Source organism: Duganella sp. Root1480D1 (assembly GCF_001427305.1).
Taxonomy (GTDB): Bacteria; Pseudomonadota; Gammaproteobacteria; order Burkholderiales; family Burkholderiaceae_D; genus Rugamonas.
Window position 1 is genome coordinate 1 of sequence record NZ_LMFZ01000003.1, and the last position, 111,651, is coordinate 111,651.

General features: G+C 59.6%; 117 protein-coding genes, 5 tRNA genes and 1 pseudogene (1 of these 123 only partly in view). 82 read left to right on the top strand and 41 right to left on the bottom strand.

From position 1 onward, the window contains the following. Positions 1–130 precede the first annotated feature (130 nt). Positions 131–1,462, bottom strand: a complete 1,332-nt coding sequence (locus tag ASD58_RS04565; protein ID WP_057259935.1) for a ribonuclease catalytic domain-containing protein — start codon at positions 1,460–1,462, stop codon at positions 131–133. 1,961 nt (positions 1,463–3,423) lie between these two features. After that, complete coding sequence (locus ASD58_RS04570) at positions 3,424–3,633, bottom strand: cold-shock protein (protein WP_057259936.1); 210 nt, start codon at positions 3,631–3,633, stop codon at positions 3,424–3,426. A 477-nt stretch (positions 3,634–4,110) separates the two neighbouring features. Here ASD58_RS04570 and ASD58_RS04575 point away from each other — a divergent pair, with 477 nt between their 5' ends. Next, the gene (locus tag ASD58_RS04575) at positions 4,111–5,250 is read left to right on the top strand and encodes a GGDEF domain-containing protein (protein WP_057259937.1); all 1,140 of its coding nucleotides are present in this window, start codon (positions 4,111–4,113) and stop codon (positions 5,248–5,250) included. 74 nt (positions 5,251–5,324) lie between these two features. On the opposite strand, the gene ASD58_RS04580 is transcribed toward ASD58_RS04575, so the two are convergent. Together ASD58_RS04580 and ASD58_RS04585 are read right to left on the bottom strand one after the other, a co-directional pair. After that, complete coding sequence (locus ASD58_RS04580; RefSeq protein WP_057259938.1) at positions 5,325–5,537, bottom strand: hypothetical protein; 213 nt, start codon at positions 5,535–5,537, stop codon at positions 5,325–5,327. Positions 5,538–5,692: 155 nt separating this feature from the next. Beyond that, a complete protein-coding gene (locus tag ASD58_RS04585) occupies positions 5,693–6,001 on the bottom strand; it encodes a transcriptional regulator (RefSeq protein ID WP_200951566.1) in 309 nt (102 codons plus the stop codon). A gap of 657 nt (positions 6,002–6,658) precedes the next feature. Between ASD58_RS04585 and ASD58_RS04590 the strand changes: the two genes are divergently transcribed. After that, positions 6,659–6,928, top strand: a complete 270-nt coding sequence (locus tag ASD58_RS04590; RefSeq protein ID WP_057259939.1) for a cation:proton antiporter — start codon at positions 6,659–6,661, stop codon at positions 6,926–6,928. A 72-nt stretch (positions 6,929–7,000) separates the two neighbouring features. On the opposite strand, the gene ASD58_RS04595 is transcribed toward ASD58_RS04590, so the two are convergent. Further along, positions 7,001–7,231: a hypothetical protein gene (locus tag ASD58_RS04595; protein ID WP_156401155.1), complete on the bottom strand. Its 231-nt coding sequence runs from the start codon at positions 7,229–7,231 to the stop codon at positions 7,001–7,003. Positions 7,232–7,925: 694 nt separating this feature from the next. Between ASD58_RS04595 and ASD58_RS31060 the strand changes: the two genes are divergently transcribed. The 5 genes from ASD58_RS31060 to ASD58_RS04615 all read left to right on the top strand — a co-directional run bounded on the left by ASD58_RS31060 (position 7,926) and on the right by ASD58_RS04615 (position 11,128). Next, on the top strand, positions 7,926–8,147 hold the full coding sequence (locus ASD58_RS31060) for a hypothetical protein (RefSeq protein WP_156401156.1): 222 nt from the start codon (positions 7,926–7,928) through the stop codon (positions 8,145–8,147). Positions 8,148–8,307: 160 nt separating this feature from the next. Beyond that, entirely contained in the window at positions 8,308–8,574 is a 267-nt protein-coding gene (locus ASD58_RS04600; protein ID WP_057259941.1) for a hypothetical protein, read from the top strand. 22 nt (positions 8,575–8,596) lie between these two features. Further along, complete coding sequence (locus tag ASD58_RS30370) at positions 8,597–8,914, top strand: hypothetical protein (RefSeq protein ID WP_082565224.1); 318 nt, start codon at positions 8,597–8,599, stop codon at positions 8,912–8,914. Between the two features lie 364 nt (positions 8,915–9,278). Then, the gene (locus ASD58_RS04610; protein WP_057259943.1) at positions 9,279–9,917 is read left to right on the top strand and encodes a hypothetical protein; all 639 of its coding nucleotides are present in this window, start codon (positions 9,279–9,281) and stop codon (positions 9,915–9,917) included. A gap of 26 nt (positions 9,918–9,943) precedes the next feature. Beyond that, positions 9,944–11,128: a fatty acid desaturase gene (locus ASD58_RS04615; protein WP_082565225.1), complete on the top strand. Its 1,185-nt coding sequence runs from the start codon at positions 9,944–9,946 to the stop codon at positions 11,126–11,128. A gap of 935 nt (positions 11,129–12,063) precedes the next feature. Here the strand turns inward: ASD58_RS04615 and ASD58_RS04625 are convergent. The 4 genes from ASD58_RS04625 to ASD58_RS31070 form a co-directional block, all read right to left on the bottom strand. After that, the gene (locus ASD58_RS04625; protein WP_057259945.1) at positions 12,064–12,453 is read right to left on the bottom strand and encodes a response regulator; all 390 of its coding nucleotides are present in this window, start codon (positions 12,451–12,453) and stop codon (positions 12,064–12,066) included. A gap of 210 nt (positions 12,454–12,663) precedes the next feature. Next, the gene (locus tag ASD58_RS31065) at positions 12,664–13,194 is read right to left on the bottom strand and encodes a hypothetical protein (RefSeq protein WP_156401157.1); all 531 of its coding nucleotides are present in this window, start codon (positions 13,192–13,194) and stop codon (positions 12,664–12,666) included. Positions 13,195–13,923: 729 nt separating this feature from the next. Then, positions 13,924–15,270 carry an integrase family protein gene (locus ASD58_RS04640; RefSeq protein WP_057259948.1) on the bottom strand — a complete coding sequence of 449 codons (1,347 nt, stop codon included), beginning with the start codon at positions 15,268–15,270 and terminating at the stop codon, positions 13,924–13,926. Between the two features lie 51 nt (positions 15,271–15,321). Beyond that, positions 15,322–15,594: a hypothetical protein gene (locus tag ASD58_RS31070; RefSeq protein ID WP_162252980.1), complete on the bottom strand. Its 273-nt coding sequence runs from the start codon at positions 15,592–15,594 to the stop codon at positions 15,322–15,324. On the opposite strand from ASD58_RS31070, the gene ASD58_RS04645 reads away from it, so the two are divergent. Next, on the top strand, positions 15,593–17,491 hold the full coding sequence (locus tag ASD58_RS04645; protein WP_057259949.1) for a hypothetical protein: 1,899 nt from the start codon (positions 15,593–15,595) through the stop codon (positions 17,489–17,491). The genes ASD58_RS31070 and ASD58_RS04645 overlap by 2 nt on opposite strands. Before the next feature lie 22 nt (positions 17,492–17,513). On the opposite strand, the gene ASD58_RS04650 is transcribed toward ASD58_RS04645, so the two are convergent. After that, positions 17,514–18,392 carry a PEP-CTERM sorting domain-containing protein gene (locus tag ASD58_RS04650; protein ID WP_162252981.1) on the bottom strand — a complete coding sequence of 293 codons (879 nt, stop codon included), beginning with the start codon at positions 18,390–18,392 and terminating at the stop codon, positions 17,514–17,516. Between the two features lie 334 nt (positions 18,393–18,726). On the opposite strand from ASD58_RS04650, the gene ASD58_RS32495 reads away from it, so the two are divergent. Further along, positions 18,727–18,858, top strand: a complete 132-nt coding sequence (locus tag ASD58_RS32495) for a hypothetical protein (protein ID WP_255357316.1) — start codon at positions 18,727–18,729, stop codon at positions 18,856–18,858. After that, a complete protein-coding gene (locus tag ASD58_RS31785) occupies positions 18,859–19,299 on the top strand; it encodes a PEP-CTERM sorting domain-containing protein (protein WP_057259951.1) in 441 nt (146 codons plus the stop codon). A gap of 65 nt (positions 19,300–19,364) precedes the next feature. Here ASD58_RS31785 and ASD58_RS04660 read toward each other — a convergent pair whose 3' ends face one another. Then, positions 19,365–20,063, bottom strand: a complete 699-nt coding sequence (locus ASD58_RS04660; protein WP_057259952.1) for an SOS response-associated peptidase — start codon at positions 20,061–20,063, stop codon at positions 19,365–19,367. A 117-nt stretch (positions 20,064–20,180) separates the two neighbouring features. Here ASD58_RS04660 and ASD58_RS31610 point away from each other — a divergent pair, with 117 nt between their 5' ends. The 3 genes from ASD58_RS31610 to ASD58_RS04675 are packed head-to-tail and all read left to right on the top strand — an operon-like array spanning position 20,181 to position 23,835. Further along, a complete protein-coding gene (locus tag ASD58_RS31610) occupies positions 20,181–20,357 on the top strand; it encodes a hypothetical protein (protein WP_162252982.1) in 177 nt (58 codons plus the stop codon). After that, positions 20,347–23,190 carry a hypothetical protein gene (locus ASD58_RS04670; protein WP_162252983.1) on the top strand — a complete coding sequence of 948 codons (2,844 nt, stop codon included), beginning with the start codon at positions 20,347–20,349 and terminating at the stop codon, positions 23,188–23,190. Before ASD58_RS31610 ends, ASD58_RS04670 begins: the two co-directional genes overlap by 11 nt. A gap of 12 nt (positions 23,191–23,202) precedes the next feature. Then, positions 23,203–23,835: an NAD-dependent dehydratase gene (locus tag ASD58_RS04675; protein ID WP_057259955.1), complete on the top strand. Its 633-nt coding sequence runs from the start codon at positions 23,203–23,205 to the stop codon at positions 23,833–23,835. Between the two features lie 3 nt (positions 23,836–23,838). On the opposite strand, the gene ASD58_RS04680 is transcribed toward ASD58_RS04675, so the two are convergent. The 3 genes from ASD58_RS04680 to ASD58_RS04690 are packed head-to-tail and all read right to left on the bottom strand — an operon-like array spanning position 23,839 to position 26,980. After that, positions 23,839–24,318 carry a Dps family protein gene (locus ASD58_RS04680; protein ID WP_057259956.1) on the bottom strand — a complete coding sequence of 160 codons (480 nt, stop codon included), beginning with the start codon at positions 24,316–24,318 and terminating at the stop codon, positions 23,839–23,841. Positions 24,319–24,353: 35 nt separating this feature from the next. Beyond that, positions 24,354–26,369: a fused MFS/spermidine synthase gene (locus ASD58_RS04685; protein ID WP_057259957.1), complete on the bottom strand. Its 2,016-nt coding sequence runs from the start codon at positions 26,367–26,369 to the stop codon at positions 24,354–24,356. 8 nt (positions 26,370–26,377) lie between these two features. After that, positions 26,378–26,980: a LysE/ArgO family amino acid transporter gene (locus tag ASD58_RS04690; RefSeq protein ID WP_057259958.1), complete on the bottom strand. Its 603-nt coding sequence runs from the start codon at positions 26,978–26,980 to the stop codon at positions 26,378–26,380. A 104-nt stretch (positions 26,981–27,084) separates the two neighbouring features. Between ASD58_RS04690 and ASD58_RS04695 the strand changes: the two genes are divergently transcribed. Continuing rightward, positions 27,085–27,975: a LysR family transcriptional regulator ArgP gene (locus ASD58_RS04695; protein ID WP_057259959.1), complete on the top strand. Its 891-nt coding sequence runs from the start codon at positions 27,085–27,087 to the stop codon at positions 27,973–27,975. A gap of 53 nt (positions 27,976–28,028) precedes the next feature. Here ASD58_RS04695 and ASD58_RS04700 read toward each other — a convergent pair whose 3' ends face one another. Beyond that, entirely contained in the window at positions 28,029–29,096 is a 1,068-nt protein-coding gene (locus tag ASD58_RS04700; protein ID WP_057259960.1) for a type II asparaginase, read from the bottom strand. An 82-nt stretch (positions 29,097–29,178) separates the two neighbouring features. Here ASD58_RS04700 and ASD58_RS04705 point away from each other — a divergent pair, with 82 nt between their 5' ends. The 10 genes from ASD58_RS04705 (at position 29,179) to ASD58_RS04750 (ending at position 38,298) form a co-directional block, all read left to right on the top strand. After that, positions 29,179–29,691 (top strand): DUF3305 domain-containing protein, encoded by a 513-nt coding sequence (locus ASD58_RS04705; RefSeq protein ID WP_082565227.1) that lies wholly within the window; start codon positions 29,179–29,181, stop codon positions 29,689–29,691. After that, complete coding sequence (locus tag ASD58_RS04710; RefSeq protein ID WP_057259961.1) at positions 29,681–30,076, top strand: DUF3306 domain-containing protein; 396 nt, start codon at positions 29,681–29,683, stop codon at positions 30,074–30,076. Before ASD58_RS04705 ends, ASD58_RS04710 begins: the two co-directional genes overlap by 11 nt. After that, a complete protein-coding gene (locus tag ASD58_RS04715) occupies positions 30,051–32,153 on the top strand; it encodes a 4Fe-4S binding protein (RefSeq protein ID WP_082565228.1) in 2,103 nt (700 codons plus the stop codon). Before ASD58_RS04710 ends, ASD58_RS04715 begins: the two co-directional genes overlap by 26 nt. Further along, positions 32,150–32,710 (top strand): molecular chaperone, encoded by a 561-nt coding sequence (locus ASD58_RS04720; protein WP_057259963.1) that lies wholly within the window; start codon positions 32,150–32,152, stop codon positions 32,708–32,710. The genes ASD58_RS04715 and ASD58_RS04720 overlap by 4 nt, the downstream gene beginning before the upstream one ends. Before the next feature lie 68 nt (positions 32,711–32,778). After that, positions 32,779–32,982, top strand: a complete 204-nt coding sequence (locus ASD58_RS04725) for a hypothetical protein (RefSeq protein ID WP_229209896.1) — start codon at positions 32,779–32,781, stop codon at positions 32,980–32,982. A gap of 15 nt (positions 32,983–32,997) precedes the next feature. Then, positions 32,998–35,961, top strand: a complete 2,964-nt coding sequence (locus ASD58_RS04730) for a formate dehydrogenase subunit alpha (RefSeq protein WP_057260142.1) — start codon at positions 32,998–33,000, stop codon at positions 35,959–35,961. Positions 35,962–35,971: 10 nt separating this feature from the next. Continuing rightward, positions 35,972–36,574: a formate dehydrogenase FDH3 subunit beta gene (gene fdh3B / locus ASD58_RS04735; protein ID WP_057259965.1), complete on the top strand. Its 603-nt coding sequence runs from the start codon at positions 35,972–35,974 to the stop codon at positions 36,572–36,574. Then, complete coding sequence (locus ASD58_RS04740) at positions 36,571–36,795, top strand: hypothetical protein (protein ID WP_057259966.1); 225 nt, start codon at positions 36,571–36,573, stop codon at positions 36,793–36,795. The genes fdh3B and ASD58_RS04740 overlap by 4 nt, the downstream gene beginning before the upstream one ends. Before the next feature lie 11 nt (positions 36,796–36,806). Then, positions 36,807–37,958 carry a formate dehydrogenase subunit gamma gene (locus ASD58_RS04745; protein WP_057259967.1) on the top strand — a complete coding sequence of 384 codons (1,152 nt, stop codon included), beginning with the start codon at positions 36,807–36,809 and terminating at the stop codon, positions 37,956–37,958. Positions 37,959–37,968: 10 nt separating this feature from the next. After that, on the top strand, positions 37,969–38,298 hold the full coding sequence (locus ASD58_RS04750; protein WP_057259968.1) for a hypothetical protein: 330 nt from the start codon (positions 37,969–37,971) through the stop codon (positions 38,296–38,298). Positions 38,299–38,348: 50 nt separating this feature from the next. Here ASD58_RS04750 and ASD58_RS04755 read toward each other — a convergent pair whose 3' ends face one another. After that, positions 38,349–38,900, bottom strand: a complete 552-nt coding sequence (locus ASD58_RS04755; RefSeq protein WP_156401160.1) for an FxDxF family PEP-CTERM protein — start codon at positions 38,898–38,900, stop codon at positions 38,349–38,351. A 476-nt stretch (positions 38,901–39,376) separates the two neighbouring features. On the opposite strand from ASD58_RS04755, the gene ASD58_RS31790 reads away from it, so the two are divergent. The 17 genes from ASD58_RS31790 to ASD58_RS04835 all read left to right on the top strand — a co-directional run bounded on the left by ASD58_RS31790 (position 39,377) and on the right by ASD58_RS04835 (position 48,955). Continuing rightward, positions 39,377–39,532 carry a hypothetical protein gene (locus tag ASD58_RS31790; RefSeq protein WP_200951567.1) on the top strand — a complete coding sequence of 52 codons (156 nt, stop codon included), beginning with the start codon at positions 39,377–39,379 and terminating at the stop codon, positions 39,530–39,532. A 163-nt stretch (positions 39,533–39,695) separates the two neighbouring features. Then, positions 39,696–40,052, top strand: a complete 357-nt coding sequence (locus ASD58_RS04760; RefSeq protein ID WP_057259970.1) for a hypothetical protein — start codon at positions 39,696–39,698, stop codon at positions 40,050–40,052. Further along, the gene (locus ASD58_RS04765; protein WP_057259971.1) at positions 40,052–40,810 is read left to right on the top strand and encodes a LiaI-LiaF-like domain-containing protein; all 759 of its coding nucleotides are present in this window, start codon (positions 40,052–40,054) and stop codon (positions 40,808–40,810) included. Before ASD58_RS04760 ends, ASD58_RS04765 begins: the two co-directional genes overlap by 1 nt. A gap of 14 nt (positions 40,811–40,824) precedes the next feature. Beyond that, positions 40,825–41,874: a sensor histidine kinase gene (locus ASD58_RS04770; RefSeq protein WP_229209897.1), complete on the top strand. Its 1,050-nt coding sequence runs from the start codon at positions 40,825–40,827 to the stop codon at positions 41,872–41,874. Between the two features lie 3 nt (positions 41,875–41,877). Further along, the gene (locus ASD58_RS04775; RefSeq protein ID WP_057259973.1) at positions 41,878–42,603 is read left to right on the top strand and encodes a LytTR family DNA-binding domain-containing protein; all 726 of its coding nucleotides are present in this window, start codon (positions 41,878–41,880) and stop codon (positions 42,601–42,603) included. Between the two features lie 306 nt (positions 42,604–42,909). Continuing rightward, positions 42,910–43,446, top strand: coding sequence for a hypothetical protein (locus ASD58_RS04785; protein ID WP_057259975.1), 537 nt, complete (start codon positions 42,910–42,912; stop codon positions 43,444–43,446). Then, positions 43,443–43,787, top strand: a complete 345-nt coding sequence (locus ASD58_RS04790; RefSeq protein WP_156401161.1) for a hypothetical protein — start codon at positions 43,443–43,445, stop codon at positions 43,785–43,787. The genes ASD58_RS04785 and ASD58_RS04790 overlap by 4 nt, the downstream gene beginning before the upstream one ends. A gap of 140 nt (positions 43,788–43,927) precedes the next feature. Next, on the top strand, positions 43,928–44,398 hold the full coding sequence (locus tag ASD58_RS04795) for a glutaredoxin domain-containing protein (protein WP_082565229.1): 471 nt from the start codon (positions 43,928–43,930) through the stop codon (positions 44,396–44,398). A gap of 26 nt (positions 44,399–44,424) precedes the next feature. Then, positions 44,425–44,832 carry a hypothetical protein gene (locus tag ASD58_RS04800; protein ID WP_057259978.1) on the top strand — a complete coding sequence of 136 codons (408 nt, stop codon included), beginning with the start codon at positions 44,425–44,427 and terminating at the stop codon, positions 44,830–44,832. Positions 44,833–44,946: 114 nt separating this feature from the next. Then, positions 44,947–45,384: a hypothetical protein gene (locus tag ASD58_RS30375; protein WP_200951568.1), complete on the top strand. Its 438-nt coding sequence runs from the start codon at positions 44,947–44,949 to the stop codon at positions 45,382–45,384. A gap of 9 nt (positions 45,385–45,393) precedes the next feature. Then, positions 45,394–45,639, top strand: coding sequence for a hypothetical protein (locus tag ASD58_RS04805; protein ID WP_057259979.1), 246 nt, complete (start codon positions 45,394–45,396; stop codon positions 45,637–45,639). Between the two features lie 15 nt (positions 45,640–45,654). Next, complete coding sequence (locus ASD58_RS04810) at positions 45,655–46,044, top strand: hypothetical protein (protein ID WP_057259980.1); 390 nt, start codon at positions 45,655–45,657, stop codon at positions 46,042–46,044. A gap of 501 nt (positions 46,045–46,545) precedes the next feature. Next, the gene (locus ASD58_RS04820) at positions 46,546–46,887 is read left to right on the top strand and encodes a peptidyl-tRNA hydrolase (protein ID WP_057259982.1); all 342 of its coding nucleotides are present in this window, start codon (positions 46,546–46,548) and stop codon (positions 46,885–46,887) included. A 69-nt stretch (positions 46,888–46,956) separates the two neighbouring features. Further along, positions 46,957–47,445, top strand: a complete 489-nt coding sequence (locus ASD58_RS31080) for a hypothetical protein (protein ID WP_156401162.1) — start codon at positions 46,957–46,959, stop codon at positions 47,443–47,445. A 161-nt stretch (positions 47,446–47,606) separates the two neighbouring features. Beyond that, complete coding sequence (locus tag ASD58_RS04830; RefSeq protein WP_156401163.1) at positions 47,607–47,885, top strand: hypothetical protein; 279 nt, start codon at positions 47,607–47,609, stop codon at positions 47,883–47,885. Between the two features lie 28 nt (positions 47,886–47,913). Continuing rightward, complete coding sequence (locus ASD58_RS31085; protein WP_156401164.1) at positions 47,914–48,222, top strand: hypothetical protein; 309 nt, start codon at positions 47,914–47,916, stop codon at positions 48,220–48,222. Between the two features lie 241 nt (positions 48,223–48,463). Then, entirely contained in the window at positions 48,464–48,955 is a 492-nt protein-coding gene (locus ASD58_RS04835; RefSeq protein ID WP_162252984.1) for a DUF4124 domain-containing protein, read from the top strand. Here the strand turns inward: ASD58_RS04835 and ASD58_RS04840 are convergent. The 6 genes from ASD58_RS04840 to ASD58_RS04865 form a co-directional block, all read right to left on the bottom strand. Continuing rightward, a complete protein-coding gene (locus tag ASD58_RS04840) occupies positions 48,952–51,228 on the bottom strand; it encodes an ATP-dependent DNA helicase (protein ID WP_057259986.1) in 2,277 nt (758 codons plus the stop codon). The two genes, ASD58_RS04835 and ASD58_RS04840, sit on opposite strands and share 4 nt — an antisense overlap. After that, positions 51,225–52,865 (bottom strand): VRR-NUC domain-containing protein, encoded by a 1,641-nt coding sequence (locus ASD58_RS04845; protein ID WP_057259987.1) that lies wholly within the window; start codon positions 52,863–52,865, stop codon positions 51,225–51,227. The genes ASD58_RS04840 and ASD58_RS04845 overlap by 4 nt, the downstream gene beginning before the upstream one ends. Before the next feature lie 61 nt (positions 52,866–52,926). Then, entirely contained in the window at positions 52,927–53,457 is a 531-nt protein-coding gene (locus ASD58_RS04850; protein WP_057259988.1) for a phasin family protein, read from the bottom strand. A gap of 49 nt (positions 53,458–53,506) precedes the next feature. Beyond that, positions 53,507–53,710, bottom strand: coding sequence for a hypothetical protein (locus ASD58_RS04855; protein WP_057259989.1), 204 nt, complete (start codon positions 53,708–53,710; stop codon positions 53,507–53,509). After that, positions 53,707–55,842, bottom strand: a complete 2,136-nt coding sequence (locus ASD58_RS04860; protein WP_082565230.1) for an ATP-binding protein — start codon at positions 55,840–55,842, stop codon at positions 53,707–53,709. The genes ASD58_RS04855 and ASD58_RS04860 overlap by 4 nt, the downstream gene beginning before the upstream one ends. A gap of 12 nt (positions 55,843–55,854) precedes the next feature. Then, positions 55,855–56,244: a helix-turn-helix domain-containing protein gene (locus ASD58_RS04865; protein ID WP_057259990.1), complete on the bottom strand. Its 390-nt coding sequence runs from the start codon at positions 56,242–56,244 to the stop codon at positions 55,855–55,857. An 82-nt stretch (positions 56,245–56,326) separates the two neighbouring features. On the opposite strand from ASD58_RS04865, the gene ASD58_RS04870 reads away from it, so the two are divergent. Then, complete coding sequence (locus tag ASD58_RS04870; RefSeq protein WP_057259991.1) at positions 56,327–57,178, top strand: NmrA family NAD(P)-binding protein; 852 nt, start codon at positions 56,327–56,329, stop codon at positions 57,176–57,178. Positions 57,179–57,219: 41 nt separating this feature from the next. Here the strand turns inward: ASD58_RS04870 and ASD58_RS04875 are convergent. Both ASD58_RS04875 and ASD58_RS04880 read right to left on the bottom strand, forming a co-directional pair. Further along, positions 57,220–57,304 (bottom strand) — tRNA-Leu (locus tag ASD58_RS04875). Between the two features lie 33 nt (positions 57,305–57,337). Further along, positions 57,338–57,422: transfer RNA gene (locus ASD58_RS04880), tRNA-Leu, on the bottom strand. Positions 57,423–57,719: 297 nt separating this feature from the next. Here ASD58_RS04880 and ASD58_RS04885 point away from each other — a divergent pair. Continuing rightward, positions 57,720–58,328 (top strand): M15 family metallopeptidase, encoded by a 609-nt coding sequence (locus ASD58_RS04885; RefSeq protein WP_057259992.1) that lies wholly within the window; start codon positions 57,720–57,722, stop codon positions 58,326–58,328. A 65-nt stretch (positions 58,329–58,393) separates the two neighbouring features. Here the strand turns inward: ASD58_RS04885 and ASD58_RS04890 are convergent. The 3 genes from ASD58_RS04890 to ASD58_RS04900 all read right to left on the bottom strand — a co-directional run bounded on the left by ASD58_RS04890 (position 58,394) and on the right by ASD58_RS04900 (position 59,860). Beyond that, a tRNA-Leu gene (locus ASD58_RS04890) sits at positions 58,394–58,478 on the bottom strand. A gap of 64 nt (positions 58,479–58,542) precedes the next feature. Then, complete coding sequence (locus ASD58_RS04895) at positions 58,543–59,613, bottom strand: NF038122 family metalloprotease (RefSeq protein ID WP_057259993.1); 1,071 nt, start codon at positions 59,611–59,613, stop codon at positions 58,543–58,545. 162 nt (positions 59,614–59,775) lie between these two features. After that, positions 59,776–59,860, bottom strand: a tRNA-Leu gene (locus tag ASD58_RS04900). A 213-nt stretch (positions 59,861–60,073) separates the two neighbouring features. Between ASD58_RS04900 and rnr the strand changes: the two genes are divergently transcribed. From rnr to ASD58_RS04930, 6 genes are all read left to right on the top strand, one after another. Next, a complete protein-coding gene (gene rnr / locus ASD58_RS04905) occupies positions 60,074–62,644 on the top strand; it encodes a ribonuclease R (RefSeq protein WP_082565231.1) in 2,571 nt (856 codons plus the stop codon). A 61-nt stretch (positions 62,645–62,705) separates the two neighbouring features. Continuing rightward, positions 62,706–63,437, top strand: a complete 732-nt coding sequence (rlmB, locus tag ASD58_RS04910) for a 23S rRNA (guanosine(2251)-2'-O)-methyltransferase RlmB (RefSeq protein ID WP_200951574.1) — start codon at positions 62,706–62,708, stop codon at positions 63,435–63,437. A gap of 135 nt (positions 63,438–63,572) precedes the next feature. Then, complete coding sequence (cysE, locus tag ASD58_RS04915; protein WP_057259995.1) at positions 63,573–64,316, top strand: serine O-acetyltransferase; 744 nt, start codon at positions 63,573–63,575, stop codon at positions 64,314–64,316. A 9-nt stretch (positions 64,317–64,325) separates the two neighbouring features. Continuing rightward, complete coding sequence (locus ASD58_RS04920; RefSeq protein WP_057259996.1) at positions 64,326–65,000, top strand: YceH family protein; 675 nt, start codon at positions 64,326–64,328, stop codon at positions 64,998–65,000. Positions 65,001–65,102: 102 nt separating this feature from the next. Further along, positions 65,103–66,989, top strand: a complete 1,887-nt coding sequence (locus ASD58_RS04925) for a methyl-accepting chemotaxis protein (RefSeq protein WP_057259997.1) — start codon at positions 65,103–65,105, stop codon at positions 66,987–66,989. Positions 66,990–67,000: 11 nt separating this feature from the next. Continuing rightward, positions 67,001–67,819: a hypothetical protein gene (locus ASD58_RS04930; RefSeq protein ID WP_057259998.1), complete on the top strand. Its 819-nt coding sequence runs from the start codon at positions 67,001–67,003 to the stop codon at positions 67,817–67,819. 890 nt (positions 67,820–68,709) lie between these two features. On the opposite strand, the gene ASD58_RS31090 is transcribed toward ASD58_RS04930, so the two are convergent. Beyond that, positions 68,710–69,144 (bottom strand): hypothetical protein, encoded by a 435-nt coding sequence (locus ASD58_RS31090; protein WP_156401165.1) that lies wholly within the window; start codon positions 69,142–69,144, stop codon positions 68,710–68,712. A 272-nt stretch (positions 69,145–69,416) separates the two neighbouring features. Here ASD58_RS31090 and ASD58_RS04945 point away from each other — a divergent pair, with 272 nt between their 5' ends. From ASD58_RS04945 to groL, 4 genes are all read left to right on the top strand, one after another. Next, on the top strand, positions 69,417–69,686 hold the full coding sequence (locus ASD58_RS04945; protein WP_057260001.1) for a hypothetical protein: 270 nt from the start codon (positions 69,417–69,419) through the stop codon (positions 69,684–69,686). Positions 69,687–69,709: 23 nt separating this feature from the next. Then, the gene (locus ASD58_RS04950) at positions 69,710–70,336 is read left to right on the top strand and encodes a hypothetical protein (RefSeq protein ID WP_057260144.1); all 627 of its coding nucleotides are present in this window, start codon (positions 69,710–69,712) and stop codon (positions 70,334–70,336) included. Between the two features lie 145 nt (positions 70,337–70,481). After that, a complete protein-coding gene (locus tag ASD58_RS04955; RefSeq protein WP_057260002.1) occupies positions 70,482–70,796 on the top strand; it encodes a co-chaperone GroES in 315 nt (104 codons plus the stop codon). Positions 70,797–70,824: 28 nt separating this feature from the next. Beyond that, positions 70,825–72,435 carry a chaperonin GroEL gene (groL, locus tag ASD58_RS04960; RefSeq protein WP_057260003.1) on the top strand — a complete coding sequence of 537 codons (1,611 nt, stop codon included), beginning with the start codon at positions 70,825–70,827 and terminating at the stop codon, positions 72,433–72,435. Between the two features lie 65 nt (positions 72,436–72,500). Here the strand turns inward: groL and ASD58_RS04965 are convergent, their stop codons facing one another. From ASD58_RS04965 to ASD58_RS04975, 3 genes are read right to left on the bottom strand one after another with little or no spacing between them, the layout of a single operon-like run. Then, entirely contained in the window at positions 72,501–73,466 is a 966-nt protein-coding gene (locus ASD58_RS04965) for a hypothetical protein (protein ID WP_057260004.1), read from the bottom strand. Beyond that, positions 73,463–74,320, bottom strand: coding sequence for an ABC transporter ATP-binding protein (locus ASD58_RS04970; protein ID WP_057260005.1), 858 nt, complete (start codon positions 74,318–74,320; stop codon positions 73,463–73,465). Before ASD58_RS04970 ends, ASD58_RS04965 begins: the two co-directional genes overlap by 4 nt. Then, entirely contained in the window at positions 74,317–74,685 is a 369-nt protein-coding gene (locus ASD58_RS04975) for a GntR family transcriptional regulator (protein ID WP_057260006.1), read from the bottom strand. The genes ASD58_RS04970 and ASD58_RS04975 overlap by 4 nt, the downstream gene beginning before the upstream one ends. 140 nt (positions 74,686–74,825) lie before the next feature. On the opposite strand from ASD58_RS04975, the gene ASD58_RS04980 reads away from it, so the two are divergent. Together ASD58_RS04980 and ASD58_RS04985 are read left to right on the top strand one after the other, a co-directional pair. After that, positions 74,826–75,293: a cupin domain-containing protein gene (locus ASD58_RS04980; RefSeq protein WP_057260007.1), complete on the top strand. Its 468-nt coding sequence runs from the start codon at positions 74,826–74,828 to the stop codon at positions 75,291–75,293. 1 nt (position 75,294) lies between these two features. Further along, positions 75,295–75,549, top strand: a complete 255-nt coding sequence (locus ASD58_RS04985) for a hypothetical protein (protein ID WP_057260008.1) — start codon at positions 75,295–75,297, stop codon at positions 75,547–75,549. Here the strand turns inward: ASD58_RS04985 and ASD58_RS04990 are convergent. Continuing rightward, positions 75,509–76,276, bottom strand: coding sequence for a DUF72 domain-containing protein (locus tag ASD58_RS04990; RefSeq protein ID WP_057260009.1), 768 nt, complete (start codon positions 76,274–76,276; stop codon positions 75,509–75,511). The genes ASD58_RS04985 and ASD58_RS04990 overlap by 41 nt on opposite strands. A gap of 47 nt (positions 76,277–76,323) precedes the next feature. On the opposite strand from ASD58_RS04990, the gene ASD58_RS04995 reads away from it, so the two are divergent. The 10 genes from ASD58_RS04995 (at position 76,324) to ASD58_RS05040 (ending at position 85,985) form a co-directional block, all read left to right on the top strand. Next, positions 76,324–76,914, top strand: coding sequence for a DUF1439 domain-containing protein (locus ASD58_RS04995; RefSeq protein WP_082565232.1), 591 nt, complete (start codon positions 76,324–76,326; stop codon positions 76,912–76,914). A gap of 30 nt (positions 76,915–76,944) precedes the next feature. Continuing rightward, positions 76,945–77,700: a hypothetical protein gene (locus ASD58_RS05000; RefSeq protein WP_057260010.1), complete on the top strand. Its 756-nt coding sequence runs from the start codon at positions 76,945–76,947 to the stop codon at positions 77,698–77,700. Positions 77,701–77,719: 19 nt separating this feature from the next. Continuing rightward, positions 77,720–78,103: a hypothetical protein gene (locus tag ASD58_RS05005; RefSeq protein WP_057260011.1), complete on the top strand. Its 384-nt coding sequence runs from the start codon at positions 77,720–77,722 to the stop codon at positions 78,101–78,103. After that, positions 78,100–78,768: a DinB family protein gene (locus ASD58_RS05010; protein ID WP_082565233.1), complete on the top strand. Its 669-nt coding sequence runs from the start codon at positions 78,100–78,102 to the stop codon at positions 78,766–78,768. The genes ASD58_RS05005 and ASD58_RS05010 overlap by 4 nt, the downstream gene beginning before the upstream one ends. 65 nt (positions 78,769–78,833) lie before the next feature. After that, on the top strand, positions 78,834–81,290 hold the full coding sequence (locus ASD58_RS05015) for an adenosylcobalamin-dependent ribonucleoside-diphosphate reductase (protein WP_057260012.1): 2,457 nt from the start codon (positions 78,834–78,836) through the stop codon (positions 81,288–81,290). 185 nt (positions 81,291–81,475) lie between these two features. After that, complete coding sequence (locus tag ASD58_RS05020; RefSeq protein WP_057260013.1) at positions 81,476–81,727, top strand: hypothetical protein; 252 nt, start codon at positions 81,476–81,478, stop codon at positions 81,725–81,727. A 91-nt stretch (positions 81,728–81,818) separates the two neighbouring features. Next, the gene (locus ASD58_RS05025; protein ID WP_057260014.1) at positions 81,819–84,089 is read left to right on the top strand and encodes a nitric-oxide reductase large subunit; all 2,271 of its coding nucleotides are present in this window, start codon (positions 81,819–81,821) and stop codon (positions 84,087–84,089) included. Between the two features lie 3 nt (positions 84,090–84,092). Further along, entirely contained in the window at positions 84,093–84,488 is a 396-nt protein-coding gene (locus tag ASD58_RS05030) for an Rrf2 family transcriptional regulator (protein WP_057260015.1), read from the top strand. A 10-nt stretch (positions 84,489–84,498) separates the two neighbouring features. Further along, entirely contained in the window at positions 84,499–84,726 is a 228-nt protein-coding gene (locus tag ASD58_RS05035) for a DUF2249 domain-containing protein (protein WP_057260016.1), read from the top strand. After that, on the top strand, positions 84,726–85,985 hold the full coding sequence (locus ASD58_RS05040; protein ID WP_057260017.1) for a hypothetical protein: 1,260 nt from the start codon (positions 84,726–84,728) through the stop codon (positions 85,983–85,985). Before ASD58_RS05035 ends, ASD58_RS05040 begins: the two co-directional genes overlap by 1 nt. Here ASD58_RS05040 and ASD58_RS05045 read toward each other — a convergent pair. The 6 genes and pseudogenes from ASD58_RS05045 to ASD58_RS05065 all read right to left on the bottom strand — a co-directional run bounded on the left by ASD58_RS05045 (position 85,942) and on the right by ASD58_RS05065 (position 92,224). Next, entirely contained in the window at positions 85,942–86,622 is a 681-nt protein-coding gene (locus tag ASD58_RS05045; RefSeq protein ID WP_057260018.1) for a Crp/Fnr family transcriptional regulator, read from the bottom strand. The two genes, ASD58_RS05040 and ASD58_RS05045, sit on opposite strands and share 44 nt — an antisense overlap. 80 nt (positions 86,623–86,702) lie before the next feature. Continuing rightward, entirely contained in the window at positions 86,703–88,103 is a 1,401-nt protein-coding gene (nirK, locus tag ASD58_RS05050; protein WP_082565234.1) for a copper-containing nitrite reductase, read from the bottom strand. A gap of 176 nt (positions 88,104–88,279) precedes the next feature. Further along, positions 88,280–90,073 carry a class C beta-lactamase gene (gene ampC, locus ASD58_RS30385; protein ID WP_200951569.1) on the bottom strand — a complete coding sequence of 598 codons (1,794 nt, stop codon included), beginning with the start codon at positions 90,071–90,073 and terminating at the stop codon, positions 88,280–88,282. Between the two features lie 13 nt (positions 90,074–90,086). Continuing rightward, positions 90,087–90,935 (bottom strand): class D beta-lactamase, encoded by an 849-nt coding sequence (gene blaOXA, locus ASD58_RS32725; protein WP_373994441.1) that lies wholly within the window; start codon positions 90,933–90,935, stop codon positions 90,087–90,089. A 39-nt stretch (positions 90,936–90,974) separates the two neighbouring features. Beyond that, positions 90,975–91,847, bottom strand: a pseudogene (locus ASD58_RS32730) (M56 family metallopeptidase); the annotation flags it as partial. Next, positions 91,844–92,224 (bottom strand): BlaI/MecI/CopY family transcriptional regulator, encoded by a 381-nt coding sequence (locus ASD58_RS05065; protein WP_057260019.1) that lies wholly within the window; start codon positions 92,222–92,224, stop codon positions 91,844–91,846. The gene ASD58_RS05065 and the pseudogene ASD58_RS32730, both read right to left, overlap by 4 nt. A 154-nt stretch (positions 92,225–92,378) precedes the next feature. On the opposite strand from ASD58_RS05065, the gene ASD58_RS05070 reads away from it, so the two are divergent. Further along, the gene (locus ASD58_RS05070; protein ID WP_057260020.1) at positions 92,379–92,855 is read left to right on the top strand and encodes a hypothetical protein; all 477 of its coding nucleotides are present in this window, start codon (positions 92,379–92,381) and stop codon (positions 92,853–92,855) included. Between the two features lie 15 nt (positions 92,856–92,870). Next, positions 92,871–93,188, top strand: a complete 318-nt coding sequence (locus tag ASD58_RS31095; protein ID WP_156401166.1) for a hypothetical protein — start codon at positions 92,871–92,873, stop codon at positions 93,186–93,188. 459 nt (positions 93,189–93,647) lie between these two features. Here the strand turns inward: ASD58_RS31095 and ASD58_RS05075 are convergent, their stop codons facing one another. Genes ASD58_RS05075 through ASD58_RS05085 form a run of 3 tightly spaced genes read right to left on the bottom strand, consistent with a single transcriptional unit; the run spans position 93,648 to position 95,590 of the window. Further along, positions 93,648–94,385, bottom strand: coding sequence for a UDP-2,3-diacylglucosamine diphosphatase (locus ASD58_RS05075; protein ID WP_057260021.1), 738 nt, complete (start codon positions 94,383–94,385; stop codon positions 93,648–93,650). A 1-nt stretch (position 94,386) separates the two neighbouring features. Continuing rightward, positions 94,387–94,878 (bottom strand): peptidylprolyl isomerase, encoded by a 492-nt coding sequence (locus ASD58_RS05080; protein ID WP_057260022.1) that lies wholly within the window; start codon positions 94,876–94,878, stop codon positions 94,387–94,389. Positions 94,879–94,909: 31 nt separating this feature from the next. Then, the gene (locus ASD58_RS05085) at positions 94,910–95,590 is read right to left on the bottom strand and encodes a peptidylprolyl isomerase (protein WP_082565236.1); all 681 of its coding nucleotides are present in this window, start codon (positions 95,588–95,590) and stop codon (positions 94,910–94,912) included. Between the two features lie 184 nt (positions 95,591–95,774). Between ASD58_RS05085 and cysS the strand changes: the two genes are divergently transcribed. The 15 genes from cysS to ASD58_RS05160 form a co-directional block, all read left to right on the top strand. Then, positions 95,775–97,187 carry a cysteine--tRNA ligase gene (gene cysS, locus ASD58_RS05090; protein WP_057260023.1) on the top strand — a complete coding sequence of 471 codons (1,413 nt, stop codon included), beginning with the start codon at positions 95,775–95,777 and terminating at the stop codon, positions 97,185–97,187. Beyond that, positions 97,187–97,834 (top strand): DNA-3-methyladenine glycosylase, encoded by a 648-nt coding sequence (locus ASD58_RS05095; protein ID WP_057260024.1) that lies wholly within the window; start codon positions 97,187–97,189, stop codon positions 97,832–97,834. Before cysS ends, ASD58_RS05095 begins: the two co-directional genes overlap by 1 nt. A 67-nt stretch (positions 97,835–97,901) precedes the next feature. After that, positions 97,902–98,876 carry an acetyl-CoA carboxylase carboxyltransferase subunit alpha gene (locus ASD58_RS05100; protein ID WP_057260025.1) on the top strand — a complete coding sequence of 325 codons (975 nt, stop codon included), beginning with the start codon at positions 97,902–97,904 and terminating at the stop codon, positions 98,874–98,876. Positions 98,877–98,952: 76 nt separating this feature from the next. Beyond that, positions 98,953–100,275, top strand: coding sequence for a tRNA lysidine(34) synthetase TilS (gene tilS / locus ASD58_RS05105; RefSeq protein ID WP_057260026.1), 1,323 nt, complete (start codon positions 98,953–98,955; stop codon positions 100,273–100,275). A gap of 135 nt (positions 100,276–100,410) precedes the next feature. Next, positions 100,411–101,658 (top strand): aspartate kinase, encoded by a 1,248-nt coding sequence (locus ASD58_RS05110; protein ID WP_057260027.1) that lies wholly within the window; start codon positions 100,411–100,413, stop codon positions 101,656–101,658. A 91-nt stretch (positions 101,659–101,749) separates the two neighbouring features. Continuing rightward, positions 101,750–101,842: transfer RNA gene (locus ASD58_RS05115), tRNA-Ser, on the top strand. A 170-nt stretch (positions 101,843–102,012) separates the two neighbouring features. Next, positions 102,013–104,022 carry a type VI secretion system Vgr family protein gene (locus tag ASD58_RS05120; protein WP_082565237.1) on the top strand — a complete coding sequence of 670 codons (2,010 nt, stop codon included), beginning with the start codon at positions 102,013–102,015 and terminating at the stop codon, positions 104,020–104,022. A 7-nt stretch (positions 104,023–104,029) separates the two neighbouring features. Next, positions 104,030–104,461, top strand: coding sequence for a DcrB-related protein (locus ASD58_RS05125; protein ID WP_057260028.1), 432 nt, complete (start codon positions 104,030–104,032; stop codon positions 104,459–104,461). A gap of 6 nt (positions 104,462–104,467) precedes the next feature. After that, a complete protein-coding gene (locus ASD58_RS05130; protein ID WP_057260029.1) occupies positions 104,468–108,700 on the top strand; it encodes an RHS repeat-associated core domain-containing protein in 4,233 nt (1,410 codons plus the stop codon). An 18-nt stretch (positions 108,701–108,718) separates the two neighbouring features. Beyond that, positions 108,719–109,063 carry a hypothetical protein gene (locus tag ASD58_RS05135; RefSeq protein WP_057260030.1) on the top strand — a complete coding sequence of 115 codons (345 nt, stop codon included), beginning with the start codon at positions 108,719–108,721 and terminating at the stop codon, positions 109,061–109,063. A gap of 34 nt (positions 109,064–109,097) precedes the next feature. After that, entirely contained in the window at positions 109,098–109,307 is a 210-nt protein-coding gene (locus tag ASD58_RS31100; RefSeq protein ID WP_156401167.1) for a hypothetical protein, read from the top strand. Between the two features lie 541 nt (positions 109,308–109,848). Beyond that, positions 109,849–110,355, top strand: a complete 507-nt coding sequence (locus tag ASD58_RS05145) for a hypothetical protein (protein ID WP_057260032.1) — start codon at positions 109,849–109,851, stop codon at positions 110,353–110,355. Positions 110,356–110,409: 54 nt separating this feature from the next. Continuing rightward, positions 110,410–110,769 carry a hypothetical protein gene (locus tag ASD58_RS05150; protein WP_057260033.1) on the top strand — a complete coding sequence of 120 codons (360 nt, stop codon included), beginning with the start codon at positions 110,410–110,412 and terminating at the stop codon, positions 110,767–110,769. A gap of 64 nt (positions 110,770–110,833) precedes the next feature. Continuing rightward, the gene (locus ASD58_RS05155) at positions 110,834–111,556 is read left to right on the top strand and encodes an ABC transporter substrate-binding protein (protein WP_162252985.1); all 723 of its coding nucleotides are present in this window, start codon (positions 110,834–110,836) and stop codon (positions 111,554–111,556) included. 74 nt (positions 111,557–111,630) lie between these two features. Further along, positions 111,631–111,651: the beginning of a hypothetical protein gene (locus ASD58_RS05160; protein ID WP_057260035.1), read on the top strand. The gene runs 471 nt beyond the window's last position; 21 of the gene's 492 nt are visible here — the first part of the coding sequence; its start codon is at positions 111,631–111,633; its stop codon lies off the right edge, out of view.

The window sequence follows — 111,651 nt, forward strand, 5'->3', positions numbered from 1 at the left end:
GATTCCTGTGGCCTGGATGGGATCAAGCCCGCGAATGCGGATTCCTGTGGCCTGGATGGGATCAAGCCCGCGAATGCGCTGCCTTGGCCTTCGCACCATGCCGGCTACGCGCCAACGGAATTTGAATTATTCAGACCGGACTATTGAGCCCTGTGACAATGCCACTGTAGTGTTGTCCTACGCAGGAGTGGAGCAAGAGGGCCGCCTCGGATTTTCGTACCTGCCGCTCCACTTTCCTGGCGACGTCTTCCTGGGCCGTACAATGCGAGGCCAATTCGGCTAGTTCAGAATCCGAGTACGGAGCGGGGATTCCTGCCAATGCCGCTTTCACCAGGCGCTGTGTGATCAGATCGGGAAAGCGCCTGTTTGGCGCTGTCGAATGCGTATAGTCCTGTACGGCCAGTCCAAAGTGACCTATGGGTACGCCATGCCGTTTCTCGACGACATACTCACCCGAGCCCATCAGCTTGACGATGATCAGTGACAAGTCCGGAAAGTGCAGGGGATCACGTTGATGCTGGCGCGCCAGAAACGCTTGCAGTGCCTTGCCGTCGGGGAGCGCCGGCAGTGTCGCCCCGTAGCCTTCCGCCACCTCGATAATGCGTGCCCAACGTTCCGGCGAGCGTACCACGCGCCGCAGTGAGGCACCACCTTGCGCCATGAGATAATGCGCAGTGCATTCATTGGCGGCGATCATGAATTCTTCGATCAACTGTCGTGCACGGTTGTGTGGCTGCAAGCGGATGTCGGCGATCCGGTCGCCATGAAACAGTGCATGCGGTTGAAATCCCTCGAACTCGAGTGCACCCTGGGTGTGGCGCAGCAAGCGCAGCTTTTGTGCCAGAGCATCCTGCTGCCGCAGCAAGCTGGCGACAGCAGGAACACGCTGTGCCGCCACAGGTAGCGCCTCGGTCCCTTCCAACCACGCCGAAACAGAGTCGTAAGCAAGCTGCGCTTTGTTGCGGACTGTCGCTCGGAAGATTGTTGAACCGAGGAGGACGCCATCGGCACTGAAGTCCATTTGATTGACGATCGCGAGCCGGTTCACATCCGGGTTGAGCGAGGTCAGATTGGTGCACAGCAGTTCCGGCAGCATGGGGAAAATCCTGGACGACGTATAGACGGAAGTCGTGTTGTGTCGGGCGTGCTGGTCAATCGGCGTCCCTTTGGCGACAAAGGCATCGACATCGGCGATGGCGACGGATACGCGCACGACACTATTTGGCAGTGACGCGCTGACAATCAGTTGATCGAGGTCACGTGAATCGTCATTGTCGATAGAGAACCAAGGCAGGGCCGACAGGTCGGCAATACCCGTGGTGGCTTCTAGCGGCACCAATGGAATGCGGGCCAACTGCTGGAGAACAGGGGAAAGGAACTCGGGTTCCAGTCCCCGACTGAACATCGCCAGCGCCGCGATCGTTGCCAGATTGGCCCGTTGGTTCTTTAAAGCGCTGCGCATGGTCGCTCCCGGATGGTCGATTGAACCGCCAGCCTGGGGGGAGGTAGGCTCGCGCGGCAGTACACCGTATGACGATAGACTGGATGGACCAGGACGTGCTCAGAGCGCCACTCTGATTGCATGGCTCTAGCATAATCCTCTTCTTGCCGTGGTGGAGCGACCGGCGTGGCGGAATTGATCGGTGGCACTGGACGCTGCGCACTGGTAGACCATGCTGTTGAGTTACTGAGATCGCCCCAACACTACCATCGAATTTCACAAGCGATTCCACTGGTTAATGGGAAGAGACCGTGGACGTCTGCATTCTTGGAATTGATCTGGCCAGCCGGCATTGCTTCGGGCTATGAGAGGCGAATAAATGGAGTTTTTGACATCGAGAGTAGTGTTCGAGTGGTCGAAGATCGTCGGTAGGTAAGGGGCGCGCAGCAGCTAATGATTCGACGATGCGGCGACGAAGTGGATCTGAATGGTGTAAATGGATTTCCATGTCGAACCATACACGGAGCACTTGGCCTTGGGGGGCTGGGTCATGAATTAGTTTGCCCCGCTGGCAGCTTCTTCTTCGTTCAGTAGGCTCATCGCGCGCAGGGCGCTCCCACGCTCAGCTTCCTGTCGCGCCTTGTCCCACTGGACCTGTTCCTTTCTCATTTGCTCTATCTGTGCTGGATACTGCTTGGCGCGCCGCTTGGCGCGCCGCATCCCCTTGCGCTTGCCGCGCCGTCTCCGACTGCAACTGCTCTTGGCGTGCCTCCTCTTTACGCACTGCTCCTAGCCCAGCCGGACTGTTTGCACTCGTTCCTGTTCGTAGCGTGCTGCACTTTGGCGCGCCCTTTCTTCCTGTCGTAACTTTTCCTGTTGCATTGCTTCGCGACGTCGATCTGGTTTTGTTCGATCCGCTTCCTTGTGTACTGCTTCGGCTTTGGCTACCTGGGCCGCACGGGCGGCTTCTTGCCGAAGCTGCTCCTGTCGTGCGTTCTCCTCCCGGCGTACCTGTTCCAGCCGCAGTGCTTCGCGCCGTAATGGTTCTTGTCGTGCTGCGGCTTCCCGCTCGGCCTTTAGGCATGCCGCTTCGATCCTCGCAGCTTGTTCGACACGGGCTATGTCCAATTTGAGCTGTTCCAGACGCGTTGCTTCGCGTAGCACTGCGGCGGCCAGTTCGGACTGGCGCAGCTTCTCGGCGGCCGAGCGTTCCTGTTCGAGCTTGGCTTGCTCGCGCGCTCGTTCACGCGCCCCGACGTCGTGCGCTGCCTGCGGCAGCAGCGGAAAGATGCGGCCGAAGCGGCGCTGGAAAGGACGGTGTGGGCGGGCTAGCCTGCGACATCGTCACTGGCGCCACGTCGCCCGCTCGCACACGGGCTGGGCGACGGTAGGCGGCGCTTCAGGAGGGATTGAAGGCGGTGGCGTCTCGTTGTCAGGTGCCGACGGCAGTGTCGACGAGGTTGCTGTGGGCCGCGTTGGCAACAGCAAGATCTGCAGCTCGTTGGCGCTCGGGCGCCGCTCTTGCCAAGGGAGTTTGAAGGCAGGAATGCCAAAAGTCTGGTCGCCCAAGGTGACGCGCAATAGTCACGCGTGGATGGCGTCAGAGATCACCACTGTGTGTTCGACGCCATGGTTCGCGTTGAAAGGTTTAATACAGACCGAAGGTGCGTGCTTGAGACATCAGTACAGACTATCACAAGACCTGACCAATTGATTGAATGCCAACTGGCAAATGGCAAATGCAATACATTCTGCTGCCCTTGTTTTGGTGATTGTTACTGCCGGCATGCACTCCTTCGGCTTCTGGCGCTATCGCGTCACCTGATTGTGCACGCCGCGCATGTAGATCGACAGTTCAGGGCATGCGCTTCCACGTCGGCGGAAGGTCTTGCCATAGCGCGCATGAGCAGTCAGAGCAGGGCGCACTATTACGAAGGGTTGCAGCTCAAGCCAGCACAGCGGCGGCGCGGTGGTCGACTTGTTCAGGCAGGTGTGACGTTAGTGGCCTTTTCACCCTTGGGGCTGGGAGCGCGTTCGAAAGTCACGCGCTGATTTTCTGCCAGTGATTTGAATCCCGTCGCCTTGATATCCTGGAAATGGACAAACAGGTCAGGACCGCCCGCGTCGGGGCTGATAAAGCCAAATCCTTTGGCTTCGTTGAACCATTTAACAATACCGGTTTGCGTAGTCATGATGAAACCTCGTAAAAGATGTTGAGAGTCGGGCCTTGCCCGGCGAGGCGCGCCAACGAGCAGGGTCAACAAGCGAGGGAATCAGACAGCATGCCAGGTACGGCACGACAGTACGGAGACCGCCAATTATTTGTGGTGCTTTATACGCGGTAAAATCAATATACAAGGCTTTGCGCGCGGCACCTAGCGTTATTTACACAAGGTCGGTAATCGGGACGAAGTCCTACCATCTTGAAAGAAGCGATAGGAATCGCCATCGGCACATGGGCTCGGCGCGTGTTACTGTGGAAGCCCTTGCAGCGGGATCGAATGCATGGCTTGTGTGCTGATACTATGAGATGGAGTGACCGTGTGACGGGTTCGACAGGCGACGAGTGGCAGCAAGACTGGTGCGTGACCGCCGAAATGGTTGTACCAAAGCAAATCAGCAGGCTGTTCCATGCCGCGAGGGATCATGAAACCTTGAGCGAATGAACGATGGAGAAGTTCGAAATCATGTCCGATGCGTATGGGGCAATGCTGCCAAAGCGAAAACGTGTTCGGACGGGCGCGCAGGCAAGCGCTGGCACGCCCCGCCAGCCACGCAAAAGTGAGCTGCTGGCGCTGCTGCGAACCGCCAAGGCACTGTTGTGCGCAAATAGTGTAGAAGCGGCGCTGCGCGCCGTGGCCGAAGGCTTACCCGGGCTGAGGCCGGACGCGGTTTTGCTCATCAGTCACAGCGATAGCGGCGATAGCTGCTTCTACCTCGACACGCCGGAAGGAGGTGGTTGCCTTGAACTCAACCATCGCATGTGCAGCGAGGTGCGCAAGGTGGTGGAAAGCGGCCCGCTTCCCCTTTCTTTGCGGGCATTTACGCTGGACAACGGAAGCTGCGTGGCGGCCCCGTTCTCGGAGGTTATAAACGGAGGCTACATTGCGCTGAGCTGGCGGGTGCCGCCGGAGCAGACAGTGCAGCAGCAAGCACTGGCGTTCCTTCCCCGCATTGCAGAACTGGCCGGTGCCCGTCTCAACAACCTGCTGGGCCAGTTACATTGGGAAGAGGAAGTGCAGGAGCAATATCACGCCTTTGCTGCGACACAATCGCGTCACACGGAGGAATTGCGCGTGAGCGAGCATGAAAAGGTCGAGGCGTGCGTGCTTGCTGCGCAAGATGAGTTGACCGGCCTGCAGAATCGACGGGGATTTCTGGCGAAATCGGAGCAATGCTTGTTGATCGCCCGCCGCCAGGAGCTGGCGTGCGCAGTGATCTTCGCTGATGTGGATGGGTTAAAGCTGGTCAATGACCAACTGGGGCACGCCGCCGGCGATGAACTGATTCGCGATGCGGCCCACATCTTCAACAATGCATTCCGGCACGCGGACGTGGTGGGGCGGGTTGGCGGCGACGAATTTGCGGCATTTACGTTTGACAACGCGACGCCGCGGGCCATCGTCGAGCGCATCAGGTTGAAGATCGCTCAGTTCAATGCTGGCAAGAAAGGGGACCTCACGCTGTCGTTGAGCATTGGCGTGATCAATTGCGATATCCACAGCGAGGAAACGCTCTCGGAATATCTGGTGCGAGCGGATGAAGAAATGTATCGCCATAAGCGGCAACGTGCACGGGCGCCACACTAGAGCTGCCGGCTTGCATGCGATGGCGTGGGATTTACCCCGTCCGGGGCGAGATCGCGTGCGGCCAACATGGTGCGCTACTCGGTATCTGCCTTGGCGCGCGTCGGCGCGCGGCGAGCACCGACGGGGGCGCAGAGAACGCGCTCGATGACGTATAGGGGAATGCAGCGAGCCTGTAAATAGCGCTGAGCGCCGGCAATCCCGACGATTGAGCTCAGGACGATGCCGTATTGCACAATGGCGGCGGTCCAGGCGTCTTCGCGCCGCGTGATCTCGCTCTTCTCGTCCATTGCACACTCCTTCCGCAGGAGTAAAGTATTGCACAACGACCGGCTATTACTATGCCATTATGCATGACGACAACTCAGGTCTTCTTGCCCCCGCGGCGTTGAGAGGGGCACTGCAAGGGGCGATGTCGGTGGTCGTCGTGCGGGGCAGTGCGCGATCAATGGTTGGTTTTCTGGGGTTTACTGGACGGATGCCGCACTTGCAGGCAATCCTGGCCAACAAACGCGCCTCCATTGATATCATTGCGGAACAGGTCGAGCCAAGAGGTGCTGTCACTGATCAGATACTGTCTGGTCTGCCCCGTTGATTTGCGCCGCACGGTCAATTCGCCCTGCAATCCCGGCACTTCATCGGTCTTGGGATCCGTCGTGTCCGTAGCGCTGAGAGAAAAGTCTGCACGGATCAGGCGATTGCTGCGCAAAATCCTCTGAAATTCGGCTACGTCTTCCGCTTCGATCAGTTCCATACAACCTCCAAATGTGATCCTTCAGTTTCAGTATAGGCCTAAACGCCGTTGCACCGATCTTGAATTACGCGACGCCTGCCTCATGCGGGCGGCTATGCTCTTCGCTGCCGAGCGCAACCTGTGAGGTAATTGGTCCAGAAACAGTGGGACGTCCTGCCGCAGATGTGTTGCCGTCGCCACGTGCTGCCGTGTGGTGACCATTCTCCGGCAGCGCGCAACAAGTTTCGTGCGATTATGCGCGAGGGAATCCTGCCAGCGTCCTTCCTTACGCCGAAACCTGATCGCGATCTGTCTGGCGGGCAGACAATCACTTGGTGGGCTTCGCGCCAAGTGCCGCGGCACCCAGGTGCGTAATCTCGTTGGCCGCGGACAGCATCTGGCTTAAGACCGCTGATGACAGCGAAATAGGCGGCCGAAGATGAATCGATCTCGTCATCAAGCGAGCTCACATGCACGCTTGTAATGTGATTGAGTTCGAGGAACGCGCTGGCCTGTGTAAGCCGATCGGTTCCTGGACAAGCCTCCGCTTGAAAGTACATGTGATCGGTATCCCATTGAAGAATGGTGTCCTCCAGGTCACTACACAACGGTGCACTGGGTAGCGCCATGTAGACCGCAATTGGACGCCTCACCAAGCTGTGGTGGTTTGTACCGCTGATGTTCCTGGTCGTGCGCCCGGCGTCGGTTCTGCTCGGGATGGCTGGTTCCGGCATGCCCCTGCACAGGCAGGTCCTGGTCGGTTGGCTCGGCATTCGCGGGATCGGCTCAATTTACTACCTGGGGTTTGCCTTGAATCGCGGCGTCGCGAAGGTGTTCGCACCAGAACTGGTGAGTTTGACATTGGTTACCGTGGCTGCATCGATTCTCGCCCATGGGATCACGGTGCAGCCGTTAATGGCCTGGTACGAGCGGCATCCCGTGAAATGAGCAGGCCGTTGGGATGCCGCGCCATTGCGCGCACGCACCGGTGCCTGGGAAGTGCGAAACGGATATAACGCTTCAAGGATGGCGAGCGCGCAATTGCTGGGCAATGATCAAATGGTTGGCCGAGGCGCGACGGCTGCGGCAGTCACCAAAGAGCACCCGCTGCAACGTTGATTCGTCAATGCGCTGGTTCCGCAGGAAGACGAGAGCATAGCGCCAGCCATGGGTGCGTACCAAGTCGATCGCATGGTTCAGATAGCGAAACTGTTGGACGTCGTGCCGTCGATCAGAATAGATCGTCCTCATGATACCTCCCTGTGCATGGAAGTGCAGCTTGGATCTGGAAGTCGTCATCAATGAGCCCAAGTCGACCTATCCAGCAAACGCAATCCGATGTGCTAAAGGGATCCGCACTGCGAACTTAGCAGATTAGCACATTGCGAATGCTTCAGCGATTGCTATTCTGTATCGCGCCTGGTTGCAAGCGGCCTGCGCTGACGTTAGTGTATGCCTGCCTGACCATGTCGTGCTCTCTGCAACGAGGGGGCAACGTTTCCGCATACGTTAAGCGGTTTCGCGTGGAGCTCGCACGACCTGCGGGTGACGTAGTGCATGGTGCGCCAGGCGCCAAGACCGTCAAGGACGTTTAATCGGTGAGCGGTGCTTCCAGCGTCGCGTGGTGGTTGCATTAGGATATCGGCGATGGACTCAATAGGAAGAGCGCGCTGGTAGAAACACCGCCATGACTCGCACCCGCAGGGCGCCATATTGCGTCGGGCACCTATTTCGTTTGTAGTGCAGGCGCCTGCAGCCTCCGTGTGCGGGAGGTCGCGTCTTCAAACGGGCGGAAAATGATCGCAGGTGTTCAACCCGTAACTGGCTTGAATGGGGGCGGCAGTGCCTTGGCGGCCGCGTGGGTGAAGCTGATGCGAGACGGGAAGTTGTTGGGAATGAACGACTGGTTGCGACGCGATCTGGACGATGGGTGTAGATTGCCAGGATGTCACGCCGAATCAACCATGCCACTGCGGCGAAAATTTCGGCAGCCTTAGCTGCCAGGGCCGCTTTTGGTGAACGGTTTGCCTACAACTCGGCGCACTTGGCTGGGCTGTTGCTGCCTTTGGTGAAAGAGGTGTTCGCCCGCCCGGTGTGGAAAACGCGCGAACGTCACGCCATTGCCGGACCACTGCCTGACCGGAGGATTGCAGGTAAACGTGCCTGACAAAGCATCGTTTGCATGGTAGGTGATGCGTCGACAGAATGAGCGCCGACCAGAATTGGCGGGCCTGTTGGCAGGCGCTCCGTTAGCATGAGGTATCGCGGCACCTCCGCCCGTTTAGGACTATCATGCAAGTAAGAGCAACGTTACTGGGCCGAGGCAGATGATGGCCATTACCAATGCGATCCGTTACAAGGGTTTCTTCCTGGACTGCGAACCCGCCAAGATGGGTAACGCTTGCTTCGTCGCTCAGGCCATCATCACACGTGAATATGGCCTGGCATTGCACGAGTATGCATTCCATGACCTCTGGGTGGCGTGTGCGGCAGCGGACGCGGTGTCCTTTGCCAAGGCATGGGGGCGGGAGTGGATCGACGACCAGCTCCAGCAGGCTGACGCGTCCGTCCGTTTAAGCGTACACTCAGTGTGAGTCACCAATCAGGAGAACCGTCATGAAGGACTCTGGACCGGAATTCTCCTTCCGCGGCCTACCTCTGAGCGCCGAGCAGGAATCTGAAATTCAACACTACATTCACCAACGGAAGAGGCGCGGCCTGCAGCCTGAGGTTGAAGAACTGCGCGCCATGGTGCAGGACATGCTGGAGCCCCCCGCTAGCGAGAATCCAGGTGAGAGAGCCGAAGCTGAAGGCGTACATGCCGACGCGGAACGTGCTGCCGGTCTGGTCGACAACGGCGGCGATCCGATCGCCGCGCGCGAAGAACGCACGGCTGCCCGCGAGGCCGAAGCGATGAAGCATTCAACATCGTGAGGGGGGCGGCTACTGCTGGGTGAAGAAACAATGATGTTCTGCCGTCGACACATCGGCTGTGCATGAGAGAGTCGACTAACATTGCAAGCGATGCGTATTAGCGCAGGCGATGCCGAAATCATTAGGTGAACGTCGCTCGTGAGCGTATAGTGGGTAACAGGTACCCAGCCAACATCCCCAGTTTGTGCCGGTCTTCCTCAGCATTGCAGCGTGACAGCGCAATCGCGTCAAAGCCCCTCAACGTCGTGAAGTGGTGTTATACCTGCGAATGGCACGCTGTTGGCGCGCCGCGCCGGAAAGGTGGGACCGCTCGTTGCCACCGCCTTTCCGAGTCTGTTCCTTATCGCGAGCGAAGGAGTGCGCCATGCGCCGGCATTCAACATCGTGGTTCCAGGGATGGAAAATCCTGCTGAGGTGTGCTGAATTCAGGTGCCAGGACGGTTCGTTGAAGTTCGCCTCAACCGCCATCCTCAAACATAGGGCGCCGACAGCGGATTGCACGAGCCTTCAGTGGCCCGACAAGATGACGCGATCGATTGTTTTTCCGGAGGACGCATTCGACTCCTGTGAAGACGCCAATACCGATGCGATGGCGAAGGCCCGGCGTCAGGTCCAGATAATGAATGGGAGCACGGATAGCCACGGGAGAAAGATCATGGAAAGTGCGCGCAATTCAGATGCGCGCCAGGAGTCAGATGAAAGCCTGGCTGCGCGGTATGAGATCTCGTTCGATGGGAAGCGTTATGCATTCCGGCAGCACCGCTACGACGTGTTCCAGGATGCCTTGCGCTATGCGGTCGCGGAGCACGCCAAAGTTGGCTTCTCGCACGACGAGGCGTTCCAACCGAGCTGGACGGCCGCATATCGCCCCACCGACGAAGACGAAAGCACGATGAGACTGCATGGTATCGACTATATCGAGGGCCACTTCCTCTATGGTGGTTATCGATACGGTCAACTGTGTGACGCGGTTGCGTTTGCCGCCGAACATCCGAACCTGTAAGGCCATGCTCGCGAAGGAGCACCGGTATGGAGCAGTATCTGCAATGGCTGGCCGGAGGACTGCTCGCGTTGAGCTGGTGGAAACTGCTGCTGATCGGGCTGGTGACGACGCATGTGACGATCGTCGCGGTAACGGTCTACCTGCACCGGTGCCAGACGCATCGCTCGCTGACATTGCGCCCGCTCGTGGCCCATTGCTTCCGCTTCTGGCTATGGCTGACGACAGGGATGGTGACGCGCGAGTGGGTGGCGGTGCATCGCTGCCATCACGCCCATTGTGAAAGCGAGAAGGATCCGCACAGTCCGGCGGTGGTCGGGATCAATGAGGTTTTGTGGCGCGGGGCCGAACTGTACCGGGATGCGACAAGTGACCTCGCGCTGGTGGATCGCTACGGCGGTGGGGGACCGGCTGACTGGCTGGAGCGGCGGGTCTATGGCCGCTACACCTGGCAAGGCGTCGGCTTGCTGCTCGTGATCGAACTGGTCTTGTTCGGCGCACCGGGCCTGACGCTGTGGGCTTGCCAGATGATGTGGATTCCGTTCCTGGCCGCCGGGGTGGTCAACGGCTTGGGGCATTATGCCGGCTACCGCAATTACGACTGCAAAGAAGCGGCCACCAACATCGTCCCGTTTGGCCTACTCATCGGCGGAGAAGAGTTGCACAACAACCATCACACTTTTCCAACCTCCGCAAAATTCTCGGTACGCTGGTTCGAACTCGATATCGGCTGGGCCTATATCAGCTTGTTGCGGTGGTTGCGCCTGGCAACGCTGCGGCGGCCGCCACAGCGACTGATGCGATGCGCGGGGCAGTTCGTGCCGACGCCGGTGACCTTGAAGCTGGTCCTGGGCAATCGTGCGGTTCTGATGCGCGAGCTGACAGTGCTGACCTTGGACGTGTTTCGGACGGAACGCATGGAACTGGCGCAGTCAATCCCCCACGCGGCGTTGGCCCAGACGAAGCGTTTGCTGCGGCGCGCACCTTGCCGGCTCACGGGAACGCAACAGGTGGAGCTGGAACTGGTGATCGTACACAGTGCACGACTCAATACCATGCATGTGGCGCGGCAGGCGCTGGAGAAGTTATGGGAACGTTCGCCGGCAACGCAGGAAGAACTCCTGACGGTCTTGCAAACCTGGTGCGTGGATGCGGAGCGCTCCGGTCCGCGCCCCTTGCAGCGATTCGCGCGGCAATTGGCGAGTTATGGATAGTGAGATGAATTTTGCATTGACCCACTCGACGGCGTGCCGGGAATTGCTCAACGAAGGAGACCTGGAGGACGCTGTACGCTATTGCATCGCCCAGGGCATTGAACCACCGGTCCCGCCATGCACCCGACTCTCCTCCGACTACGAGCGGTGCGTGGAAGTGGCACAGGAAACCTTGTCAGACTACGGTTGGTGGGAAAAGAGGTTAAAGATCCGGAACACGCGTGAACGCAGGCAGGCTGAGACGCAGGAACGCTCAGGTGCGAAGTCACTTTCGCCCTCCGGGACAGCCACACGTTGATGCGATGTTTTGCGCCGGCTTGCGCCACAGCCTGGCGATGCCTTGGCGAGGCAGTTGCTGCGGCCTGCCGGTTTCCAAGGAACGATTCCAAGGCACGCTGGCCCAGCGCACATCACGTGGCGTGACGGACGCATTCAATCCATGTGGCAGTCGGGTGGCGGCAGTGCGAGCATGGCATTAGACGAGTGCCGGAAGTCCTGCGCCAATTGGGCGCGACGCCACTAAGGAGCCCGAAATGCAAAGTTATCGTGGTTACGAAATCGATTGTTCGACAGTCAGGGCGACGTTGGGTAAGCCTAGCGCAAAGTGGTACTGTCGATTGAGTATCAGGAAAGTTGGTGATCCACTCCCTACGCGATACCAGGTGACAGTGATTGCCTGGACCATGCGCTCGGCGAGTGTGCTCGGCCAACACCTTGCGAAGGAACGCATCGATGATGCGCTCGGAATCGAATAGTCTGCTTGAGATCTTCCCGCGCTCAGTGACCACGCGGTAGGCGCGGCCCTGGTCAATGCCATGTACGGTGGCGCTATGTTCCGGGTCTGCCGGTGTTACCGAACACGCGAACGGGGGGGGGCTGGCGTAACTCGGCTTGGGGGCGAAAGACCAACGTCGGATGGTGTCGGCATGCAAAGTCTATCGAGTCGGGTCTCCGCTGCTAAAGCGCGACACCATCGCCAGCAGTTCAGCCATCGCTACGGGCTTCGTTAGGCGGGATACCATGTGTGCGCGTGCCATCGCTTCGCGACTGCCAGGGTCATCCCAGCCGGTCCATGCAACAATAGGAAGTTCAGCGCATCGGGGAAGGGCATGCATGGCTATCGCGGTCTCATAGCCGTCCATGCCCGGCATTTCGATGTCCAGGAGTACGATATCCGCAGGCCACTCGGCTAGCAAGGCGACCGCTGAAGCGCCGTTATAGGCTACCCTACGGTCGATGCGCTGGATAAACAGAAACTGGGAAACCATGTCGACGGCGTCCTTGTTGTCGTCGACCAACAGCACACGGGCATTGATTTGATTCATGATTCTCTCCTTGCGTCATCACGACTCCTTCGCGATGGGCTAGAGAGAGGAAATGGCTTAGTGGGGCCGGAAATTCAGATTACACGAATCGGGTAATGAGCCCCGCACGTTTCGAAGCGAAGCATGACGATAAAGCCGAATGCTCAAGAGAAATCGTACAAAGCGTGGGGGTGTTGCACTGGCCCCTGGAAAAATCCGGGCGGGGCATGCTCATTTGCGCGGCAGGCTGCGTTTGAACAGGAGGGATGGCGGGGCATTTTCGGGAAAGATGTCGTAGTGGCCAATGCGCCCCATGGGGCGAACTTTCAGGTATTTTCCTTTCCCATCGACCATGTGGCGCGCCTGAAGCAGATTCAGGTGATGTGCGGCGTGCGCGATCTGCAGGTTGTGCTGGCAAATGGCGTGTCCAGGTGCAAGGCGGGCGAAGGCGCAGGCGTCGCCCAGGCAATCGTATCGATAGGTGCCATAGAAATAATGTCCTGCAACAAATGCGATACCGAGTTGCTGCATCAGCAGAAGATCGTCGGCTGAAGGCGGCGAAACTCGCTGCGTGAGTACAGCCTGTGTTGAAGGTGGTGCACTGGAAGGGTGAAGGAGCATGAGCTGCGCGTAACTGTAGGCATCGATAAAGTTTTCGTACGCGTAGCCGCGATACAGGTAGTCACGCCCATTGAACCGGATCGATCCTGGTCCGGAACCGAACGTGCTTGCCGCACGTCGATAGTACTGATAAGTTACCATGCTGACACACTTGATGCATCGACGCTAATATGACAGCGCTCGCATCAGCCAATTTGCCAAGAAAGCGGTGAATTCAGTGTACGCTGATTCGCAGATTTGCGTTTGGCGGCGCTGACATGGTTCGCTGCTCCGGCGAAGGCCGGAATATTCCGCATCTGGCGGCAAGCGTCGGCAGTACTGTCGGCGCCCGTGGCCACCGGAAAGTGGGCCGGCGTAGCCAGCGAAGGCTGGCATGCTGTCGCAGTTATCGTCGATCTTGGCTCGCGTCGCTTCGTCGACCGGTTGATTCCCCGCTGTAAAACCAGAACAAGGGCGGCAATGGAACTGGCAAGGAGCACGTCGTTTGACAAGGAGGCCATGTCGTGCTGGTTTGACTCCTGGCAGTCGTTCGACCCATTCGATGCACGGGTTATGTACGACTAGACATGAAAACGGGAACTGCTCCTGCACCTCGCAGCTTTTGCTGATCATGACAATATTGTTGTCGAAAGCAGGCTGGGCGAATTTGAAGAACCGGCGGTCCATGTGACGGCGCTCCACGCGCGCCACAGTGACGAACCGGATACCGCTTTCAAGAGCGAGTCCCTGGCTGACCGGGCGGGACATGGCGCAGTTGCTGCTGCCTGCTGCTCGACCATGGTACACGTGATGATATCGATCTGTTGCCACATCGGAATTGCTAGCTAAATCAAGGGCTTCGGTCTGTCTTAGATAATCGAGTAGGAAGGATCACGGCTCGCGATCGAGCGCCGGAATTGTGACAACGGCTTCCTGGAGGATCCATGCTTCTATCGCATCGTGCCACTTGCGCAGCAGATCGAGCGGCCGGCGCCGGTAGTGCTTTTCGACGAGCGCACTGGGCCGGTGCCCCATGATCTGCGCGGATACCCCGCTTGGCATTTCTACCCACTCGCACAGCGTTCCGAACGAGCGGCGTAGCCCATGCAAGGTGACATGAGGGAGGCCGGCGTTGACCAGGGCATCGGTATGCGCCTGCGTAGGGGAAATGATATGGCCACTAGCTGAGGTGTTGCTACTGAAAACCCATGGGGAGGGCTCCCAATGATTGCCTGCTGTCTCCAGTTGCCGGATACGACGTTTGGTTGGCGGTGTTTCGTTCATTCGTTTAAGCGCCAGCAATAGACTAGCGAAGTAGGGCGTGAGAGGAATGGTGCGGACACCTTCTACTTTGTCGCGGATATTGAGGCTACGCCATTTCAAGTCCACGTCCTCCCACTTAAGCATGGCAAGCTCTTCGCGGCGCGCCCCGGTCAGCAATAGTCCTTGTAGATAAAAGCTGAACACCGGATTCGGGACGGCGCGCATGGCGGCGAACCAGTCTTTCAGTTGTTCACGCTGCAGACAGTCACCAATTTTGGCGCGCGGCGGCGGAACGGCATCGCGCACTTTTCGCGCCTTGTAAGAACCCGCCGGAACAATGCCGCAATACGCTTCCTGACTCTCAGCCCAATGAATGAACGCCCTCAGTTTGCGGTAGCTCTGCGTAGTGTTGGTGGGCCGGGCCGCTGATTCCTCCGCAGCCCACTCAGCCAGCACGGAGGCCGACAAATCGGCGAGTTTAAGTGCCATCAGTGGCGCAAGCGGGCCCGCGACGGTTTTCCCTGGACCGCGCTTCTTGCCCTGGCCGCCCGGCGCAGCCATTTGAATATGGTCCGTGTAGTGACGTTCGCTCCACCGGGGTTTTCTGTCTTCAAGATAGATTGGCCAGACCTCGCCAAGTGTCAAATCTCGGCGCTCAGCCTGGGATCTGGCCACCGCGTTCTTGGCAAGTTGTTCGACGCGCTGCTGGCGTGGATCGAGTCCAAGGTCGACCTGTGCTTTCAGGCGGGTCGCTTCTGCCTGAGCGTTGACTACCGTCCAGGTCCGAACGTCACCGATGGTGGTCCGCAATGTTTTGCCATTCAGGCGCGTCTCGAAGATGTATGATTTACTGCCGCCATCGCTGGCCCGGAGCCCCAAGCCTGGGGTTTTGGCGTCCCAAAGCAGGGATTGACGCTTGCCTGGCTCGCACTGAAAGGCCGATATCCGTTCTGCCGTGAAGTTGATTTTTGCCATGAGCCGATGGTCTGGAGTGCGCAGTTTGCGTAGGCACTGCGTAGGCAAATTCTAGCAAAATAACGCCAAAAATCGGAAAGTATTACTCAGGCTGCAAGCCCATGTTTCCTTGCTTTTTTCGTTGATAATCAAAGGCTTGCCAAGAAAACGGAAAGCATTGAAAAGTGTGCCGGAGCGGACTTCTAAGCCGAGGGTCGCAGGTTCGATTCCTGCAGGGCAGGCCAAATTGCCTAATTGCAATCCATTCCCAGCACCGTTAGAATTTTCTGATTGCATTATTTTCCAGAAAATGAAACTTGCCATCGTTGGCTTATGGTCCGCCATGCAGCTTGCCACTGCGCACGCCACCTCGGTTCTCGCGCCGCCGCCTTGCATCGAGATGCCCATCACGATAAGCCTGCCAGGGCAGCGGCCGCCCGATCGTGAGTCCCATATCCGGCAATATCTCGATAAAGAATCAGCAAGATGCGCAGGCCAACATGCGTCGAGTGCCGAACATGCTGTGGAGGACGTTCCCATTTTAGTCAGGTTGATGCGCAAGGGGGAATCTCCCGCGATCAGGCGCCAGGCTGCGGAAACAATAGGATGGTTGAATGTTGACCAGCGTTCCCCGCTGGAGGAGCTCAGCACCGGCATATCGGAGGAGGCTGACGCTGAAGTCGTGAACGCGCGCATACGTGGTGTTGGTATGTTGCTGCCTTCATTCTCCGATCCGCGCTGGAACAGTGAGATACGACTGAGCGAGATACTTGGCAATATCGACGATATTAGTTACAACGATGCACGTAGCGAGCAGGATAGAGCGCTGATCAACGCTGCAATAGCCGATGTGCTGGAGCAACAGGTACGTCAATTGGATTATTTGACTACCTGGCCGCCAGAAGGACGCAAAGTCGGAGCATCCGATTGGCAACAGGTGGTCGGAGAAACGAGCCTGATAATTCATCGCCGCCAAGGCCATGCACATTTGTTGAAGGCGCTGGAACAGGCATTCGGCTCAGGCACGCCAGCGGTCGGTCCTGAACAAGAGGCAGCCTGGTTACTGGATCTGCTCGATACCCTGGGCGCGCCGGATCCTGAACTCCGCGCTGCCGCCAGTGGCCTCGTGCAGAAACTGCTGACGCGCTTGGCAGCCCTGCGTGATCCAGTATGGCAGGACTTCCACCCCTACTTGAGCAAGGGCGCGCTCGACCGGTTGACCATTGTCGCCCGGGCCGGCGTGGGCGATAGCGATGCCAAGGTGCGCGCCAATTCAGTGGGAATGCTGGGAATCCTGGGTTCACCGAACGAGCTGGTTGCAGCCCTCGACGACGAGGAGTTGGTGCGCGAATATGCCGCTTTTGCCCTTGCGCGGCAAACGACAGTACCTGGCGACGCGGTGCCGCGACTGTTGCGCATGGCACGAAAGGGCAACGAAGCATCGCTTGCTGCCATCGCTGCTTTGTCGCAGGTGCGAGAGTTTGAGGTGATGCAGGCGCTTCTCGACATCTTGCTCAAATCTTCCACAGGCTCCGAGTTTGAAGAAAAACGTGCCGTCACCGCCGTGCGTGCCTTGAGCAAGTTTGGTTTGCAAGCTGCATTGCCGGTTTTGTCACGTGCTGACCGGGCAAATGACGAATTCGCTCAGCAACATCTGTATGAGGTCCTGGTCAACGTCGGCTGGGAACAATTGGGTAAGGCGCAAGCGGCACAGGTTGCAGAGGCGCTGACGCCAGCGCTGGTTGGAGAAGATGAACTTAGCCGTTTGTTCGCGCTTAGCCTGCTTGCTCGACTGCCGGTGAGCGGTGCGCAGCAGTACGACAACGCCTTGGTAGATCGCTTGGTCGGCAGGTATTTGTGGGTGACGCAGAAAGAAATAACCAAAGCAGCGGATGTTCCCGCGGATATCCGGCGGCAGACGGATCGGGCGCTCAAATATGCCTGGAATTCGTCGTGGGCAATGCCGCCGCAACGGGCCGTTTCCATTGTGGCGGGACATAGTTCGAGCGCGCTGGCGGCCCAGCGCATGGTGGCTTGGCTGTGTGCTGCGCCTGGCCTGCAGCAGATCCACCGCGCCTACATCGATTTCTATACGAGCGGCTCAGGCGAACCGGCGGCCATCGAAGCGATGGGGGCCAGCCTGAATCAAATGGGGCCACTGGCCAGGCCCCTGGTCGAAACGGCGCAAGGCAAAGACAAGCGCAAGCAATGCAGATTCGGTCTTGCTGGCGTTGGGATATAGCCTTTCCCTGCAAGCTGGCGAATCAGGCTTTGCGGCGGCGGAAGAATGCCAGCGACAGCAGGCCAATTGCCAACAGCGGCAGTGTTCCTGGAGCTGGAACTTTTGCGGTGTCCTCAGGCATTGCAGTCACAGTGCTGCCGAGATCAAGTTGAATGTTCTTGCGTGCGATGAAGGTGCCGCCCAATCTGGAATCCTGATTGAAGTGCAGGTTGCTGTCGGTTCCGGAAGCAAACAAGGTGCCGAACCATTCACCGGCCATGCCTTGCGTCCAGTTTCCCCTGGTTTCCGTGTAGATGTCGTTGGCTCTACCGTTCAGCATTTCGAAATCGAACCCGGAGCCGATATTCACATTGCCATTGATGAACAGGTTGATTGCGCCGCCGGACAGGTCAAAGATGAACGCGCTCTCTGCACCCACGGTCAGCGAGTCGAAATAGTACGTGCCTGCGCTTAGCTTCAGGGTGGAATCGTATTCAAGGTTGACCTTGCCGTATGAGCCGGTTGCCAATTCGGCAGTTGCGCCGGATTTGAGGCCGTAAGCTTTTCCGCCTGCCTTGAAATCGGTGCCGGCTGGCAAGGTATTCAGCGATGGCGAATTCGTCTTGCCGGCCACAGTGCCGGTAACATCGGCTTGGTACTTCACTTCCACCTGCATGCCGGCAGTCGCATTGCCTTTGATTTGGGATTTTTGTTCAAGTGTGACGTTGCCGCCGGCCGAAACATTGCCTGTCACCCGGGACTCGTATTTGGAGTGGATGTTGCCCTTGGCGCCCACATCGCCAGTCACCTTTGTTCCTTGCTCAAGATTGATGTTGCCGCCTGCCAGGAGGGTGAAAGGGGTGGCATGAGCGAAAATTGGGGCGGCAAGAATAGCCGCAGCAGCGAGGGCTTTCAATTTCATGGTTGGCATCAAAAATTTGCTATTGGTAATCAATGATAATCATAAGCAATTTTTAGGCCATGCATTTATAAATCATTGATTTGTAAAGAATATGCTTGCGCCAAGTATTCCTGATGAGCAGCAGGTGTAAAGTTTCTCGACATTAAGAAGATGAATAATTTCAATAATAGCAATGATATTGTCAAATGGTGTCGGAATTTTTTACATTCTGCTTCAGGATTTTAACAATGTTTTCTGTAGTTCATTGTTTTTAAACAAAATTTCTCTGATGGCATACGAATTGCTTAATGATAATTTGTGATGTCATCACGCAAACTTAATTGATAGAGAGAAAATGAACCTGCTGAAAAAATTGTCCCTGTCTACCGCCCTGTCGATCTCACTGATGACCGGCGCCTCTGCGAATGTGATCCAAACCACGGCACCTGTGTCGATGGACTCCTACGGTGGCTGGGCTTGGCAATAGATGTCCAGCGTTACCCTGGCGCACGGCACCAACGAAATTATCGGCCTGACCAGCTCGATGAACATTCACGATCAGGGCTGGGGTGGCCAAGATCCTGCCGGCAATCAAGTCTTGATCGGCCTGTTCGCTAATGGCGCCAATTTGTTCAATGTGCACGTTGCCGGCGGTTTGCATAGCTGGACGACCCAGACTTTTAACATCGCGAGCGATGCCGCTGCACTGAAAAACCTCAACCTCAAACTGGACACGGTTGACTGGGGATTGAACCCTATCGTCAAGCTGCAAATGTTCGCGGCACCAATCGGTTATCCGGGCTGGCAGCTGCATGCAACGAATGCGACCTTCACGGTCGAGTCGGCCAAGGTTCCTGAGCCTGCTTCGTTGGCCTTGCTTGCACTGGGTCTTGCTGGCCTGGCAGTAGCCCGCCGCCGCAAAGCCTGATTGTTGGTATTTCTGCCAAAGGCTGGGTTCTGCGTTGCGCAGGGCCCAGCCCTTTTTGTATGGAACTAAAGATCCAGGAGTGATTGCTGCTGCGGCGCGGTGACAGCTTTCTTCCTGGCAGGCGGGCGAGGATCTTCCCATGCCTGCATCAGCTCGTGCGGGTAGGGATTGAGGAAAGCGCGGGCAAACTCGGGATCGCGGCAGGACAGCCAGTCGCCATAAGCTTCCGGCGGCACCACGACCAGGGTGCGCTTTTCGTCGTCCGGCTTGTGAAAGCGCCTCAACAAGGGATGTTCATCGGCGTTGATGGTCAGTTGGGTGAAGGAATGGCTGACGCTGCCATCGGCTTCCTCCCAACTGCGCCACATGCCTGCCACGGCAAAGGGACTCTTGTCTGCCATGCTGATTTGCCAGCGCACGGCTTTGCCCGACTCGTAATTCGGCTCATAAAAACCGGTCATTGGAACCAGGCAAAGCTGGCTGGCGCGCCAGTAGTGACTGTAGGAGCGCAGTTGGCCGACGGTTTCGCTGCGGGCATTCATGGTGGTCAGGGACGGCATCGCAGCGGGCACATGACGGCGCGGCACGAAGCCGAAGGAAGCCACCACGCATTCCGGCTGTCCGTCCAGGCCAAGGCGGATGATGGGAGCGTCGTAATCCTTCCAGGTCTCATCCGGCCATTCCATGCCGTCGAGGTTGGACAGGTCGATGTCCATCATTTCCTGCAAAAGGTCGCGCGAAGTGGGGCGGTAATTGGTACACATGGGGGCTATGCTAACCCGATTGAGCTTGCTAAACTACTGTATATGCATACAGTTACACGAAAGCCGCTGACAGCAGCGCAGCTACGCGAAATCTGGCTTCGAAACCAGAATGCCGACATGCTGGCCGTGCTTTGGGAAGTCAAGCGCTTGCGCGGGCTGGTGGTGCGTGCAAGCCATCTGCACTGGACGTTTCGTGATGAGCTCAAAGGGGAACCATGCCTGGAAGAGGAGCGCCCGTTTGCCACGGAAAGGGAATTGCGTCGGCGGGCCAATGCGATCAGGAATGCTGATTGATTCATTAATCCGTTGCATTGTCGTCAACCCTTGTGCCATAGTGTTTAAAACACAATGGGCGAGAATCATGGCTATGACTTCGCAGCTTCACCCACTCAAGGGATGTACAAGCGGCCGCACAGCTGACGTGATCTTTGTGCATGGATTGGGCGGCGATCCAATTGAAACCTGGCGCCGGCCGGACTTTTCATGGCCCGATGTGCTGGGCAGTGAAATGGAGCATGTGGGGATCTGGTCGTTGGGCTATCCTGCAGCGAAGAGCGATTGGACCGGTTCCGCAATGCCTCTTGGCGACCGCGCGCAAAATGTGCTCTCACTGCTTGAAGCACACAGTATCGGTAAGCTGCCAATTATTTTTGTCGCACATAGCCTTGGCGGGCTGTTGGTGAAGCAAATGTTGCGGCTCGCAGAAGACCTCTCCCAGACACCGTGGCTCGCCATCAGCAAATCGACCAGGGGCATTGTCTTTCTCGCTACGCCCAATACCGGTTCCCGTCTTGCCAATCTGGGCTCTTTCCTGCCGGTGCTTCGTCCCTCGGCTGCAATGCGGGACCTGGAGCTGAACAGCGCTGGCCTTCGACAACTTAATCTATGGTTTCGGAATAATGTAAAACGCATCGGTTGCCAGTTGCTGGTCTTTTCAGAAAAATTGCCCTGGGGTCCGGTGATCGTGGTCGATGAGGCTTCATCCGATCCAGGAATTGAGGGTGTCATTCCGGTCCCGCTGGATGAGAATCACATCAGCATCTGTAAGCCGGCTTCCAGCAGTGCCTTGCAGTACCTGAAGGTGAAGAAGTTTATTGACGAACTTGTGCCACGTGCAGAGCCAGTACAAATCGTTAGCGCTGCAAGGTCTTATCCGGGTCAAGCGGAGCCTCGTCAGCAATACCTGCTCAATATTGCGACCTGGCGTCCCAACGAAATCAATGCGGTTGCCTTCAGCCCGTGCTCCCGCTATCTTGCTGTCGCCTCCGACGATAACACGGTACGAGTATGGCGCCATGCAGGAGAAGACCTCCTGCTGACAGTGGTGGCGCACCAGGACTCGGTGAAATCCGTCTGCTGGTCGCCCAATGGCAAATACATCGCTTCATGTTCTGCGGATGGAAGCGTAAAGATCTGGGATTTTCCCAATGGTTCGCTAAGGCGGCAGTGGAATGGCGGCGACGATTGGGCGCGTGCCATTGCTTGGTCGGGCGACGGGCAATGGTTGGCATGTGGTTATGCAAATGGAACGGTCCGGATATTTCATCCTGACCAACCACAGGAGCTGCTTCGTTTCTCGGCGCACGAGGCACGTGTGCGCGGAATTGCTGCCTCACCCAGCTCCCAATACGTGGCCAGCGGAGGCTCTGACGGTTTTGTCCAGGTCTGGCATGCAGGCGACGGGGCAAGACATGCAAGCGTCAACATTGCCGGTTTGTTCCCTCAACTAGAACGAGACCGGGCGCAGGTGATTTGCCTGGCGTGGGCACCGTCTGGCGAATGGATCGCGGCGGGCACCATATCCGGCCACCTCGCCATCATTGATACACTCACATGGCGAATTGTCCGTGCCGCAAAAGTGGCGCGCGATTCCCTTCTTGGCTGCAGTTGGTCGCCGGCCTCCGATGAGATTGTCGTCGGGTCGTCAGACCGGACAGCAGTTCGAGTACGGATTTCGGCGATGCCGAAAGCTGAGACCATCAGCATAGTCCCCACGCCTTTTACAAGCGGCCTTACGGCAGCTGCCGGTACCAGGATTTCAGAGCGATCGGGATCTGTCCGGGCCGTGGCCTGGTCACCGGACGGTCAATCAATAGCGACGGGCTCAACCGACCAATCCATTGAAATCCATGCCGAAGGCGAATTGGCTGCGAGAGCTAAATCGCTTCTGAGAGCGCATCAGTGGCGCGTGCAATGTGCGGCAGTGTCGCAGGACGGGGAAAAACTGGCGGTAGGCAGCATTGCTCGCACAGTCGTTTTGTATAACTTGAAGCAAGGGCGCTATCAATGGACTTTCGAAGGGACGACTGTAGTGGAGGGCGCTTCCGACGATTGGGGAGGGAAGGACGTTCGCATCGTCGAAAAACGGCGTGAAGGCCTTGATGAATATGCGCGGTGCCTGGCATTTTCACGCGATGGGCAATACATTGCCGTTGGAAGCGATGATCGTACTGTTCGAGTCCTGGAGGCGGACAGCGGGCGCTGCACTGTTCCCGTGCTATCGAACTGTCACGATGAACGCATTCATTGCCTGGCCTGGTCCGAAGGCGATCGGGTCATCATATCGTGTTCCGGCAGCGTCGTTGCCCTTTGGGACCGATCGTCGGGGACGGTCCACACAACACGTGCCCACCGGGGGCATATTTTGAGCCTGGCATGCGCACCGTCCGGCGACGCCTTCGCCACGACGGCAGAAGATCTCACTATTGTGTTGTGGCGGGGGACCACGCCACGAGAGTTGTGCCGGACACCAGAGAGCCTGGCCATTCTTTCTTGGTCTCCCGATGGCAAGTTCATTGTGGGTGCTGGCTCGGCTGGGCATGCCTATGTCTGGAACGCGCAGTATGGGCAAATGATCGCGCAGATCGACACCGGCGACCGGGTCCGCGCACTGACCTGGACGGCCGGGCAATGCCTTTTGGCGCTCGATAAAGGCGATGTACTGATCGTCGACCAGGCCGCCTGGACGATCCGCTCCCGCGTACATTCCTTATCGTCGACCCATCGCAGCTTGTGCATGCGCGTAACCGGTTATCGAATGCCGGACCAGTCGGGAATCTCTTCCGAAATCGAGATCGCGTGGACCGGCCTGGAATCGTGGAATCATGCAATTCGGGATTTGGACTGATACTATCAGTGCATGAAAAATCTGCTCCTGGTGGGATCAACCGGCCTTGTTGGCGGTGAAGTGTTGAAGCTGGCGCTGGCCTCGCCCGAGGTTGCGCAAGTTGTTGCACCTACGCGGCGGTGCCTGGAGCCGCATGCGAAACTGGTGGCGCCGGTTGTGGATTTCGACCGTTTGCCTGAGCTGGAGCCCTGGTGGCAGGCCGATGCCGTGATCTGCACCCTGGGCACGACCATCAAGGTTGCCGGCTCGCAGGAAGCGTTCCGCTTAGTGGACTATAGCTACCCGATGGCCGTAGCACGGCTGGCGCGCCAGCATGGAACGCCAACGTTTGTGCTGAATTCCGCGCTGGGTGCGGATGCCGGCTCGAGCGTCTTCTATAACCGGGTGAAGGGCGAGGTGGAGCACGGCGTGCGCTCGCTTGGCTTTGAAACGCTGGTGATTGCGCGCCCCGGCTTGATTGGCGGAGCGCGCGAAGAATTCCGGCTTGGCGAAAAAATCCTGGTGCCGGTCCTGACGCTGCTCGGTTCGATGCTGCCGCGCGCGTGGCGCATCAATCCGGCCGAGAACATTGCGCGCGCCATGTTTGACGCGGCAATGCACCCGCAACCGGGTGAGCACATCATTACTTCGGACAGGATGGCCTGAGGCTTATTCTTCCATCAGGCTGCGCAGCATCCACGCGGTCTTTTCGTGCACGTCCAGGCGCTGGGTCAGCAGGTCCGCGGTCGGCTGGTCGTTGGCCTCGTCCACCACAGGCAGCAACGAGCGGGCCGTGCGCGCGGTCGCTTCCTGCGCGGAGACCAGGTGGCGCACCATGTCCATGGCCTTCGGCACGCCAGGCACTTCCTTGACCGTGCTTAGTTTGCCGAATTCGGCATAGGTGCCGGGCGCGGGATAGCCCAATGCGCGGATGCGTTCTGCGATCAGGTCCAGCGCGGTCCACTGTTCGGTGTACTGCGTCATGAACATCTGGTGCAGGGAATTGAACATCGGACCCTTTACGTTCCAGTGGAAATTGTGGGTCATCAGGTAAAGCGAATAGCTGTCAGCCAGCAGGCGGGACAAGCCATCGGCAATGCGCGCGCGGCTGTCGTCGGACAGGCCGATATCAATCTTCACAACGTCCATCGTCAATTCCTTTCGGTCAGCTTTTTGCTCGTTGATTATTTCATGATTCCGAGGAGGCTGCTGTAATCGTCCGTCCACGGCCGCACATCCGGTGCTGGCGGCAGTTCGTGCAGGCCCGCATACGGCACCAGCCGGTCGCGCTGGCCGATCAGCACCCAGGTCGCAGCGGTTGTGCCGTGCTGCGGATCTGACATGTTCTGCGACAGGAAGGCGGTGCGGTGGAAACTGTCGGCAGCACGCCTGACGACCGGTGACATGTCCAGGTAGCGGTTGGAGATGTGGATGGCCAGCACTCCATCGGGCTTCAGGTGGCGGAAGTAGATATTGAAGGCCTCGGTGGTCAGCAGGTGTACCGGCACCGAGTCGCCAGAGAAGGCATCTACTGCCAGCACGTCGAACTGCTGCGGCACTTCGGCATCCAGTACCAGGCGCGCATCGCCAAGCGCAATCTCTTTCGTGGCGGGGCAATCGCGCAGGAAGCTGAAATATTGGCCCGCGAAATCCAGCACCAGCGGATTGATCTCGTAGAAGCGGTACACGTCGCCGGGCCGGCAATAGGCTGCCATGGTGCCGGCGCCCAGGCCGATCACGCCAACGTGCTGCGCCGAGCCGTTACGGCTGGCCGCGATGGCAATGCCGGCGCCGCTATTGCTGCCGTAGTAGGTCGTTGGCCAGCGCCGCTTTTGCGGCTCCAGGAATTGGCGGCCGTGCACAATGGTGCCGTGGGTGAGCTGGCGTACCTGGCTCGTGCCTGGCTCCGTATCCTTGACCTTGACCGTCCCATAAAAATTGCGGGCTTTGATCGATGGTACGGTAGGCCAGATCGCGTTGGCTCCCCATAATACGCCGACCAGCGTGGTGAAGAAAACCGCGGCCTTGATGCGCGCGCCACGCTGCATTGGCTCCGACGGGCGGTGATGGCATGCCATGCCGACGATGCAAACGGCGGCAATGCAGGACAGCGTCAGTTCATAGTCGTCGTTGAAGATGCGCGGTGCCAGCAAGCCGGTGAATATGCCGCCAATCGCGCCGCCGGCCGCAATCATCAGGTAGTAGGCGGTCAACCGTGCAGGTTGCGGCTTCAGGCGCGCCAGCTCACCATGGCAGGCCATGCAATAGGTGAAGATGCAGACGCTGAACAGCAGCGTAGGCCACACAATCCCGCGCGGCATCAGGCTGGGGAAGGTGGTGCAGGCGATCAGGAGTGGCGTCAGTACGGCCATCAGCGGCAGGAACAGCCAACGCTTGTACCAGCGCGCGCTTTCGAAGCAGAGGATGAAGGTCAGCAGATAGATCACCAGCGGCAGCACCCACAGCAGCGGTACTGGGGCAATGTTTGCGGTCAGGTGGCTGGTGGCCGCCATCAGTACGACCGTTGGCACGGCAGCGAGGGCGCACCATAACAGGCTATCGCGCCATGTCGGCTTGCCGGCTATTGCATCTTCGCGCAAGGTGTGGGGCGCTGTGCTGCGGCCGCGCCCACTCAGGGCGAGGGCGCCGCAAAACAAGGCAAACAGGCCAAAGCCCAGCGACCAGAAGGTGGACATCTCCTTGACAGTAAGGCGCGGCTCGAACAGCAGTGGATAGCTCAGCAAGCCAAGCAGCGAGGCGAAATTGGACAAAGCAAACAGGCGGTAAGGCACACTGCCGGGACGTTCCTGCGCGAACCAGTGCTGGACCAGCGGGCCCGTCGTCGACAGCAGGAAGTAGGGCAAGCCGATGGTTGCGGCAAGCAAGCCCAATAGCAGGAAGGCGGGGTCGTCGCCGACAGATGGCTTCCAGTTATTGCTTGGGACGATGGGCAGTGTCAGCGCCGCGGTCAACAGCAATCCCGCATGCAGCCAGGCCTGGCGGCGTGGTGCCAGGTAGCGGCTGGTGAGATGCGAGTACAGGTAACCCAGCAGGAGGGTGACCTGGAAGAACAGCATGCAAATCGTCCACGCAGCCGCTGAGCCGCCGAACCATGGCAAGACCATTTTGCCGATAATGGGCTGCACCTGGAATAACAGGAAAGCGCTGAGGACGATCGTTCCGGCGTAGAGGATGAGCATGCAAAATATTAACTCATGACGAGCCCTGCAGCGAGCGTCAGCATGACTGCGCCAGTCAGTCCTTCAATACATTTCCAGGCCAAGGGGCGACCGAATACTCCGGCCAGGCGGGTGGCACCGAAGCCGAGCGCGGTGAACCACAGGAGGGAAGCGGTCATGGCGCCGGCTGAAAAACCCACGCGCTGGCCGTCCGGGTAACTGCCACCAACGGAGCCCAGCAGCACCACCGTATCGAGGTAGACGTGGGGATTCAGCAACGAGAGGGCAACCACGCTTGCCAGCGCCTGCCTGGCGTCCGGTGCCGGAGTGGCAGCGTCGACCGCTAGCGACTTGGGTGTTAGCATCGAGCGCCAACTGCGCAGGCCGTACCACAGCAGGAAGGCAGCGCCACCCCAGCGCGCGGCGGCCAGCAAGAGGGGCGAACCCTGGATCATCGCGCCGGCGCCGGCGACACCCAGCGCGATCAGGAAGACGTCGATCACGATGCAAGCTGCCACCGTCAGCGCCACATGCTGGCGCTTGATGCCCATCCGGAGCACATGCGCATTCTGGGCGCCAATCGCCATGATCAGGCTCGCACCGAGCCCCAAACCGTTCACATAACTCTGCATTTTCTACTCCTGTTGTGGAGTCGGAATTCTGCCGCCCCTATCCCTGCAAATGAAGCTGAATTAAGATATTTCAGTATTCATTAATTTTGCTAAAGGATTAGCTGATGATTCCAGACGCGCGACAGGGTGAAGCTTTGGTGGCGGTGATCGACGCCGGCAGCTTCGAGCAGGCCGCGGCCGTCCTGCATTTGACGCCTTCGGCCGTATCGCAACGGGTCAGCGGGTTGGAATCGGCAGTTGGCGCGCCATTGCTGATCCGTAGCCGGCCAATTCGCCTGACCAGCGCAGGGCAGCGCCTGGTGCAATACTTGCGCCGCAGCCGCTTGATGGAGCAGGAATTCCTGGCCGAATTAAAGGCCGACGAGGCCATGCCGCCGCGCATTCCCGTTGCGGTAAATAACGACACTCTCGGTACCTGGTTTTTGCCGGAGTTGAGTGCTTTTCTGAACCGGGAAAATATCCTGCTGGAGATAATCCTGGACGACCAGGATCACACTTATTCCCTCTTTGAAAAGGGATTGGTGCTGGCAGGAGTTTCCAGCGAGCCGGAACCGATGCGCGGCTGCCGTTCGCAGCATTTGGGTTTCATGCGTTATCGCTTATTGGCCCAGCCGGATTTTGTAAAGCGCTGGTTCCCGGATGGCTTTAACCGCGAAGCCGCGCGTAAAGCCCCTGTCATGTTTTTTGACCGCAAAGATTCGCTTCAGGCGATATTTATCGAACGTGAATTGGGGTTGCCGCTTGGTGCGTATCCGGTCCATTACGTGCCATCCAGCGACCCGTTTGTCGAATCGATCCGGCTTGGAATGGGGTATGGCATGCTGCCGCACCAGCAATATAAATCGCTGCTGGGATCGGGCGAGTTAGTAGATTTAGTGCCAGGTAAATATCTCGATATTCACCTGTATTGGCACTCATGGCGGATCCAGTCGCCGAAGCTGGAACTGCTCACCGAGCAGGTGCTTGCCGCTGCCGGGCGGGCGCTGGATCGCTAAACTGAATATTGGTGCGAACGCGCCAACAGTTGGCGCGCCCGCTCGTGAAGCAATTAATACGTGTAGAACATGCGCTGCAGTTCCTTGGTATTGGAGGTTTTGGTCATGCCTAACATCAGGAGAATGCGGGCTTTTTGCGGGCTCAGGGTATCGGCAACAACGAAATCCAATTCATCGTCATTGGCTTCGCCATTACGGGCCAGAATGCCATTGCCGACGCGGCTGGCGCGAACGATAACAGTGCCATTCTTACGGGCCGCGACCAGGTCAGGTTTTACTTTGGCGGCCACGCTGCCGTCACCGGTGCCGGCGTGAATAATGCCTTTCGCGCCAGCGGCGATGAAAGCATTCAACGCGACTGGATTCATATTTGCGTAACCATAAACAATATCAATTTGCGGCAGTACGCTCAGGTTCGAAATATCGAATTCGGTATCGACCGTATGTTTGCGGGTGGTGGCGTGGTAGAAGAAGGCTTTTGGACCCTGCACATAACCCAGCATGCCCAATTCAGGGGTTTTAAACGAGTCGGGAGTCGAAGTATTGGTCTTGGTAACGTCGCGGGCACCGTGGATTTGATCGCCCAGGGCCACCAGCACGCCCTTGCCGATTGCATCCTGGCTGCCGGCAATTAATACCGCGTTATACAGGTTGATCGGGCCATCGGCCGACAGGGCGGTGCCAGGGCGCATGGCGCCCACCAGCACAACCGGCTTGCGCGACTTGACCACCAGGTTCAGGAAGTAGGCGGTCTCTTCCAGGGTATCGGTGCCGTGGGTGATCACGATGCCGTCAACGTTCGGCTGGGCCAGCAGGGTGTTGACGCGCTTGCCCAAGGTCAGCCAGTGCTCGTTGGTCATGCTTTCTGAAGCAATCTGGAACACTTGCTCGCCGGTGACGCTTGCAATCTTGGACAGTTCCGGCACGGCGTTTATCAATTGTTGGACACCGACAGTCGCAGCGGTGTAGCCGACCGTGGTGGTGGACGTGGCGCCCGAGCCGGCGATGGTGCCGCCTGTTGCAAGAATCGTGACATTGGGAAGCTTCTCTGCGTGAACGCTGAATGCAAGCAAGAATGCAAACAGGGTGAAAATGAAGTTCCTGGCTGTGTTACGTTGCATAAGTTCTCCTGTGGTTAGTTTTAAGAATGTTGCGCATGTTACTAGATTTGGTGCAGTATGGTTGTACTTCCTAGCAAGGACAATGCCAGTGGAAACAGACGAACTGAGTCTCGCTGTAGTCATGCAGCGCAAACCATTGAAGAGCGCTTGGCAGCCATTCCAGTGGCTGCCGGCGGAGGTCGTGTTGTCGCCTTTACCTGCGGGCGCACCGCGTTGCTTGCGGGATGATCCTTCCGAGACTTTGTGGCTGTATCCTGGCTTGTCGCTGCGCTTGTATTCCGACGAGGCTGAGGGCTACTTCCTGAATCTTGATTCCGGGTCGCCCTGCTGGTTCATCATGTGGCGATTGGAAGGCGAGTTGGCCGTGCCGAAATTTGTCACGCTTTCCTATAACGAGGCGGCACGTTTGATGGATGGGGGCGAGCAGGTCGATACCTTGCCCTTGCCACCTGCACTGGTGGAAAGGCTTGGCGCATTTGTGGCAGAGTATTACCGGCCCGAGCCTAAGGGCAAGCGCCGCAGGCCATCCTTCGAAGGTGGTGCCGCGGTCCAGCAAATGGCCCGTGCGGAAGGGGACGGGCGACATGGCCGCTGAGACTTTCTTTGCTCGCTGGTCGCGCGTCAAGGTTGAAGCTCGCCAGGAGCCTGTCGCGCAGGAACCTGCCGCTACCGAGGCTCCTGCCGAGGCGACTGCACCGGCTCCAACGCTTGAGCAGGTAGAAAGCCTGACGACAGATTCCGACTTCACCCCTTTCGTCGCGCGAGGCGTCGATGAAGCCGTGCGCCGCGCTGCGCTGAAAAAGCTGTTCGCAGACCCGCGCTTCAACGTGATGGATGGTCTCGATACTTACATCGACGACTACAACAAATTCGAACCCCTGACGCCCCTGATGGTGGCAGCCCTCAACCACGCCAAGGACCTGATCGCGCGCGAATTCGCGGCGGAAGAAGACGATGAGCCAAAAGACGAGGATCTGTAACTGCAATAACACCATGCCTGTGGACGGCGCTGCCATCGGTCGTGCTTTGGGCGAAGAGGCGCTGCCGGTTGCCAGCCAGCTTTGCCGGCGTGAAGTGAACCAGTACCTGCAAACACTGGAAGGTGCGGAGCGCATAGTGATCGGCTGCACGCAGGAGGAGCCGCTGTTCCGCGAGCTGGCGGAGATGAAGTCCACGGTGGCTCCGCTGCGGTTCGTGAACCTGCGCGAGACCGGTGGCTGGAGCGAGGAAGCGCGGCACACAACGCCGAAAATGGCGGCCTTGCTGGCCGCCGCCCGCTTGCCGGAGCCGGAACCGGTGCCGGAAGTCGAATACCAGTCCGAAGGCCGCGTCCTGCTGCTTGGCCCGGCACGACGCGTGCTGCCCTGGGCGCGCAAGCTGGAGCGGCAACTGCAGGTGAGTGTGCTGCTGACGGACGGCAGCGATGCAGCGATTGCAGGCCATTCCTGGCCAACCTTCACCGGAAGCACGCCTCGCGTGCACGGTTGGCTTGGCGCCTTCCACGTGAGCTGGCAGCAATCCAATCCCATCGATCTTGAGCTGTGCACGCGCTGCAACGCCTGCGTGAGGGCTTGCCCGGAGGGCGCGATCAGCCTGGCATATCAAATTGACCTGGATGCTTGCCGTTCGCATCGCGAGTGCGTCGCGGCCTGCGGTGCGGTGGCGGCGATCGATTTCGATCGCGTCGAAAAAGACCGCAGCGGTGAATTCGACCTGGTATTCGATCTGGGCGACACGCCACTGCTGCGCATGCACCAGCTGCCGCAAGGTTATTTTTCAGCCGGCGCCGACGAGGCTTCCGCAGCCCTGGCTGCCATGCGGATGCTGGAGATGGTGGGCACGTTCGGCAAGCCGCGCTTCCTCCAGTATAAGGAAAGTATTTGCGCACATAGCCGCAGCAAGCAGCCGGGGTGCAATGCCTGTATTGATATCTGCTCTGCGGAGGCAATTGCCAGTGCTGGCGATCATATCAAGGTGACGCCGCAACTGTGCGCTGGGTGCGGGGCTTGCACGACGGTGTGCCCCTCTGGCGCCCTGACATACGCCTGGCCGCGCGCTCCCGATTTCGGCGAGCAGGTTCGGACCATGCTGGCTACCTATACACGCGCCGGCGGTTCGCGGCCCGCGCTGCTGGTGCATGGCGAGGAGGAGGGCGGTGTGCTGGTGGGCGAACTTGGCCAGCTTGCGGCTGCGGGCGCTGCGCGGGGAGTGCCGGCGCGCGTGCTGCCTTTGCCTGTTCATCATGTTGCTTCGGTGGGGATGGATCTGTGGCTCGCTGCGGTCGCTTATGGTGCGGTTGACGTGGCCGTGCTGGTTACCGGCCGCGAGGCGCTGCAGTATCAGGATGCGCTCGCGGAACAAATGACGTTCGCGCAGGCGATCATCGATGGCCTGGGCTACAGCGGCATCTGCCTCCATTTAATGCGTGCACGCGACGCGGCGGAGCTGGACCGCGAGCTGCAACGCTTCGCCGCCAAAGATGTTGGCATGGCGGGGGCGGCGGCGCTGCCGGCGGCAACGTTTCACGTAGCGGCTGCGAAGCGGGAAACGCTGGACTTCGCGATTACACACCTTTCCCGGCACGCGCCAACGCCCCAGGACTGCATAGCCCTTCCCAATGGCGCACCGTTCGGAACGGTTGAAATCGTCACGGGCAAATGCACGCTCTGCATGTCCTGCGTTGGCGCCTGTCCCGAGTCCGCGCTGACAGACAACCCGCAGGCGCCCCAACTGCGCTTCACCGAGTCGAACTGCGTGCAGTGCGGCCTGTGCGTGAACACTTGCCCAGAGCAGGCCTTAAGCCTGCAACCGCGCCTCGCCTTGGGCGCGACAGCAAGGCAGGCCCGCGTCATCAACGAAGCCCAGCCCTACCATTGCATCAAGTGCCAAAAACCGTTCGGCACCCTGCAAATGGTGGAAAATATGATCGGCAAACTCGCGGGCCACGGCGCATTCTCGGGTAATCTCGACCGCCTGCGCATGTGCCCTGACTGCCGCGTAATCGACATGATGCAGCCCGCAAAAGAAGTCTCCATCTTTGAGGTAAAACGCCAATGACCGAAGACGAAGAATATGCGCGTTCCGAACTGTATGGCGTGCTTTCCATGCTGTTCTATGGCCCGCCATCGCAAGCAGTACTGGACCTGATCGAAGGCGCCGCCATTGAGGGCGACGGCGTGTTGGCCGATGCCTGGCGCGGCCTGCAATCCGCCAGCAGCAACACCGATGCCGAGCGCGCGCGCGAAGAATATGAGTCGCTGTTCATCGGCGTCGGCAAGCCGGAGATCATGCTGTACGGCTCCTACTACCTGTCCGGCTTCCTGATGGAGAAACCGCTGGCGGCGCTGCGTGAGGACCTGGCGCGGCTCGGCCTTGAACGCTCCGAACACCTGTCCGAAAGCGAAGACCACTTCGCCGCCCTGTGCGATGCAATGCGCTTGCTGCATGGCAGCATTGCAACACAGAAGGAATTTTTTACTGTCCATATCCAACCGTGGGCGCGCCAGCTGTTTGACGCTATCGATGCGCATCCCAGGGCAACTTACTATCGTGCAGTTGCTGGCCTGGCGCGCAGCTTCGTTGATGTGGAAACCCAGGCGTTCGATATGGGCTGAGCGTTAATGCATTGTTAAAATATTTGTGCTAGTGTTAAAAGACTAACTGTTGTTGGTTATGGGAGACCATGATGTCAACGCAATCCAACTCTGGAAGACGGTCCTTTTTCACCGGCATGGGCGCTTTGGCCGCTGCCGGCATTGCCGCGAAAATGGCCAGCAGCCCGCCCGGCACGACGCCGCCAGCGGAACCAGAACCGGAACCTCCTGCCGGCTCCGGCTACCGTCTCACAGAACATATTCAGAAGTACTACCGCACCACCAAGATCTAAGTGGAGGGCAATATGATGCTCCTTACACGTAAAGGGTCCGCAGGCTCCCGCACGCCTGGACGTTTCGCATCGAGCCTTGAAGGCAGCCTGGCGCGTGCCTTGCCGACGATGGACCGGCGCGCATTCCTGAAGCGCTCCGGTATCGGTGTCGGCGTCGGGCTGGCGGCGACGCAGCTGTCGCTGATGCGCAAGGCGCAGGCAAAAGATCCTGCCGCCGTTGATAGCGGTAGCAAAGCGGTCGTGCGGCGCACGGTCTGCAGCCACTGTTCGGTGGGCTGCGCGGTCGATGCGGTGGTGGAAAACGGTATCTGGATCCGCCAGGAGCCGGTGTTCGATTCGCCGATCAACCTGGGCTCGCACTGTGCCAAGGGCGCTGCGCTGCGCGAACATGGCCATGGCGAGTTTCGCCTGAAATATCCCATGAAGCTGGTGAACGGCAAATACCAGCGCATCAGTTGGGACCAGGCCTTGCAAGAGATCTCGGCGAAGTTGCTGGACCTGAAAAAGAAGGATGGTCCGGATTCGGTGTTCTTTGTCGGATCATCGAAACACAATAACGAGCAGTCGCAGTTGCTGCGCAAGTTCGTGTCCTTCTTCGGCACCAATAACTGCGACCACCAGGCCCGCATCTGCCACTCGACTACGGTGGCGGGGGTGGCGAATACCTGGGGCTACGGCGCCATGACCAACAGCTACAACGATATGCAGAACGCCAAGGCGGCCATGTATATCGGTTCCAACGCTGCGGAGGCGCACCCGGTATCGATGCTGCACATGCTGCATTCGAAAGAGAACGGCTGCAAGATGATCGTGGTCGACCCGCGCTATACGCGCACGGCGGCCAAGTCGGACCAGTACATCCGCATCCGCTCCGGCTCCGACATTCCCTTCCTGTACGGGATGCTGTGGCATATCTTCAAGAACGGCTGGGAAGACAAGGAGTACATCGCCGCCCGCGTCTATGGCATGGACAAGGTGCGCGAAGAAGTCGCCAAATGGACGCCTGACAAGGTGGAAGAAGCCTGCGGCGTGCCCGAAGCCCAGGTGCTGCAGGCGGCGGAAACGATGGCCAGGAACCGCCCGTCCACCGTGGTCTGGTGCATGGGCCAGACCCAGCACTCGATCGGCAACGCGATTGTGCGCGCTTCCTGCATCCTGCAGCTCGCGCTGGGCAACGTCGGCAAGAGCGGCGGCGGCACCAATATCTTCCGCGGCCACGATAATGTTCAGGGCGCGACCGACGTCGGGCCGAATCCCGATTCCCTGCCGGCTTACTACGGCCTGGCGGCAGGCGCCTGGAAGCACTGGTGCGCGGTGTGGGGTGTGGATTACGAATGGGTCAAGAGCCAGTTCGCCTCGCAAGCCATGATGGAAAAATCCGGCACGACGGTGTCGCGCTGGGTCGATGCGGTGCTCGAGAAAAATGAGCTGATCGACCAGGACAGCAACGTCAAGGCCGTCTTCTTCTGGGGCCACGCACCGAACTCGCAAACGCGCGGGCTGGAAATGAAGAAGGCGATGGACAAGCTGGAGATGCTGGTGGTGATCGACCCGTATCCTTCCGCCACGGCCGCCATGGCCGCGATGAAGGTGGAAGGGCAGGACGTCAACCCGAACCGCGCCGTCTACCTGCTGCCGGCGGCGACCCAGTTCGAGACTTCCGGCTCGGTAACCGCCTCCAACCGTTCGGTGCAGTGGCGCGAAAAAGTGATCGAACCGCTGTTCGAATCGCGCACCGACCATATGATCATGTACCAGTTGGCTGAAAAGCTGGGCTTTGGCAAACAATTGGTGGCCAAGATCAAGCTGGTCCCAGGCAAGGGCAACATGATGGAGCCGGAACCGGAGGACATGCTGCGCGAAATCAACCGCGGTAGCTGGACCATCGGCTACACCGGCCAGTCGCCGGAGCGCCTGAAAGCGCACATGCGCAATATGCACATGTTCGACGTGAAGACCTTGCGCTGCAAAGGCGGCAAGGACGCGGAAACCGGCTACGACCTGACGGGCGATTATTTCGGCCTGCCTTGGCCTTGCTACGGCACCCCGGAGCTCAAGCACCCCGGTTCGGCCAACCTGTATGACAACAGCCAGCACGTGATGGATGGCGGCGGCAACTTCCGGGCCAATTTTGGCGTGGAGCGTGACGGCGTCAACCTGCTGGCGGAAGATGGCTCGTTCTCCAAGGGCGCCGATATCACGACCGGCTATCCGGAATTCGACCACGTGCTGATGAAAAAGCTGGGTTGGTGGGACGAGCTCACCGATGCCGAAAAGCTGGCGGCGGAAGGCAAGAACTGGAAGACCGACCTTTCCGGCGGCATTCAGCGCGTATGCCTGAAGGTGCATGGCGTGCACCCCTTTGGCAATGCGAAGGCGCGCGCCGTAGTGTGGAACTTCCCCGACCCGGTGCCGCTGCACCGTGAGCCGCTGTTCGGCACCCGGCCCGACCTGGTGGCCAAGTACCCGACCCACGACGACAAAAAAGCCTTCTGGCGCATGCCGACCTTGTACAAGACAGTGCAGCAGAAGGCTGTGGACGATGGCCTTGCGAAGAAATTCCCGATCATCCTTACCTCCGGGCGCTTGGTGGAATACGAGGGCGGCGGCGAGGAAACGCGCTCCAACCCCTGGCTGGCGGAACTGCAGCAGGAGAATTTTGTCGAAATCAATCCGAAGGCTGCTTCCGACCGGGGTATCCGCAATGGCGAATACGTGATCGTATCGACGCCGACCGGTGCGCGCATCAAGGTGCGGGCGCTGGTAACGCAGCGCGTGGGCGTGGATACCGCCTTTATTCCCTTCCATTTCTCGGGCTGGTGGCAGGGCAAGGACATGCTGGAATACTACCCGGAAGGCGCGGCGCCGATTGTGCGCGGCGAGGCGGTCAATACTGCCACGACTTACGGCTATGACTCGGTCACCATGATGCAGGAGACCAAGACGACCATTTGCAATATCGAACGCTTCGCGGGCTGAGGGGATTGCCATGGCACGGATGAAATTCATTTGCGACACGGAGCGCTGTATCGAGTGCAACGCCTGTGCGACGGCGTGCAAGAACGAGCACGAGGTGCCCTGGGGCGTGAACCGGCGCCGTGTAGTGACCATCAACGATGGCATCATCGGGCAGGAAAAGTCGGTCTCGGTGGCCTGCATGCACTGTTCGGATGCGCCTTGCATGGCGGTGTGCCCGGTCGATTGCTTCTACCGCACCGAGGAAGGCGTGGTCCTGCATAACAAGGATGCCTGCATCGGCTGCGGTTACTGCTCTTACGCTTGCCCGTTCGGGGCGCCGCAGTTCCCCTCCAACGGAACCTTCGGCCTGCGCGGCAAGATGGACAAGTGCACCTTCTGCGCCGGTGGCCCGGAGGAAAATGGCTCGCAGGCGGAATTCGAAAAATACGGCCGCAACCGGCTGGCCGAAGGCAAGCTGCCGGCCTGCGCGGAGATGTGTTCGACCAAGGCACTGCTGGGCGGCGATGGGGACGTGGTGGCGGATATCTTCCGCACCCGCGTGGTCACGCGCGGCAAAGGTAGCGAGGTCTGGGGCTGGGGCACGGCCTACGGCAAACCGGAGGCTAAAACATGAAGCACTATCTTCTGTTAGCGCTGCTGGCGCTGGCCGGCTGCGGCGAGGTGTCGCAGTCGAAGCAGGGCAGTGCGGTGAATCGTGGCGACGAGCCTTCATACAAAGGCGCCAGCACAGCACAGGTGGCCAAAGGATGGACGCCGGGCGACAAGGCTTCCTGGGACAAGCAGGTGCGCGAACGCGGGCAACTGCAGAATGAATACGTGAAGACCAACCGCTAGGGAGGTTTGCCATGAAACGATGGTTGGCAATGCTGGCCGTGGCACTCGCCGCCGGCGCGGCCCTGGCAGCGGACGCGCCCGCGCCACCCCAGCCGGGCGCTTCCGCCCCGGCGCCGAACGCCGCGACCGGTGCAGCGATGCCGCGCGTCGAGTCGGTCGACATCCTCAAGCAAAACCAGGCCGAGCGCACGCGCGACCAGCCTGGCAACAATGCCCCCGTTTGGCGCAAGGTGGTTGCAGGGGAGGCGCATTACAGCAGCCTGCCATACCCGGAATCCGGCGTCCTGATCCAGCCCAAGGCCCAACTTCCCGGCCAGCCCGTTGCGACGACCGCCGGCGAAGCCTGGCGCCGCTTCCGCAACGGCCCCATGATCGGCATCGGCGGCTGGCTGATCCTCGGCGTGCTGGCGGCGATCGCAACGATGTACTTCGTCAAAGGGCCCATTAAGGTACATTCGCCGCCAACCGGCCGCAGGATACAGCGCTTCACGCCAACCGAGCGCTTCGTGCACTGGACTACCGCCATCACCTTTGTCCTGCTGGCTGCTTCCGGCCTGTGCATGATGTTCGGAAAATTCGTGCTGATGCCCATCATCGGCCACGCCCTGTTCGGCTACCTGACCTACGCCCTGAAGACCATCCACAATTTCGTCGGCCCCTTGTTCACGGTCTCGATCATTGTCACCTTCGTCCTTTTCGTCAAAGACAATTTCCCTATCCTTGCCGACATCAAATGGCTGGTTAGGCTGGGCGGCATGTTCGGCCAAGGCCACGCTCCTGCCGGACGCTTTAATGCGGGTGAAAAGCTCTGGTTCTGGGGCGGCGTTACCTTGCTCGGCCTGGCAGCCAGTGCCTCCGGCTTTGTGCTCGACAAGCTGGTGCCCAACCTCGAATACACCCGCTTCATGATGCAAGGCGCAAACCTGCTGCACATCACAGCTACCGTGCTGTTGATGGGCTTCGCGCTTGGCCACATCTACCTCGGCACGGTCGGCATGCAGGGTGCTTACAAAGCCATGCGGGAAGGTTATGTGGACGACGCCTGGGCGCGTGAACACCACGATATCTGGTACCAGGATGTAGTGGACGGCAAAGTGCCACGCCTGCGCGCCCCAGAGCACGATGGCGAAGTGGTGCCGCCGCCCGCACCCAAGACAGTCTGAGGAGCACGCCATGAACAAGCCTGTATTCGCCCTGCTACTGCTGGCCGCCTGCGGCGCTGCCCAAGCCAAGCTGCCGGCGCCAACCGATGAGCAGAAAGCCGCCGCCGCTGCCGTCAAAGACAAGCAAGCCTGGAGCGACAAGGTTGCCGCGTACAAGCTCTGCCAGGCGCAGGATCGCGTCGCTGCCCACTATTTCAAGACGAAAGGCAGCGGTGGCAAGCCAGCATCGGCAATGCCCGCCTGCGCCGATCCTGGGCCGTATGTCGCCCAAGTGGCAGCCACCAAGGAAGTCGGCGTCGCCGATTCGAAACCGGTGCCCGAGGCCGGCAAGACGAAGTAGGCAATGAAAAACCCGCCGCAGCGGGTTTCCACGGGGGGAGTGGTTGCGGCTTAGCCCAGCTTGTCGTTGGACTTGCGACGGGAAGCCAGGCCCAGCAGGCCAACGCCTACCAGAAGCATCGCATAGGTAGCAGGTTCCGGAATTGGAGCCGCCAGGCCCAGGTTACCGGCATAGGAACCACCCATTCCTGCGATGGCGGTGCTGCCAGTGACCGTGAAGCCATAGTTGCCTGACATCAGGGCATCGATCGGGAAGAACTCGATGCCGGATGAGGTGTCAAAGGTGGTTGCCAGGGCGGTTTGGCTGCTGTCGGCTTCAACTTTGAAGAACTGGATGCCAGTGATGCCATAGTTCGCCAGGCGGGAACCATCGATCCAGGTCTTACCGACCACCACGTTACCGCTGGCATAGGTGGCGTTGGTATCCACCGAGAAGAGGTAAGTGTCGATATAGTCCCCGGCCGTTGCGTGCAGGGCGCCGAAAATGGCATTACCCGCGGCATCAAAGGTCAAAGTTGTCTGTGCCATGGCACCGGAACTGGCGAACAGCCCGGCGGATAGCATCAGTGTTCCGGCTACCTTGCTAAGAAACGCTTTCTTCATGTTAATACCCCTTGAGATAGTGTTGTTGTGAAGGTGAAGCGGTTTGTCAGCGCGCAAGAGATTGCCTGGTTATATCGTCAGTGGCCTGCTGAAAACATAACCTTTCCTGCTTACCAACGACGATCAATATAGCCCACCCCCTCCCTCAATTAGTTCATTAATGAAGTGTGTATGTTTTCAAGCGCACAAAGCTCGACCGCGCTCGCGGGGCGCGGATAAAGCGCGGGAAAACGTCAAGGGAAAAATTTTATTGTGCTCGAGCCTGCAAGGCTTTCATGCCACATTTCGTAGGCCGATTCCGACAGGAACAAGAGCCGAACTGACGGGGGAATTGTGAGCAAACGCACCGTGTGCAACGGGGCCGGGAAATAAGATGGAAGCGTGATCGAAGCGCCAAGCGCTCATCTACCAGACATCCTGGCCGGCTTCTGCCGCAGCGAGGCACCCGGCCCAAAAACAGAATACGGAGGCCTATCATGACCCAGACCAACCACCCATCCAAGTACGTGGTAAGGGAGTACCTCGAACGTCGTTCGCAAGCAGCCAAGCCACCTCCATCGCCAGAGGAGATTCGCCGTCAGTTGGGCTGGGGTTTGATGCTGTTCGAGCCGAAGATGGAAACCGGGCGCTAGACCCCCGTACTTCACCATGACCCGCCGCACCGGCGGGTTTTTTTTCGCCGTTCGCTGAAATTTTCGCCATTCACCGAGCCGCGGCCGCCATTCACCGAAAAGCCGTTTCGCCGCCTTGCCCACCCGGGTATCGTTCATCCATCCAATCAACGGGGAGCAAGAAATGAGCAAAGAAATGCAATCGCGCAGCCAGCTACTGTGGGGCCTGATCGTGATCGCCATCGGCGTGCTGTTCCTGACCGATATCCAGATTCCGCCACTCGGCCAGCTGTGGCACCTCTGGCCCTTCCTGGGCATGGCGTTCGGCGCCATCAAGCTGATTCCGCCGACTGCACCGAAACATGTGGTCGATGGACTGTGCCATATCGCTTTTGCCGGCTGGTTCTACGTGTCGTTCGAACATATCTGGGGCCTGACTTTCCACAATAGCTGGCCCATCCTGGTCATCATCGCCGGCATCTGCCTGCTGATGCAGCCAGTTGTGATTAAATACACCGCCAATAATGAGGAGAACCAATAATGCGCAATCGCAGCCATCGCGAACGTAATACCGCATCCCAGATGCTGATCGGTGCCGCCGTCATCGTAGCCGGCTTCCTGTTCCTGATTGATAACCTGGGCTGGATCGACCTCGACATGCGAGTGCACTTCTGGCCCATCATCCTGATGGTGTTCGGCGCCTCGACCCTGGCGCAAGCGCCGCGGCGCGGCAGCGGGGCAGCAGTGGCCGGCGTTGTGATGATCGGCTTTGGCGCCCTGTCGCTGTTGAAAGGCCTGGGCCTGATCGCCATTAGCTGGAAGTTGATCTTCCCGATCGGGATTATCGGCCTGGGCCTGATGATGGTATTCCGCGCCAACAAGCGCAGCAAGCAGACGGACAGCCAAAGCACGGTTGCCAGCAGCTATGCCGACGATACGTCGCTGTTCGGTGTGTCGGAAGGCGAGACCAGCGAGCGCGTGCTGGAGCTGACCGCCATCCTTGGCGGCTTCCAGCGCAAGATAACCACGCAGGACTTCCGCGGTGGTGACCTGACCAGCATCATGGGCGGGATTGACCTCGACATGCGTACCGCCTCGCTGAACGGCACTGCAGTGCTGAACGTGTTTGCCCTGATGGGAGGCATCTCGATCAAGGTGCCGACAGACTGGACGGTGGAACTGGAGGGCACGCCGGTACTGGGCGGCTTTGAAGAGAAGACCATGGAACCAAAGGATAACAGCAAGCGGCTGGTGGTTCGAGGCACTGTCGTGATGGGCGGCCTGGAAATCCGAAACTGATGCAGCAGCGCGTAATGACCAGCCGCAGCGGTGTGCTGCTCTATCTCACGGTATGGCTGCTGTTGGGGATAGGCCTGGGCGGGGCGGTGGCCCAACTGGGCGACGAACCCTGGCTGCGCGCCATGCTGTTTGCAGTGCCGGTGACATTGCTGTTTTCGGTGGGCGCCGGGTTCTCGGCCTACTATATGTGCAAGTCCAACCCGCTGCGCGAGCGCAAGCCTGCCGTGGTCCTGGTGTCGATGCTGACCGCGGCGGTATGGGCCGGCTTCCTGTGGGTGTTCCTGATGCGGCTCTGGAATATCGGCGTCGAATCGTTCGGAGGGCAGGGCATTGCGATCCGCCCGCAGCTGACTGCCTTGCTGTTTTGTCTCGGCATCCTGATGTACGGATTGCTGGCGAGCTTGAATTACCTGGTCAGCGAGTTTGTCCGGGCACGCCAGGCGGAACAGCGCGAGCTGGAATCCAAGCTGCTGGCACGCGACGCGGAGCTGCGCATGCTGCGCACCCAGATCGACCCGCACTTCCTGTTCAACAGCCTGAATTCGATCAGCGCGCTGACTTCGATCGATGCCAAGCGTGCCCGCGACATGACGCAGCGCCTGTCGGACTTTTTCCGACAGAGCCTGGGCATTGAAGCGCAGGGCAAGATCACACTGGAAGAGGAGGTGCGCCTGATAGGACATTTCCTGGCGATCGAGAAAGTGCGCTTCGGTGCGCGCCTCGGCGTGGAGCAGCTAGTGGATGACGCAGCGCTGCCATGCCTGCTGCCGCCGATGATCCTGCAGCCGCTGGTGGAGAACGCCGTCAAGCATGGCATCGGCGGCATGCCGGAAGGCGGCACGGTGCGTATCGACGCCCGCCGCGAAGGTTCGCTGTTGAAGGTCGATGTGGAAAACGATACCGACCCGGACACGCCACCCCGCAAGGGCAATGGCATTGGCCTGGTCAATGTGCGGGAGCGATTGGCAGCGGCGTATGGCCACCTGGCCAGCGTCCACTGCACGCACGAAAACAATAAGTACCGGGTGGCCCTGATGCTGCCCGCCGAGACGAAGGAGTCCTGAATCATGCGCGTCATCATTGTCGATGATGAAGAATTAGCCCGCGGCGTCATGCGGGAGTACCTGCGAGCCCATGCCGACGTGGAAGTGGTGGCCGAATGCGGCAACGGCTTCGAAGCCGTGAAGGCGATTGCTGAACTGGAGCCGGATGTGGTGTTCCTCGACATCCAGATGCCGAAGCTCGATGGCTTTGAAGTGGTGGAGCTGGCCGGCAGCAAGCCACACTATGTTTTCGCCACGGCCTACGACCAGTACGCCTTGAAGGCCTTCGAAGTGCATGCGATCGATTACTTGCTCAAGCCATACCCGCAAGAACGGCTGGACCAGGCCGTGGCGCATGTGCGCAGCCGCCTTGGCAGCGAACACCCGCCGGTAGCGCAGATGGCGACCGAAGCGGCGACCCGCAACGGTCCGCTGGAGCGCGTTCTGATACGCGACGGCTCACGCGTGCACGTGATCGCCGCGGAACGCATTGACTCCATTGAAGCGCAAGACGATTACGTTGAGATCCTGGCGGAGGGCAAGCCTTACCTCAAGAACCAACGCCTGTCCGAACTCGAGGAGCAGCTCGACCCGACCCGTTTCGTGCGCTTGCACCGCTCGTGGATCGTCAACGTCGAGCGCATCGAACGCATCGAACAGGCCACTAAGGACAGCCACTGTGCCGTGCTGAAGGACGGACGAAAGATTCCGGTCAGTCGTAGCGGGTATCAGAAGGTGAAGGGCCTGTAACCGTATGTCTCATGTTAATATTTTGCAAAAATGTGAAAGTGATGGCCAATTTGTTTTGGGCCATCGATAACAAAGGATAATGAATGGGGCAAACACTGGGGAGCCAAGCTTTCGGATCTTGGTATGACATCCTGTACTGGGCACTCTTTTCCGGCATCTTCTTCTACGTGGCTGCCACAAGTTCGAGTTGGCCGCTGGCCACGCGAAACAAGATCCCTACTTTCCTGTTAAACCGAAAACTCTGCATCGGTCTAGGTGTCGCATTCGCCATCGTCGCAGCTGGAAAGCTGTTCCGATTTTTTTAGCATGAACGGCACAAGCAACCGCTCTTCTTTCGTCACAGTCGTCGCCTGGATTTTTATAGTTCTGTCGGGACTCGGAACCCTGGTTTCCATCATGCAGAACATCATGATCCAAGTAATGTTCAATGCCACCGAAATGGAAAAAGCTATGCATGCCGCACCTCCGCCTGGCGTTCCGCCATTTGCGGCATTCATGACCAGTCATTTTCAACTTCTCTTCGTTGCGTTCCTCATTATCTCCGTCTCGATGCTCGCCTCTTCGATCGGGCTCCTCAAGCGGAAAAATTGGGCGAGGCTGATCTTCATAGGCCTAATGGGCTTGGGCATCCTATGGAACCTTGGCGGGCTGGTTCTTCAACTCACAATGTACTCATCAATGCAAAGCAGCTTTGCAAATGTGCCGGATGCAGCGGACATGAAATCCTTCATGATTGCCATGGCAGTTTTTAGCGTCATTTTTGCACTGGGGTTTAGCGTGTTGTTCGGCTGGATTGCCAAACGTTTGCTATCGCCTTCCATCGTGACGGAGTTCAAGCAGTGAGTTCTAATAAAACACAGACGACAATATTTGCGCTTTCGATGCTCTTTGCTGCAAGCGTCTCGGCGGAGGAAGATATTTGCTCATCCGAGTACGAACGTGGGCGGCGCGAAATGGGGGCCTACGCCGAAATGATGGGGATTATCGAAGGAGCGATTTACGGCCACTCGCTTACGATCGCTAGTCCGAAAATCTGTCTGGTTGGAACTCCAAAAGAAAAAGTTCAAAAGATCGCCAATGCTTTCGGGAGTCAATCGCATGCCGAGCCCCCGTTGGAGTTGGACGATGTACCTTCAAAAGAGCAGGCCCAAAAATTCCTGGAGCGCTTCTTTCCATGCAAATAATTCGCGCTAACAAGAATCACGTTAGCGAGCCAATTTGGAATGCCTCGATTTTGGTTCCGTTCTCGGCCCATGTCGGCGTGAAGGCTAAATACACCGATAGCGCAAAACCGCGATAACATCGCGCTCAAGTCAGACCACATATGAAACGCCTCTGTATAGTCAGTGCATTGATGCTCCTCTCCTCGCCTGGTATGACCCAGACGCTCTACAAGTCCGTTGGGCCGGATGGAAAGATTGTTTATAGCGATCGCCCTCCCGCAAACGGAAAGATCGAAAAGACCCTGCATATTCAAAGTATCCCGAACACGGCCTTGCCAAGCGCTACAGTTGGCGAGCTAGCCCGCCTTCGTAAGGAAGGAAGGCCAACGACCGGCCCTATTTCTGGGGCGGTCATGTTCAGCGCCACCTGGTGCGGGTACTGCCGTCAGGCGAAGGCCTACCTTGCCCAGCATGGGGTAACGTACAAGGACGTCGATATCGACACTCCTGAAGGGAAGTCTGCCTTTGCTAAAGTAAGCACCGAGAACGGAATTCCTTACCTGCTCAAGAACGGTGAGGGGATACGCGGGTACAGCAAAGAGGCGTATGACCAATTCTTTGGCGGGCGCTGAGTGTCGCCTCACTTTCAGGGAGTTATATGAATATTGAAAAGCGCAACGCTTTGGTTGAAAAGCTCAATTCGGAGCCGGAACCTCAACTCGTTCCCGTTGACGAATTCTTCGATGGGAATGATGACATTGGCTCTATCGGTTGCAACCTGCCAGAGCACCCCGGCATTGACGCGTTTCGCACGGCACTCGCCCGGCTCAAAGAGCGAGACGATGTGGTCGCCGTATATGCCCAGATTGCAGAGATTGACCCTGGAGAAGATTGTTGGCCATTTGCGGACACAGTCTTCGTCGTCGGTTGGTTAAGTTCTGAGGATTTAGCGGCAGAACTTGAAGCGCTCGAGCCTGACGAAGTCGGCTCGGCCGAAGACTTCGGCGTGCCAGAGCAACTGCTCCATAAGCACAAAGAGCCAGTGTTGGCGGCTTGGTGGGATTAATGCCGAGCCACTCAGCAATGACCACTGATTAAGTCATGATGGAAAAGCTCTTCGCCATTGGAGCAATCCTAAATGAAGATTTACCTCAAGCCAGCATCACGTTAGGCGGCATACATGAATTTCATAGCAGTTTTGGAGCGTGGCATTCTTATCTTGCTTTCGCTATGCCTGGCGGCAGGTGGAAGTACTCACGTAGTTGACATTGTTCGAGGCGGCTTTTTTCCTTATCATTTTGTGCCTTTTCCAATCAACTTGTTCTGGACTTCGCTGGCCGTGTTGGACTTCACTGCGGTGCTGCTATTGTGGAATCGCCGCAATGTAGGCGTACTGCTAACGCTAGCGATCATGTGCGCGGACGTTGTGATCAACTCATATGCGACTTATTGGCTCAGAATTCCATTTGAGAGCTTTGCTCCGCTTCAGGCGCAATCGCTTTTCCTGGGCTTCGTCCTTGGCGTTTCTGGATTTATATTACGCAGCAGTTCACAAGCTGTATCATCCAACCAGGCATTCCGGCATGCGCCTACGGGCGCGGCTGAATCGAAACGTTAGAGTTCGGATATGGTCTACCTCGCCGTTACTTCGCACGGGCTGAAACATGCGCTGCGTGCAGTTGAAAAATGCGCCGCGCCGATTTGGTGCGGTTCCGATGCAATTTCCGAGTCAGACTTCGAGAATCTGGACTATGCATCGTTGACCCGATTCTCCTATCCTCTTGGTGGCGAGGATCAAGAGGTGCTGGCTGGCGCAGTCGAAACCATCCAGGAACACCATCCTGGAGAGCCGATCTGGATCGAGCATGCTTAATCCTATCCGATCAACATGATCCTCGTGATACCGAAGCCGCAGCTTACCGCCGAACAGATTTCCGTGTTGAGAAAAATGTGCAGCGCTGGAATATCCGAGATTCGCAATGCCGGATCGACGCAAACGTCGATCCGCGACGTTGAAATTTTCGGGAGTCAATGGGAAATCGAGCGCCTGTTCCTTCGGCAGTTAAGCCGGGAGTACCTAAGCAGCCCTAATCCGCCATTCTTCGTCAGGGAAGTGGACCTGAATGGTTACGGTGAAGTGCTCACCCCGCAGGCATTGAATGAGCGGCTGAAGTTTTGGAGAGGAATAGAGTTGGAACAGCAGATGTTCAGCGACCTGGAAAACGGCTTCATTTCATCTCGCGAAGAATTTGTCCCACATGACGAAGAATGGACATAGCAACTCGCTCCACCGGATGCGCCAAGCCCAATGCGCGCCGGCTGAACTCTACGCACGTTAGAGCCCATGAATACATCCTCGCTTCAGCGATTTATCCAAATTCACACTGCCTATGCTGACGCTATAGAAAGTCACATGCGTCGGCTTTGGAATCGGGAGCTTTCATCGGACGAGGTGAACACGATTCGTAGTTACACGCTATGTGGATCGTTCATGTCGCTGGAGGCAATCGATCAAGGACTGTCTCTTGTCGGGTCGGCAGAGCGCGCAACGGTGGACTTTCTCTTTATGCGCGCTGAGGTCAATAAGTGCGCGGGGGAGGTCGTTTTGGAAGTCAGCCGTCGCCTGGCACTTGGCGGCCATTCGCCGCAAGCCTCTGAGTTTCCAAATTTGCTGGCGTGGGAGGCGGCCTTGATAGGCGGGCGAAGTGGGCTCCAGTCCGGATAGCCAACAGCTATGTTGGCATCACAAGTGAAGCAACCTGAAAGTTAGGAAATCAATATGAAGATGTACATCCTTGTTCGCGACGACATTCCACTCGGCTTCGCGATGGTGGCAGTTGCACATGCATCACTGGCGGGGTATCTGAAGTTCCAGGAATCGCCCGAGGTAAAGGAGTGGCTTTCTGGGCCGTTCTTCAAGGCCGTCTGCAAAGTCAACCCGAAGGAGTTCGAGAACGCCAAACTTGTTCCTGACCATGTTGTTCTCACCGAATCGGCGCTCGGCAATCAGGAGGTCGCCATCGTTTTCAAACCGCGAATTGAGTGGCCAAAAATGTTTAAGTTCCTAAAACTCTACCGCGAAGCGCCTTCGGTATCACCAGCAGGCGCCACTGATGCTTGACGCCTCCATTAACCGGACGGCTAGCGCGTTGCGCGCTCCGCCCGATTTTTATCGCACACTTTCGATCTCATGAAGGCTTCACGAGTAATTTCAGCCTTTTTTCTATCCGTGGCTGCTGCCTCATCTGCTAATGCGGGGGCGCAAGCGCTAGAGCTTGACAAGCTTGGCGAGAATGCGTGGGGCGAAGACTGGGCTGGCGGTTGCTGGTTCCATGAAGAGTTTCTCCCTGACCGCAGTGGTGGCGAACTTATGTTTCTTATTCGCGGCGAGGGAAAAGGTGGTGTGGCAGTCCTTAGTCTCGATGGAAAGGTCGAAGAGGTGCCTTTCTCGCAGACTCTGTCAAAAAGCAAAGCATTTCGGATGGGGGCGCGCGATTCTTATCTTTACAGGTCTGCCGATCTAAAGGTCAAAGTGACCACCATTGTTACCGAGGTCCCGACGGCAAACGAATGTGCTGGTGATTGTAACGAGAGTAGTGGCTTTGCGGCCGAAATTGAAATCAGCAAGGGCGCTCGCAACCGGCGATACGAGTTCAAAGCGGGAGCCTGCGGACTGTGAACGAGCCATAAGAAAGAATCACTACGCAGTCGAGCCGGATGGATTCTATTTCGTCGATCATCTTACGAACAAGGACGTGGCGTCTGTTGCACTTCGGTGTTTCATCGACGAGGCACTTCCACATTCGCCATCGATTCAGATCATTGAGCCATAATACTGGAATGGAAAAACGAACTGTTGCCGATAGTGTTGGACCCTGGATGGAGCCTGGCTTCGAATCGAGCTTGATTGAACGCTGCCGTGCAAATTGGTCGGTCCCTGTCGGCGAAATTACGAACTACGTCTTGGCTACGTTTATTCGCCAGCGAATCGCTTTGGAAATTGTGGTGCCCGAAGCACAACGGCGCATCGCAGTTGGATTTACAGACGATACGGAAATTCTTGACGATGAGCTTTCGCTGGCCATTGCGGGAATCTTGCCTACTTCGGATCCGCAATGACGTTCGCCCCAAGAAGATAGAGACCAGCATGTCTACTGTTCCAAGCGTCCCTTTGCCAGAAATGCGCGAGTTGATCCATTGTGCTCGTGGGTTTGTCGCTGGCGACGTTCATTTTTCATATGTCTGTTCTGCTGCGGGAACATTTCGTGACGTGACGCGGTTTCTGCCGGTTAGCCGCGAGATCAAGCAGATGGCTGATGAATGGGCGGGAATGGCCACGCGCGCTTGGCCGGAAATGGCCCGAATTACCAATCCGATTTCGGAAGAAGAATTTCGGGAGTGGGTGAGAAATCAAATTCGTGTTTTTGAACCTTTTCAAGGTCCCAATGGCCATTGAAGATTGCAGTATGCCGGCCTATCGTTGCGGTCAACTCGGTAGGGCAATGCCAAAACGATTAAATGCTTGGGGTTTGGAGTTGGTCCAGCGGGCGTGTCATGGGACCTGTTCGAGAACTTTCAGCCGGACCATGTTCTTCAAGATCGATCTTCAGTCGGTGAAAACTGCTTTCATCAAGTGACAATGTGCGTGAGACACGGCAGGATTTGTTTTCCCTATACTTCGCGGTATGAAAATTATCTTGCCCTTGATTCTCGCCCTGGCCGCCATTCCGGCGCATGCCCAGCTCTATAAGTGGACCGATGCAGACGGGAAGGTCCATTATTCCGATCGCCCGCAGGATGGCGTCAAGAGCAAGGAGCTTGCAGTGCAGCGCGCAGCCACGGCGCCGGCTGCGGCCCCTGCGAACGACTGGCAGCAACGTGAGCTCGAATCTCGTGAACGGCGCATGAAACGCGAGGCCGCAAACCAGGAAGCGGCCGACACTGCAGCACGCAATGCGGGAAAGACACCGTATAACCCCAGCCAGCACCGCAACAACAAGCCGATGTCCGATGACGAGGTCTGCAAGCGCGATGCGCAGCAGATTGAGTTCTCCGAGAAGGTCCCCCGCCTTGCTTTCGGCGGCGGGAATGGATCGGTGGCTGTTAGCGAAGAAGAGCGCCAGGCCATCGTGCGCCAGCGCAAGGAGAACCACGCCTTGCTGTGCGGCTCAGGCCAGCGCACGCACTAAGGCTCGCCGAGTTGCCACCAGGCGGGTAGCAGGGCCTGGATTTCGGGCCGGCCGAAACGGTCGTCGATCAGGTGGACCGTGCCGCGGTCGCTGGTAGTGCGGATTACGCGGCCGGCTGCCTGCACGACTTTTTGCAGGCCGGGATAGAGATAGGTGTAGTCATAGCCCGCGCCAAAGGCAACTTCCATGCGGGCCTTGATCTGTTCATTGACCGGATTGATCTGCGGCAGGCCAAGCGTGGCAATGAAGGCGCCAATCAGGCGATCGCCTGGCAGGTCGATGCCTTCGCCAAATGAGCCTCCCAACACAGCGAAACCAATGCCTTCGCCGCCTTCGCGGAAGCGGGCGAGGAAGGCGTCGCGCGCCGTTTCATCCATGCGGCGTTCCTGCCGCCATAGCGGCACATCCGGGTGGCGGGCGGCGAACAGCTCGGCCACCTTTTCCATGTAATCGAAGCTGCTGAAAAAGGCGAGGTAGTTGCCGGGATGGCGCTCGTACTGCTCGCCCATCAGCGCAGCAATTGGCGCCAGCGAACGGTTGCGGTGCTGGTAGCGCGTGGAGATGTGGCTGGCGATGCGTACCTGGAGTTGCTCCGCGTCGAACGGCGAGGCTACGTCGACCCATGCCGTGTCGGCCGGCATGCCGAGCGTGTCGGCGTAGTAGTTCCAGGGACTGAGTGTGGCGGAGAACAGGGCCACCGCGTGCGCTGCCTCAAAGCGCTGCTTGAGGAAGGGCGCGGGCAGGATGTTGCGGATGCAGAGTACCGAGTTCACGCGGCCCGCGGCTGCGGCGCCACGCCCGCCGTCGGATTTTTCCATGTCGAACAGCGAGTGTTCGCCAAAGCTTTCCGCCAGGCGGCCGAACAACAAGGCGTTGAAGTAGAAGTCCAGCACGTCGGCGTCGAACCAGGCGGGGTGCTCGGCCATGTAGTCGCCGATTTCCGTGCAGGCCGTTTGCAGCGCGCCCATGAACTTCTCGGGCAGCTCGGCGTAGCTAGCGTAGTCGGCTTCCTGTGCCTTTTCCAGGGCGCTCCATTGGCGGTGTACGCGGTCCAGCGGCTTGCGCAGCGCTTCCGGTGCGGTCTTGCGCAGCACGCGCAGGCGCACATGGTCCATTTCGGCGGAGTACATCTTGCGGGCGCGCGAGACCATATTGTGCGCTTCGTCCGCCAGCACGCCGACCTTCCAGCCGTTCATCTGCGTCAGGCTGTACAGCATGGCGCTGATGTCGAAGTAGTAGTTGTAGTCGCCCACGACCACGTCGGCCCAGCGTACCAGTTCCGATTGCAGGTAATAAGGACAGACCTGGTGTGCCAGCGCGACTTCGCGCACAGAGGCGCGGTCCAGCATCGCCTGCTGCAAGGCGGCTGCGCGCGCTGCGGGCAGGCGGTCGTAGAAGCCTTGCGCCAGCGGGCACGATTCGCCGTGGCAGGCTTTGTCCGGGTTCTCGCAGGCGGTGGTCTTGGCGGCCAGTTCGAGTGCGCGCAAAGGCAGCAAAGGCGCGCTGCGCTTGATGGCTTCCACCGCGCCAAGTGCCATGCCGCGGCCGCTGGTTTTTGCGGCCAGGAAGAACACCTTGTCGAGGCCATGTTCAGCGCTGGCCTTCAGCATCGGGAAGATGCTGCCGATGCTTTTGCCGATGCCAGTCGGGGCCTGCGCCAGCAGCGAGCAGCCGCGCGCGCTGGCCTTGTACATCGCTTCTGCAAGCTGGCGCTGGCCTGGACGGAAATCGGCGTGCGGGAAGCGCAGCGAACGCAATTGCTCGTCGCGTGCGGCGCGGTGCGCCAGTTCCTGCTCGGCCCAGGCGACAAAGCGGCCGCATTGTTCTTCGAAGAAGACGCGCAGCGAGGCGGCATCCGCTTCTTCGGTCAGCACGGTTTCCTTTTGCGTGCCGATGTCGAAGTAGACCAGTGCCAGGCGCACGGCGGGCAGTTGGCGCGCGCTGCACAGCAGGTGGCCATACACCTTGAGCTGGGCCCAGTGCAGGACGCGGTGGTTGGCGGGCTGGCGCGACAGCTCGCCGCGGTAGGTCTTGATTTCTTCGAGCTGGTTCTGGCGCGGGTCGTAGCCGTCGGCGCGGCCGCGCACGTGCAGCGGGCCGAAGTCGCCGGAGAGGCTGACTTCGCGCTCGTAGTCCTCGCCGCGGCGGCTGGTGACGATGGCGTGGCCTTCAATGCCTTCCTGCGCGGTTGGCGTAGGCGTGAAGCGAAGGTCAAGGTCGCCTTGCTTGGCGGTGAATTCGCACAGGGCGCGGACGGCGATGGTATACGTCATTCCTGCCACGCCAGGTAACACACGGACACCGGCATGCCATGCTCGGCGCAATAGTCGATCCAGCGTAGCTGGTTGTCTTGCAGGCGGTCGCCGGGGCCTTTGACTTCCACCATCTGGTAGCGCCGTTCGGCGGGCCAGAAGCGGATCAGGTCCGGAAAGCCGCTGCGGTTGGCCTTGATGTCGAGCAGGATACGTTCAAACCATAGCTTCAAATGGGAGGCGGGGATGCAATCGAGCGCGAGGCCGAGCAGTTCTTCGTCGATCGCGTCCCAGTAGACGAAGGGCGACTGCAGGCCGGCCTTGGCGGCGAAATTGGTGCTGATGGCGTCGCGATAGCTGCCGTCTTCCAGCCGCGCAAAGCAGGCTTCGAACAGGGGCGCGCGGCGGCGCTGGAAGTCGGCGCTGTGCAAGTCCGCGGGGCCATGGTGGAAAGGATGGAAGAAGGCGCCGGGAATGGCAGCAAATACCGCGTCCCAGCACAGCAGGCCAAACAGGGAATTGGCCAGTGCGTTTTCCACGTAGAAGCAGGGCGCGTCGTCCTGACACAAATGGTCGCGCACCACGCCTTCCACCCACCATTCCTCGGCCGGCATTGGCAGCACCAGGTCGATACGCTCGATTGGCGTAGGCTTGTGCGCCGGCTCGCGCATATGGCCCAGCTTGCGGCGCAGGCGCGGCGCCATGCGCAGCAGTTGCTGGCGTTCCGCTTCGCTTTCCGGCGCGCTCTGCGCATGCTGCAGCCATTCGTAGGCCAGGCCGATCCGCTCGTCTTTTTCCAGTACGCGGATGGCGCGGGCGCGGGCGCCGGGATAGGCGCACTGTTGGTACAGTTCGAAGGCCCCGGCCCAGTTGCCGAGCTTTTCAAGCTGCTGGCCGAACTGGAACAGCATTTTCTGGCGGCGGCTAAGCAGCCATTCGTTGTCGTCGGCCAGGGCGGGCAGTTCGCGCGCCAGTTGCAGCGGGTCTTCGCCCTCTGCAAAACGTTCGCGGCAGGCGTGCAGTGCCAGGTAGTCGTCGATGTCGCGGCGCGAACGGAAGCCGCGCGCAGCCGGCGAGAACTCGACTTTTTCGAAGCGGTAGATCCCCAGGTTGGACAGCACGAATTCCGACCAGTCCTGGTGGAAGTTACCGAAGAAGATCAGGCGCAGCCGGTCGCACAGCGGCTTGGACAGGATGTGGTAGACCTGGTCGCCCGCATCGGCATACCAGGACGTGAAACGGTGGCTGCCTTCGTGGCGCTCGCGCAGGGCTTCAAGCTGGTCGGCCTTGCGCGCACTGCGTTCGGCGCCGCTCAAGGCGAATACGCGGGTAATCTCGGGCTTTTGCAGCAGGTCGAACAGCTCGTCCAGCGTCAGTTCCGGGTCTTGCACCACCCAGCCTTGCTCGACCAGCGGGGTGGCAGCGGGAATGGTGCAGCCGATCTCGGGGTAGCTCAACTTCGACGCGCGGAACAGCTCTCCCTTGCGCATCACCATACGCACGAACAGTGCGCGGGACGGTTGGGGCAGGGTGGGGAAGGCGGCGAGGAATCCTGCTTCCTCGTCCGTCAGCAGGTCGCTATAGCGTTCGCCAATCCAATGCAGGACCTGGTGGAAATTCTCCAGGTAGTAGAACGGATTTTCAAGGACTTGGTTCATGCAGGCGAGGCGACGCGAAAACTGTATTTATATACAGTATAACGCGTCACCCGCTGCGCTGTCACTTCTTGGAAGCGGCGTTGGCTTTTTCCAATTGCTGTTCGAAGGCCGTGACGGCATCACGCGTGGCCTGGGTCACCTGTTCGTAGCCCTTGAAGGCGTTTTCAATGGCTTTTTTGACAATCTCGACGGCGTTGTCCGAACCGGGGCGCACGTTCTGGGTCACATCGTAAATCAGGGCGCTCAGGTTGGACTTGGCCTCGGCCAAGTGGGCGTCGGCGGCTTGGTGGAAATCGTTCGACATTTCGCTCAACAGGGCGCCCAGCTGCTGGTTGTAGGCGTTGGTGGCGGCCATGCCGGGCTGCAGGCGGGCGTTGATCACGTCCAGCGCTTCCTGCGGCGTAACGGAGGCGTTGACTTTGCGGCCGGCGTCGATCTGGTCGTCCAGCGCCTTGCGCGCCGTCGCAATATTCAGGGCCACCGCTTGCTCCACCCCTTGCATGGCGCGGTTGGTCAGGGTATTGAAAGTCTCCAGCTGGAACTCAAACAGCGTCTTGGTGGCATTGGCGAACTGCTCGGGATTCTGAAACATACGGTCTCCTTGTCGGGGTGGGATGGCGTTGCTTCTTGCTTTGACTTCATTATTTATTACGCACCAAGTTTTCGCAATGGGCATCTTTAAACGGGCCTGCCATTTGTACCCATCCTTCGCCCAGCGGGGTTTGCGAGCAGGCGCGCTGGCCGTCGATACGGCTTTGGTACAGGTACCACCAGGCGGGACGGGCGCTGGCGACTCCGCTGGCCGTGGCGGCCAGCAGCAGGATCGGGATCAGGATGCGTTTCATAGCGGTGCGGTGGCCGGCAGGCGCATGGTGAAAGTGCTGCCGTGGCCGGGCGTGCTGGCCACGTCGATATGGCCAGCCAGCACGCCGGTCACGATATTGTGGGTGATGTACAGGCCAAGGCCCGACTGGCCGGCGCCGAGCCGTGTGGTGTAAAACGGATCGAAGACGCGGTGCAAGTGCTCCGGCGGAATGCCGGCGCCGTTGTCGGCTACCGACAGCAGAACGTCGCAGCCTTCGGCGCTGGCGGTGACGGTGACCGTAGGCTTGCCGTCCCCCGGCGCGGCAAAAGCATGGGTGATGCAATTGTCGATCAGGTGCCCGATGGCCTGGCTGAGCGGGACCGGGTAGCTGTCCAACTGCAGGCCGGGCACCACGTCCAGCACCAGCTCAGGGCGCGGCTGCGGCAAGGTGGCCCACAGGGGCGCCAGCATTTCCTGCAGCAGCTGGTCGAGGAAGAAGTGGCGGCGCTGGGTGTCGGTGGTTTCAACGGCGATCTGCTTGAAGCTGCCCACCAAATTGGCAGCGCGCTGCAGGTTGCGCTGGATGATGTCGCCCGCTTCACGTGCGCGTTCAAGGTAAGCGTCAAGTTCCGAGCGGCGGATGCCGGCATCGACCTGGCTGCTCAAGGCTGCGGTATGGTCGGCCAGGGTGGAGGCGGTGATCAGGCTATTGCCGATCGGGGTATTCAGTTCATGCGCGACGCCGGCCACCAATGAGCCTAGCGCGGCCAGCTTATCGCGCCGCACCAGTGCATCCTGCGTCATGCTGAGGTTTTCCAGCGCCGATTGCAGTTCTTCGCTGGTCAGCTCCGCATGCTGCTTGGCGCGCGTCAGTTCGGCGGTGCGGGCCGCAACCAGTTCTTCCAGGTGGCTGCGGTGGCGCGCCAGTTCGGCTTCGCGGCGGGCGCGCTCGATGGCGATGCTGGCCAGGTGGCTGGCAACCCCGATCAGGCGCTGTTCTTCCGTATCCGGATGGCGCACGGTGCGGTAGTACATGGCGAAGGAGCCCAGCACGGTGTTTTCGTCCTGCATGATGGGCATCGACCAGCAGGCGCGCAGGCCGTAGTCGCGGATCAAATCCAGGTAGGGCGCCCACAGCGGGTCGTGTTCGATGTCCGACACCACCACGGCCTCGCGGCGATGCATGGCGGTGCCGCATGAGCCGACGCCGGGGCCGATCGCCATCCCTTCGAGCAGGGCGGCGTAAGTGGCGGGCAGGCTGGGGCAGCAGGCGCAGTGCATATGAACGCCGTCTTCATCAAGCAGCATGACGGAGCACAGGACGCCCGGCGATTGCGATTCGACCAACTGCACCAGCTTGTGCAGCGTATCTTCCAGCGGCACGCCGCGCGCCATCATTTCCAGCAGGCGCTCCTGGCCGACGCGCAAATCGTCCGCGCGCTGGGTGCCGGTGACGTCCACCAGGCGGATATGGAACAAGCGCCGGCCCGGCTTGGCGATCCGCACGCCGCGGGCATTGCATTCGACCATGCGTCCGCTGCTGTGGCGCAGGGTGATGCGATGCACGCGCAGCTCGCCGGCCAGCACGCTTTGCATCATGGCGTTCATTTCCAGCGGGTCGCAAAAGGCGGAGAAGGGGGCGGTCAGCAGCTCCAGGGCGCTGCGCCCGAGCAGTTGTTCGGCGCGGTGGTTCAAGTCGACCGGGCGGCCGCTGTCCATGTCGATCAGCACCACCGCATCCGGCGAGGCCGCCGCCATCATGTGGTAGTTCACTTCGAGGTCGAAGCCACCGATGCGCTGGCCTTGCAGCGCAAACAGCACATGGTCGACGACACTGGTGGTGGCCAGGGGCAGGGTGAAGTAACCATCGGCGCCGGCGCGGGCGGCGCGTTCCTTTTCGTCGTTGGTAGGGCGGTGCGACATGAGCAGCACCGGGATGCGGCGGTCGGAATCGGCTTGGGTCAACTGGCCGGTCAGTTCCAGCGCTGCGCCACCGGCCAGGGCGGTATCCAGCAGCACCAGCACGACACCGCCGGCCGACGCCACCTGCAGCGCATGTTCGCCGCTGGTGACAGATTCGACGCGGTACTGGTGCCGGGCGAGCGCCAGCTCCAGCGCCGCCACATCGAGACTGGCGCCGGTTGCCACGAGGATGGTGTTGTTCGGTTCCACACCGCCAGTGTATTACACCTGCGGCACGACAATGCGTTGCAGGTTGTCCTCGATCCAGTCGACCAGCACTTCCAGGCGCTCGGCGACCTCGCGGCCCAGTGGCGTCAGGCTGTATTCGACATGGGGCGGGATCACGGGCAGGGCGGTGCGCAATACGAAACCGTCCCCTTCGAGCGCGACCAGTGTCTGCGCCAGCATTTTCTCGCTGACGCCTCCCACTTCCTTGCGCAACTGGCTGAACCGGTGCATGCCGCCCAGGAGCACCACCAGCACCAGGACGCCCCAGCGGCTGGTTACGTGGCTCAATACGGCCCGCGATGGACATTCGGGAGCCAGCACATTGCCCGGCCTTGCCGAGCGGCGGGACAGGGAGGCCCGCAAGGACTTTGAAGATTTTTCCATACTTACCAAAAAGTACGTACTTACGAAAAGTTAGTGTTGGTCCTATTATAGCCCTACATCGTTTTCAACCAAGGAGAAAAACATGATCGTGGTAACTGGCGCCTCGGGCGCATTGGGTCAACTGGTGGTGGAAGGTTTGCTGGAGAAAGTGCCGGCGGCGCAAATCGTGGCGGCAGTGCGTGACCCGGCCAAGGCGGCGCACCTGGCGGCGCGTGGCGTACAGGTGCGTCGCGCGGACTACACCGATCCGGCCAGCCTGGATTCCGCATTCGCCGGCGCCGACCGCGTGCTGCTGGTCTCGGCCAATGAAGTGGGCAAACGCGTGGCGCAACATCGCGCCGTGGTCGATGCCGCAAAGCGCGCCGGTGTGAAGCTACTGGCCTACACCAGCATCCTGCGCGCCGACAGCTCGCCGCTGCGCCTGGCCGAAGAGCACGTCACCACCGAGGCGGCCATCCGCGACAGCGGCCTGGCTTATTCATTGCTGCGCAACGGCTGGTATTTCGAGAACTTCAACAGCCGCATCGCAGGCGCCGCGCAGCGCGGTGAAATGGTCGGCAGCGCCGGCGAGGGCCGTATTTCCGCCGCCGCCCGCGCAGATTACGCCGCCGCCGCCGTGGCCGTACTGACTGCGGAAGCGCCGCAGCAGGTCTATGAGCTGGCAGGCAGCACTTCGTTCAGCCTGGCGGAATTGACCGCTGAAGCGGCGCGCCAGGCGGGCAAGCCTGCCGTGTATCGCGACCTGCCTCAGGCGGACTTCGCCGGCGTGCTGGCTGGCGCGGGCGTGCCGGCGCCGTGGCCGGAACTGCTGGCCGATTCGGATGCCGGTTCGGCACGCGGCGGTTTGTTCGATGACGGGAAGGCGCTGGAGAAGCTGATCGGCCGTCCAACCCGCAGCGTGTCGCAGGCGGTTGAAGCGGCGCTGAGCGCGTAAATGAAAAAAGCTCCCCGAAGGGAGCTTTTCTGCGGAATTCTTGGTGCCCACGGAGGGACTCGAACCCCCACACCTTGCGGCACATGGACCTGAACCATGCGCGTCTACCAATTCCGCCACGTGGGCACTGGTACTGCATTTGTCTCAGAAGGTAGCGTTTGGTGCCCACGGAGGGACTCGAACCCCCACACCTTGCGGCACATGGACCTGAACCATGCGCGTCTACCAATTCCGCCACGTGGGCGCTAACTTCTTCGACTCTCTGTTGCGGTGTTGTGTGCAACAGAGGCACGCATATTAATGGCCGACGCCGGTTTGGTCAAGCGGAAATTGATTTTTATATGCAATCTTGTCGGACGGCCCCAAGCGTATTCACGCAACAACACAAGTGGCTTAGCCGCTCATAGTTGGTGGCAAGTGCACGCCACGCGGAACAGCATGTCAAAAAACTCAAGAATTATCTTTTTGCAGGATTTTGGCCTCAATTGCGTATTCCTTGCGCAAACTCAAGACGTCACGCAGATCGACTTGGGAGAACGCCATGCGTATCGAAGAAATGATTGCTGCCGTCCAGCGCGAACTTGGAATCGGCGTCGACGGCAAGGCTGGCCCGCAGACCTGGGGCGCGATCTATCAGCGCCTGGTGGTAAAGCCAGGCAATGGCCAGCCGGCGTCCGGGACTATCGCGCCAGCAGATAACCGCAGCGAAAAGGTGATCGCGACGCTGCAGGCGGAGGCGCAGCCGTTCGCGCGTGCGCTGGTGCAGAAAGCTTCCTCGATTGGGATCACGATCAAGATCATCAGTGGCCTGAGGACTTATGCGGAACAAGATGCCCTGTATGCGCAGGGGCGGACCGCCCCGGGGAAAATTGTCACCAACGCGCGCGGTGGACATTCCAATCACAACTTTGGCATTGCGTTCGATGTTGGCGTGTTCGAAGAGGGCGAATACTTGCAGGATTCGCCGAAGTACAAGGCTGTTGGGGCCCTGGGGGTAGACCTGGGCCTTGATTGGGGCGGGAACTGGACGACTTTTCATGACGAGCCGCACTTCCAGCTACGGCCATCCTGGGCCGTGAATCTCTCTGAAGATCAAATGCTGGCTGCAATGCGGTCGCGCATCGACGAGGGGCAGGCAATCTATGCCTAGCGACGCAGCGCAGCGCGGCCGGAAAACAAAAAAGCCGCTTTTCAGCGGCTTTTCTGCGGAATTCCTGGTGCCCACGGAGGGACTCGAACCCCCACACCTCGCGGCACATGGACCTGAACCATGCGCGTCTACCAATTCCGCCACGTGGGCATTGTTGCGTTGTTCTGCAACGAGGCACGCATAGTAATGGCCGAATGCCCAAGCGTCAAGCCATTTATGAAAGCTTGTTGGAACGGCCACGCTGGCGCATCGTGATCAGCAATAAGCCTGCTGCCAGCATGGCCCAGCCGGAGGGCTCCGGAATCGCAGCCACGTTCCAGCCGATGGCATCCATTGCCAGTACGTCGTTGCCGGTAATCTGCAGGGTTTCGCCCATGCCTGCGGTCGGATCCATCAAGCCGATGAACAGGTTGTCCTTCCAGTGGCTGGCCTGGCGGCCATCGCCAAAGTTTTCGCCGGTGGAGAATTCCGGACCCACGGTCGTACCGTCGAGCGAGAAATATTTGCTGCGGCTGTCGGCGGTCCAATCGATCACGCCATGCGCTGCGCTCATGGTGGAGTAACGAAACAGGTCGAGCGCGGAGACATAGGTGAACAGGTTGTCGTTAAACGGTCCGTTGTAGGGCGGCGAATTGCCATCCAGGATGTCGACGCCGCTGATGAAGCCCAGCACGTGGCCAATCTCGTGCGCTGCCACGCCGACGAAATCGAAGGCGTTGGCATCGGTGCCGTTGTTCGGGTTGAAGTCGAAATGGAAATCGCTGTTGAACTGGATGAAGCCGTCGCAATTGCCGATGCAGCCGGACAGGGTTTGCGGCGTTACGGCCAGGCCGATGGCTTTGGCTTCGGCGTTGGTGATGGACAGGATCTGGTTGTTGGCATCGCCGTCATTGTCGACATAGGGCAGCGCACTGCCGGAGCCGTTCGGGTTGTTGGCAGTGCGGTTGATCAGCATGCCGAATGTCGAGCCGCCGGGCAGGTGGGCGACTGCGGTGGCATCGGCAGCCGAGGTGGCGTCCGCTGCCAGGGCGTTGCGAACTGAGGAATAGGTGTGGAAGTCTTCTGCAGAGGCTGCCTGACCGAGAATGCCGCCGCCAAGGGAATTGAAGCCGACCGTCAAATTTACCGTCACATTATCCGTCAGCAAACTTGACCAGCGCGCGGCTGCGGCCTGGAAGCCTTGCTGCGCCTGGAGGGAGGTGCCGGCGACGTAGTTGAAGTTGAAAACCGGCGCTGCAGAGGCGGTAGTGGCAGCCAGCAAAAGGCCGGCGAGCAATGTTTTCATGGCGGTCTCCTACAGATTGATGGGTAGGGAGGATGCCGCAAGAAGTATGCGCGCTGCCGCTACGGCGTGGCGCGCAACAGCAGGGGACAGCCAGGTGTCAAGGAAAGCGACGCCGGAAAACAAAGAAGCCGCTGAAAATCAGCGGCTTCTTCGCGGAATTTTTGGTGCCCACGGAGGGACTCGAACCCCCACACCTCGCGGCACATGGACCTGAACCATGCGCGTCTACCAATTCCGCCACGTGGGCATTAGCAACAACATCTGCTATCATACTGCTTTGGTGAGTTTTGCGCCAGATGAACTTTCATTCCACGCTGCACATCGACTCGCCATTCCCGCATCGCTGCGAGAGCCAGAATTATAGAGGAATCTCTGCCGATGTCAAAGGGTCTGCGAAAGATTTTTGCGCGCGGCCCTTCCTGTTACACTAACAACCAATAATAAGATTACTGAAGAACTTTTGAACTCCACTCATACCATTCCTAGCCGCGAAGAGATTCTCGGCATCTTCCGCAGCGCCAAGGCGCCGCTCGACCTGCGCACGCTGGCGCTGTCGCTCAAAGTCAAAGCCGAATCCCATGCCGTCCTGACGCGCCGCTTGAATGCGATGGAGCGCGACGGCCAGATCCGTTCCGATACCAGTGGCTTCTACGTGCTGGCGGACCATTCCGAATTCATTGCCGGTCGCGTGTCCAGCCACCGCGACGGCTACGGCTTCCTGATTCCTGACGAACCGGGCGAAGACCTGTTCCTGGCCGAGCGCGAGATGCAGAAGGTGCTGCACGGCGATAAGGTGCTGGGCCGTGTCACCGGCTACGACCGCCGTGGCCGCCCGGAAGGCACCATTGTCGAAGTGGTCCAGCGCGGCACCACCCACATCATCGGCCGCCTGCTGAAGGAAAACGGCGTGTGGGTCGTGGCGCCGGAAGACAAGCGCATCAGCCAGGACATCCTGGTGCAGGGCGCCGTCGGCAAGGCAAAGTCGGGCCAGATCGTCAGCGTGGAGCTGACCGAGCAGCCTGGCCGCTTCAAGCAGCCGTCGGGCAAGATTGTTGAAGTCCTGGGCGACATGGACGACCCGGGCATGGAAATCGAAATCGCCGTGCGCAAGTTCGGCGTGCCGCATATTTTCTCGGACGCCGCGCTGAAGCAGGCTTCCAGGCTGCCGGACGTGGTGCATGAAGCCGATTGGGGCGAGCGTGTGGACCTGCGCGACGTGCCACTGGTGACCATCGACGGCGAAGATGCACGCGACTTCGACGATGCCGTATATTGCGAACCGGTGAAGATCGGCCGCAGCAAGGCCTTCCGCCTGATCGTGGCGATTGCCGACGTATCGCACTATGTGAAGCCGAACGACGGCCTGGATGGTGACGCGATTGAGCGCAGCACCTCGGTCTACTTCCCGCGCCGCGTGATCCCGATGCTGCCGGAGAAGTTGTCTAACGGCCTGTGCTCGCTGAACCCGCGTGTCGACCGCCTGACGCTGGTGTGCGATGCCGTGATCACCGCGCAAGGTGAATTGAAGGCTTACCAGTTCTATCCAGCCGTGATCCACTCGGCTGCGCGCCTGACCTATACCGAAGTGGCGTCCATCCTTGGCAACACCAAAGGCCCGGAAGCAGCGCGCCGCGCGGAAATCGTGCCGCACCTGCAGAACCTGTATGACGTGTACCACGCGCTGCAGAAGTCGCGGCAGGAACGCGGTGCGATCGATTTCGAGACCACCGAAACCTACATCGTCTGCAACCCGGCCGGCAAGATCGAAAAGATCATTCCGCGCACCCGCAACGATGCGCACAAGCTGATCGAAGAGTGCATGCTGGCGGCAAACGTGTGCGCAGCAGACCTGCTGTTGCGCCACAAGCACCCAGGCACTTACCGCATCCACGCCGGCCCGACCAAGGAAAAGCTGACGCAAGTCCGCGATTTCCTGAAGCAGCTTGGCCTGTCGCTGGGCGGCGGCGACACGCCGGTTGCCCGCGACTACGCGGACTTGATGAAGAAGATCAAGGAACGTCCGGACGCACAGCTGCTGCAAACCATGCTGCTGCGCTCCATGCAGCAGGCGGTATACAGCCCTGACAACATCGGCCACTTCGGCCTGGCGTATGAGGCCTATGCCCACTTCACCAGCCCGATCCGCCGCTATCCGGACTTGCTGACCCATCGCGCCATCAAGGCGATTTTGGCGGGCAAGAAGTACGAGCCGAAGATCAGCGACCAGTCGGTGCTGAACACCACGATCTCGAACGCGCAGCGCCGCCAGGCCCTGAAAGACAAGCAGGAAGGCAAGGAGAAGAAAGCCAAGGGCGACCATAGCATCTGGGACGCACTGGGCGTGCACTGCTCGGCCAACGAGCGCCGCGCCGACGAAGCCTCGCGTGATGTGGAAGCCTGGCTGAAGTGCTACTTCATGCAGGACAAGCTGGGTGAAGAGTTCAGCGGCATCATCACCGGCGTGACCAACTTCGGCATCTTCGTGCAGCTGGACCAGCTGTTCGTGGAAGGCCTGGTGCACATCACCGACCTGGGCGCCGACTTCTTCGAGTACGACGATGCGCGCCACGAACTGCGCGGCGGCCGCACCGGCAAGCGCTACCAGCTGACCGGCCGCGTGAACGTGCAAGTGGTTCGCGTCGACCTGGAGTCGCGCAAGATCGACCTGCGCCTGGCCGACAGCGAAATCTCGACCCTGCCCCCGCAGGGCAAAAAGGGCTCCCGCAAGGGCGGCGGCCTGGTTGGCTCGCTCGGCGATTTCGACAGTTTCGATGAAAACGAGAGTCCAGCGGTAGCGCGCAAGCGCAAGGCGGCACGCAACGCAGCCGCACCGTCCATCTCGGCACGTGAAGAAGCGCCGACCCGCGCACCAGGCAAGCCAACGGCCAAGCGCGGCGGCAAACCTGCGCCGGCCTTCGCGCCAGCGGCTCCGTCAGCCCGCAAGGCCGCCAAGCCAAAGTCCAAGACCAGGCCGACGGCGCCCACCGCCACGCGCGTGACCAAGGCTGCAAAGCCTAAGAAAAAACGATAAGCACCCCGTCCGGCGCTTCGGCGCCGGACTTATTTTGAGAACTACGATGTCCAAGAACAAAATGATTTTCGGCTTCCACGCCGTTACCTCGCGTCTGCGCCACGAAGCTTCCAGCGTTGAAGAGATCTTCTTCGACCAGGCCCGTGACGACCGCCGCATGAAAGACCTGATCGCCCACGCGAAAGCGGCTGGTGTGCGCGTGATGCCGGTGGAGTCCGAACGCCTCGACAAGATTGTCGGCACCCGCCGCCACCAGGGCGTGATCGCGTTTGCCTCCCAGCTGTCGCTGGCGCGTAACCTGGATGAACTGCTGGATATGGTGGAAGGCCCGCCGCTGCTGCTGGTGTTGGATGGCATTACCGACCCGCACAACCTGGGCGCCTGCCTGCGTGTGGCCGACGGCGCCGGCGCGCATGCCGTGATCGCACCGAAGGATCGTTCCGTTGGCCTGAACGCCACTGCTGCCAAGGTGGCTTCCGGCGCCGCGGAATCAGTGCCGTTCATTACCGTGACCAACCTGGCGCGCACCCTGCGCGAGCTGAAAGAGCGCGATATCTGGCTGATCGGCACCTCCGACGACGGCGACAAGACCCTGTACGAAGGCGATTACAGCGGCCCGACTGCGATCGTGATGGGCTCGGAAGGCGAGGGCATGCGCCGCCTGACCCGCGAGACCTGCGATGTGCTGGTGTCGATTCCGATGTTTGGTTCGGTTGAGTCGTTGAATGTTTCGGTTGCATCCGGCGTCTGCCTGTACGAAGCCCGCCGCCAGCGTATCGCACGCGAAGCTTAAAACCGGCAAACCGGTGTCTGACCCGCAGGGTCAGACACCTCGGCCATCCGGCTGGGTTACCGGTTTGACCGCCAGCAAGCAAAAGTCATATGCGCTATGATATTTGCCTGAACAACACCCCACCAAAGCACCACCATGTTTGACCACCTCCGTGACGACATCCGCAGCATCATCGAGCGCGACCCCGCAGCTCGCAACGGCTGGGAGGTGCTGACCTGTTACCCAGGCCTGCAAGCGATCGTCATGCACCGCTGGGCACATTGGTGCTGGACCCACGGCCTGAAATGGCTGGGCCGCTTCATCTCCTACCTGGCCCGCATCATCACCGGCATCGAGATCCACCCCGGCGCCACGATCGGCCGCCGCGTCTTCATCGACCACGGCTTCGGCGTCGTGATCGGCGAAACCGCGGAAGTCGGCGACGACTGCACCATCTACCAGGGCGTCACGCTGGGCGGCACCTCGCTTCACGCAGGCGCCAAGCGCCACCCCACGCTGGAGCGCGGCGTGATTATCGGCGCCGGCGCCAAGATCCTGGGCGGCTTCACTGTCGGCGAATACGCCAAGGTCGGCTCCAACGCCGTAGTACTGAAGCCAGTACCCGCCGGCGGCACCGCCGTCGGCAACCCGGCCCACCTGGTACAGAAAGAACACGCAGCCCCAACGCCATCCTCGCGCTTCTTCTCCGCATACGGCGTCACCGCCAACGGCGACGATCCGCTGTCGAAGGCCTTGCATAGCCTGATCACCCACGCAGTGGCGCAGGAACAGCAGATCGAGCGCCTGTCGGCTGCGATGAAGGCGGCAGGCCTGGATTGTCCGGACCTCAAGCCTTGCGACAAACTCGATTCCGCAGAACTCAACAAACTGGTCGAATAAGGAAAAACCATGGACGACATTCTGGACCCGTTTGAAATCCGCGTACTCGCGGTACTGGCCGAAAAAGAAGGCCTGACGCCGGATAACTACCCGCTGTCGCTGAACGCGCTGACCAACGGCTGCAACCAGCTCTCCAGCCGCGAGCCGGTGATGCAGTTGAGCGAAGAAACCGTGGCCGACGTGCTGGCTCGCCTCGCCGAGCGCAAGCTGGTGGGCACCGTCAGCCAGTCCGGCGCGCGCGTGGTGAAGTACGAACACCGCATGCGCATGAAATGGACGCTGGAGCAGGACAAGCTGGCAATCCTGACCATCCTGATGCTGCGCGGCCCGCAAACAGCCGGCGAGATCCGCACCCGCACTGGCCGCATGCACGAATTCAAGTCGGTCGGCGACGTTGAAACAGGCCTGCAATTCCTGATCGATAAGTATCCGCCGCTGGTTTCCAAACTGCCGCTGGCGCCAGGTTCGCGGGAACCGCGCTACGGCCAGCTGCTTGGCGGCGAAGAGTCGCTGGCCCGCGAAGCTACAGCCGTCGCCTACGGCGGCAGCGCAAGCGCAGCAGGCGAGGGCGGTGCAAGCCGCGCCGACCGCGTAACCCAACTGGAGCAGGAAGTCGTTGCCCTGCGCGAAGAAGTCGCGGCCCTGGCAGCACAAGTCGCCGAATTGCGGGCTGTAATCGAGTAGTAGTAGCTGTTGTGAGAATCCGCCATATTCGTTTGGATTGATTGTGGCGGCCCCCGGGCGTTGATATGCTGGACGTATAAAAATCAACACCCGGGAGATCGAATGGAATTGCTGCACCGCTTGTCCATCCGGCACAAGCTTCTTCTCAGCATGGGCTTGACCCTTCTGCTGTTCATCATCATTTCCTCCACCCTCAGTATCATGAAGACCAGCCAGGCGGCGCGCGAGCGTGTGCTGCGGCAGGAACTTCCGGCCCAGGTAGCAGCCATCCGCAATGACGTGCTGCGCCAGATCGCCACGCCGCTGGCGGTATCGCAAACCCTGGCCAACAACACCTTCCTGCACGCCTGGGAAGAAGCTGGCGTGCCGGAGGAAGGCGTGGCCGCCTGGACGGCCGAGGCGAAAAACCTCAAAGCCAAGAACAATGCTGCCACTGTGTTCTGGGTATCGCGTGCAACCGGCAAGTACTTTACCGACAAGGGCTATGACCGCACGCTGAACGAAAAGGCCGCCAGCGACCAGTGGTTCTACGGGTTCCTGTCCGGCAGTTCGGCCTATCAGCTCGACATCGACAAGGACGTCAGCGCCGACACTTATATGTTGTTCATCAATACCCGCGTGCAGACCGCTGGCGGCAAGCAGGCCGTGGCTGGCCTTGGCCTTTCCGTCAATGCGCTGGCGGAAGCGGTGCGCAACTACAAGCTTGGCCAGTCCGGCTACGTCTTCCTGGTGCGCGCCAACGGCACGGTGCTGATTCACCGCGATCCGAAAACGGTCGATGGCAAGCACCAGTTGGCGGAAATGAACGGCATGACTCCCGCCCTGGCCAAGCGCCTGTTGGGTGGCGAAGCGTTCGTGGCCGACAGCTTCAAAGGCGCCGAAGGCGAAACGCTGGTGGCATCGTCCTTCATCCCCGAATTGAACGCCTACCTGATTGCGCAAGTGCCGGAAGCCGAAGTGCTGGTCGGCATCGCACGCGGCGCCGCAATGACCTCGCTGATCGCAGCCATCATCGGCGGCGGCATCGGCTTACTGGCGATCTTCGTCATTGCGCGTGCAATCGCGTCACCGGTAGCGCAGGCAGCCGAACTGCTGGAAGACATCGCCAGCGGCGGCGGCGACCTGACGCGCCGCATGCCGGTACAGTCGAAGGACGAACTGGGTGCATTGGCAGCGGCCTTCAACAAGTTTGTGGAGTCGCTTAACGGCACCATCCTGAGCGTGCGAGACAGCAGCCGCGCCATCGGTGCCGCAACGGGCGATATCGCCAGCGGCAATATGGATTTGTCGGCCCGCACCGAAGCGCAAGCCTCGAACCTGGAAGAAACCGCAGCGGCGATGGAAGAACTGACGTCCACCGTTCATAACAACACCGCCAACGCGGAGCAGGCCAACAAGCTGGTGGCGGGTACCGCCGAATCGGCCAAACGCGGCGGCGACGTGGTGGGGCAGGTGGTCCAGAAGATGGCATCGATCACCGCCAGTTCGAACAAGATTTCCGACATCATCGGCGTGATCGACGGCATTGCGTTCCAAACCAATATCCTGGCGCTGAATGCGGCCGTTGAAGCAGCGCGCGCCGGCGAGCAGGGCCGCGGCTTCGCCGTCGTCGCCAGCGAAGTGCGCAACCTGGCCCAGCGCAGCGCCGCAGCGGCCAAGGAGATCAAGGAGCTGATCACCGAATCCGTGCAGCAGGTGGCCGATGGCGGCAAACTGGCCGATTCCGCCGGGGCCGCAATGCATGACATCGTCAAGTCGGTGCAGAACGTGGCGAGCCTGATGCAGGAAATCGCCAGCGCGAGCCAGGAGCAAAGCCTGGGCATCGACCAGGTCAACCAGGCTGTCACACAGATGGACAACACCACGCAGCAGAACGCCGCGCTGGTGGAGGAAGCCGCCGCCGCCGCACAATCGCTCAGCGAACAGGCTGCTCGATTGGAAGAAGTGGTAGGGTTGTTCAAGCTCGACGCCACCCCGAAATTACGCTAACAGGAGGACGCATGACCCGATTCATACCGCTGGTGCGCACCGCCGCCGTTGTCTCCCTCGCGCTAGGCGCCGCCCAGCCGGCACTCGCGCTGGACTGGATGGACAACTCGATCGGCTACCGCTTCGGCACCAAGTTCGCCGAGCCGTACAACGACCAGGACATCCGCAAGAGCGTGATCAACCTGACCCACGCCAGCGGCTACCAATACGGCAGCAATTACATGAACCTGGACATCCTGAAGTCCGACAGCAAGGACGATAGCGCGACCGAAACCTATCTGCTGTACCGCCACACGCTCGATATCGGCAAGCTGTCCGGCAAGGAATTCAAAGGCGCCGGCATGCGCGGCCTGGGCTTCACCGCGGGTTTCGACTGGAACCACAAGAACGACAAAGGCTACGCCTCGCGCAAGCAAATGCTGGTGATGGGGCCGACGCTGATGGTCGACGTGCCGGGCTTCCTGAATATCAGCCTGCTGGCGCTATGGGAAAGCAATGAGCCGATCGGCGTCTCCAAGCGCTATCACTACGACACGCATGCCATGCTGAACGCAGCCTGGGGCATCCCGCTGGGCAGCGGCTGGTCTTTCGAAGGGTATATGAACTACATCGGCGAAAAGGGCCGCAATGAGTTCGGTGGGCCAACCGCGCCGGAGACCAACATCGACATGCAGGTGATGTATGACTTCAGCGCCGCGGCGGGGCTGAAACCGGGCAAGCTGAAGGCCGGCTTTGAGTATCAGTACTGGCGCAACAAGTTCGGCAACCCATCCAATGTACCGGGTAGCTTGGCCCAGACCCCTATGGTCCGCGCTGAATACCACTTCTAAACTGTAGTAGTCCAGATCTGATCGTACAGTAAGGCCTTGCCAAGGTTGGGGTTACCCGGTTTGATAGAGGTGCGAATCTTTTATTAAACTAGCGTGAAAACGCAAGGAGTAACCCCATGCGTAGCTTTCCTCAGAACGTCATTAAATACAAGGTCGGCCTGCCAAATTGGCGACTGAATTTGGCAACGTGTCCCGTGCCTCTAAGGTGCTGTGATTTTCCCGCGATACGCTTTACCGCTATCAGTCGGCCGTCGATTCGGGCGGAGTGGATGCCCTGATTCATGCCGATCGTAGAAAGCCCAACATTAAGAACCGGTGGACGAGGCCACCTGCGTGCGCGCAGAGTGTTCATCTCGCCGTCCGGCGTGCGTTCGATCCGGATGCGCCACGATTTGGCGTCATTCAAGAAGCGGTTGCTAGCCCTTGAGCGCCACGTAGCCAAGACCGGTGAGGTGCTTACTGAAGTTCAGGTGACGGCCTTAGAGCGCAAGCAGGCGACCTGGATAAGCTGCGCAACCTGTTCGACGCGACATCGCAGCGCTGGAAATAAACGTTGGGCTTCCGCAATCAATGACACTGCGGCAAGGGCAACTTTGCTACGGACACAACCCGACGCGCGAACGCGTGCCTCAAAGAACCGCGACTGTTTCGAGTCAAGAGTTTAGTCCCGGTGACGGTGGAACTGCGAAGTCAATGTGGTGGAAATCTCGGAATTGACTGGGAGCTATTCGCTCATGTTTCCAGCGCGCATGAGACGTTCGAGTTCAGCTTCTATCGAAATCTGCGCAATTGCAAGTCGGCAATGAGCGTTATCGAGCATCTGGAAAAAATTCTGGAAAACGCGAGCATCCATTTTCCGATGGTTTTCAATGGTGCGCTCGATGTTTTCGTCAACCTGGCGAACAATCGACCTGAGGCGGATTACATCCCCAATCACGTGCGCATTGCCAATTTTCGTGAATAGGAATAGTCGAATATTCGGCCCTGACCTCGGAAATGCCATGAATGTCGTACTTCCAACGATGCTCCGCCAGGTCAGAGAATGTTGCGCGATTCCATTCAAAACGTTTGATGAGGTGATAGAGCCTTCTGTTGCCCACATCGATGATCGCAACAACTGCCTCAACCATTTGGTTTTGATTTGCGCGACGGGTAAGTTCATCAAGTCGCCTACCGTCTTGGACGGCGCCTATGGCCTGCGCCCAGCCGGACGCCTCAGAGGACCACAGCGGGGTAAGGCGAATCACCATTACGGCAGCCAAAAGGCCGAACATAACTATTGCACCCAAAAGCGCAATTTCTAGGAGTTTGGTGAGGCGTTTCATCGGTTGCCTGGTTGTATGTTGAAATATTAGCATGATGCGTGGCGTATCCCTCAAGCTCTGCAGCAAGCTTATGAAGCTCAACGCTTCTGTGCATCGAGCGCACGTTTCTACACGGCGAAGCCAAACTGGCGCCGTGTCGTGGCCTTTTTAATTGTCGCAGCCTTAGACCAATCCAGCCCTGAAGCAGCACAGAAATGGAGCCTCGCGGTCTTGAAAATTTTGGCCGCAAACCCGAAATAGTCTGCCTTGTTATGTGTTCTAAAGGAGGGAATATGGAACATAAAGAGGCTTTGTTAGACAGCCTGGCGGAGCTGCGGACCGCGCATGACAAGGCCAGCCGGGCAATGGCGGAAATTGCCGCCACCGGAGCGCGTGCGCTAAAGGGCTCAGGCAACCTGCCGTCGCCGAGCCAGTTGCGAAGTTACGCCCAGGCGCTGGCGCAGGCGCAACGGCATCTCGATCGTTGCCTGGAGCTGATGCAGGGCAGGCCCGCGATGGGGATGGCCCCTGAGGTGGCAACCGGACGTTCTTACGCCCATTGACACGCCGCCGGGAGGACTTTGCCATGCATATTTTCGATGCTGTGTCTGAGCAAATCTCCGCGATGGGTTTGCCGCTGTTTGCGGTCAGCGCCACGCGCGCCAACTGGCCTGATACGCCCTTGCTGTTATTTCTCCACTGGCACGGCTTCCGGCGGGCTACGCCTTTGCATCTGGAGGGAGTGGACTTGCCAGCCCGCGCTGTACCGAGTTCCGCCCTGCAGTTCGATGGCCCCTGGGCCAGCAGCGTGGCAGCAGAGGAAGCCTTGTTGGACGTGGCCTGGCGACTGGGAGCCTGGCAATTGGAGCGCTTGCAGCAGCGGGCCTGCAACACGGCTGGAGCTCCCGCCAGCGAGGCCTACGCTTGCCGCCAGGCTTTTGGAGACAACGTTGCAGGCTACCCGGATGAGCCGGTGTTGGGAGACCTTGATGCGCGCCTGGAGCAGATGGACCTTGCGGCACGCAAGGGCTACCAGCAATGGCTTTTCCAACCGATTAAGGGTGGCCTGTGGGAGGGCATTGGTCCAGCGGACGAGAGCCTGGCTCCGGACGGTGGGCGGCCTTCGGATTGCCCGGTACGGCCGGTGCCGCCGACTGATGACAAGCGCGTCGTGTACCAATTGGGCCTCCATGATCGGCTTATCCTGCCTTGAAACATTTTGTTACAAACTCGCCTGCGGCGGAGATCTTGAAAATGCAGAAGCGAAAACATATTTCCGACGACGCTGAAGTCTGGCTCCAGCGTCGTCTGGACCGATTCACTTTGTAAATGATCTGACACCATTTGGAGATTGAGACATGAAAATTCGTCCCCTCTATGACCGGGTTATTGTTAAGCGAATTGAAAAACAACGCCAAACAGCATCCGGCATCGTGATTCCTGATTCCGCTACTGAAAAGCCCGAGCAAGGCGAGGTGCTGGCGGTCGGCCATGGCCGCGCCCTCGCTGACGGCAGCGTGCGTCCATTGGCGGTGAAGGTCGGCGACGCGGTTTTGTTCGGTAAGTATGCCGGGCAGACCGTCAAGCTTGACGGCGAAGAATTGCTGGTCATGCGCGAGGAAGACATTCTTGGCGTGATCGAGCATGCTGCCACCAACGCCAAAGCCGCCTGATTCCAGAACGTTTTAGGGAGATAAGATCATGACTGCTAAAGACGTCCAATTCAACGAAGATGCACGCGCCCGTATCGTCAAGGGCGTGAATGTGCTGGCCAACGCTGTGAAGGTCACGCTGGGTCCGAAAGGCCGCAATGTGCTGATCGATCGAAGCTTCGGTGCACCGACCATCACCAAGGACGGGGTGTCGGTCGCCAAGGAAATCGAACTCAAGGATCGCCTGGAAAACATGGGCGCACAGGTGGTCAAGCAGGTGGCGTCGAAGACCGCTGATGTGGCGGGCGACGGCACCACCACCGCCACTGTGCTTGCCCAAGCCATCGTCCAGGAAGGCATGAAGTATGTGGCCGCCGGCATGAACCCTATGGATTTAAAGCGCGGTATCGACCAGGCTGTTGCCGCTGCCATTGCGGAACTGAAGGCCATCTCGCGCCCGATCGCTACCAGCAAGGAAATCGCCCAGGTGGGCGCCATCTCTGCCAATTCCGACAATGCCATCGGCGACATCATCGCGCAAGCGATGGAGAAGGTGGGCAAGGAAGGCGTGATCACCGTCGAGGATGGCAAATCGCTGGAAAACGAGCTGGATGTGGTGGAAGGCATGCAGTTCGACCGCGGTTACCTGAGCCCTTACTTCATCAACGATCCGGAAAAGCAGCTCGCGCGACTGGAAGACCCGATGGTGCTGTTGTACGACAAAAAGATCAGCAATATCCGCGAGCTACTGCCCGTCCTGGAGCAATCGGCCAAGGCTGGCAAGCCTCTCTTCATCGTGGCGGAAGACGTGGAAGGTGAAGCGCTGGCGACCCTGGTGGTTAATTCGGTGCGCGGTATCCTGAAGGTGGCCGCCGTCAAGGCTCCTGGCTTTGGCGACCGCCGCAAAGCGATGCTGGAGGATATCGCCGTGCTGACCGGTGCCACCGTAATTTCGGAAGAAACCGGGCTCACGCTGGAAAAGGCCACCCTGGAACACCTGGGCAGCGCCAAGCGTATCGAGGTGCAGAAGGAAGCCACCACGATCATCGACGGCGCCGGCGAGCAGCAGCGAATCGATGCACGCGTTGCGTCCATCCAGGCCCAGATTACGCAGGCTACCAGCGACTACGACAAGGAAAAGCTGCAGGAACGCGTCGCCAAGCTGGCCGGTGGTGTTGCCGTCATCAAGGTCGGAGCAGCCACCGAAGTGGAAATGAAGGAGAAGCGCGATCGCGTGGACGATGCGCTGCACGCAACCCGCGCTGCCGTTGAAGAAGGGATTGTGCCGGGTGGCGGAGTAGCGCTGCTGCGTGCGCGTGCGGCTATCGCTCAACTGAAAGGTGCCAATGCCGACCAGCATGCAGGTGTGCAGATCGTGCTGCGCGCTTTGGAGGCTCCGCTGCGGGTGATCGTAGCCAATGCCGGTGAAGAGCCTTCGGTTGTAGTGGCAAAGGTCGCCGAGAGCAAGGGCAACTTCGGTTATAACGCTGCCACCGGCGAGTACGTGGACATGGTGGAAAACGGCGTGATCGACCCTACCAAGGTGACTCGTACCGCGTTGCAGAACGCAGCCTCTATCGCTGGCCTGCTGCTGACCACTGAGGCGACTGTGTCTGATACGGATACTGCATCTGAGGAAAAGAACGCACTGCCAGCCTGACAGTAATGCATGCTGCGTGGTTATGGGCGGCCGATCTCTTGTGGGGCGGCCGCCCTTTTTTCGCGTCAGTTCTCTTCGCGCCAGCGGCGCAACCAGATCGCGGCAGCAATCATGGCCACGCCTGCCGCAACACCAACCCACAGCGTCGGACTGGCCAGCGAGCCGTATGCCTGGCCGAAGAACTGGCCGATCTGCTGCGCCGGGTCATTCTGCATGCCTGGCGCATGTTTCATCGCATCGCGTGCCGATTCGTCGAAGATGAACCACGCACCTGGCAGCACGCTGCCCAGCAGGCGCAGCACCACTTGCGAGAAGAACCATTCGATGTGGATGCCCAACTTGAAGGCGTAGTTGGCCCAGGCCAGCAGCGCTCCGCTCATCAGCGGTGCACCGACGGCCCACAGGAACACTTTGCTGCGCGCCCAGCTCGACACCATCAACAGCCAGCCCACGGTCGGCAGTGCCCACAGCACGTAGATCGGGATCATCGACAGCATGCGGAACGGCGACAGCCACAGGTTGGTGGAGGAGAGCAGGTCGCCGAACACGTTCAGGCCGTGGAAGCTGAGGGCGAGGGACGCCATCAGGATGATGGCAAGCGAGGCCACGAAGCCGATGATGGCCACGATCAGCGGCGCTGCCACGGTTGCAACCGCCACTTTGGACAGCACGGTGGTGGTGTCCGACACCGGCAGCGATTTCCAGAACAGGATGCTGCGGTCGCGGCGGTCGTCGTACAGGGCGCCCAGGCAGTAGAAGAAGATCACGAAGCCCATCAGGATGTACAGTGGCGTGGCCATCATCGGGAAGGCTGCGCCGAGAGCGTTGGCCAGTTCGTGCCGTTCTACCGCTGTCATGCTATGGAAGCGCTCCAGGCTGTCGCCGTTCAAGTGTATTTCCATATTGTTGCCGATGATGAGCATCACGGCGGTGAAGGCCACCATCAGGCCAGAGATAATGGCAGGGGCCCAGAACAGCATGCCCTTGTTTTCCCAGTACTCGCGCTGCATCAGCCATTTCATGGTTTTCATTGATATTCTCCTTGCATGCTGGCCACGAACAGGTCGGCCACGCTAGGGGTACGGGTTTCGCCAAACGTTTCAAGCTGCTTGCGCGAGACGCCGTCGAACAGCATGACTGCCTTGCCGAATACCGTGCGCTGGTGCAGCGGCTGCAGGGCGCTGGCGGCGGTCATGTACTCAGGTTGCACCATCACTTCGGTGTAGCGGTCGCCGATTTCGTCCATCGAGGCGGCGAGGGTGATCTTGCCGTCGCGGATGAACATCAGGTCGGTCAGGATGTTTTCGACTTCTTCGATCTGGTGCGTGGTAATCAGGATGGTCTTGTTCTCGTCGAAGTAGTCTTCCAGCAGCTGGTGGTAGAACTGCTTGCGGTACAGGATGTCCAGGCCCAGGGTCGGTTCGTCCAGTACCAGCAGCTTGGCGTCGATTGCCATCACCAGCGCCAGGTGCAGTTGCACGATCATGCCCTTGGACATGGCCTTGACCTTCATGTCCGGCGACAGCTTGGTACTGGCGATGTACTTCTCGGCGCGTTCGCGGTTGAAGCGCGGGTGGATGCCTTCGCAGAAGCTGATGGCGTCCTTCACTTTCAGCCAGCGCGGAAGGATGGCGACGTCGGCGATGAAGCAGACATCCTTCATCAGTTCATCGCGCTGCTGGCGCGGGTCCAGGCCCAGCACATTCAGTTCGCCTTCGAAGCGGGACAGGCCGAGGATGGCTTTCAGGGTGGTGGTTTTACCGGAGCCGTTTGGGCCGATCAGCCCGACGATGCGGCCAGAGTTGATTTCGAAGCTGGCATCGTCCAGCGCCTTGGTGGTGCCGAAACTTTTGCTCAGGTGTTTAGCGGTGATGATCGCTGTCATGCCGGGGCTCCTTGTGGCGGCACATTCGTGGCGCGCAGCAGTTGTTCAATGTCCAGGCCCAGGCGTCGGATGCGTTCGACCATTGCGGGCCATTCTTCGCGGATGAAGCGTTCGCGTTCAGTGGACAGCAGTTTATCAACAGCGCCTTCGGTAACGTACATTCCTAATCCCCTTCTTTTTTCCACCAAGGTTTCGTCGACCAGCTCCTGATAGGCGCGGGAGACGGTAATCGGGTTCAATTGGTAATCGGCTGCAACCTGGCGCACCGAGGGCAGGGCGTCGCCGGGCTTGAGCAGGCCGTCCAGCATCATGCCGACAACCCGCTCCTTCAACTGCAGGTAGATCGGACGGTTTTCATTCCACATACATCGTTTCCTCCAGTGTTGGTGATTTAATGGACTGGTGTTGTAGTGAACTATAACACTGAAACTGCTCTTTGCAAGTGGTTTTTTCGCAATGGCGGACTATGATCAATCGTGGAGTACCCCTTTTAGAGGAGATTGCCATGCCCAGAATTACGCCTCGCGCCCTGGCTGCTGTCTTTGCTGCAGCCGCTTTTGGGTGCCTGATTCCTGTTTCCGCAATGCATCTCGGCGATGAGATGAAGTGGGGCGATGGCCCGCCTACGCTGCCTAAAGGCGCCAAAGCTGCAGTGCTGCAAGGCGATCCCGGCAAGCCAGGGCCTTTTGTGCTCCGGCTGCACGCCCAGTCGGGCTACAAGGTGCCGCCGCATATGCATTCCATGACGGAGAATGTCACCGTGATCAAGGGCACACTGATGCTGGGCATGGGGGACAAGCTGGACGAAAAGACGGCCAAGGCTCATCATGCGGGTGACTTTGTGGCTATTCCAGCCAAGACCAACCATTACGCGATCATGAAGGGCGAGACTATCGTGCAGATTCACGGCGAGGGACCGTTCGACATTACGTATGTGAACCCTGATGATGATCCGATGAAGGCCAAGAAATAGCATGTGGCAGTGGGTGCGCGCGCATTTGAGCGGCTATTGGCCGGTCTATCGGCTGGGCCTTGCCGGGATGGTGTGCATCGTGGTGCTGTGGGGGGCTTTCATGCTGGTTCAGCAGAATCTCGAATCAATCGGCCTGGGCGCAGTCGATCCGAAGATCTTTGCCTTGGTCGGGATGTTTTCTGTCTTTGCTTGCTACGGCCATTTTGCGAAGCGGATCATCCGGGAGGTGAAGAAAAAACAGGGGCGCGTGGAGTAAGCAGGGCGTGGAGCTGCCTTGCCTGCCTGACCTGTGTGCCGGACATTGTATTGTCGAAAATGACTAATGAGTTGCCGCGCTGGTTGCGCAGCCAGGCGGCGACTTGATCCAGGCGCTCGGGTTCGTAGATTGAACGATAGATCAGCGGGCTGCCGTGCAGGCGAACGTAGGCTGCGTCGTCGCGCGTCGCCACAAATGGCCCAGGCTCGCCGGCCGGCGGGTCGGCCACTACCCGGGTCACTCCCATCTTGCGCAGCATTGAGGTCGCCTCGTCGCCGAACCATGTGCCGTGGCGCGCCTCGCAGGCCAGCAGCACACGCTTCCCGCTGCCAAGGCGCTCGCTAAGGCCTGCGAACAGGGCGCTCGCTGCGGCCGGGTCGAAACGAAGACTGGGCGGTGTCTGCACCAGAATCCAGCCCAGCTTTTCGCGCAGCGCGCCTGTCTCGGCCGCGAAGCGGTCCAGGTCCGCGCCGATATCCTGCAAGCGCTTTTCATGCGTGATGGACTTCGGCAGTTTGACGGCGAAACGGAAGCCTGGCGGAACGCTGTCGGCCCACCGCGCATAAGTCTCCGGCTTGTGCGGGCGATAGAAGGACGAGTTGATCTCGACTGCATCAAACAGCGCCGCGTAACGCGCCAGGTTGCTGCCAAAGCCGGCCGGCGGAAACAAGTCCGCATCGGCGCGCGGCAAAGCCCATCCAGCGATACCAATGGTTACAGGTTGCATATGCGATCCCCGCTATCATGGCTGCGACTATGACACAGGAGCCTCAAATGACCCCACACAGACGCCTTGCCACCCGCGCCATCGCCGCTGCCGTGTTAGTTGCTGGCGGCGGCTCGGCTGTGCTGTTGTCCGGCTGCGCAAGCTTTGCCGGCCCGCGCGATTACGAAGTCCCGCTGGCCCGGCTGCAACGCAATATCGACCAGCGCTTCCCGCTTGAGCATCGTGCGCTGGCGGTATTCGAGCTGCGCCTGGAGCAACCGCGGCTTTCCACGCTGTCCAATGACCGCATCGCGCTTGCTGCCATGCTGACGGTCTCGTCGCCGCTGATGCGGCAGCAGTTCACCGGCAGCCTGTCGCTGTCGGGCCGCTTGAACATCGACCAGTCGCGCAATGCCGTCATGCTGGCTGACGCGCGCGTGGAGGAATTCACGCTGGACGGGCTGGATGAGCGCACGCAGCGCCAGGTCGCCGGTGCCGCGCGGCTGTTGGCCGATAACCTGGCGCGCGAGACGCCGATTTACACCTGGCGTCCGGATGAGCTGCGATACGCCGGCGTGCAGTTCGTGCCGACTGCCATCCGCACCTCAGCAAGCGGTCTCAGTATTCACCTGGAACCCTTGCGTGATGGTCGTCTATAATCGAAACTTCAACTATTAGGAGAGAGAGAAATGCCGGTTTTCGGTCTGGGTCTGCATATTTTGGTCGCCATCTTTTTTGCCGTGCACGCGGTGCGCCGCGGGCGGGAGCTGTATTGGCTGCTGATCCTGTTCTCTTTCCCGCTGTTGGGCAGCCTGGTGTATTTCTTTGCCGTGTACTTGCCGAGCTCGCGCCTGGAACACGGTGCGCGCAAAGCCGTTGCCGCTGCGGGCCGCATGCTCGACCCGGGCCGCGAATTGCGCGAAGCCCGCGATGCTTTTAACTTCACGCCGACCGCGCAGAACCAGATGCGTCTTGCTGCTGCTCTGCTGGAAGCGGGTGAGGCGGCCGAAGCGGCCACCACCTACGAAGCTTGCCTGCAGGGTGCTTTCGGCTCGGACCTGGAGATCCGCCTCGGCGCGGCGCGGGCCAACCTGGCAGTCGGCGCGCACGACAAGACCATCCAGCACCTGGAGTTTATCCGCCGCACCGACGCGAATTACCGCGCCGAGCAGTGCAGCCTGCTACTGGCAAAGGCGTTTGCCGCTGCGAACCGAAATGATGAAGCCCGTGCGGAGTTTGAAAATGCCGTCGACCGCTTCGGCAGTTTCGATGCGCGTGCGGAGTTTGCCATCTGGGCGGCGGGCATGCGCGAGTACCAGCTCGCCAAGCGCCTGCAGAGCGAACTGCAACATACGATGGACCGCTGGAACCGGCATACGGCGTCAATGAACGACGCCACGGTGCGGCGTTTGAATGCCGCGTTCGCGCAAGTGCCGCGAAGCTGAAAATGAAAGGAGCATCAGAATGCATAGCCCGGTCCTGATGTTCCAGTCGTCCCGCTTCGAAATCGTTGCGGATGAGGACAAACTGACCAATCCCGGTATCTATGGCATGCGTTTGGCCGAGTGGATGGCCAATGAACTGCCCACGCATGGCTATCATGCGCTCGGCGAGGTGATTCCCGAGGATTTCGCGTGGTGTGTGCCGGTGGCGGCGGATGACTGCGAGCTGTACGTCGCTTGCACCAGCGCGGAAGAGGGCTGGCAGGCGTATGTCTTCGCCGATTGCGGCTTGATGGAGCGGCTGGCCGGCCGCGACCCGCGCGCGACGGTGGTGGCGGAACTGTACACGGCAGTGCGGTCGATTCTTGAAGATGCGCCGGGCATCAGCTACCTGCATACCCAATGACTAAACCAGGAACGGCAGAGGCCGTGTCACACTTGGGGTGTGACCCCAGGGGGGGACACGAGCTGGGCAGTAATCGGCTTTCGCGGCATTTTCTGACTGAGGCTTATAACAATGGCTGGGCTAACCATCGGCTGTTGAGGGCTTGCGCGCAGCTGTCGCTGGAGGATTTCGTTGCGCGGCGGACGGGTTTTTTTCCGTCGATTAAGGCTACGCTCAATCATATCCTTACCGTGGATTGGTTTTATATCGATGCGCTGGAGCGAGAGAGCCGCAGTTTGCCGCCGCATCCTGACTACCGCGGCGAGTTTTTTGCGGTGGAGCAGCCGTTTGATACTTGTGCGGCGCTTTGGGAGGCGCAGCGTGCTTCAGACCAGCGCCTGATCGCGTATTGCCAATCCTTGTGCGACGAGGGGCTAGGCCGGCTTGTCGTCATCGACCGGGGCGAGGGCGTTCTGCAGCGCGATACCCGCCAGCGCTTGCTGGCCCATGTTTTCGGCCACCAGATCCATCATCGCGGGCAGGTGCATGCCATGCTGTCTTCCACGCCCGTCGCGCCGCCGCAACTGGATGAATTCTTCGCGGCGGGCGAGGCGCCGCTGCGGGCGCAGGACTTCAGGGAGTTGGGCTGGTCGGAAGAGGAAATCTGGCCACCAAACTTATCCTGAATCAAGGAATTTGCCCCGGCATTCAGGGATAGTCAGGCTCAGTTTTAACCTGAGCAGGACTATCCATGAATGCAAACGAAAAAATGTTCGGCAACCCCATGCCGCCCCAGGAAATCTCGCTGGACGTGCTGCGCGAAAAATACGCGAAGGGGGATGAGCAGGACATCATCGACGTCCGCCGCCGCGTAGCGCGCGCACTTGCCGCGCTGGAGGCGCCGGAGCTGCGCGACGGCCTCGAAGAGAAATTCCTGTGGGCGCAGGAGAATGGCTTTGTACCTGCCGGGCGGATCAATTCCGCCGTCGGCCTGGGCCTGAAGGCTACCTTGATGAATTGCTTCGTGCAGCCGGTGGGCGATTCGGTGACCGGGGAGGACGATGGCCTGCCCGGCATTTACACGGCCGTCGCGGAAGCGGCGGAGACCATGCGCCGCGGTGGCGGCGTGGGTTACGATTTCAGCGCTATCCGCCCGGCAGGGGCGAAGGTGAAGGGCACGCAATCGCGGGCTTCCGGGCCGGTGTCGTATATGGAGGTATTCGACGCTTCCTGCAAGACCGTGGAGTCTGCGGGGGCGCGCCGTGGTGCGCAAATGGGCGTGCTGCGCATCGACCATCCCGATATCGAGCGCTTCATCGCCGCCAAGGATGATGGCAGCTTCCGCAACTTCAACCTGTCGATCGGTGTGACCGATGGCTTCATGCGGGCGCTGGCTTCCGATTCCGGGTTTGAACTGGTGCATAAGGTCGAACCGGGTGATGAGGACCTGGCTGCCGGTGCGCGCCAGCGCGAGGATGGCCTGTGGGTCTATCGCCGCGTGCCGGCGCGCGAACTGTGGGACAAGGTGATGACTTCCACCTACGATCACGCCGAACCGGGTGTGCTGTTCGTGGACCGCATCAATGCCGAGAACAACCTGTATTACTGCGAAACCCTGCGCGCCACCAATCCTTGCGGTGAGCAGCCGCTGCCTGGATATGGCTGCTGCGACCTGGGCTCGCTGAACCTGACCTGTTTTGTGCAGCACCCGTTCACCGAACGCGCTTCGTTCAACTATGAGGCGATGCGCCAGGTGGCTGGCGTCGCAGTGCGCATGCTGGACCTGGCGCTGGATGCGACCCAGTGGCCTTTGCCGCAGCAGGCCGACGAGGGCGCAGCCAAGCGCCGCATCGGCCTTGGCTTCCTTGGCCTTGGCAGCGCGCTGGTGATGCTGGGCATGCGCTATGACTCCGAGAGCGGCCGTTCGATGGCGGCCAGCATAGCGGAGGCCTTGCGCGATGCGGCCTATTCCGCTTCGGTGGCGCTGGCGCAGGAGAAGGGGGCTTTCCCGTTCTTCGACAGGGAGCAGTACCTGGAAGGGGCTTTCGTGCGCCGCTTGCCGAATGCCTTGCGTGAGGCGATTGCCGAGCATGGCATCCGCAATTCGCACCTGCTGTCGATTGCGCCGACCGGCACGATTACCCTGGCGTTTGCGGATAACGCTTCCAACGGCATCGAGCCTGCGTTTTCCTGGGTCTACCAGCGCCGCAAGCGCATGCCGGATGGCTCGTCTCGCTCTTACGAGGTGGCGGACCACGCGTGGCGCCTGTATCGCCACATGGGCTTCGAGATGGGGCAGTTGCCGCAGCAGTTCGTCACGGCGCTGGATATGGCGGCGCTGGACCATGTGAGCATGATGGAGGCCGTGCAGCCTTTCGTCGATACGGCGATCTCGAAGACGGTGAATGTGCCGGAAGATTATCCGTATGAGGATTTCAAGGACCTGTACACCGAGGCTTGGGTGGCGGGGCTGAAAGGACTGGCTACCTTCCGTCCGAACTCTGTGACGGGCAGCGTCCTGAGCGTGGCGCCTGAAACGGCGGCTGCGGCTTCCGTCGTGCCGGTGCTGCGTGATGACGATCCTTTACGCAAGCGGTTTGACGGGCGTCCACTGGGTGAGCTGGAGTCGGTGACCTCTAAAGTTGAATATTGGACGCAGGAGGGCAAGAAGTCGGCTTACCTGACTGTGAGCTTCATTACTGTGGATGGCACGCTGGATGGGACGCCGGTGCGGATTGAACGGCCGTTTGAGTTCTTCATGCCGGCGAATCAGCGCAGTGATGGGCAGCAGTGGATTACTTCGTCCATGCGACTGCTGTCGATGGCGGCTCGGGCCGGGAGTTCGATTGCCAAGGCGCTGGCGGATATGCGCGAAGTGGCCTGGGAGAAGGGGCCGGTGCGCTGTGGGCTGTTGACGCGCGAGGATGGGGTGCAGGTGCCGGTTTATCACGACTCGGAGGTGGCGGCGATTGCGTTTACCTTGCAGCGGATTTTGATACGGCGGGGGTTCCTGGATGCGTATGGCAATCAGGTGCCGGTGCCGCAATTGGCGGTGCGGTGTGCGTCGACGGGGCATGTGGCGCCGGAGGTAATGGCCGCGCCATCGCAGTCGGCGGGTAAATGCCCGGAGTGCGGGGCGAGGGCGCTTCACAAAGTTGATGGCTGCACTCGATGCGTTGAGTGTCATTACATGGGCGGATGTGGCTGAAAACCGGTAAACCAGGGGCAGACCGTGTCTGCGGCACGAACCATAACCACTGGCTTCGAAACCGTTGGTGTCTGACCGTGCGGGTCAGACACCGGTTTACCGGTTTTTGCTTAAGCTGCGTCAAGGACGAAAAAACTACCCCTCCCTAAACTTCCTCCCACACCAACCCCGAGGAGGACTTACAAATGCATCATTCTTTCCAACTTGCTTCCACCCTGGACGCCGCCAACGTCACCCGCGTGCTTGACCTGCTGCGCACCGTCCCTGGCATCCGCGGCGTACACGCGCCAGCCGGCGCTGCCCACGTTGAAGTGGTCTTCGACGACTCCCTGACCAGCGTCCACCACCTGGGCAAGCTGCTGGAAGAACACGGCTACCCACCTGTTGCGCCACAACAGCGCAGCCACACCTGCTGCGGCGGTTGCGGCGGCCATTAAGCAAGACTTGACCTGGATCATGTGAGCTGCCCGAGTGGCGGCTGTATTCTGGCGAAAAACATACATTTGAAACACCACAAAAGGAGCTATCATGCACGCCACTAAGAAGTTATGGACGTGGCTCGCCATTATCTGCCTGCTATCGTTTTCGGTACTGGGCTGGGTGGGCCGCGAAATTTACCTGAAAGCGCCTCCAATAGCGCAAGTCGTCGACGACACCGGTTCGGTGCTGTACACGGCTGACCAGGTCAAATACGGCCAGAGCGCCTGGCTGTCCGCAGGCGGCCAGCAACTGGGCACCGTCTGGGGCCACGGCTCCTACCTGGCGCCTGACTGGTCTGCCGACTGGCTGCACCGCGAGGCAGTCGCGCTGCAAGACCTGTTCGCACGCAAGAACTTCAACAAGGACTACGCCCAGCTCGAAGCCGGCGCGAAAGCCCACGTTGATGCACTGGTGAAAACCGAACTGCGCACCAACACCTATAGCGCCGACACCAATGAAGTGAAACTGTCGGCCATCCGCGCTGAAGCGGTTCGCACCGTGGCAAACCACTATGCTGGCCTGTTCGGCAACGCCGAGCAGTACGACAAGTTGCGCGAACAATACGCGATGGCGCCTAACTCGCTGCCCGAAGCGACCGACCGCGCTGCGCTGACCGGCTTCTTCTTCTGGTCTTCGTGGGCTGCCGCTGCCGACCGTCCAGGCGAAGTTGGCCTGAGCTACACCAGCAACTGGCCGCATGAACCGCTGATCGACAATACCCCGACCGCCGGTGCCGGCATCTGGTCGATCGCTTCGATCATCCTGATGATCGGCGCCATCGCCGGCATGCTGTTCTTCCACTCGCTGCACAAGGAAGAAGACGATCCTGTACCACCGAAGAACGATCCGCTGTTCTCGCTGAAGGCCACGCCTTCGATGAAGGCCACCAAGAAGTACTTCCTGGTCGTGATCGGCCTGATCCTGGCGCAAGTCGGCATGGGCGTCATCACCGCGCACTTTGCGGTGGAAGGTTCGAGCTTCTTCGGCATCCCGCTGGCCAATGTGCTGCCGTTCACCGTCAGCCGTACCATCCACACCCAGTTCGCCGTGCTGTGGATCGCTACCGCCTGGCTGGCTACCGGCCTGTATATCGCTCCTGCGATCTCGGGCGCGGAACCGAAGTTCCAGAAGCTGGGCACCGACGTGCTGTTCTATGCGCTGCTGTTCATCGTAGTCGGTTCGACCGCGACCGGCTGGCTGGGCACCCTGCAGCACAAGGGCGTCGACTTCTCGTTCTGGCTGGGTAACCAGGGCCTCGAGTTCACCTCGATGGGCCGCGTATGGCAAATCCTGCTGTTCATCGGCTTGTTGTTCTGGGCCTTCCTGCTCGGCCGCGGCCTGTGGCCAGCGCTGAAGAAACCATCGGAAAGCCGCGGCATCATCGCCATGGTGTTCCTGGCTGCACTGTGCATTGGCGGCTTCTACGCTACTTCCCTGACCTGGGGCAAGGGCACCCACTACTCGATGATCGAGTACTGGCGCTGGTGGCTGGTCCACCTGTGGGTGGAAGGCTTCTTCGAAGTGTTTGCCACCGCTGTTATCGCGCTGCTGTTCACCCGCCTGGGCCTGATCCGCGCCGCTTCGGCAAATAGCGCCATCATCCTGGAAACCATCGTGTTCCTGTTCGGCGGCATCCTGGGTACCCTGCACCACCTGTACTTCACCGGTACGCCAACGTCCGTGATCGCTATCGGCGCCATGTTCTCGGCCCTGGAAGTGGTTCCGCTGTCGCTGATCGGCATGGAAGCCTATCGTAACTACAAGCGTTCGCAATCCGCTCCTTGGGTTGGCGCTTACAAGTGGGCCATCCTGTGCTTCATCGCCGTAGGCTTCTGGAATACCGTGGGCGCTGGCCTGCTGGGCTTCTCGATCAACACTCCGATTGCGCTGTACTACATGCAAGGCCTGAACATGACCGCTGCACACGGCCACGCTGCACTGTTTGGCGTGTACGGCATGCTGGGTATCGGCTTGATGCTGTTCTGCCTGCGCGGCCTGGTTGACCGCTTCGCGTGGTCGGACAAGCTGCTGGCATCGATGTTCTGGTGCCTGAATATCGGCCTGGCCATGATGGTGTTCATCTCCCTGGTCCCTGCCGGCATCTACCAAGCTGCCGCCGCGATCACCAAGGGCATGTGGTACGCCCGCTCGCCGGAAGTGGTTCACTCCACCTTCATGGAAACCGCGGTCTGGCTGCGCGTTCCTGGCGACATCGTGTTTGCGATTGGCTGCCTGTTCCTCGCCCTGTTCGCCCTGCGCCTGATCGGCAAGGCGAAGAAGGAAGAGACCGTGGCAGAAGGCGTGGCGCTGGAGAACTAAGCAATGCGCCTCACGGGCCATACCGACTATGCCTTGCGCCTGCTGATGTACCTGGGCCGGCAGCAGGGCAGGTTGGTGACCGTGCAGGAGATCGCCAAGGCACACGGCATCTCCGAACATCACCTGCGCAAGGTGGCTCACCGGCTCGGCCAGGCCGGGCTGGTAGCCACCTGGCGCGGACGGGCCGGTGGCCTGCGCCTGGCGCAGCCGCCGGCTTCGATTTCGGTGGGCGCCGTGGTGCGCCTGGCCGAAGCCGACTTTACGATCGTTGAATGTTTTAACGCCACGCGCAATACCTGCCAGTTGGCCGGCGCCTGCCGGCTGCAGGCGGGATTGCACAAGGCGACCGAGGCTTACCTCGGTCATCTCGACCGCCAGACCCTGGCGGACCTCATCTGAAGGAACCATCATGAGTGCGCCTGAAATTTTGCTGGAGCTGTGCGGCATGGTGCCGCCTGAACCGATGGAGCGCGTATTGGAAGCGCTCGACCTGCTGCAACCCGGCCAGCATATCCGCATGGTCATCGACCGCGAACCGGTCCCCCTGTATCGCATCCTCGAGAAGAATGGCTACAAGCATGCCACGTCGATGCGCGACGACTATATCTACGAAATCCTGATTGCCCACGCCGACTGATGCAACGCAAGCTGGCTTTCGAGCATACGCCCGGGCTGGCGCTGCCGCTGCGATTCCTGCTGGCGGCGCCGTGGTTCGGCGCATTGGCCGGCCTGCTGCTGGTCTGGCAGGGCGCCGAAGCGATGAGCACGCGTTGGGCGCCGGCCACCCTGGCCGTGACCCATTTGCTGACACTCGGTTTTCTGGGCATGGCCATGGCGGGATCGCTGCTGCAGATGGTGCCGGTGGTTGCCGGCGTCGAGCTGCACTGGGCGCGCCGGCTCGGCCCCGTGATCTGGGCTGCCCTGGCCGGCGGCGCATTGCTGCTGGCGGCGGGCTTCCTGCATGGCCTGCCCTGGTGCCTGCGCGCGGCCGGCATCCTGCTGGCCGGCGCCTTTATCCTTCTTGTTGCCGTTCTGGCACGGGCGCTGGCGCAGCGCTCTGCACCGAATGCGCTGCCCGTTGTCGCGGGCATGCGCCAGGCGGTGGTGGCATTGGCCTGCGCTGTGGCGATCGGCGTGACGCTGGCGGCCTTCCTGGTCGGCGCCGTGCGCCTGCGGGTGATGGAATGGACCAATGTACACGCCGCCTGGGCGCTGGTGGGCTGGGTCGGCGTGCTGGTGGTGTCGGTGGTGTTCCAGGTGGTGCCGATGTTCCAGTCCACCCAGTTATTCCCGCGCCAGCTGGCCTTCACGCTGCCGCCGCTATGCCTTGGCGGCCTGGCGCTGTGGACCGTTGGCTACCTGCTAAACCAGCCGTGGCAATGGATCGGGGCGGGCCTGGTGAGCGTTTGCCTGGCGCTGTTTGCGGTCTACACGCTGGTGCTGCTGTTGCGCCGCAAGCGCGCGGCTGACGTATCGACCTGGTATTGGTGGCTGTCGCTCGGCTCGCTGCTGGCCAGCGTCGCCGTGTTCCTCTGCCCGCGCGGCGTGGACAAGGCACTGGTGCTCGGCGTGATGTTTATCGGCGGCTTTGCCATGTCGGCAGTGAACGGCATGCTGTACAAGATCGTGCCATTCCTGTTGTGGTACCACGGCCAGCACGCCGGCTGCGACGTGCCGGGCGTGCGTCAGTTGATGCCTGACAGCGAACCGCGCGTGCAATTCGCCTGGCATGCTGCCAGCGTGGCGATGCTGCTTGCCGCTGCCATCGCACCCGGCTGGCTTGCCCAGGCGGCGGGTGCGGTATTGGCAGTTTCCTGCATGCGCCTGGGTTTCGACCTGGCGCTGGCTGCGATCAGCCTTCGTAAGCTCGCAAACGAGCAGAATCAAGAATCTTGATCAGGCGGCCGTTCACGGCAATCATGCCCTGGTCGGCCAGCTCGTGCAGCACGCGCGAGAAGTATTCCGGAGTGAGGTTCAGGCGCGACGCCAGCAGCTTCTTGCTGACGGCCAGCGTGATCTCCGAACCGTCGCCCGCATCATCATCCTTCAACAGATAGCCGATAATGCGCTGGCTGCCTGAGCGCAGCGAGTAGGCTTCCACGTCCGAAATCAGCCCGTGCAGGCGGCGGCTCATGCCGGCCAGCATGCGGCGCGCGAACTGCGCATTGCGCGCCAGTTCGGCGAACACGGTGTGCTTGGAAATGTGGAGCAGCATGCAATCGCTGACTGCGTGGGCGGTGACGATATACGGCTTTTCCATGAACATTAGCGCTTCACCGAAGCTGTGGCCCGGGCCGATGATCTCGACGATCTTCTCGTTGCCCTGGGCCGAAAGGAAGCTGAGTTTGACCTGGCCGAAAATGACCATGTGGAAGCCGAGGCATGGATCGCCGCGCTGGAAGACTGCGCTGCCGCGCGGGATGTGGTGTTCGGTGGTGCCGGCAGCCACCAGCGTCAGCTCCTCCGGCGACAGGTCTGCGAACAGGGGCAGTCGCTTGAGGAACTCGCGGGGGTCGATTTTGGGGCTTGGCATTTGGTTCTCCTGAAATGGCAAAAGGACCCGCGGTGCGGGTCCTGTCCTGGTTAAGGTAATGTCGGTGTTAATCCTGCGGATTAGTGGCCCGAATCGCCGTCAGGCTTGCTGCTGGTCCGGAAGATCTCTGGATTCTCCTTGCCGGTCACGTAGAGGAAGCCGACCAGGCCTTTCTCCATCCGCGACAACGCGTGGTCGACCAGGATGAAGCGTCCAGGCACCTCGGTCTTGAACTCGACCATCGTTGCGCCACCAGGAGCCACCGTGGTGGTCTGCACGTTTTGCAGTGGAGGCGAGGTCAGGTCGCCCATGCTGTAGACGCGGTCGAATACTTCGCCGATCACGTGGAAGCTGGAGGTTGCGTTAGGGCCGCCCACACCGAAGAAGATACGGACGGTTTCACCAACCTTGGCTTCCATGCGGTGGGTCTTGGTCAGTGCATCGTGGGTGCCGTTGAACATCAGGTGTTCCGGCTGTTCGGCCAGCAGTTTATCCAGCGAGAATTCGGCTTCGCCTGGCGTGCCGTGCTTCTGCGCGGTGTACAGCTCGCCCTGCATCACGTAGAACTCGCGGTCGACTTTTGGCAGGCCGCCTTCGGGTTCGACCAGGATCATGCCGTACATGCCGTTGGAAATGTGCTGTGCAACCATTGGGGTAGCGCAGTGGTACACGTACAGGCCTGGGTTGAGGGCCTTGAACGTGAAGCTCTTGGTGCTGCCGGGAGCTGCCTGGGTCACCGCCGCACCGCCGCCGGGGCCGGTCACTGCGTGGAAGTCAACCGAGTGGATCATGTGGCTGTCCTTGTCGTTGGACATGTCCACGTTCACGGTGTCGCCTACGCGGACGCGAATGAACGGGCCTGGAACCTTGCTGTTGAAGGTCCAGTACTTGTAGGTGGTGCCGTCCATCAGTTGGCCGAGGACTTCGGTTGTATCGAGCTTGACGTTCACGGTTTGCGGGCCGCGCTTGCCGACCGGCGCACCAACTTCGGTTGGATTGCGCGAAATGTCGACGCCTTTTGGCGCGGCTTTGAGCTCGCCCTCGCCGACGATGATCTTGCCGATCATGCCCGCAGCTACGTGGCCGGGCAGGGAGCAGATGTAGGTGAATTCGCCTTTCTTGTCGGCCTTGAACACGACGGCGGTCGAGGCGCCTTTGTCTTTCAACTGGTTCGATTTGACTTTGAAGTCAGGCACCGAAATGTCGTGGGTTGCGCCGTCGCCGTTGACCAGGTTGATCTGCACCACAGCACCTTCCGGCACGCGCAAGGTAGGATTTGCCTTACCCTTGGATTCGCCGGCGTCGCTGATGAAGACCAGTTTGCCGTCTGCGATATCGGTATGCAGGGTAAAGGTCACGTCAGGACGATATTGAACGGCTGTGCTGCCGCCGTGCTGGCCATGTTGTGCATAAGCTGGCGCCAGGTTAGCGGCGCCGATCACCAGTGCAGCGATGGCTTTGGACATCAGGGTCGGTTTCATTTTCTTCTCACAGGTTTGTCCGGCACGGGATTGCGCCGTTTGACAGCTAAATCTTATGTTTTACATGCATGTTATTGAATTGACGCAGGTCAAAAAATCGGAAAGATCTGCGTATTCTCAATGCAAGTTAGATATTTTTGATCTAGGTCAAGTCGTGAGAAGGCCGTTTGCAAGGGTTATGGTGCGAGTTGCTGCAGGATCGCGTAGGCGGCCTTGATCCGGTCCGCGTTCGGGTAGGTGGAGTTTGCCAGCATGACAATGCCGATCTTCTTCTGCGGGACGAAGGCGGCATAGGCGCCGAAGCCATTGGTGGAACCAGTTTTGTGGAACAGGGTCGCGCCACCTGGCGTGTCGCCTGCCGTGAGCCGCCTGGCCGCGACCAGTTCACGGGTAACAGCCGACGCGCTGCCGCTTTGCAGCCGTTCCAGCGTGGCCGGGTAGGGGAACTGTTCCCAGCCCAGGCCTTGCCAGAGCGGGCCCGCTTCGAAGTAAGGCACGTGGGTTGCCGCCACGGCGCGCCGCATGAACGGCTCCAGGTGGCTCGGATCGATGTTCGCCTGCACGAAACGCAGCAGGTCTGTACTGCTGGTTTTGACGCCATATGCCTCCGCATCGAAGGGGCCGGGATTCACGCGGACTTGCCTGCCGTCGTCGTAGCCCCAGGCGTAATCCGGCATTGCGTGCGCCGGCACATTCCCGTATGTGTTTTTCATGCCGAGGCGAGGGAAGATCTTGGACGCCATCGCTGTAGCGAAATCTATTCCCAGGGCCGCCGCTGCCGCGTGCCCGAACAGGCCAATGCTGGGGTTCGAGTAGCGTCGCATGGTCCCCGGCGCCGCATCTGGCCTCCATGCGCGGAAGAAGCCTATTTCCTGCCCCTCGCGCACTTCGTCGGGGAACTGCAACTTAAGTCCGCCAGCGGTGTAGGTGGCGAGATGGAGCATGGTGGCTTTGTCGATCGCGCTGCCTTTGAGTTGCGGCAGGTAGCGCGAAGGATGCGCATCCAGCGACAGTTTGCCCTGAACCAGCGCCCAGGTGCCGAGCGTGGCTGTCAGGGTCTTGCTGACGGAACCGATCTCGAACAGCGTGTTTTCGCTGACCGGCGCATTGGTTTCGCGCGAGGCGATTCCGTAGTTGAAGTAGTAAGGCTTGCCATCCAGCGTGACGGCGACAGCCATGCCGGGCAACTGCTGCTCCGCCATCAGCGATGGGATAACGCCTTCCACCGCAGCGCGTACTTTCAGGCCGCGCAGGAAGTCATCGCGAACTTGCATCCCGTTCGCGTCGCCGACCTGGGCGAAGACGACGCGCTGCTCGCCGCGCTCCAGCCAGCCGACGTACCAGCCCAGTTTGCGGCCGCCGTCGCTGCCACTGCCTGTTTTGCCGAATACCTGCCAACCACCGACTTCTTCGGGCCATTTGACCAGCGTCCTGGCTGTGTCATAGGCCGTGGGTTTGACGCCTAGCTCACGGTTGACGATGCGGCGCAGGAAGCCGATCTGCTCGTCAGGCGAAATGCGCAGCGAGGAGCCGAGCCAGGAATTGGACAGGCCGTTGTCCTTGCCAGGATCGCCGCTGACATCCACATTGCCGTAGCCGAAGCGCTTGACGTAATTGGCGAACTGCTCGTCGCCCAGTTGCAGCGTGACTTGCTGCGAATACCAGACGACGGACTCCTTCATCCAGGAACTCGGGTCGTGCGCTTGCCGCCACACGGGGCGCCAATCCACATAGCCTTGCTTGAAGGGCAGCACAGGCGCATGCTCGTTCCACAGCACGCCCGCGTCATAGCCCATCAGCGCGATCGGCAGCTTGAAGGTCGACATCGGCGGCAGACGCTTATCGCAGACGCCTTCGAGCACCAGCCACTTGCCCGTGGCTGCATCGGCCATCGCCAGGCAGTGCTCTGCAGAATACGCGAGCAAAGGGAGGCCCAGCCCTGCAAGCAGGGCGAAGATTTTGCGTTTCATTTTTATCCTCGGTTTAGAGTTTTGCGAGTTGCGCGGGGAGTTCGCGCAGGAAGGCTTCCTTGGTGCGCGGGCCTGCGGCACCTTCGATCAAAGTCTCGTCCTGGACCAGGCGCGCGAACACGATGGTGCGCTGGCCATTGGTCGCCCAGCCGACGAACCAGCCGTAGGACCGAGAGTAGTCGTCCTTGCCGTCCGGGCCCACCGGGGCGCCGGTACCGGTTTTGCCGAAGACTTGCCAGCCATTGGGCAGGTCTTTCACTTTCAGCAGGCGCGCGGTCTGCTCGTGAGCGTGTTGCGAAACAGGGAGTTCCTTTCGCACCAGTTTGCGCAGGAACTTAGTCTGCTCGTCCGGCGAGATCTGCAGCGAGGAGCCGACCCACGACCAGGTCAGGCCGTTGTCCTTGCTCCTGTCGCCGCCGGTGTCGCGGTTGCCGTAGCCAAAGTCCTGCACATAGCGCTCGAATCGTTCGCGGCCAATGTGCTGCGTGACTTGCTGGGCGTACCAGACGGCCGAGTAGCTGATCCACTGACTCGGGTCCATGTCGCGCCGCCATTCCTTGTTCCAAGCCCGATAGCTTTCGCGATAAGGGAGCAGCGGCGCGTGCTGGTCTTTCAGGAATCCGCTATCGAAGCCCATCAAGCTGACAGCGATGTTAAAGGTCGACACTGGCGTAATACGCGCCGTGCAATCTCCTTCGCGCAGCAGGGCATTGCCGCTGGCAGCGTCGACGAAGGTAGTGCAGTTCAGCGCAGCGACCGACTGCGCGGAAGGAGACACGCTCCACGCCAGCGCAGGCTGCAGCGCGAAATTGCCGCCAGCGATAGCAGCCAACGCAGCGACCGTTACTGCCCGCGCCCACATGGTGCGGCGCGTGTTGGCAGGCGTGCGGATCAGCGAGACGCGCTCGGTGAGCGTGTTCGCATCGATACTGCCAAAGGCCAGCGCGCCTTGTGGTGCAAGGTGCTGCAGCTTGAGCTGCGCCACCAGCGCGGCGGCGTAAGCCTTGCGTTGCGATGCCGGGCGGCCGCGCAGCACATCGCGGTCGCAGCCCAGTTCCTGCGCCCAGGTCAGGTTGGCGCGCAACAGGCGCATGAAAGGATTGAACCACAACAGTGTTTGCAGCAGCATGCCGGCGGCCATCCATTGCAAGTCATGCCGGCGCAGGTGGGTCATCTCATGCTCGACGATCATTTCACGTTGCAGCTTATCGAAGCCGCCCAAATGGCGCGGCAGCAGCAGGCGAGGGCGGATCAGGCCAAGCAGCATTGGTGAAATCGGCGCATCCACTTCAATGATGGCGGCGCGGCCCGCGCCCGAAGCTTCGCCGGTCTGCGCCAGCCGATTCAACATACGCTGTGCGCGCCACAGGCTGGTGATCGACCAGGCCAGGCCGGCGATGTACACGCAAAGCCACAATTGGGCGCCATACAGCATCCAGGCATGCGAGCCGGCAGAGCGGCCCGCATCGCGCGCTTGTTCGGCAGTTACATTGGGCAGGACGGGAGTCTTCGGCGGCGCGATGTAATGAGTGACCGTTTCGGTTGCCGCTTCGAGCGGAGGAATCAGGCGCACACGTTCGCTATGCGGCAGCAGCATCAGGGCGAAGATCGCCAGCACGGCCAACTGGCCTAGCAGCCAGAGCGAGCGCTGTGCCGCCAAAGCAGGCAGGATGCGCCGGAGCAGGGCACTTAACGCCCACACGCTGAAGCCGGCCGCGAAGCAACCAAGGCTCGCCAGCAGGAAGCGCATCAGCAATAAATCGAAATCGCTCATTTGGCATCGTCCTCTTCGGGCCAGTCGGACAGCATCTGTTCGAGTTGCGCCAGCTCGCTGGCATCCACCAGCTTGCTGCCCGCGAACATGTTCACCGGCAGCGGTGTATCGAGCTCCATGATGCGTGTGCCGAAGTCGTGGGCATAGGCGGCAAGCGTTTCAACCTTGTCCAGCGAGGCCTCGTAAACCTGCACCCCGTGGCGCACATGTTGCGCAATCATTTGCTTCTCCATCATCCGCTCCACGGTCTTGCGTGTGGACGAGAACGACCAGGCAAGTTCGTCTTCCACCGATTCATGGATTTCGCGCGCGCTCAAAGGTGCTTGACGCCAGAGAGCCTTCAATACGCAGAGTTCGGGAGTGGATGGAATGTGCATGACAAAACGCAGTTTGTGACGAATGGCCTTAGTATGTGACAAACGTCGCAATGGTGTCAAGGAGTTGACATGGTGGTCGATTGCAAATAAATCCATTGAATTCCAGCAACAATCGAGCCTGCGGTGCTAACATCTCGAGGTCAAGGCGGCTGGGATGGAAATGGATCGTGCAAAATCGTTGGAAGTGATTAAGCGTGTGGCCGCAGTTTTGCTGATGGTTTGTTTTGTTTTGCCGCTTTCTCGTTGTTCGGGGCGGCCGGACCTGGAAGGACACACCGGAGCGGACACCCGCCTGTATGGGTATGAAATGGCACAAGATGCCTTGCGGGACGTTCAGTCGGAAAAGTTCAAGGGCGTAATCACCTTGGCCGGACTTTTCATCGTATTTTTTGTTCCTGCAGCCTGCATGGGACTGAAAGACCGGCTACAAGCACCGATCTATTTATCGAGCTCCATCGCGGCGGGGTTCCTTTTGTATAGCTGGGTATTCGTGTTCGCGACTAGCGCTCAATATGGCGGAGTGATCGCTGTCATATGCTGGATCCTCATATTCTGCACCGCTTGCATTTCCTTGCGCGACTTGCTGCGAAGCCGGGGGCATGATGAGCGTAGCCTTCCTGCGAATAAATAAGCAAATAAATCGACCATGAAGATTTTCAGCGCCCTACTTATTTGGATTGTGGTGTCAGTACTGGCATTTAGGTCACTTCCTTCGCTGCAACAAACTGGCGAGAGCTTAGCAATAATAAGCATTGCGACGTTAATTGGACCTATTGCGGGGATATTTTCCGTATTGACGCAGGGGGTAATTGAAGGTGCCTATCCAGTTTTAATTTTTGCTAATGTGGTTTGTGGATTAGGTATCTTTTGGTGGCAAAACCAGCGAACAATTTGGAGCTTTCTTGTTACCTCATTTTTATGGACTATAACGGGTCTGTATTTTACTGTTGGAATTTATGCCTAAATATTTAATTCAAGCCGAAAAACGAACTTGGCCCCAATCTGGTGCCTGGTCCATATTCAGCTAGGAGATTCGGTGCCAGATTCGGCATCATAGATTCGGGGTCAGGTCTGTCATTTGGACATCCACCACTTCCTTTGATTTTTCTCAATACGGGAAAACTATGGTATCTGCGTATTGAGAAAGATCAAATGATAACGCTAGCTGTCCGAATGACAGACCTGACCCCGAATTTCTCAGCGGAGGGTTGTATTGAATACTATTGAAAAAATGCTGCTCTTCTTGATCTGCTGCGGGCTGGTTGGCGCATTTGCGAAGTTTGAGTTGAAAATGCGTGAATGCAATTCCAGTTGCAGAACTCAAGGCGCGTCCGCTGGCGAAATCCGCTTCGTTGGACGAGGACTTTCGGATGGGTGTCGTTGCATCAAGGGGTGACGAGGCGATCTAAGTCCGCCGCCAGCCTCAGAGCTTGCTGCCGTCGAGCGAGTGGCGGAAAATGGTGCCGTCGTCACCAATGCTGATCCAGCCGCCGCGTGGTGGCGTGGATTCGGGCTCCCAGTCCGGCAGCACGTAGCGGCGGGTGCCGGCGACTTCGTGCAGGGCGGGGCGGTGGGTGTGGCCGTGGATCATGATGGTGGTGCCGGTTTGGGCGAACACGTCGGCGATCGCTTCCGGCGTCACATCCATGATTTCGTAGGACTTTTCGGCGTGGCCTTGCTTGCTCTGCTCGCGCAGCCCGGCAATGATCTGCTTGCGCTGGGCCAGCGGCATCGACAGGAATTGCTGCTGCCACGCTGGCTGGCGCACCTGCGCGCGGAAGGCCATATATTTCACGTCTTGCGTGCATTGGGCGTCGCCGTGTACCAGCACGATGCGCTGACCGTAGGCGTCGATAACCCAGGTCTCGGGCAGCAGGGTCAGGCCCGCTGCGGCGGCGAAGGCTTCGCCGACCAGGAAGTCGCGGTTGCCCGCGATCCAGAATAGCTGTACGCCCGCGTCGCTTACGCGGCGCAGGGCGGTCACAATTTGCTGGTGGAATGGCTCCGTCAGGTCATCATCACCTGCCCAATATTCAAAGATATCGCCCAGCAGGTAGAGCTGCTCTGCACCCAGCGCGTGTTCGTCGAGGAAGCGCAGGAACGCTTCCGTCAGCACCGGCCGCGCCGGCTGCAAATGCAGGTCTGATACGAAGAGAATCAAATTAAGCCGCTTCGATCTTTTCGATAATGATGTCTTCCGCTGGCACGTCGGAGAACATGCCGGAACGGGTGGTCTTTACGCCTTTGATCGCGTCGACCACTTCGGTGCCTTGGGTGACTTTGCCGAACACGGCGTAGCCCCAGCCGTCCTGGCCTGGGTAGTCCAGGAAGGAGTTGTTCTTCACGTTGATGAAGAACTGTGCGGATGCGGAGTGCGGTGCCGAGGTGCGTGCCATGGCCAGGGTGTATGGCTCGTTCTTCAGGCCGTTCTTGGCTTCGTTTTCCACAGTCTGCTCGGTTGGCTTCTGCTTCATGCCTGGCTCGAAACCGCCGCCCTGGATCATGAAGCCATCGATCACGCGGTGGAAGATGGTGTTGTTGTAGTGGCCAGCATTCATGTAGTGCAGGAAGTTCTCAACGGTCTTCGGTGCCTTCTCTGCGTCCAGCTCGGCAACGATGGTGCCTTTGTTGGTGGTGATGGTGATGGTGGTCATCTTGTTGTCCTTTTGTGTTACTGAAAAAGAGTTATTTTACAGGCTCTGGCTGTGGAACAGGAGTGGGCTCCTGAACCGGGGCTGGCTCTTGGGCTGGTGCAGGTTCGACAACTGGTGGTGGTGCCGGTGGTGCAGGCGGCACGATACGGTGCTTGAGGATGGTCGCCGACTTGATCACGATCGGTTTTACCGGGATGTTCTGGAAGCCAGGCTTGTCGTCCACCAGCACGACTTTGATCTTGTCGACGGTTTCCTGGCCCTGGATGACCTTACCAAAGACGGCATAGCCGTGGCCTTTCATGTTGGGGTAATCCAGGCCGATATTGTCCACCACGTTGATGAACCATTGCGAATTGGCCGAATTCGGCGAGTCGTGGCGCGCCATCGAGATGGTGTAGGCCAGGTTGGACAGGCCGTTCTTTTCTTCACTCTTGATGTCGGGGCGCAGTGGCTGTTTTGATTTCAGGTCGGCCGTATAGCCGCCGCCTTGCACCATGAAGCCGTTGATCACGCGGTGGAAAATGGTGTCCTTATAGAAGCCGCTCTTTACATAGGCGAGGAAGTTGGCGGTCGTAATCGGCGCCTTTTCCTGGTCCAGTTCTACGATGATTTCGCCAAGGTTGGTCTTGATCGACACTTGCGGGTTGTCGGCAGCTGCCGCGGCGCTGCCAATCAGCAGGCCGGCCAGCAGGGCAATCCATTTCTTCTGCATTCTTGTTTCCTTTATAAGAATTGCGACTCGCGTGCGCGAATTTTTCAGTGCTATACTTCGCCAGACGTTCCATTCTAACAAAGTAGAACTATAACAAAGGGACCAAACATCCCCCTGGTACACACCGAGCACCGGTGCGACGCCCCAGGCGTTTCGCACCAGTGACCCGTTTACTTCTAGTCCGATGAGCAATTTAAAGATCTTCAACACGCTGGCACGCGAAAAGCAGTCGTTCAAACCCATTGAGGCGGGCAAAGTCCGGATGTATGTCTGTGGCATGACCGTATACGACTACTGCCACGTGGGCCACGGCCGCATGTTGATGGCGTTCGACGTCATCTACCGCTGGCTGAAGGCGTCGGGCTATGACGTGCGCTATGCACGCAATATCACGGACATCGATGACAAGATCATCAAGCGTGCGGTGGAGAATGGCGAAACCATTGGCCAGCTGACCGGACGCTTTATCAAATTCATGGACGAGGATTGCGAAGCCCTCGGCATCCTGAATCCAACCGATGTGCCGAAAGCGACCCAATACGTGCCGCAAATGCTGGGCATTATCGAAAAGCTGGAAGCGAAGGACCTGGCTTACAAGGCTGCGGACGGCGATGTTAACTATGCCGTTCGCCAGTTCGAGGGCTACGGCAAGCTGTCGGGCAAGTCGCTGGACGACCTGCGCGCCGGCGAGCGCGAATTGGCTCGTGCGGCGAACGCCGACTCGGGCAAGCGCGATCCGCTGGACTTCGTGCTGTGGAAGGCTGCCAAGGAATCCGAACCGGAAGAAGTGAAGTGGGATTCGAAATGGGGCAAGGGCCGCCCGGGCTGGCACATCGAGTGCTCGGCGATGTCGTGCTCCCTGCTGGGCGAGACTTTCGATATCCATGGCGGCGGCGCTGACCTGCAGTTCCCGCACCATGAAAACGAAATCGCGCAGTCCGAAGGCGCTTCCGGCAAAACGCTGGCCAACTACTGGGTCCACAACGGCTTCGTGCGCGTGGATGGCGAGAAGATGTCCAAATCGCTGGGCAATTTCTTCACCATCCGTGAAGTGCTGAAGATGTTCGACGCGGAAGTGGTGCGTTTCTTCATCCTGCGCGCCCATTACCGCAGTCCGCTGAACTACTCGGACGTGCACCTGGAAGACGCGCGTGGTGCGTTGACCCGCCTGTACACCGCGCTGGACGGCGTGGAAGGCGACGGCCAGCCGCTGGACTGGAACGAAGACAACGCCAAGCGCTTTGCTGAAGCGATGGACGACGACTTCAACACCCCGATCGCGGTGTCGGTGCTGTTCGACCTGGCTTCGGAAGTGAACAAGACCAAGTCGCCTGCCGCCGTGCGCCAACTGAAAGGCCTGGCCGCTGTACTGGGCCTGCTCGAGCGCAGCCCTGAGGAATACCGCAAGGCCGCCCCGAAAGGCGCGGAAGGCGAGGGCATGGACGAAGCGGCAATCGAAGCTGCCATCGCTACCCGTGCCGCTGCCAAGAAGTCGCGCGACTTCGCTGCTGCCGACAAGGTGCGTGCCGACCTGCTGGCAGCCGGCATCGTCCTCGAAGACAAGCCTGACGGCACCACGAACTGGCGCCGCGCGTAATGGTTCTATCCAGGGAAAGCGGGGATCAGGCCCCGGTGCCGCCGTATTGGGAGGAAGCCAAGGCAGAGCTCATGAAGCGCGATCGCATCATGAACCGCCTGATCCCCCAATTCGGTGATTTGCACCTGGTCGGCCATGACGACCCGTTTATCACCCTGGCGCGCGCCATCGTCAACCAGCAGGTCACGACCCAGGTCGCCAATGCGGCGTGGGCCAAGCTGCTGGAGACCTGTCCGAAGTTCACCCCGGCCGCCGTGCAAAAAGCCGGCGCCGCTGCGTTGGCGGGCTGCGGCCTGTCCAAGCGCAAGGCCGAATACATCCTGGATTTGGCCGACCATTTCAAGAACAAGAAGGTCCACGCCGCCCAATGGGCGCAGATGGATGACGAAGCCGTCATTTCCGAACTGGTTCAAATTCGCGGCATTACGCGCTGGACAGCGGAGATGTTTTTGATATTTAATTTGCTCCGACCCAACGTGCTGCCGCTTGACGACAGCCGGCTGATCAGTGGAATCAGCCAGAATTATTTTTCCGGGGAGCCCGTGTCGCGCAGCGATGCGCGCGAGGTTTCAGCCAACTGGGAACCCTTCCGGACGGTCGCCACGTGGTATTTATGGCGTAGCCTTGATCCGGTTCCGGTAAAATAGCGCAAATTCTCACCGGCAACCGTTATTTGCAATGTTGTCGGGGAAGCAAAAAAACCTTGGAGGTACAATGATTAAAACGACTTTCCTCAATTTTGAGCAACCGATCGCGGAACTGGATTCCAAGATTGAAGAGCTGCGTTTCGTACAAGACGATTCGGCCGTCGACATTTCCGAAGAAATCGACCGCCTGGCCAAGAAGAGCCAACAGCTGACCAAAGATATTTACGCCAAGCTGACTCCTTGGCAGGTTTCCCAGATTGCTCGTCACCCGCAGCGTCCATACACCATGGACTACGTGAATGAGATCTTCACCGACTTCCATGAACTGCACGGCGACCGCACCTATGCGGACGACCAGTCCATCGTTGGCGGTTTCGCCCGTTTCAATGGCCAGCCATGCATGGTAATCGGCCACCAGAAGGGCCGCGATACCAAAGAACGCGCCATGCGCAACTTCGGCATGCCGAAGCCTGAAGGCTACCGCAAGGCCATGCGCCTGATGAAGCTGGCTGAGAAATTCAACCTGCCTATCTTCACCTTCGTTGACACCCCGGGCGCATTCCCTGGCATCGACGCGGAAGAGCGCGGCCAGTCGGAAGCGATCGGCCATAACCTGTACGTGATGGCTGAACTGAAAGTGCCGCTGATCGCGACCATCATCGGCGAAGGCGGCTCCGGCGGCGCGCTGGCGATTGCCGTGGGCGATTCCGTGCTGATGCTGCAGTACGCGACCTACTCGGTGATTTCGCCTGAGGGTTGCGCTTCGATCCTGTGGAAGACTTCCGAGCGCGCATCCGATGCGGCTGAAGCGCTGGGCCTGACCGCGCACCGCCTGAAGGCGATCGGCCTGATCGACAAGATCATCAACGAGCCGCTGGGTGGCGCACACCGCGATCCTAAGGAAATGGCCAAGATGCTGAAACGCGCGCTGGCGGATTCGCTGCGCCAGTTCCAGGGCGTGAAGACCAAGGACCTGCTGGCTGCTCGTCATGAAAAGCTGATGAGCTACGGCAAGTTCAAAGAGACCACTGCTTCCGAATAAAACCAGTAAGGCCATCGGCCGCCGCGTCATAGGGTGTCTGACCCTGCGGGTCAGACACCGGTTTACCGGTTTCAGTATGCGCGTCCAAGAAATCCTCCAGCACTCCCTCGCCCAGCTCCCGCAAGGCCCCATCGCCATCGCCTACAGCGGAGGCCTGGACAGCAGCGTTTTGCTGCACCTTGCCGCCGAGAGCGGCCGCAAAACCTGCGCCTTCCACATCCACCACGGTTTAAGCCCCAACGCCGACGCCTGGGAAGCCCACGCTCGCGCTGAATGTGAACGCCTGAACATCACCTTCGCCAGCCGCCGCGTCGTCCTCGACGACCGCAGCGAAGCCTCCGCCCGCAAAGCCCGCTACGCCGCCCTCGGTGCGCTATGCGTGGAGCACAACGTCCACCTGCTGCTCACCGCCCACCACCTGGACGACCAGGCCGAAACCGTCCTGCTGCAGCTGCTGCGCGGCTCCGGCGTCGCCGGCCTGTCGGGCATGGATGCCTCCAACCGCGCCGCAGGCCTGCTTGGCACCGCAGAAGTGCTGCTGGCTCGCCCGCTGCTCCAGCTAAGCCGCGCGCAATTGGAAGAATATGTGCGCGAGCAAGGCATCCGCCACATTGAAGACGAGTCGAACGCGGACCTGCGCTACGCCCGCAATGCGCTGCGCCATGAAATCATGCCCAGGCTGGCGCAAGCCTATCCGGGTTACCAGGAGCGCTTCGCCCGCAGCGCGCGCCATGCTCAAGCCGCGCAGCGCCTGCTGACGGAGCAGGCTGCCGAAGACTTGCATGCCTGCCTGGCAGGTGAAGACAGCCTTGATATGGCGCGCGTGCGCACATTGAGCGCCGATCGCACCTCGAACTTGTTGCGCCATTGGTTTGCCGAGCGCGGCATCCGCCTGCCGTCCACCAATTGGCTCGCCGAAATGCAGGAGCAAGCCCTGACGGCGCGCGATGACGCCAACCTCAAGGTCACCCATCCCGACTGCGAAGTGCGCCGCCACCGCGATCGCCTGTTCCTCGTTCCGCGCCGGGAAGAGGCTGACGCAGAGCAGCAAAAGAGCTTCCGCTGGAACGGGGAGGGCAGTATTGATTTCCCTGAATTCGGTGGCACGCTGCATTTTGAGTTGGCCCCGGTTGGCCTCGACCCCGACTGGCTGCGCCAGCAGATGCTGACGATCGAACTGCGCAAAGGCGGCGAAAAACTCAAGCCAGCGCGCAACCGCCCCACGCGCACGCTCAAGCAGCACTACCAGACCCTTGGCATCCCCGCCTGGGAGCGCGAGCGCATGCCGATGGTATCGATCCCGGGCGATATCCTGTATGCCGCCGGTATCGGCATGGATTGCCGCAAACTGAGCTCCAGCCCAGAGCATCGTTTGGTGTTTCGCTGGGAAACCAAATAATTATCGCCGACACCTGTCTAGACATATGAACTTATGCCAAATAGGTATGAGGGTATGTACTTTTTGACTTGAGATTTTGCAACGCAACATGTAGAGTAAAGGGCTCCCCTTATCACATCAATGCGGAAAATCAGCATGGCTTTAATCGTTCACAAATACGGCGGTACGTCGATGGGCTCGACGGAACGCATCAAGAACGTCGCGCGTCGCGTCGCCAAATGGCACGATGCGGGACACCAGGTGGTGGTCGTTCCGTCGGCAATGTCCGGTGAAACCAACCGCCTGATTGCCCTGGCCAAAGAAATCCAGAACCCGCCTGACCCACGTGAATTGGACATGATAGCCTCCACCGGCGAACAAGTGTCCGTGGGCCTGCTGTCGATGGCGCTGCAAGCGATTGGCAAGGACGCCATTTCCTACACCGGCTGGCAAGTAGCGATTAAAACCGACTCCGCCTTCACCAAAGCCCGCATCCAGTCGATCGAAGACGGCCGCGTGCGCGAGGACCTGGAGAAGGGCCGCATTGTGATCATCACCGGCTTCCAGGGCGTGGACGAGAACGACAACATCGCCACCCTGGGCCGCGGCGGTTCCGATACCTCTGCCGTGGCGATTGCCGCGGCGCTGAAGGCGGACGAATGCCTGATCTACACCGACGTCGATGGCGTCTACACCACCGACCCGCGCGTGGTGTCCGAAGCGCGCCGCCTGAAAGCGATTACGTTTGAAGAGATGCTGGAACTGGCTTCGCTGGGCTCCAAAGTGCTGCAAACCCGCTCGGTGGAATTCGCCGGCAACTACCGCGTACCGACCCGCGTGCTGTCCTCGCTGACCGATCCGCTGATGGATCTGGAAGAAGAAGCCAACTCGGGCACCCTGATTTCGTTTGAGGAAGACCAAAACATGGAACAAGCAGTCATCTCCGGCATCGCCTTCAATCGCGACGAAGCCAAAATCACCGTGCTGGGCGTGCCAGACCGTCCAGGCATCGCTTACCACATCCTGGGTCCGGTGGCCGAAGCCAATGTCGAAGTCGACATGATCATCCAGAACCAGGCAGTGGACGGCAAGACCGACTTCACCTTCACCGTGTCGCGCAACGACTACCAGAAGGCGATGGATGTGCTGCACAACGAAAAAGGCGAGATCGGCCACCACACCCTGGTGGGCGACGCCAAAGTGTCCAAGATCTCCGTGGTTGGCGTTGGCATGCGTTCGCACGTTGGCGTGGCTTCCCAGATGTTCAAGACCCTGGCGGAAGAGGGCATCAACATCATGATGATCTCCACTTCCGAGATCAAGATTTCCGTCCTGATCGACGAGAAATACATGGAGCTGGCCGTGCGTGCACTGCACAAGGCATTCGAATTGGAAAAAGAATAAATATTTCCAAAAAAACTTCCGTATTAACCTTGACCAAAGCGGTATCGATCTTTAATATTGCGGTCGCGTTGACGCAGTAACATATCAACGAGGAGGCGTGGCCGAGTGGCCGAAGGCACTTCCCTGCTAAGGAAGCATACGGGCAAAACCTGTATCGTGGGTTCGAATCCCACCGCCTCCGCCAGATTCAAGCGAAAAGCCCCGAGGAAACTCGGGGCTTTTTGTTTTTTCCTCCGGCATGCGCGCACGATTGAAAACGCGCTATCTCAATAGCAATAGTACAATGCCTCAATATTTCCGATTTGATAACCAAATTCGGAATGCTCGAACTATGTCAAAGCACGAGGCTCAGTCATGCGTGATGAGGTTAAACAAACACTCGCTGCAATTGCGGACCGGCAGCACAATCGGCTCCTGAGAGTTGAATTCCCGAACCAGGATGCGCCCGGGCATTTGCTCGTCAATCGGCTCGACGCTGAAGAGGGGTTATCCCGGCCCTTTGAATACAAGGTCGAGCTGCTCTCCGATTCGGCGCATATTGCGCTCAAGGATATGCAGGGCAAGCTGCTGTCTGTCCACCTGGTACGTGGCGATGGCAGTATCCGCTATTTCACGGGATACGTATTCAGCTTCGGGCTGGTGAGGGTTGATGGCGGCGTCGCATTTTATGAGGCCACATTGGGGCCCTGGTTCAGGTTCCTGAGCCTGCGCAAGGATAACTACCTGTTCCATAACGCGACGCTGTACGACCAGACATCGAGCGTGTTTGCCGATTACGATGGGCTGTGCAATTGGGACTGGCGTGTATCGGGCAAGCAAAAAGTCATGAACGACGCGTGCCAGTTCGACGAAACCGACTGCAATTACCTGCAGCGGCGCTGGAATGCCGCCGGGCTGGTGTACTGGTTCGAGCATAGTGCCAGCGGCCACCAACTCGTAATATCCGACGACACCATGAAGGCGCTGCCGATCGATGGCGGCGAGGAAGTGCCATTCCAGCGCCACGGCGGTGCGGTGGAAGAGGAGGGCATTGGCGAATGGTCGCCGGTACGCCACCTGATGCAGGCCAGTGTGGCCGTTGCCAGCTATGACTTCAAGAGCGGCAAGCCGATCGTGAGCTCGATGCCTACTGTGAACAAGCAGGGCAGCGTGCCGCTCATCGAGTCATACGAATACACCGGCGCACTTGGCTTCAGCGACGGTGCAAGTGGTGAAGCGTTGGCGAGGCTGCGCATGGAGGAACTGGAAGCCGCCGGCAAGCAGTTTCATGGCGCAGGCAATAATCGCCAACTGGCGCCCGGCCGCTGGTTCCGCCTGACCGGGCACTTCGATGTTGGTGGCGGCTCCGCCGACGAGTTCCTCGTCATCGAAGCGCGGCATCGCGCCTCGAATAATTACCAGGTCAAGAGCGAGCAACCTTCCCATTACGAGAACCAGGTGACGTGCCTGCGAAAAATCGTTCCCTGGCGTCCTGGCCGCCCGTTCAACTGTGTCGAGACAAAGATCTACGGCCTGCAGACCGCCACCATTACCGGCCCGGCCGGTGAAGAGATCCATACCGATGAATTCGGGCGCGTGCGGGTGCAATTCCACTGGGACCGCGTCGGGACGCGCGACGAGAACAGCTCCACCTGGATTCGGGTTGCCACGCCGTGGGCCGGTTCCAACTTCGGCATGACCTCGATTCCGCGCATCGGGACCGAAGTGATTATCTCCTTCATCGGCGGCGATCCTGACCGGCCAATCATTACCGGCATGGTACCGAACATCGATACGATGCCGGCCTGGACTCTGCCCGCAAGCAAGACCCAGAGCGGCATGCTGTCACGCTCCAGCCCCGGTGGCGGAGTACAGAACGCCAACGCCTTGCGCTTCGAAGACAAGAAAGGTTCCGAGCAGGTCTGGATCAAGGCTGAACGCAACTTCGATTCGGACGTAGGCAACGACCAGTCGCTGACGGTAGGGAACAACCGCAGCAAAGTCGTTGGCCAGGACGAAAACGCCTTTGTCGGGAATAACCACAACCGGCGCATCAAGAACAGCCTGATGGAGACGGTCAAGGTCGACGCCTTGCAGCAGATCGGCGGCGAGAAAAACACGCTGGTCGGAAAGCATTACAAGGTGGAGGCGGGCGAATCATTCGAAATCACCTGCGGCCAGGCCAAGTTCTACATGGATAAAAGCGGCAACGTGGCCATTACCGGCAAGAGCATCAACATCACTTCCGATGGTCCGGTCCAGGTGAATGGCAAGACGATCGACCTGAACTCCAGTGGCGGCGCGGCGGCCGTGGTGCCAAGCCCGAAAGGCGGAGGCGCCATTATTGCCGACGTCGATGCACAGTTCCCAAGCAACCAATCCTGAAATTCCAATGAACTACCATATCAATGAAGGCAGCTTCGCGCTGCCGGCGCAAGCGCAAGACCGCAGCGTGAATATGCTTGTCCTGAATCTCGGCCCCGGGGGCCTGACGCTGGTCGTGTCGCGCGACGTGGTGCAGGAAGGCGAAGAGCTGGAGGCCATGCTGCGCCGCCAGTTACGCACGCTGGGCAGCCAGGTAAAAAACTTCAAGCAGAATGAACCTGTCGCAGTTCAGATCGGACAGGCGCGCCTGCCCGCACTGCAGGTGTCGACTTCGTTCAAGCAGGATAACGCCACCGTGCATCAGTTGCAGACCATGGTCGCCCTGCAGGACAAGGCGGTGCTGGTCTTTACCCTGACGTGCGCTGCGCCACTGACGCAGGAGCAGACTGCCTATGCGCAGCAACTGCTGGACAGCTTTACCCCGTCCATCAAGGCCTGATCAGCCATGTGCCCGGCCGCTGCGCGCTTTAACGACCCGATCGCCCATACGTCCACGATGGGCATGCTCGCCAAGATGGGCGGGTCATTGCTCATCGGGGCCCTGGTCGGCGCGGCCATCACGGCGGTGGTTGTCGCCGCTGTCGTGGCAACGGTTGCCACCGGTGGCCTGGGGCTGGCGGCGGTGCTGGCGATTGGCTTTGGCGTCAGCGTGGCGATGGAGGCCAGTGGACTAAACGGGTTTATAGACAATCAGGTCAACAGGGCGGTCGACAAGTTCATACCGCCTTCAATTGAGGGCAAGATCGTCAGCGGGTCACCGGACGTGAAGTTCAATTCCTTGCCCGCCGCGCGCGCCGCCGCGCCCGGTGAACTCGACACCATTGCCTGCAACAAGCATTCGTCGGGCCCGGCGCCCATGCTGGCCCAAGGTTCCGATAACGTCTTCATCAACGACCAGCCTGCGGCCCGCAAGGGCGACATGACGACTTGCGGCGGCACCATCGCCGAAGGTTCAGAGAACGTGTTCGTCGGCGGGGGCACGCTGACGGTGCGCGAGATCAAGGACGAGCGGCCATGGTGGATCACGGCGCTCGGGGTGGCAATTGGCATCGCGTTGACGCTGTGCGGCCGTGGCAAGATGAACCTGTCGGCGCTAAAGTCGGCACTGCCTTGCCTGCTGCTTAATTTCGGAGCTTCGTTTGCGGGCAGTATGGTCGGCCATCAGATCCGTACCGCGATTGGCAATCCGGTCAACGTCATCACGGGCGGGAAGGTGCTGAACGATCCGCCGGATTTTTCGCTGGCTGGGCCTCTCGCATTGAGTTGGGAGCGCTTCTACAGCAGCCATGACCACCGCGCGGATGGCCTGCTTGGCCGCGGCTGGAGTGTGCCGTTCGAGTTAGAGTTGAAAGTTGTGCGGGATAGTACCGGCATGCTTACGGCGCTGGAATTCACCGATGCCCAGGGCCGAACCATGGCCTTTCCTCCCGTGCTGCCCGGCGAGAGCCACTACAGCACCGCCGAAGGGTATTACCTGATTTGCACTGAGCTCGGCCAATATCTCATCGAAAGTGTCGACGGGCTGTATTTCGATTTCGGCGTCCCTGATCCAGGGTTTGGCGCTACGCTTAAGCTACAGCGTATCGAAGACCGCAACGGAAACTGGAATGCGCTGCGTTATGACAACGCCGGTAAGCTACGCAAGCTGAACGACAGCTGCGGCCGCACGCTCGAACTGCATTATTCACCTGCCCACCCGCTTCGAGTGGAGCGAATCGAACTGGTTCAGGGTATCGAAGGCGAACCGGCGGAAACCCTTGTGTGCTACGGCTACGACCTAGAGGGCCAACTGGCCGAGGTTATTGGCCGCGATCGGCAGGTCAGGCGCTGGTTCGCTTACCAGGACGGTTTGATGAGCGAACACCGCAGCGCAGCCGGCCTGCGCTGCCACTATGCGTGGAGCGGCAGCGGCCCTGGTGCGCGTGTGCTACGTCACTGGACCGACGACGGCGAAGCTTATGATTTCGAGTATGACCTGAACCATGGCGTCACGACCGTCACTGACCAGATCGGCCGTGTCAATCGATGGGAATGGAGCCGCGATTGCCAACCCACTTCATTCACCGACCCGGAGGGAAATACCTGGCACTACGATTGGGATGAGCGGCGCAGGCTCACGCAGATGACCGATCCGCTGGGCGCCTGTACTCAATGGGAATATGATGAAGCCGGCCGCATGGTCAAGTGCATCAGCGCACTTGGCCAGATCGAATCGGTGCAATGGCACGATCGACTGAACCTGCCGACCGCCGAAATCGATGCCGCTGGAAACCGCACCGAATATCACTACGATAAGGTCGGTAACCTGACGGCCATCACCGACCCGCTCGGCCACGTCACGGAGCAGTTCCACGATGCGCGGGGCCTGCCGCACACGCTGCGCGATGCAAGCGGTGGCGTCAAACACCTGGAGTGGAATGCGCGGGCACAGCTGACAGCGCATGTCGACTGCTCGGGAAAGCGAACCGTCTACGCATACGACGCGCGCGGCAGCCTGGCCCGGAGCGTGGATGCCGTGGGCCAAGCCACGATATACGCCGCAGACGATCACGGACGCATTGTCTCCATCGTTCATCCCGACGGCGCTCAGGAGAATTTCGAGTATGACGCGGCTGGGCGGCTGAGCGCCAGCCAGACTGGCGGCGATCGCATCACGCGCTACGAGCGCAACGCGAGGGGACTGATCACGCGCCGCCGCAATGCATTGGGCAGGAGTGTTGAGTTCAGGTACGACGCGGCTTTCAGGCTAGTTGAACTGGTCAACGAGAATGAGGAGTCGTACCGCTTCGCCTACGACAAGAATGACCGCGTGATTGCCGAAGTCGGGCTGGACGGAGTCACGAAGCGCATTGCTTACGACCAGCGCGGCCTTGCGGTCGCGGTCACCAGCGCCGCTGGCGAGTCCGACGAATTGACCCTGCGGATGGAGCGCGACCTGATGGGGCGACTCACCTGCCGCCATGCGCGCGGGTTCAGCACATCGTTCCGCTATGACCAGTTGGGCCAGCTTGTGCATGCCGCGACCTTCAGCGAGTACCGCGGTGTGCGCAAAGTATTCGACGAGTTGGCTTTTGCCTACAGCAAGCGCGGCGAGCTGCTCAGCGAAACGGGCCACATGGGGATGCTGGCGCATAGTTACGACGAACTCGGGAACCGCGTTAGCACGACACTGCCCGACGGAAGGGTGATTCAATCACTCCACTACGGCTCGGGACATGTCCACCAGATCAATCTGGATGGCGAGCTCATTTGCGATCTGGAGCGCGACGACCTGCACCGCGAAGTTGGTCGCAGCCAGGGCGTGCTGAGCACCAGCTTTAACTACGACGCCATGGGAAGGCGTACCCGCACCCAGTCCGTGCGGGATGGCCGTGCGGTGCTCGCCAAGGAATGGGCATATGGCGAGTCGGGCGAGGTGGTGCGGAAAGATCATTCTCTGAATGGCCGGACTTCCTTCATGTACGATCCACTGGGAAGGATCTCCTACGCGGGCCAGGAGGCGCGGCGCGAAATGTTCCAGTGGGATGGCGCGGCCAACCTGGTTGACTCCGTTCAGCCCGGTGGATACGTAAGGCACAACCGCGTTCTGGTTTTCCAGGACCGGCGCTTTGAATACGACGTGCACGGGCGGCTCGAATCCAAACGTACTGGCGCCCATACCGTTCAGCATTTCAGCTATGACGGCGAGCACCGGCTCAGCCAGGTCGAGACATGCCGCAAAGGTGTAACTCAGGTAGTGCGCTTCGACTACGATGCAGTGGGACGCCGCATTCGTAAGCATGATGAGTTTGGCACCACGCTGTTCCTGTGGAATGGAATGAATTTGCTGCAGGAGCAGCGAGGAGCGCAAGCAGCCACCTACCTCTATGAAGTGAACAGTCACGTCCCTGTTGCCCGGATAGACAGCGTAGTGGAAGGTGAGACTTTGGGCGAAGGCGATGCGCGTCACGCACGCCCGAAGGCGTCAACTTACTATTTCCATTGTGATGTGTCAGGCTTGCCGGAGGAATTGAGTGCCGCATCGGGAGAGTTTGCGTGGCGCGCACAATATCAAATGTGGGGCAACACGGTAACCGAGAGCTGGACTGCTGAGCAAGAGGGCGGGTCGGGTCAGCATGGGTCGCCCTTGCCGCAAAACTTGCGATTTCAAGGTCAATACCATGACAGGGAGAGCGGCCTTCATTACAACACCTTTCGGTACTACGATCCGGACATCGGGCATTTCACAACGCCTGATCCAATCGGACTGGCAGGCGGGGTAAATCTCTATCAATATGCGCCAAATCCGATTTCGTGGATTGATCCGTGGGGATGGAACAGCCACGGGGTCTACGACGTGCATGGCGAAGCAAAATTGCCATCAGAGATGTATCGTATGTCCGATGGCCGGCATTTCCAGGAGGCGAACAGGCAGCTTTACTACCAAATGAAAAATGATCCTCAATTTAAGGCTGCGATTGAGGCAAAATACCCGGGGACTTTTGATGCCGTTTCGCCTGGCAGGAGAGGGGCATTCCCTAGGACGGCCCCGCCCGCACTAACCTGGCATCATCACGAGAAAGTTGGCGGGTTATTGCAACTTGTCGATCAAGCTGACCACAATGCGAGACATAAGGACTATCACCCCACCGGTAGAGGAGGTCGAAATACATGGGGTGGTGGTAGCAAGTGTCGATGATTTTGTAAAGGGAAACTTATGGAGTATTTTAAATCTGTTTCGGATTTGATTGCTGGCTTAAAGAAGCTGGAGCAGGAAGCATGGATTTACACCAACATGCAAAGTTGGTTGTCAAATCCACAGAAGGCTGATTTTTATTATTTGCCTTGGGATTATATGCAGAGTCTCGAGGATGATGAAGTTTATGAGAACGATGATGGTGCGGAACTGCCACTTGATTTGAAAGATAAAAATTTGAAGGAATGGATGATTGTTAATGTGCTTGTTCATATTGCAAAATCTGTTGACTGGAGGGCCGAGGGCATGAAAGAGTTCATTGAGCAAGTCAACTATTATCGCGAATTTGATACATTTAAGCGATGACAGAATGACGGTGCCGGAAAGCCTTCGCCGTCCCATGAAAGACAACCATTTTCATGGCTGTTCGCAGCCGATAGATAATTCTGACTTAGACGCTTGCGAACCGGCGTCAAAAGTCGAAGTGATTACGGACGATGATGATGATGACCTTTCTTCTTTGTGTGTTTGGCTTGACAAAGGGGCTATATCGCGCTGGCAAGGGAAATGGATGGGAGCGATATTGAGTGCGAATTTTTGGATCAAATAAATGGCTTCAAACCGAAGCGGCTTGAGTACAAGTTAGAGGAAACGATCCTACAGTTGACGTTATTTTATGACGAGTACTTCGACAGACAGCGGACGCTCCAACAATTGAAAGTCAAATTTCCTGAAGGGCTTGCGAATAGATTCGATCAGGTTACCAAATGCCTCAGGTCAATCTTTGGCAGGTGAACTTCCAAGCGCTATTTCGAGTTTGATCGCAGACTTGATAAATCAGAACAGGGAGCATGGATTCGCGCTGATATTACGGTTAGGATGGTAAATCCCCAATCAGCAGATGACTGCTAATTTCAGGCTTGCTCGCAGCCGATAGGCGATACCCAACTAGTGAATTGCGGTGGTCTGACCAAGCGAGTTACAATGCCGGCCCGGCGCTTAAGTTAGGGGGCTTCCTTCGGGCCTCTTCTCGGTTGAAGTGTTTGGGCCTGGCATTCGTGTTCGAATCCGTAGCGCTCTCTTGGATTCAAGCGAAAAGCCTCGAGGAGACTCGGGGCTTTTTGTATTCGTACTCAACAAAAGGACTTGATATGAAGTTGATCTCCGCTATCCTGCTTGCCGCGTCGCTCGCGGTGAACGCTCAAGCAGCTAACCCGAATCCGGATGTCAAACAGGTGAAGGCCACGCACGACCTCCTGGTAGCGATGCAAGCCGAGAAAATGATGCGCATGACCGCCGGCATGAGCCGCTACCCATCGGATGCCGAGCGCAAGAAGGTGATGGATAAAGTGACGGCAACGCCGTCCGAAACCATCTACAACGGGCTGGCGACACCGGTGGCCCGCCTCCTCAGCCCGGAGACTGTCACCGAGATGACGCGCTTCTACCAGTCCAGCTATGGCCAGAAGGTGCTGAACAACATCTACAATAGTGGCGCTCAACTCTACCCGACCGTGCCCAAGGCGACGCCCGCCGAACAGGCCGAATTGAAGAAGCCTGCCTACATCAAGGCTGATCAGGAATTCAAGGCGAATGAACAAGCCATTCATCACGAAGTGTTCGTGCTGCTGAAACAGATCATCAACCCGAAGAAATAGACCATGCTTCTTGCGCGTCGCCGCGTCCCTTTTTCAAATATTCGTGAGATTTAAATGGCAGTTTCCAAAACCCGTCTCGATGCGTCCCGTTTCTTCCTCCGCCTTGCCATTGGCGGCATGGCTATCCTCATGGGCTTTGAAGCCATCCGGCATTCCGTCTTCCCATCCTCGCTGAGTGGCGCCGGCCACTGGGCCTTGCACTTGGCCGAGATGCTGTGCGGTGCGCTGATCATGATTGGCTTCCTGATGCCTTATGCCAGCGCGGTGCTGACCCTGGTTGTCGGTTTGCCGATCGTGCTGGGCTGGATTCATGGCGCGCCGGTGCTGGGCAACCTGCATGCGCTGTTCCTGTTGCTGGTCGTCTCGGCCACTGCGCTGGGCGGCGCGGGGCAGTGGGCGCTCGGCCGGGAGTAAGGCTCGCAATCCAGGAGCCTTCGCGGTTCTGCGCTATGCTTGGGCAATGAACTGGAAGGCTCTCTTGTTTTGCGTTTTCGCCGTACCTTGGGCGCGGGCGGAGACCATTACGCTCAGTAATGGCGAGTGGTTGCCTTACCTGTCCGAGACATTGCCGTACTACGGTGCCGTGTCGCGCATCGTGACGGAAGCCTTCGCGCTGGAAGGCATTACCGTCAACTATGTGTTCCGCCCCTGGCCGCGTGCGTATGCCGAAGCCCAGCATGGGGTGGTGAACGGCTCGCTGGTCTGGAGCGTGGGGCCGCCCTCGACTGAACGCGCGCGGGAATTCCTGTCCAGCGATACCGTGCTTGAGGCCCAATCCGTTTTCTTTCACCGCAAAGGCTACAGCTTCAGCTGGAACAGGGACGCCGACCTCGCCGGCCTGCGTGTCGGCGGCGTGGCAGGCTATGAATACCGCTTCGAGGACGTGCCGGGCGTCCACCTGGACCGCGCGCCGACCGAAGAACTCAATTTTCGCAAGCTGGTGGCGGGGCGGATCGACGTCGTTCCAGCCAGCCTCGATGTCGGCCGCTATATCCTGCGCACCAGGTTCAAGCCGGAAGAAGCTGCCGGCATCACGGTGGCAGCAGGCCGCTACAACACCACCCAATACCGCCTGATCATGCGCCGTGCCGACGCTGCGAATGCCGGCTATATCGAGCGCTTCAACCGCGGCCTGCGCAAGTTGAAGGAAAGCGGCAAGTACGACCAGTACATGGCCGACCTGGCTGCCGGCCGCTACTGATCCCGTACTACTTGCCGGAAACAAATAACTGTATATAATTACAGTATTTTCAGCAAGCTAACACTGGAGCCGCGATGACCGACGAGTTGATGGAA

Coding starts and splice junctions, on each gene's coding strand:
- ASD58_RS31065 (WP_156401157.1), bottom strand. CDS start 13,194: ATGGTAACTTATCAGTACTATCGACGTGCGGCAAGCACGTTCGGTTCC.
- cysS (WP_057260023.1), top strand. CDS start 95,775: ATGAGCAATTTAAAGATCTTCAACACGCTGGCACGCGAAAAGCAGTCG.
- ASD58_RS04895 (WP_057259993.1), bottom strand. CDS start 59,613: ATGAAAACATTGCTCGCCGGCCTTTTGCTGGCTGCCACTACCGCCTCT.
- ASD58_RS31610 (WP_162252982.1), top strand. CDS start 20,181: ATGCTGGCCGTGCTTTGGGAAGTCAAGCGCTTGCGCGGGCTGGTGGTG.
- ASD58_RS04975 (WP_057260006.1), bottom strand. CDS start 74,685: ATGTGGAATGAAAACCGTCCGATCTACCTGCAGTTGAAGGAGCGGGTT.
- blaOXA (WP_373994441.1), bottom strand. CDS start 90,935: ATGTGGGCGCGGGCAGTAACGGTCGCTGCGTTGGCTGCTATCGCTGGC.
- ASD58_RS31090 (WP_156401165.1), bottom strand. CDS start 69,144: ATGAAACGCCTCACCAAACTCCTAGAAATTGCGCTTTTGGGTGCAATA.
- ASD58_RS05030 (WP_057260015.1), top strand. CDS start 84,093: ATGCGCCTCACGGGCCATACCGACTATGCCTTGCGCCTGCTGATGTAC.
- ASD58_RS04570 (WP_057259936.1), bottom strand. CDS start 3,633: ATGACTACGCAAACCGGTATTGTTAAATGGTTCAACGAAGCCAAAGGA.
- ASD58_RS04670 (WP_162252983.1), top strand. CDS start 20,347: ATGCTGATTGATTCATTAATCCGTTGCATTGTCGTCAACCCTTGTGCC.
- ASD58_RS04925 (WP_057259997.1), top strand. CDS start 65,103: ATGGAATTGCTGCACCGCTTGTCCATCCGGCACAAGCTTCTTCTCAGC.
- ASD58_RS30375 (WP_200951568.1), top strand. CDS start 44,947: ATGAATTTCATAGCAGTTTTGGAGCGTGGCATTCTTATCTTGCTTTCG.
- ASD58_RS04850 (WP_057259988.1), bottom strand. CDS start 53,457: ATGTTTCAGAATCCCGAGCAGTTCGCCAATGCCACCAAGACGCTGTTT.
- ASD58_RS05010 (WP_082565233.1), top strand. CDS start 78,100: ATGACTAAACCAGGAACGGCAGAGGCCGTGTCACACTTGGGGTGTGAC.
- ASD58_RS04595 (WP_156401155.1), bottom strand. CDS start 7,231: ATGAGGACGATCTATTCTGATCGACGGCACGACGTCCAACAGTTTCGC.
- ASD58_RS04705 (WP_082565227.1), top strand. CDS start 29,179: ATGCCAGTGGAAACAGACGAACTGAGTCTCGCTGTAGTCATGCAGCGC.
- ASD58_RS04845 (WP_057259987.1), bottom strand. CDS start 52,865: ATGAACCAAGTCCTTGAAAATCCGTTCTACTACCTGGAGAATTTCCAC.
- nirK (WP_082565234.1), bottom strand. CDS start 88,103: ATGAAACCGACCCTGATGTCCAAAGCCATCGCTGCACTGGTGATCGGC.
- ASD58_RS04625 (WP_057259945.1), bottom strand. CDS start 12,453: ATGAATCAAATCAATGCCCGTGTGCTGTTGGTCGACGACAACAAGGAC.
- ASD58_RS31790 (WP_200951567.1), top strand. CDS start 39,377: ATGACCCAGACCAACCACCCATCCAAGTACGTGGTAAGGGAGTACCTC.
- ASD58_RS04980 (WP_057260007.1), top strand. CDS start 74,826: ATGCCCAGAATTACGCCTCGCGCCCTGGCTGCTGTCTTTGCTGCAGCC.
- ASD58_RS05040 (WP_057260017.1), top strand. CDS start 84,726: ATGCAACGCAAGCTGGCTTTCGAGCATACGCCCGGGCTGGCGCTGCCG.
- ASD58_RS05025 (WP_057260014.1), top strand. CDS start 81,819: ATGCACGCCACTAAGAAGTTATGGACGTGGCTCGCCATTATCTGCCTG.
- ASD58_RS04715 (WP_082565228.1), top strand. CDS start 30,051: ATGAGCCAAAAGACGAGGATCTGTAACTGCAATAACACCATGCCTGTG.
- ASD58_RS05095 (WP_057260024.1), top strand. CDS start 97,187: ATGGTTCTATCCAGGGAAAGCGGGGATCAGGCCCCGGTGCCGCCGTAT.
- ASD58_RS04730 (WP_057260142.1), top strand. CDS start 32,998: ATGCTCCTTACACGTAAAGGGTCCGCAGGCTCCCGCACGCCTGGACGT.
- ASD58_RS05120 (WP_082565237.1), top strand. CDS start 102,013: ATGCGTGATGAGGTTAAACAAACACTCGCTGCAATTGCGGACCGGCAG.
- ASD58_RS05020 (WP_057260013.1), top strand. CDS start 81,476: ATGCATCATTCTTTCCAACTTGCTTCCACCCTGGACGCCGCCAACGTC.
- ASD58_RS04990 (WP_057260009.1), bottom strand. CDS start 76,276: ATGCAACCTGTAACCATTGGTATCGCTGGATGGGCTTTGCCGCGCGCC.
- ASD58_RS04995 (WP_082565232.1), top strand. CDS start 76,324: ATGACCCCACACAGACGCCTTGCCACCCGCGCCATCGCCGCTGCCGTG.
- ASD58_RS04775 (WP_057259973.1), top strand. CDS start 41,878: ATGCGCGTCATCATTGTCGATGATGAAGAATTAGCCCGCGGCGTCATG.
- ASD58_RS04600 (WP_057259941.1), top strand. CDS start 8,308: ATGATGGCCATTACCAATGCGATCCGTTACAAGGGTTTCTTCCTGGAC.
- ASD58_RS04725 (WP_229209896.1), top strand. CDS start 32,779: ATGATGTCAACGCAATCCAACTCTGGAAGACGGTCCTTTTTCACCGGC.
- ASD58_RS04805 (WP_057259979.1), top strand. CDS start 45,394: ATGGTCTACCTCGCCGTTACTTCGCACGGGCTGAAACATGCGCTGCGT.
- ASD58_RS04650 (WP_162252981.1), bottom strand. CDS start 18,392: ATGAAATTGAAAGCCCTCGCTGCTGCGGCTATTCTTGCCGCCCCAATT.
- ASD58_RS04855 (WP_057259989.1), bottom strand. CDS start 53,710: ATGAAACGCATCCTGATCCCGATCCTGCTGCTGGCCGCCACGGCCAGC.
- ASD58_RS31085 (WP_156401164.1), top strand. CDS start 47,914: ATGTCTACTGTTCCAAGCGTCCCTTTGCCAGAAATGCGCGAGTTGATC.
- ASD58_RS04930 (WP_057259998.1), top strand. CDS start 67,001: ATGACCCGATTCATACCGCTGGTGCGCACCGCCGCCGTTGTCTCCCTC.
- rlmB (WP_200951574.1), top strand. CDS start 62,706: ATGATTTTCGGCTTCCACGCCGTTACCTCGCGTCTGCGCCACGAAGCT.
- ASD58_RS04660 (WP_057259952.1), bottom strand. CDS start 20,063: ATGTGTACCAATTACCGCCCCACTTCGCGCGACCTTTTGCAGGAAATG.
- ASD58_RS04865 (WP_057259990.1), bottom strand. CDS start 56,244: ATGGAAAAATCTTCAAAGTCCTTGCGGGCCTCCCTGTCCCGCCGCTCG.
- ASD58_RS31060 (WP_156401156.1), top strand. CDS start 7,926: ATGTCACGCCGAATCAACCATGCCACTGCGGCGAAAATTTCGGCAGCC.
- ASD58_RS04920 (WP_057259996.1), top strand. CDS start 64,326: ATGGACGACATTCTGGACCCGTTTGAAATCCGCGTACTCGCGGTACTG.
- ASD58_RS04795 (WP_082565229.1), top strand. CDS start 43,928: ATGAAACGCCTCTGTATAGTCAGTGCATTGATGCTCCTCTCCTCGCCT.
- ASD58_RS05035 (WP_057260016.1), top strand. CDS start 84,499: ATGAGTGCGCCTGAAATTTTGCTGGAGCTGTGCGGCATGGTGCCGCCT.
- ASD58_RS05070 (WP_057260020.1), top strand. CDS start 92,379: ATGGAAATGGATCGTGCAAAATCGTTGGAAGTGATTAAGCGTGTGGCC.
- ASD58_RS04685 (WP_057259957.1), bottom strand. CDS start 26,369: ATGCTCATCCTCTACGCCGGAACGATCGTCCTCAGCGCTTTCCTGTTA.
- ASD58_RS05065 (WP_057260019.1), bottom strand. CDS start 92,224: ATGCACATTCCATCCACTCCCGAACTCTGCGTATTGAAGGCTCTCTGG.
- ASD58_RS04970 (WP_057260005.1), bottom strand. CDS start 74,320: ATGACAGCGATCATCACCGCTAAACACCTGAGCAAAAGTTTCGGCACC.
- ASD58_RS05150 (WP_057260033.1), top strand. CDS start 110,410: ATGGCAGTTTCCAAAACCCGTCTCGATGCGTCCCGTTTCTTCCTCCGC.
- ASD58_RS04870 (WP_057259991.1), top strand. CDS start 56,327: ATGATCGTGGTAACTGGCGCCTCGGGCGCATTGGGTCAACTGGTGGTG.
- ASD58_RS04950 (WP_057260144.1), top strand. CDS start 69,710: ATGCATATTTTCGATGCTGTGTCTGAGCAAATCTCCGCGATGGGTTTG.
- ASD58_RS05145 (WP_057260032.1), top strand. CDS start 109,849: ATGAAGTTGATCTCCGCTATCCTGCTTGCCGCGTCGCTCGCGGTGAAC.
- ASD58_RS04810 (WP_057259980.1), top strand. CDS start 45,655: ATGATCCTCGTGATACCGAAGCCGCAGCTTACCGCCGAACAGATTTCC.
- ASD58_RS05100 (WP_057260025.1), top strand. CDS start 97,902: ATGATTAAAACGACTTTCCTCAATTTTGAGCAACCGATCGCGGAACTG.
- ASD58_RS32495 (WP_255357316.1), top strand. CDS start 18,727: ATGAACCTGCTGAAAAAATTGTCCCTGTCTACCGCCCTGTCGATCTCA.
- groL (WP_057260003.1), top strand. CDS start 70,825: ATGACTGCTAAAGACGTCCAATTCAACGAAGATGCACGCGCCCGTATC.
- ASD58_RS30370 (WP_082565224.1), top strand. CDS start 8,597: ATGAAGGACTCTGGACCGGAATTCTCCTTCCGCGGCCTACCTCTGAGC.
- fdh3B (WP_057259965.1), top strand. CDS start 35,972: ATGGCACGGATGAAATTCATTTGCGACACGGAGCGCTGTATCGAGTGC.
- ASD58_RS04785 (WP_057259975.1), top strand. CDS start 42,910: ATGAACGGCACAAGCAACCGCTCTTCTTTCGTCACAGTCGTCGCCTGG.
- ASD58_RS04745 (WP_057259967.1), top strand. CDS start 36,807: ATGAAACGATGGTTGGCAATGCTGGCCGTGGCACTCGCCGCCGGCGCG.
- ASD58_RS04680 (WP_057259956.1), bottom strand. CDS start 24,318: ATGGACGTTGTGAAGATTGATATCGGCCTGTCCGACGACAGCCGCGCG.
- ASD58_RS05125 (WP_057260028.1), top strand. CDS start 104,030: ATGAACTACCATATCAATGAAGGCAGCTTCGCGCTGCCGGCGCAAGCG.
- ASD58_RS31785 (WP_057259951.1), top strand. CDS start 18,859: ATGTCCAGCGTTACCCTGGCGCACGGCACCAACGAAATTATCGGCCTG.
- tilS (WP_057260026.1), top strand. CDS start 98,953: ATGCGCGTCCAAGAAATCCTCCAGCACTCCCTCGCCCAGCTCCCGCAA.
- ASD58_RS04580 (WP_057259938.1), bottom strand. CDS start 5,537: ATGGACGAGAAGAGCGAGATCACGCGGCGCGAAGACGCCTGGACCGCC.
- ASD58_RS04755 (WP_156401160.1), bottom strand. CDS start 38,900: ATGAAGAAAGCGTTTCTTAGCAAGGTAGCCGGAACACTGATGCTATCC.
- ASD58_RS04575 (WP_057259937.1), top strand. CDS start 4,111: ATGGAGAAGTTCGAAATCATGTCCGATGCGTATGGGGCAATGCTGCCA.
- ASD58_RS04710 (WP_057259961.1), top strand. CDS start 29,681: ATGGCCGCTGAGACTTTCTTTGCTCGCTGGTCGCGCGTCAAGGTTGAA.
- ASD58_RS05005 (WP_057260011.1), top strand. CDS start 77,720: ATGCATAGCCCGGTCCTGATGTTCCAGTCGTCCCGCTTCGAAATCGTT.
- ASD58_RS05130 (WP_057260029.1), top strand. CDS start 104,468: ATGTGCCCGGCCGCTGCGCGCTTTAACGACCCGATCGCCCATACGTCC.
- ASD58_RS04955 (WP_057260002.1), top strand. CDS start 70,482: ATGAAAATTCGTCCCCTCTATGACCGGGTTATTGTTAAGCGAATTGAA.
- ASD58_RS04765 (WP_057259971.1), top strand. CDS start 40,052: ATGCGCAATCGCAGCCATCGCGAACGTAATACCGCATCCCAGATGCTG.
- ASD58_RS05080 (WP_057260022.1), bottom strand. CDS start 94,878: ATGACCACCATCACCATCACCACCAACAAAGGCACCATCGTTGCCGAG.
- ASD58_RS04985 (WP_057260008.1), top strand. CDS start 75,295: ATGTGGCAGTGGGTGCGCGCGCATTTGAGCGGCTATTGGCCGGTCTAT.
- ASD58_RS04840 (WP_057259986.1), bottom strand. CDS start 51,228: ATGACGTATACCATCGCCGTCCGCGCCCTGTGCGAATTCACCGCCAAG.
- cysE (WP_057259995.1), top strand. CDS start 63,573: ATGTTTGACCACCTCCGTGACGACATCCGCAGCATCATCGAGCGCGAC.
- ASD58_RS04760 (WP_057259970.1), top strand. CDS start 39,696: ATGAGCAAAGAAATGCAATCGCGCAGCCAGCTACTGTGGGGCCTGATC.
- ASD58_RS04590 (WP_057259939.1), top strand. CDS start 6,659: ATGTTCCTGGTCGTGCGCCCGGCGTCGGTTCTGCTCGGGATGGCTGGT.
- ASD58_RS04885 (WP_057259992.1), top strand. CDS start 57,720: ATGCGTATCGAAGAAATGATTGCTGCCGTCCAGCGCGAACTTGGAATC.
- ASD58_RS04690 (WP_057259958.1), bottom strand. CDS start 26,980: ATGCAGAGTTATGTGAACGGTTTGGGGCTCGGTGCGAGCCTGATCATG.
- ASD58_RS04695 (WP_057259959.1), top strand. CDS start 27,085: ATGATTCCAGACGCGCGACAGGGTGAAGCTTTGGTGGCGGTGATCGAC.
- ampC (WP_200951569.1), bottom strand. CDS start 90,073: ATGAAACGCAAAATCTTCGCCCTGCTTGCAGGGCTGGGCCTCCCTTTG.
- ASD58_RS31095 (WP_156401166.1), top strand. CDS start 92,871: ATGAAGATTTTCAGCGCCCTACTTATTTGGATTGTGGTGTCAGTACTG.
- ASD58_RS04945 (WP_057260001.1), top strand. CDS start 69,417: ATGGAACATAAAGAGGCTTTGTTAGACAGCCTGGCGGAGCTGCGGACC.
- ASD58_RS31100 (WP_156401167.1), top strand. CDS start 109,098: ATGAAAGACAACCATTTTCATGGCTGTTCGCAGCCGATAGATAATTCT.
- ASD58_RS04965 (WP_057260004.1), bottom strand. CDS start 73,466: ATGAAAACCATGAAATGGCTGATGCAGCGCGAGTACTGGGAAAACAAG.
- ASD58_RS04770 (WP_229209897.1), top strand. CDS start 40,825: ATGACCAGCCGCAGCGGTGTGCTGCTCTATCTCACGGTATGGCTGCTG.
- ASD58_RS04640 (WP_057259948.1), bottom strand. CDS start 15,270: ATGGCAAAAATCAACTTCACGGCAGAACGGATATCGGCCTTTCAGTGC.
- ASD58_RS04800 (WP_057259978.1), top strand. CDS start 44,425: ATGAATATTGAAAAGCGCAACGCTTTGGTTGAAAAGCTCAATTCGGAG.
- ASD58_RS05000 (WP_057260010.1), top strand. CDS start 76,945: ATGCCGGTTTTCGGTCTGGGTCTGCATATTTTGGTCGCCATCTTTTTT.
- ASD58_RS04615 (WP_082565225.1), top strand. CDS start 9,944: ATGGAGCAGTATCTGCAATGGCTGGCCGGAGGACTGCTCGCGTTGAGC.
- ASD58_RS04565 (WP_057259935.1), bottom strand. CDS start 1,462: ATGCGCAGCGCTTTAAAGAACCAACGGGCCAATCTGGCAACGATCGCG.
- ASD58_RS04700 (WP_057259960.1), bottom strand. CDS start 29,096: ATGCAACGTAACACAGCCAGGAACTTCATTTTCACCCTGTTTGCATTC.
- ASD58_RS05135 (WP_057260030.1), top strand. CDS start 108,719: ATGGAGTATTTTAAATCTGTTTCGGATTTGATTGCTGGCTTAAAGAAG.
- ASD58_RS05085 (WP_082565236.1), bottom strand. CDS start 95,590: ATGCAGAAGAAATGGATTGCCCTGCTGGCCGGCCTGCTGATTGGCAGC.
- ASD58_RS05015 (WP_057260012.1), top strand. CDS start 78,834: ATGAATGCAAACGAAAAAATGTTCGGCAACCCCATGCCGCCCCAGGAA.
- ASD58_RS04750 (WP_057259968.1), top strand. CDS start 37,969: ATGAACAAGCCTGTATTCGCCCTGCTACTGCTGGCCGCCTGCGGCGCT.
- ASD58_RS04820 (WP_057259982.1), top strand. CDS start 46,546: ATGAAGATGTACATCCTTGTTCGCGACGACATTCCACTCGGCTTCGCG.
- ASD58_RS04610 (WP_057259943.1), top strand. CDS start 9,279: ATGCGCCGGCATTCAACATCGTGGTTCCAGGGATGGAAAATCCTGCTG.
- ASD58_RS31080 (WP_156401162.1), top strand. CDS start 46,957: ATGAAGGCTTCACGAGTAATTTCAGCCTTTTTTCTATCCGTGGCTGCT.
- ASD58_RS04675 (WP_057259955.1), top strand. CDS start 23,203: ATGAAAAATCTGCTCCTGGTGGGATCAACCGGCCTTGTTGGCGGTGAA.
- ASD58_RS04740 (WP_057259966.1), top strand. CDS start 36,571: ATGAAGCACTATCTTCTGTTAGCGCTGCTGGCGCTGGCCGGCTGCGGC.
- ASD58_RS04645 (WP_057259949.1), top strand. CDS start 15,593: ATGCAGCTTGCCACTGCGCACGCCACCTCGGTTCTCGCGCCGCCGCCT.
- ASD58_RS05110 (WP_057260027.1), top strand. CDS start 100,411: ATGGCTTTAATCGTTCACAAATACGGCGGTACGTCGATGGGCTCGACG.
- ASD58_RS04585 (WP_200951566.1), bottom strand. CDS start 6,001: ATGGAACTGATCGAAGCGGAAGACGTAGCCGAATTTCAGAGGATTTTG.
- ASD58_RS05045 (WP_057260018.1), bottom strand. CDS start 86,622: ATGCCAAGCCCCAAAATCGACCCCCGCGAGTTCCTCAAGCGACTGCCC.
- ASD58_RS04720 (WP_057259963.1), top strand. CDS start 32,150: ATGACCGAAGACGAAGAATATGCGCGTTCCGAACTGTATGGCGTGCTT.
- ASD58_RS04830 (WP_156401163.1), top strand. CDS start 47,607: ATGGAAAAACGAACTGTTGCCGATAGTGTTGGACCCTGGATGGAGCCT.
- ASD58_RS31070 (WP_162252980.1), bottom strand. CDS start 15,594: ATGGCGGACCATAAGCCAACGATGGCAAGTTTCATTTTCTGGAAAATA.